Annotated in this window: 109 protein-coding genes (2 of these 109 running past the window's edge); 60 read left to right on the top strand and 49 right to left on the bottom strand. The window is 64.9% G+C overall.

The annotated features are described in order from the left end of the window. Positions 1 to 610 carry the 5' portion of an ABC transporter ATP-binding protein gene (locus tag ACOOFO_RS14515; RefSeq protein WP_420427463.1) on the bottom strand. It extends 341 nt beyond the left edge of the window, so the window shows 610 of its 951 coding nt (coding positions 1–610); its start codon is at positions 608 to 610; the stop codon falls past the left edge of the window. Positions 611 to 773: 163 nt separating this feature from the next. Between ACOOFO_RS14515 and ACOOFO_RS14510 the strand changes: the two genes are divergently transcribed. The 3 genes from ACOOFO_RS14510 (at position 774) to ACOOFO_RS14500 (ending at position 2,920) form a co-directional block, all read left to right on the top strand. Then, on the top strand, positions 774 to 1,145 hold the full coding sequence (locus ACOOFO_RS14510; RefSeq protein ID WP_420427462.1) for a SnoaL-like domain-containing protein: 372 nt from the start codon (positions 774 to 776) through the stop codon (positions 1,143 to 1,145). Between the two features lie 101 nt (positions 1,146 to 1,246). Next, positions 1,247 to 1,816, top strand: a complete 570-nt coding sequence (locus ACOOFO_RS14505) for a YbhB/YbcL family Raf kinase inhibitor-like protein (protein WP_420427461.1) — start codon at positions 1,247 to 1,249, stop codon at positions 1,814 to 1,816. Between the two features lie 84 nt (positions 1,817 to 1,900). After that, complete coding sequence (locus ACOOFO_RS14500) at positions 1,901 to 2,920, top strand: DUF5995 family protein (protein ID WP_420427460.1); 1,020 nt, start codon at positions 1,901 to 1,903, stop codon at positions 2,918 to 2,920. Here the strand turns inward: ACOOFO_RS14500 and ACOOFO_RS14495 are convergent. Continuing rightward, the gene (locus ACOOFO_RS14495; protein WP_420427459.1) at positions 2,917 to 3,495 is read right to left on the bottom strand and encodes a DUF2946 family protein; all 579 of its coding nucleotides are present in this window, start codon (positions 3,493 to 3,495) and stop codon (positions 2,917 to 2,919) included. The two genes, ACOOFO_RS14500 and ACOOFO_RS14495, sit on opposite strands and share 4 nt — an antisense overlap. A 114-nt stretch (positions 3,496 to 3,609) precedes the next feature. On the opposite strand from ACOOFO_RS14495, the gene ACOOFO_RS14490 reads away from it, so the two are divergent. Further along, on the top strand, positions 3,610 to 4,539 hold the full coding sequence (locus tag ACOOFO_RS14490) for a DMT family transporter (protein ID WP_420427458.1): 930 nt from the start codon (positions 3,610 to 3,612) through the stop codon (positions 4,537 to 4,539). Between the two features lie 10 nt (positions 4,540 to 4,549). Here ACOOFO_RS14490 and ACOOFO_RS14485 read toward each other — a convergent pair whose 3' ends face one another. Next, complete coding sequence (locus tag ACOOFO_RS14485) at positions 4,550 to 5,599, bottom strand: DUF5924 family protein (protein WP_420427457.1); 1,050 nt, start codon at positions 5,597 to 5,599, stop codon at positions 4,550 to 4,552. Positions 5,600 to 5,642: 43 nt separating this feature from the next. Beyond that, complete coding sequence (locus ACOOFO_RS14480) at positions 5,643 to 7,022, bottom strand: cytochrome P450 (protein WP_420427456.1); 1,380 nt, start codon at positions 7,020 to 7,022, stop codon at positions 5,643 to 5,645. 262 nt (positions 7,023 to 7,284) lie between these two features. Here ACOOFO_RS14480 and ACOOFO_RS14475 point away from each other — a divergent pair, with 262 nt between their 5' ends. Continuing rightward, a complete protein-coding gene (locus tag ACOOFO_RS14475) occupies positions 7,285 to 8,553 on the top strand; it encodes a DUF2157 domain-containing protein (protein ID WP_420427455.1) in 1,269 nt (422 codons plus the stop codon). Continuing rightward, positions 8,550 to 9,137: a GDYXXLXY domain-containing protein gene (locus tag ACOOFO_RS14470; RefSeq protein ID WP_420427454.1), complete on the top strand. Its 588-nt coding sequence runs from the start codon at positions 8,550 to 8,552 to the stop codon at positions 9,135 to 9,137. The genes ACOOFO_RS14475 and ACOOFO_RS14470 overlap by 4 nt, the downstream gene beginning before the upstream one ends. Here ACOOFO_RS14470 and chrA read toward each other — a convergent pair. Both chrA and ACOOFO_RS14460 read right to left on the bottom strand, forming a co-directional pair. Further along, positions 9,126 to 10,298 (bottom strand): chromate efflux transporter, encoded by a 1,173-nt coding sequence (gene chrA / locus ACOOFO_RS14465; protein ID WP_420427453.1) that lies wholly within the window; start codon positions 10,296 to 10,298, stop codon positions 9,126 to 9,128. The two genes, ACOOFO_RS14470 and chrA, sit on opposite strands and share 12 nt — an antisense overlap. Positions 10,299 to 10,561: 263 nt before the next feature. Further along, positions 10,562 to 10,981: a secondary thiamine-phosphate synthase enzyme YjbQ gene (locus ACOOFO_RS14460; protein ID WP_420427452.1), complete on the bottom strand. Its 420-nt coding sequence runs from the start codon at positions 10,979 to 10,981 to the stop codon at positions 10,562 to 10,564. A 109-nt stretch (positions 10,982 to 11,090) separates the two neighbouring features. Here ACOOFO_RS14460 and proV point away from each other — a divergent pair, with 109 nt between their 5' ends. From proV to ACOOFO_RS14445, 3 genes are all read left to right on the top strand, one after another. Beyond that, the gene (proV, locus tag ACOOFO_RS14455) at positions 11,091 to 12,326 is read left to right on the top strand and encodes a glycine betaine/L-proline ABC transporter ATP-binding protein ProV (protein WP_420427451.1); all 1,236 of its coding nucleotides are present in this window, start codon (positions 11,091 to 11,093) and stop codon (positions 12,324 to 12,326) included. Beyond that, positions 12,316 to 13,209, top strand: coding sequence for an ABC transporter permease (locus ACOOFO_RS14450; RefSeq protein WP_420427450.1), 894 nt, complete (start codon positions 12,316 to 12,318; stop codon positions 13,207 to 13,209). The genes proV and ACOOFO_RS14450 overlap by 11 nt, the downstream gene beginning before the upstream one ends. A gap of 95 nt (positions 13,210 to 13,304) precedes the next feature. Further along, on the top strand, positions 13,305 to 14,180 hold the full coding sequence (locus tag ACOOFO_RS14445; protein ID WP_420429796.1) for a glycine betaine ABC transporter substrate-binding protein: 876 nt from the start codon (positions 13,305 to 13,307) through the stop codon (positions 14,178 to 14,180). 138 nt (positions 14,181 to 14,318) lie between these two features. Here the strand turns inward: ACOOFO_RS14445 and ACOOFO_RS14440 are convergent, their stop codons facing one another. The 4 genes from ACOOFO_RS14440 to ACOOFO_RS14425 form a co-directional block, all read right to left on the bottom strand. Further along, a complete protein-coding gene (locus ACOOFO_RS14440) occupies positions 14,319 to 15,008 on the bottom strand; it encodes a response regulator transcription factor (RefSeq protein ID WP_420427449.1) in 690 nt (229 codons plus the stop codon). 104 nt (positions 15,009 to 15,112) lie between these two features. Next, the gene (locus ACOOFO_RS14435; RefSeq protein ID WP_420427448.1) at positions 15,113 to 15,841 is read right to left on the bottom strand and encodes a hypothetical protein; all 729 of its coding nucleotides are present in this window, start codon (positions 15,839 to 15,841) and stop codon (positions 15,113 to 15,115) included. Positions 15,842 to 15,933: 92 nt separating this feature from the next. Next, positions 15,934 to 16,530 (bottom strand): OmpW/AlkL family protein, encoded by a 597-nt coding sequence (locus tag ACOOFO_RS14430; protein WP_420427447.1) that lies wholly within the window; start codon positions 16,528 to 16,530, stop codon positions 15,934 to 15,936. A gap of 186 nt (positions 16,531 to 16,716) precedes the next feature. After that, on the bottom strand, positions 16,717 to 17,409 hold the full coding sequence (locus ACOOFO_RS14425) for a Bax inhibitor-1/YccA family protein (protein WP_420427446.1): 693 nt from the start codon (positions 17,407 to 17,409) through the stop codon (positions 16,717 to 16,719). A gap of 230 nt (positions 17,410 to 17,639) precedes the next feature. Between ACOOFO_RS14425 and ACOOFO_RS14420 the strand changes: the two genes are divergently transcribed. Then, the gene (locus tag ACOOFO_RS14420) at positions 17,640 to 18,056 is read left to right on the top strand and encodes a hypothetical protein (RefSeq protein WP_420427445.1); all 417 of its coding nucleotides are present in this window, start codon (positions 17,640 to 17,642) and stop codon (positions 18,054 to 18,056) included. Positions 18,057 to 18,223: 167 nt separating this feature from the next. Here the strand turns inward: ACOOFO_RS14420 and ACOOFO_RS14415 are convergent, their stop codons facing one another. From ACOOFO_RS14415 to ACOOFO_RS14405, 3 genes are read right to left on the bottom strand one after another with little or no spacing between them, the layout of a single operon-like run. After that, on the bottom strand, positions 18,224 to 19,717 hold the full coding sequence (locus ACOOFO_RS14415; RefSeq protein ID WP_420427444.1) for a flavin-containing monooxygenase: 1,494 nt from the start codon (positions 19,715 to 19,717) through the stop codon (positions 18,224 to 18,226). A 10-nt stretch (positions 19,718 to 19,727) separates the two neighbouring features. Next, positions 19,728 to 20,564 (bottom strand): alpha/beta fold hydrolase, encoded by an 837-nt coding sequence (locus ACOOFO_RS14410; protein WP_420427443.1) that lies wholly within the window; start codon positions 20,562 to 20,564, stop codon positions 19,728 to 19,730. Beyond that, entirely contained in the window at positions 20,561 to 21,415 is an 855-nt protein-coding gene (locus ACOOFO_RS14405; RefSeq protein WP_420427442.1) for an SDR family NAD(P)-dependent oxidoreductase, read from the bottom strand. Before ACOOFO_RS14405 ends, ACOOFO_RS14410 begins: the two co-directional genes overlap by 4 nt. Positions 21,416 to 21,507: 92 nt before the next feature. Between ACOOFO_RS14405 and ACOOFO_RS14400 the strand changes: the two genes are divergently transcribed. Beyond that, a complete protein-coding gene (locus ACOOFO_RS14400) occupies positions 21,508 to 22,518 on the top strand; it encodes an AraC family transcriptional regulator (RefSeq protein ID WP_420427441.1) in 1,011 nt (336 codons plus the stop codon). Here ACOOFO_RS14400 and ACOOFO_RS14395 read toward each other — a convergent pair. From ACOOFO_RS14395 to ACOOFO_RS14375, 5 genes are all read right to left on the bottom strand, one after another. Further along, positions 22,515 to 23,441: a metal-dependent hydrolase gene (locus ACOOFO_RS14395; RefSeq protein ID WP_420427440.1), complete on the bottom strand. Its 927-nt coding sequence runs from the start codon at positions 23,439 to 23,441 to the stop codon at positions 22,515 to 22,517. The two genes, ACOOFO_RS14400 and ACOOFO_RS14395, sit on opposite strands and share 4 nt — an antisense overlap. A gap of 9 nt (positions 23,442 to 23,450) precedes the next feature. Further along, the gene (locus ACOOFO_RS14390; RefSeq protein ID WP_420427439.1) at positions 23,451 to 25,199 is read right to left on the bottom strand and encodes an SDR family oxidoreductase; all 1,749 of its coding nucleotides are present in this window, start codon (positions 25,197 to 25,199) and stop codon (positions 23,451 to 23,453) included. Between the two features lie 152 nt (positions 25,200 to 25,351). Beyond that, complete coding sequence (locus ACOOFO_RS14385) at positions 25,352 to 26,086, bottom strand: YceI family protein (RefSeq protein ID WP_420427438.1); 735 nt, start codon at positions 26,084 to 26,086, stop codon at positions 25,352 to 25,354. A 57-nt stretch (positions 26,087 to 26,143) separates the two neighbouring features. Further along, positions 26,144 to 26,452: a heat shock protein HspQ gene (gene hspQ, locus ACOOFO_RS14380; protein ID WP_420427437.1), complete on the bottom strand. Its 309-nt coding sequence runs from the start codon at positions 26,450 to 26,452 to the stop codon at positions 26,144 to 26,146. A 109-nt stretch (positions 26,453 to 26,561) separates the two neighbouring features. Continuing rightward, positions 26,562 to 26,714: a hypothetical protein gene (locus tag ACOOFO_RS14375; RefSeq protein ID WP_420427436.1), complete on the bottom strand. Its 153-nt coding sequence runs from the start codon at positions 26,712 to 26,714 to the stop codon at positions 26,562 to 26,564. 149 nt (positions 26,715 to 26,863) lie between these two features. Between ACOOFO_RS14375 and ACOOFO_RS14370 the strand changes: the two genes are divergently transcribed. Beyond that, positions 26,864 to 27,616, top strand: coding sequence for an SDR family NAD(P)-dependent oxidoreductase (locus tag ACOOFO_RS14370; RefSeq protein WP_420427435.1), 753 nt, complete (start codon positions 26,864 to 26,866; stop codon positions 27,614 to 27,616). Positions 27,617 to 27,728: 112 nt separating this feature from the next. After that, on the top strand, positions 27,729 to 28,649 hold the full coding sequence (locus ACOOFO_RS14365; RefSeq protein ID WP_420427434.1) for a GGDEF domain-containing protein: 921 nt from the start codon (positions 27,729 to 27,731) through the stop codon (positions 28,647 to 28,649). On the opposite strand, the gene ACOOFO_RS14360 is transcribed toward ACOOFO_RS14365, so the two are convergent. Both ACOOFO_RS14360 and ACOOFO_RS14355 read right to left on the bottom strand, forming a co-directional pair. Then, positions 28,646 to 29,326 carry a hypothetical protein gene (locus tag ACOOFO_RS14360; protein WP_420427433.1) on the bottom strand — a complete coding sequence of 227 codons (681 nt, stop codon included), beginning with the start codon at positions 29,324 to 29,326 and terminating at the stop codon, positions 28,646 to 28,648. The genes ACOOFO_RS14365 and ACOOFO_RS14360 overlap by 4 nt on opposite strands. A gap of 149 nt (positions 29,327 to 29,475) precedes the next feature. Further along, the gene (locus ACOOFO_RS14355) at positions 29,476 to 30,240 is read right to left on the bottom strand and encodes a hypothetical protein (protein WP_420427432.1); all 765 of its coding nucleotides are present in this window, start codon (positions 30,238 to 30,240) and stop codon (positions 29,476 to 29,478) included. Positions 30,241 to 30,436: 196 nt separating this feature from the next. On the opposite strand from ACOOFO_RS14355, the gene ACOOFO_RS14350 reads away from it, so the two are divergent. Next, positions 30,437 to 31,000, top strand: a complete 564-nt coding sequence (locus tag ACOOFO_RS14350) for a hypothetical protein (protein ID WP_420427431.1) — start codon at positions 30,437 to 30,439, stop codon at positions 30,998 to 31,000. Positions 31,001 to 31,010: 10 nt separating this feature from the next. On the opposite strand, the gene ACOOFO_RS14345 is transcribed toward ACOOFO_RS14350, so the two are convergent. Both ACOOFO_RS14345 and ACOOFO_RS14340 read right to left on the bottom strand, forming a co-directional pair. Then, positions 31,011 to 31,268: a hypothetical protein gene (locus tag ACOOFO_RS14345; protein ID WP_420427430.1), complete on the bottom strand. Its 258-nt coding sequence runs from the start codon at positions 31,266 to 31,268 to the stop codon at positions 31,011 to 31,013. 732 nt (positions 31,269 to 32,000) lie between these two features. After that, positions 32,001 to 32,480, bottom strand: a complete 480-nt coding sequence (locus tag ACOOFO_RS14340; RefSeq protein WP_420429794.1) for a peroxiredoxin — start codon at positions 32,478 to 32,480, stop codon at positions 32,001 to 32,003. Positions 32,481 to 32,700: 220 nt separating this feature from the next. Here ACOOFO_RS14340 and ggt point away from each other — a divergent pair, with 220 nt between their 5' ends. Next, positions 32,701 to 34,389 carry a gamma-glutamyltransferase gene (ggt, locus tag ACOOFO_RS14335; RefSeq protein ID WP_420427429.1) on the top strand — a complete coding sequence of 563 codons (1,689 nt, stop codon included), beginning with the start codon at positions 32,701 to 32,703 and terminating at the stop codon, positions 34,387 to 34,389. A 5-nt stretch (positions 34,390 to 34,394) separates the two neighbouring features. Here the strand turns inward: ggt and ACOOFO_RS14330 are convergent, their stop codons facing one another. Continuing rightward, entirely contained in the window at positions 34,395 to 35,324 is a 930-nt protein-coding gene (locus tag ACOOFO_RS14330; protein WP_420427428.1) for a LysR family transcriptional regulator, read from the bottom strand. A gap of 144 nt (positions 35,325 to 35,468) precedes the next feature. On the opposite strand from ACOOFO_RS14330, the gene ACOOFO_RS14325 reads away from it, so the two are divergent. The 3 genes from ACOOFO_RS14325 (at position 35,469) to ACOOFO_RS14315 (ending at position 38,288) form a co-directional block, all read left to right on the top strand. Further along, positions 35,469 to 35,726 (top strand): hypothetical protein, encoded by a 258-nt coding sequence (locus tag ACOOFO_RS14325; protein WP_420427427.1) that lies wholly within the window; start codon positions 35,469 to 35,471, stop codon positions 35,724 to 35,726. Between the two features lie 333 nt (positions 35,727 to 36,059). Continuing rightward, positions 36,060 to 37,307, top strand: coding sequence for an iron-containing alcohol dehydrogenase (locus ACOOFO_RS14320; protein ID WP_420427426.1), 1,248 nt, complete (start codon positions 36,060 to 36,062; stop codon positions 37,305 to 37,307). Positions 37,308 to 37,319: 12 nt separating this feature from the next. Next, positions 37,320 to 38,288: an SAM-dependent methyltransferase gene (locus ACOOFO_RS14315; RefSeq protein WP_420427425.1), complete on the top strand. Its 969-nt coding sequence runs from the start codon at positions 37,320 to 37,322 to the stop codon at positions 38,286 to 38,288. A gap of 3 nt (positions 38,289 to 38,291) precedes the next feature. Here ACOOFO_RS14315 and ACOOFO_RS14310 read toward each other — a convergent pair whose 3' ends face one another. Continuing rightward, on the bottom strand, positions 38,292 to 39,611 hold the full coding sequence (locus ACOOFO_RS14310) for a thiolase family protein (protein WP_420427424.1): 1,320 nt from the start codon (positions 39,609 to 39,611) through the stop codon (positions 38,292 to 38,294). Next, entirely contained in the window at positions 39,608 to 40,504 is an 897-nt protein-coding gene (locus ACOOFO_RS14305) for a MaoC family dehydratase (protein ID WP_420427423.1), read from the bottom strand. The genes ACOOFO_RS14310 and ACOOFO_RS14305 overlap by 4 nt, the downstream gene beginning before the upstream one ends. Before the next feature lie 242 nt (positions 40,505 to 40,746). Here ACOOFO_RS14305 and ACOOFO_RS14300 point away from each other — a divergent pair, with 242 nt between their 5' ends. After that, a complete protein-coding gene (locus ACOOFO_RS14300; protein WP_420427422.1) occupies positions 40,747 to 42,372 on the top strand; it encodes an aspartate:alanine exchanger family transporter in 1,626 nt (541 codons plus the stop codon). A gap of 9 nt (positions 42,373 to 42,381) precedes the next feature. Here ACOOFO_RS14300 and ACOOFO_RS14295 read toward each other — a convergent pair whose 3' ends face one another. Both ACOOFO_RS14295 and ACOOFO_RS14290 read right to left on the bottom strand, forming a co-directional pair. Continuing rightward, a complete protein-coding gene (locus ACOOFO_RS14295; RefSeq protein ID WP_420427421.1) occupies positions 42,382 to 42,924 on the bottom strand; it encodes a DUF427 domain-containing protein in 543 nt (180 codons plus the stop codon). Positions 42,925 to 43,024: 100 nt separating this feature from the next. Continuing rightward, positions 43,025 to 43,711 (bottom strand): transglutaminase-like domain-containing protein, encoded by a 687-nt coding sequence (locus tag ACOOFO_RS14290; protein WP_420427420.1) that lies wholly within the window; start codon positions 43,709 to 43,711, stop codon positions 43,025 to 43,027. A 146-nt stretch (positions 43,712 to 43,857) separates the two neighbouring features. Here ACOOFO_RS14290 and ACOOFO_RS14285 point away from each other — a divergent pair, with 146 nt between their 5' ends. After that, positions 43,858 to 44,289, top strand: a complete 432-nt coding sequence (locus tag ACOOFO_RS14285) for a secondary thiamine-phosphate synthase enzyme YjbQ (RefSeq protein WP_420427419.1) — start codon at positions 43,858 to 43,860, stop codon at positions 44,287 to 44,289. A gap of 26 nt (positions 44,290 to 44,315) precedes the next feature. Here the strand turns inward: ACOOFO_RS14285 and ACOOFO_RS14280 are convergent, their stop codons facing one another. Further along, positions 44,316 to 45,842, bottom strand: coding sequence for an alkaline phosphatase PhoX (locus tag ACOOFO_RS14280; RefSeq protein WP_420427418.1), 1,527 nt, complete (start codon positions 45,840 to 45,842; stop codon positions 44,316 to 44,318). Between the two features lie 314 nt (positions 45,843 to 46,156). Between ACOOFO_RS14280 and ACOOFO_RS14275 the strand changes: the two genes are divergently transcribed. Further along, on the top strand, positions 46,157 to 48,667 hold the full coding sequence (locus ACOOFO_RS14275) for a putative bifunctional diguanylate cyclase/phosphodiesterase (protein WP_420427417.1): 2,511 nt from the start codon (positions 46,157 to 46,159) through the stop codon (positions 48,665 to 48,667). A gap of 103 nt (positions 48,668 to 48,770) precedes the next feature. Continuing rightward, positions 48,771 to 49,922 carry an epoxide hydrolase family protein gene (locus ACOOFO_RS14270; RefSeq protein ID WP_420427416.1) on the top strand — a complete coding sequence of 384 codons (1,152 nt, stop codon included), beginning with the start codon at positions 48,771 to 48,773 and terminating at the stop codon, positions 49,920 to 49,922. Here ACOOFO_RS14270 and ACOOFO_RS14265 read toward each other — a convergent pair. Beyond that, positions 49,916 to 50,311: a VOC family protein gene (locus ACOOFO_RS14265; protein WP_420429792.1), complete on the bottom strand. Its 396-nt coding sequence runs from the start codon at positions 50,309 to 50,311 to the stop codon at positions 49,916 to 49,918. The genes ACOOFO_RS14270 and ACOOFO_RS14265 overlap by 7 nt on opposite strands. 68 nt (positions 50,312 to 50,379) lie before the next feature. On the opposite strand from ACOOFO_RS14265, the gene ACOOFO_RS14260 reads away from it, so the two are divergent. Continuing rightward, on the top strand, positions 50,380 to 51,396 hold the full coding sequence (locus ACOOFO_RS14260; protein WP_420427415.1) for an alcohol dehydrogenase: 1,017 nt from the start codon (positions 50,380 to 50,382) through the stop codon (positions 51,394 to 51,396). A gap of 72 nt (positions 51,397 to 51,468) precedes the next feature. On the opposite strand, the gene ACOOFO_RS14255 is transcribed toward ACOOFO_RS14260, so the two are convergent. Beyond that, the gene (locus tag ACOOFO_RS14255; RefSeq protein ID WP_420427414.1) at positions 51,469 to 51,633 is read right to left on the bottom strand and encodes a hypothetical protein; all 165 of its coding nucleotides are present in this window, start codon (positions 51,631 to 51,633) and stop codon (positions 51,469 to 51,471) included. 93 nt (positions 51,634 to 51,726) lie between these two features. After that, positions 51,727 to 53,331: a serine hydrolase domain-containing protein gene (locus ACOOFO_RS14250; RefSeq protein WP_420427413.1), complete on the bottom strand. Its 1,605-nt coding sequence runs from the start codon at positions 53,329 to 53,331 to the stop codon at positions 51,727 to 51,729. A gap of 209 nt (positions 53,332 to 53,540) precedes the next feature. Here ACOOFO_RS14250 and ACOOFO_RS14245 point away from each other — a divergent pair, with 209 nt between their 5' ends. Continuing rightward, on the top strand, positions 53,541 to 54,611 hold the full coding sequence (locus tag ACOOFO_RS14245) for a mechanosensitive ion channel family protein (protein ID WP_420427412.1): 1,071 nt from the start codon (positions 53,541 to 53,543) through the stop codon (positions 54,609 to 54,611). 1 nt (position 54,612) lies between these two features. Here ACOOFO_RS14245 and ACOOFO_RS14240 read toward each other — a convergent pair whose 3' ends face one another. From ACOOFO_RS14240 to ACOOFO_RS14230, 3 genes are read right to left on the bottom strand one after another with little or no spacing between them, the layout of a single operon-like run. After that, positions 54,613 to 55,155, bottom strand: a complete 543-nt coding sequence (locus tag ACOOFO_RS14240) for a protein disulfide oxidoreductase (RefSeq protein ID WP_420427411.1) — start codon at positions 55,153 to 55,155, stop codon at positions 54,613 to 54,615. Between the two features lie 36 nt (positions 55,156 to 55,191). Next, positions 55,192 to 55,701 carry a DedA family protein gene (locus ACOOFO_RS14235; protein WP_420427410.1) on the bottom strand — a complete coding sequence of 170 codons (510 nt, stop codon included), beginning with the start codon at positions 55,699 to 55,701 and terminating at the stop codon, positions 55,192 to 55,194. Further along, positions 55,698 to 56,573: a DUF1295 domain-containing protein gene (locus ACOOFO_RS14230; protein ID WP_420427409.1), complete on the bottom strand. Its 876-nt coding sequence runs from the start codon at positions 56,571 to 56,573 to the stop codon at positions 55,698 to 55,700. Before ACOOFO_RS14230 ends, ACOOFO_RS14235 begins: the two co-directional genes overlap by 4 nt. A 227-nt stretch (positions 56,574 to 56,800) precedes the next feature. Between ACOOFO_RS14230 and rssA the strand changes: the two genes are divergently transcribed. The 4 genes from rssA (at position 56,801) to ACOOFO_RS14210 (ending at position 60,647) form a co-directional block, all read left to right on the top strand. Then, a complete protein-coding gene (rssA, locus tag ACOOFO_RS14225) occupies positions 56,801 to 57,721 on the top strand; it encodes a patatin-like phospholipase RssA (protein ID WP_420427408.1) in 921 nt (306 codons plus the stop codon). 50 nt (positions 57,722 to 57,771) lie between these two features. Then, entirely contained in the window at positions 57,772 to 58,533 is a 762-nt protein-coding gene (locus tag ACOOFO_RS14220) for a pseudouridine synthase (RefSeq protein WP_420427407.1), read from the top strand. A gap of 78 nt (positions 58,534 to 58,611) precedes the next feature. Further along, complete coding sequence (locus tag ACOOFO_RS14215; protein ID WP_420427406.1) at positions 58,612 to 59,853, top strand: FAD-dependent oxidoreductase; 1,242 nt, start codon at positions 58,612 to 58,614, stop codon at positions 59,851 to 59,853. Then, the gene (locus ACOOFO_RS14210) at positions 59,850 to 60,647 is read left to right on the top strand and encodes an SAM-dependent methyltransferase (RefSeq protein ID WP_420427405.1); all 798 of its coding nucleotides are present in this window, start codon (positions 59,850 to 59,852) and stop codon (positions 60,645 to 60,647) included. The genes ACOOFO_RS14215 and ACOOFO_RS14210 overlap by 4 nt, the downstream gene beginning before the upstream one ends. On the opposite strand, the gene ACOOFO_RS14205 is transcribed toward ACOOFO_RS14210, so the two are convergent. Continuing rightward, positions 60,644 to 62,053 (bottom strand): alpha/beta hydrolase domain-containing protein, encoded by a 1,410-nt coding sequence (locus tag ACOOFO_RS14205; protein ID WP_420427404.1) that lies wholly within the window; start codon positions 62,051 to 62,053, stop codon positions 60,644 to 60,646. The two genes, ACOOFO_RS14210 and ACOOFO_RS14205, sit on opposite strands and share 4 nt — an antisense overlap. 309 nt (positions 62,054 to 62,362) lie before the next feature. Here ACOOFO_RS14205 and ACOOFO_RS14200 point away from each other — a divergent pair, with 309 nt between their 5' ends. Next, complete coding sequence (locus ACOOFO_RS14200; RefSeq protein WP_420427403.1) at positions 62,363 to 63,148, top strand: hypothetical protein; 786 nt, start codon at positions 62,363 to 62,365, stop codon at positions 63,146 to 63,148. A gap of 67 nt (positions 63,149 to 63,215) precedes the next feature. Here ACOOFO_RS14200 and ACOOFO_RS14195 read toward each other — a convergent pair whose 3' ends face one another. Continuing rightward, entirely contained in the window at positions 63,216 to 63,554 is a 339-nt protein-coding gene (locus ACOOFO_RS14195; RefSeq protein ID WP_420427402.1) for a DUF2834 domain-containing protein, read from the bottom strand. A 101-nt stretch (positions 63,555 to 63,655) separates the two neighbouring features. On the opposite strand from ACOOFO_RS14195, the gene ACOOFO_RS14190 reads away from it, so the two are divergent. From ACOOFO_RS14190 to ACOOFO_RS14180, 3 genes are read left to right on the top strand one after another with little or no spacing between them, the layout of a single operon-like run. Beyond that, on the top strand, positions 63,656 to 64,309 hold the full coding sequence (locus ACOOFO_RS14190) for a TetR/AcrR family transcriptional regulator (RefSeq protein WP_420427401.1): 654 nt from the start codon (positions 63,656 to 63,658) through the stop codon (positions 64,307 to 64,309). Further along, positions 64,306 to 65,652 carry a flavin monoamine oxidase family protein gene (locus tag ACOOFO_RS14185; protein WP_420427400.1) on the top strand — a complete coding sequence of 449 codons (1,347 nt, stop codon included), beginning with the start codon at positions 64,306 to 64,308 and terminating at the stop codon, positions 65,650 to 65,652. The genes ACOOFO_RS14190 and ACOOFO_RS14185 overlap by 4 nt, the downstream gene beginning before the upstream one ends. Then, complete coding sequence (locus tag ACOOFO_RS14180) at positions 65,649 to 68,213, top strand: hypothetical protein (RefSeq protein ID WP_420427399.1); 2,565 nt, start codon at positions 65,649 to 65,651, stop codon at positions 68,211 to 68,213. Before ACOOFO_RS14185 ends, ACOOFO_RS14180 begins: the two co-directional genes overlap by 4 nt. On the opposite strand, the gene ACOOFO_RS14175 is transcribed toward ACOOFO_RS14180, so the two are convergent. Continuing rightward, positions 68,143 to 69,189 carry an AraC family transcriptional regulator ligand-binding domain-containing protein gene (locus tag ACOOFO_RS14175; RefSeq protein WP_420427398.1) on the bottom strand — a complete coding sequence of 349 codons (1,047 nt, stop codon included), beginning with the start codon at positions 69,187 to 69,189 and terminating at the stop codon, positions 68,143 to 68,145. The two genes, ACOOFO_RS14180 and ACOOFO_RS14175, sit on opposite strands and share 71 nt — an antisense overlap. 170 nt (positions 69,190 to 69,359) lie before the next feature. On the opposite strand from ACOOFO_RS14175, the gene ACOOFO_RS14170 reads away from it, so the two are divergent. Together ACOOFO_RS14170 and ACOOFO_RS14165 are read left to right on the top strand one after the other, a co-directional pair. After that, positions 69,360 to 69,680 carry a 2Fe-2S iron-sulfur cluster-binding protein gene (locus tag ACOOFO_RS14170; protein ID WP_420427397.1) on the top strand — a complete coding sequence of 107 codons (321 nt, stop codon included), beginning with the start codon at positions 69,360 to 69,362 and terminating at the stop codon, positions 69,678 to 69,680. A gap of 12 nt (positions 69,681 to 69,692) precedes the next feature. Beyond that, the gene (locus ACOOFO_RS14165) at positions 69,693 to 71,075 is read left to right on the top strand and encodes a cytochrome P450 (protein ID WP_420427396.1); all 1,383 of its coding nucleotides are present in this window, start codon (positions 69,693 to 69,695) and stop codon (positions 71,073 to 71,075) included. 53 nt (positions 71,076 to 71,128) lie between these two features. Here the strand turns inward: ACOOFO_RS14165 and ACOOFO_RS14160 are convergent, their stop codons facing one another. Then, entirely contained in the window at positions 71,129 to 72,067 is a 939-nt protein-coding gene (locus ACOOFO_RS14160; RefSeq protein ID WP_420427395.1) for an enoyl-CoA hydratase/isomerase family protein, read from the bottom strand. Between the two features lie 167 nt (positions 72,068 to 72,234). Between ACOOFO_RS14160 and ACOOFO_RS14155 the strand changes: the two genes are divergently transcribed. Beyond that, complete coding sequence (locus ACOOFO_RS14155; RefSeq protein WP_420427394.1) at positions 72,235 to 73,335, top strand: esterase/lipase family protein; 1,101 nt, start codon at positions 72,235 to 72,237, stop codon at positions 73,333 to 73,335. A gap of 156 nt (positions 73,336 to 73,491) precedes the next feature. Here ACOOFO_RS14155 and ACOOFO_RS14150 read toward each other — a convergent pair whose 3' ends face one another. Continuing rightward, positions 73,492 to 74,430: an oxygenase MpaB family protein gene (locus ACOOFO_RS14150; protein ID WP_420427393.1), complete on the bottom strand. Its 939-nt coding sequence runs from the start codon at positions 74,428 to 74,430 to the stop codon at positions 73,492 to 73,494. Positions 74,431 to 74,516: 86 nt separating this feature from the next. Here ACOOFO_RS14150 and ACOOFO_RS14145 point away from each other — a divergent pair, with 86 nt between their 5' ends. From ACOOFO_RS14145 to ACOOFO_RS14095, 11 genes are all read left to right on the top strand, one after another. Then, positions 74,517 to 75,149, top strand: coding sequence for a TetR/AcrR family transcriptional regulator (locus ACOOFO_RS14145; RefSeq protein ID WP_420427392.1), 633 nt, complete (start codon positions 74,517 to 74,519; stop codon positions 75,147 to 75,149). A 125-nt stretch (positions 75,150 to 75,274) separates the two neighbouring features. Continuing rightward, positions 75,275 to 76,366 carry a DUF2855 family protein gene (locus ACOOFO_RS14140; RefSeq protein ID WP_420427391.1) on the top strand — a complete coding sequence of 364 codons (1,092 nt, stop codon included), beginning with the start codon at positions 75,275 to 75,277 and terminating at the stop codon, positions 76,364 to 76,366. Positions 76,367 to 76,573: 207 nt separating this feature from the next. Continuing rightward, positions 76,574 to 77,506: a metal-dependent hydrolase gene (locus ACOOFO_RS14135; protein ID WP_420427390.1), complete on the top strand. Its 933-nt coding sequence runs from the start codon at positions 76,574 to 76,576 to the stop codon at positions 77,504 to 77,506. A 48-nt stretch (positions 77,507 to 77,554) separates the two neighbouring features. Next, positions 77,555 to 78,394, top strand: a complete 840-nt coding sequence (locus ACOOFO_RS14130) for an SDR family NAD(P)-dependent oxidoreductase (RefSeq protein WP_420427389.1) — start codon at positions 77,555 to 77,557, stop codon at positions 78,392 to 78,394. Between the two features lie 18 nt (positions 78,395 to 78,412). Continuing rightward, positions 78,413 to 79,924, top strand: coding sequence for a flavin-containing monooxygenase (locus ACOOFO_RS14125; RefSeq protein ID WP_420427388.1), 1,512 nt, complete (start codon positions 78,413 to 78,415; stop codon positions 79,922 to 79,924). A gap of 68 nt (positions 79,925 to 79,992) precedes the next feature. Beyond that, entirely contained in the window at positions 79,993 to 80,718 is a 726-nt protein-coding gene (locus ACOOFO_RS14120; RefSeq protein ID WP_420427387.1) for a crotonase/enoyl-CoA hydratase family protein, read from the top strand. A gap of 105 nt (positions 80,719 to 80,823) precedes the next feature. Then, on the top strand, positions 80,824 to 81,285 hold the full coding sequence (locus tag ACOOFO_RS14115; protein WP_420427386.1) for a DUF3237 domain-containing protein: 462 nt from the start codon (positions 80,824 to 80,826) through the stop codon (positions 81,283 to 81,285). Positions 81,286 to 81,441: 156 nt separating this feature from the next. After that, the gene (locus tag ACOOFO_RS14110) at positions 81,442 to 82,044 is read left to right on the top strand and encodes a glutathione S-transferase family protein (protein ID WP_420427385.1); all 603 of its coding nucleotides are present in this window, start codon (positions 81,442 to 81,444) and stop codon (positions 82,042 to 82,044) included. Between the two features lie 183 nt (positions 82,045 to 82,227). Next, on the top strand, positions 82,228 to 83,406 hold the full coding sequence (locus ACOOFO_RS14105) for an esterase/lipase family protein (protein ID WP_420427384.1): 1,179 nt from the start codon (positions 82,228 to 82,230) through the stop codon (positions 83,404 to 83,406). A gap of 331 nt (positions 83,407 to 83,737) precedes the next feature. After that, positions 83,738 to 84,544 (top strand): hypothetical protein, encoded by an 807-nt coding sequence (locus ACOOFO_RS14100; RefSeq protein ID WP_420427383.1) that lies wholly within the window; start codon positions 83,738 to 83,740, stop codon positions 84,542 to 84,544. 139 nt (positions 84,545 to 84,683) lie between these two features. Continuing rightward, positions 84,684 to 85,568: a complex I NDUFA9 subunit family protein gene (locus tag ACOOFO_RS14095; protein WP_420427382.1), complete on the top strand. Its 885-nt coding sequence runs from the start codon at positions 84,684 to 84,686 to the stop codon at positions 85,566 to 85,568. Positions 85,569 to 85,931: 363 nt separating this feature from the next. On the opposite strand, the gene ACOOFO_RS14090 is transcribed toward ACOOFO_RS14095, so the two are convergent. Together ACOOFO_RS14090 and ACOOFO_RS14085 are read right to left on the bottom strand one after the other, a co-directional pair. Next, positions 85,932 to 86,423 (bottom strand): substrate binding domain-containing protein, encoded by a 492-nt coding sequence (locus ACOOFO_RS14090; protein ID WP_420429790.1) that lies wholly within the window; start codon positions 86,421 to 86,423, stop codon positions 85,932 to 85,934. 9 nt (positions 86,424 to 86,432) lie between these two features. After that, positions 86,433 to 86,867 (bottom strand): LysR family transcriptional regulator, encoded by a 435-nt coding sequence (locus ACOOFO_RS14085; RefSeq protein WP_420427381.1) that lies wholly within the window; start codon positions 86,865 to 86,867, stop codon positions 86,433 to 86,435. Between the two features lie 331 nt (positions 86,868 to 87,198). Here ACOOFO_RS14085 and ACOOFO_RS14080 point away from each other — a divergent pair, with 331 nt between their 5' ends. Continuing rightward, the gene (locus ACOOFO_RS14080) at positions 87,199 to 88,158 is read left to right on the top strand and encodes an alpha/beta fold hydrolase (RefSeq protein WP_420427380.1); all 960 of its coding nucleotides are present in this window, start codon (positions 87,199 to 87,201) and stop codon (positions 88,156 to 88,158) included. Positions 88,159 to 88,236: 78 nt separating this feature from the next. On the opposite strand, the gene ACOOFO_RS14075 is transcribed toward ACOOFO_RS14080, so the two are convergent. Next, positions 88,237 to 88,878 carry a VOC family protein gene (locus tag ACOOFO_RS14075; protein ID WP_420427379.1) on the bottom strand — a complete coding sequence of 214 codons (642 nt, stop codon included), beginning with the start codon at positions 88,876 to 88,878 and terminating at the stop codon, positions 88,237 to 88,239. Between the two features lie 53 nt (positions 88,879 to 88,931). Next, entirely contained in the window at positions 88,932 to 89,717 is a 786-nt protein-coding gene (locus tag ACOOFO_RS14070; protein WP_420427378.1) for an SDR family NAD(P)-dependent oxidoreductase, read from the bottom strand. Positions 89,718 to 90,267: 550 nt separating this feature from the next. On the opposite strand from ACOOFO_RS14070, the gene ACOOFO_RS14065 reads away from it, so the two are divergent. The 4 genes from ACOOFO_RS14065 (at position 90,268) to ACOOFO_RS14050 (ending at position 93,567) form a co-directional block, all read left to right on the top strand. Then, entirely contained in the window at positions 90,268 to 90,474 is a 207-nt protein-coding gene (locus ACOOFO_RS14065) for an AbrB/MazE/SpoVT family DNA-binding domain-containing protein (protein WP_420427377.1), read from the top strand. After that, the gene (locus ACOOFO_RS14060; protein WP_420427376.1) at positions 90,467 to 90,856 is read left to right on the top strand and encodes a type II toxin-antitoxin system VapC family toxin; all 390 of its coding nucleotides are present in this window, start codon (positions 90,467 to 90,469) and stop codon (positions 90,854 to 90,856) included. Before ACOOFO_RS14065 ends, ACOOFO_RS14060 begins: the two co-directional genes overlap by 8 nt. A 106-nt stretch (positions 90,857 to 90,962) precedes the next feature. Beyond that, on the top strand, positions 90,963 to 91,910 hold the full coding sequence (locus tag ACOOFO_RS14055) for a hypothetical protein (RefSeq protein WP_420427375.1): 948 nt from the start codon (positions 90,963 to 90,965) through the stop codon (positions 91,908 to 91,910). 121 nt (positions 91,911 to 92,031) lie between these two features. Beyond that, the gene (locus ACOOFO_RS14050; RefSeq protein ID WP_420427374.1) at positions 92,032 to 93,567 is read left to right on the top strand and encodes a cellulase family glycosylhydrolase; all 1,536 of its coding nucleotides are present in this window, start codon (positions 92,032 to 92,034) and stop codon (positions 93,565 to 93,567) included. 304 nt (positions 93,568 to 93,871) lie between these two features. Here the strand turns inward: ACOOFO_RS14050 and ACOOFO_RS14045 are convergent, their stop codons facing one another. From ACOOFO_RS14045 to ACOOFO_RS14025, 5 genes are all read right to left on the bottom strand, one after another. Then, the gene (locus ACOOFO_RS14045) at positions 93,872 to 94,288 is read right to left on the bottom strand and encodes a hypothetical protein (protein ID WP_420427373.1); all 417 of its coding nucleotides are present in this window, start codon (positions 94,286 to 94,288) and stop codon (positions 93,872 to 93,874) included. Positions 94,289 to 94,349: 61 nt separating this feature from the next. Further along, positions 94,350 to 94,712: a hypothetical protein gene (locus ACOOFO_RS14040; protein ID WP_420427372.1), complete on the bottom strand. Its 363-nt coding sequence runs from the start codon at positions 94,710 to 94,712 to the stop codon at positions 94,350 to 94,352. Further along, positions 94,703 to 95,215, bottom strand: coding sequence for a hypothetical protein (locus ACOOFO_RS14035; RefSeq protein ID WP_420427371.1), 513 nt, complete (start codon positions 95,213 to 95,215; stop codon positions 94,703 to 94,705). The genes ACOOFO_RS14040 and ACOOFO_RS14035 overlap by 10 nt, the downstream gene beginning before the upstream one ends. 414 nt (positions 95,216 to 95,629) lie before the next feature. Further along, positions 95,630 to 96,823, bottom strand: a complete 1,194-nt coding sequence (locus ACOOFO_RS14030) for a ribonucleotide-diphosphate reductase subunit beta (RefSeq protein ID WP_420427370.1) — start codon at positions 96,821 to 96,823, stop codon at positions 95,630 to 95,632. 71 nt (positions 96,824 to 96,894) lie between these two features. Beyond that, positions 96,895 to 99,849, bottom strand: coding sequence for a ribonucleoside-diphosphate reductase subunit alpha (locus tag ACOOFO_RS14025; protein WP_420427369.1), 2,955 nt, complete (start codon positions 99,847 to 99,849; stop codon positions 96,895 to 96,897). A gap of 433 nt (positions 99,850 to 100,282) precedes the next feature. Between ACOOFO_RS14025 and ACOOFO_RS14020 the strand changes: the two genes are divergently transcribed. Further along, a complete protein-coding gene (locus ACOOFO_RS14020) occupies positions 100,283 to 100,828 on the top strand; it encodes a hypothetical protein (RefSeq protein ID WP_420427368.1) in 546 nt (181 codons plus the stop codon). After that, positions 100,825 to 101,748, top strand: a complete 924-nt coding sequence (locus ACOOFO_RS14015; protein WP_420427367.1) for an alpha/beta fold hydrolase — start codon at positions 100,825 to 100,827, stop codon at positions 101,746 to 101,748. The genes ACOOFO_RS14020 and ACOOFO_RS14015 overlap by 4 nt, the downstream gene beginning before the upstream one ends. 2 nt (positions 101,749 to 101,750) lie before the next feature. On the opposite strand, the gene ACOOFO_RS14010 is transcribed toward ACOOFO_RS14015, so the two are convergent. Continuing rightward, positions 101,751 to 102,671 (bottom strand): cupin domain-containing protein, encoded by a 921-nt coding sequence (locus ACOOFO_RS14010; protein ID WP_420427366.1) that lies wholly within the window; start codon positions 102,669 to 102,671, stop codon positions 101,751 to 101,753. 166 nt (positions 102,672 to 102,837) lie between these two features. On the opposite strand from ACOOFO_RS14010, the gene ACOOFO_RS14005 reads away from it, so the two are divergent. The 7 genes from ACOOFO_RS14005 to ACOOFO_RS13975 all read left to right on the top strand — a co-directional run. Beyond that, complete coding sequence (locus ACOOFO_RS14005) at positions 102,838 to 103,449, top strand: DoxX family protein (protein WP_420427365.1); 612 nt, start codon at positions 102,838 to 102,840, stop codon at positions 103,447 to 103,449. 72 nt (positions 103,450 to 103,521) lie between these two features. Further along, positions 103,522 to 103,863, top strand: coding sequence for a hypothetical protein (locus ACOOFO_RS14000; protein ID WP_420427364.1), 342 nt, complete (start codon positions 103,522 to 103,524; stop codon positions 103,861 to 103,863). Next, a complete protein-coding gene (locus ACOOFO_RS13995; RefSeq protein ID WP_420427363.1) occupies positions 103,851 to 104,726 on the top strand; it encodes a DUF692 domain-containing protein in 876 nt (291 codons plus the stop codon). Before ACOOFO_RS14000 ends, ACOOFO_RS13995 begins: the two co-directional genes overlap by 13 nt. A 116-nt stretch (positions 104,727 to 104,842) precedes the next feature. Then, positions 104,843 to 105,691, top strand: a complete 849-nt coding sequence (locus tag ACOOFO_RS13990; RefSeq protein ID WP_350165119.1) for a metal-dependent hydrolase — start codon at positions 104,843 to 104,845, stop codon at positions 105,689 to 105,691. A 60-nt stretch (positions 105,692 to 105,751) separates the two neighbouring features. Then, complete coding sequence (locus ACOOFO_RS13985) at positions 105,752 to 107,188, top strand: patatin-like phospholipase family protein (protein ID WP_420427362.1); 1,437 nt, start codon at positions 105,752 to 105,754, stop codon at positions 107,186 to 107,188. 21 nt (positions 107,189 to 107,209) lie between these two features. Then, positions 107,210 to 108,670, top strand: coding sequence for a phospholipase D-like domain-containing protein (locus ACOOFO_RS13980; RefSeq protein WP_420427361.1), 1,461 nt, complete (start codon positions 107,210 to 107,212; stop codon positions 108,668 to 108,670). A gap of 104 nt (positions 108,671 to 108,774) precedes the next feature. Next, positions 108,775 to 109,448: the 5' portion of a DNA-binding domain-containing protein gene (locus ACOOFO_RS13975; protein WP_420427360.1), read on the top strand. The gene runs 142 nt beyond the window's last position; only the first 674 of its 816 coding nucleotides appear in the window; its start codon is at positions 108,775 to 108,777; the stop codon falls past the right edge of the window.

Genomic DNA, 109,448 nt, shown 5'->3' with positions numbered 1-109,448 from the left:
TCGACATGAGCACGGTGACGCCACCCGCCTTGAGTTCGGCGAGGTTCTCCCAGACCCGCGCCCGGCTATGCGGGTCCAGGCCCGTGCTGGGTTCATCGAGGATGATGATGCGCGGTCGCGTCATCCAGGCGCGCGCGATCGCCAGGCGGCGCTTCATGCCGCCCGAGAGCGCGTCCACCTCGTCATTCGCCCGGCCTTGCAGGCCAAAGAAGGCGAGCACCTCGTCGGCGCGCGCGGCCGAGGCCCGGCGCGACAGGCCGCACAGATAGCCGTAGACCGTCAGGTTCTCGCGCACGCTGATCTCCACATCCAGGCCATCCTGCTGCGTGACCACGCCCAGCAATCGGCGGATTTCGCGGCCCTGGGTTCTGGCGTCCAGCCCGGCAAGCTGTACCGAACCGGCATCCGCCGGCGATAGGCCGGCGAGGATGCGCATGGTGGTGGTCTTGCCGGCGCCGTTGGGGCCAAGCAGACCCAGGGTCTCCCGCGGATCGACAGAGAAACTGATCGCATCCACCGCCGTGGCGCTCCCGAATCGCTTCACCAGTGTGTCGACAATGATCTCTGAGGGCATGCGCGAGCCGCTAAGCAGGGTGTGGGTGGGCGCCATGGTAGTGCCCCCCGGCGTCCGTGGTATGGACGAAGCCGCAGCATGGTGGGCGTTGAGGCGTCTGCGGCTGCCGTGCGCAATGTCACGCCGCTGTCGTTGATTGCGGCCCGACGGCAGTCAATACTCGCTGTGGGCAGGGTGCCCGGCAATGGAGGGGCAGGCAATGACGGGACGGGAAGTCGCAGAGGCGCTGGTCGAATGCTGTCGGTCGGGTGAGACCGACAAGGGGTTGGAGACGCTCTACGCCGAGGACGCGGTGTCGGTGGAGGCGATGCAGGGCCCGGGGATGGATAGTCGCGAAACCAAGGGTCGCGCGGGCATCAAGGGCAAGCACGACTGGTGGTACAGCACCATGGAGGAGAACGACAGCACCATCGATGGCCCCTACATGCACGGGGACGATCGCTTTGCCGTGATCTTCGAGATGGACGTCACCGACAGGGCATCGGGAGAGCGCACCCAGATGAAGGAAGTGGGTGTCTACACCGTCGCCGACGGCAAGATCGTGCGCGAGGAATTTTTCTACACGATGTGAGCCGTCTTCCGGTGCGCCCGGTGTCGGTCGAAGCGCAACAGGGCTGGCACACCGGGCGGCTGCTTTGTAGGCTGAAGCGTTGGTTTACCAGGGAGCTTTTCATGCGTAGCAGTCTTTCTGCACTCACGGCGGGTGCACTACTCGCCTTCGCCGTCGCTGTACCAGCTCAGGCCCAGAAGGCCGAGCTGACCGTATCCAGCACGACGTGGTCGGCCGGTGAGTCCGTGCCGATGCGCTCGGTCTATGACGGTTTTGGCTGCACGGGCGGGAACCGCTCGCCGCAGGTGTCATGGTCCCAGTTGCCGGAGGGCACGCAGAGCCTTGCCGTAACCATCTATGACCCGGATGCGCCCACCGGCAGCGGCTGGTGGCATTGGATTGCCTACAACATTCCCGCCGACACGACGGCTCTTGAAGAAGGCGCTGGCACCGCGGACGGCGATGCCCTGCCCGAGGGCGCCTTGCAGGCGCGCAACGACTTCGGTGCGCACGCCTATGGCGGTCCATGTCCGCCTGAAGGGGACGATCCGCACCGCTATCAGGTGCGCGTCTTCGCGCTGCCCATGGAAAGCCTGCCGGTGCCGGAAGACGCCAGCGCCGCGCTGATCGGCTTCCAGCTCAACGCCAATGCCTTGGCCGTGGGCACCCTCGAGGCGACCTTCGGCCGCTAATCGGGAGGCGGTGCCAGGTGCCGCCTTTGCCGTAGCGCGTGGTCCGGCATAGCATCCTGCCGAAAAGGTGAGGAGGAGACCGCCATGCGCTATGGCATTGCTGCTCGCTTGGCCCTTGTCGCCCTGTTGGGCGTGGGCCAGGGCCACGCCCAGTCAGTGCCCTATGTGCCGCTGACGGATGTGTTGCCGCCGCTGTACCAGGACGCGCCGGCTGAAGACCGGACCGCGCGCTGCGGCGTGGACGGCTTGCATTGCGTGCGATTCGTCGAGGCGCAGCTCGCTGAGTGGGAGGCCTTCTTCGGCTGCGATCACCGCGCTGTCTTTCCCACCGTCTACCGGCTGCTGACGCGGGAAGCGCGCCTCCAGCTCGAGAAGGATCCGGGATTCTTCGACGACCCGGCCGGCTTCGGCTTCGAAGCGCTCGCCTTCTATGAACTCTACGAGCAGATGATCACGGACCATCTCGCCGGTCGACCGATCCCGCCCGCCTGGGAGACGGCGATGGCAGCCGCGCAGGAAGGCGACTGGACCGCCCTGCACGACATGCTGCTGGCCATCAACGCGCACGTGCAGCGCGACATGCCCTTCGCGCTGGCGGTAGTCGGGTTGACGTTGCCGGACGGCGCCAGCCGCAAACCGGATCACGATCGCTTCAACCAAACCTTGAATGCGGCCTACACGCCCATCGTCAACGAGATTCAGCGTCGCTACGACCCTTTTCTGCAGGACCTGATGGGTGAGGGCCTGCTGCTCGACAATCTCGCCGCCCAGCAACTGGTGGCGCTGTGGCGCGAAGGGGTCTGGCGCAACGCCGAGCGACTCGTCCGCCATGCCGATAGTGGGCTGGCGCCGCTGACCGCGGACAGCATTGAATGGCAGGCCGAGCTGACGGCCGAGGTGCTCGCCACGGGTGCGATCCCCGGGCGGCGTGCATTGCGCCGCGCGCATTGTGAACGCGTCCTCGCCGAGGATCGCGCGGCGGGCGAAGGCAGTGCAGTGTCGAATGACACCGCGACCACCGCCGGCGGCGGTGCGCCATCGCGGTGGTGGGCATTGGCTGCAGTGCTCGGGCTATGGCAGCGCCGACGCCGCGTGTGCGTTTAGGTGTCGGAGGGCTGCGGATCGGCGATGAAGCCGAGCGTGGCGGGTGCCTGCGCGGCATCGAGGCGGTTCAAGGCCAGGCTGTGCCCGTTGCCCCATGACAGCCACAACCCGGTCGGGCTGCCGCTGGGCTGGGCGAGGGCCTGCGCCAACTGCACCTCATCGACCGGGTTGTCCTCGCCGATCAGCCGGTCGAGCAGCCAATCGCCCTCGGTATCGGCGAGCAGGGCCGGGCCGTGCTCGGTGCTCAGCAGCAGGCTGCCATCCTCGTCCAGCCAGGCGGCGGAAGGTGCCTGCACCTGCGCACCGGTGTGGGTCAGCAGGGCGCCGTCGGCGCCCACCGTCAGAATCAGGGGCGCGTAGGCAAGGCGGACATAGCCGCGCTGCGGGCCGTTCTGGAAGTACCAGGCACCGTCCGCATCCGGGAGGTAGTTGGCGTTGATGGTGTCGATGATCTGCGGGCGCGTGATGCGTTCTCCGCGCACATGCCAGTTGCCGCGGCGGTCGAGAAACAACCATCCGTACAGCGCGGGGACATTGGGCCAGCGCGCCATGGCGCGCAGCATGCGGTCTTCCATGAACTCTCCATGCGGGTGTCGGCGGCCATCATGCCGCCGATGACGCGGATCGGGTCAAGCGGTCGCCGGCATTGCCTCACTGCGGTGCCACACCGCCAGCAGCGATAATGAGGCATGAGCCAGACCCCCATACGCGCGGCGTCCCCGCATGCCCGCCGGTATTACATGGGCGGACTCGCGCTGGCAGTACTGGGCGCGGTGTTCTTCTCCGCCAAGGCCATCGTGGCCAAGCTGCTCTACCGCGAGGGCATCGACGCGGTGACCCTGCTCGCATTGCGCATGCTGCTGTCGGTGCCCTTCTTCCTGCTGATTGCCGCCTGGACCTGGGCGCAGCGGCCACGGCCTTCCTGGCGCGATGCGCTGCACGTCATGGCGCTGGGTCTGCTGGGCTACTACGCCGCCAGCATTCTCGATTTTCTCGGCTTGCAGTACATCACCGCCGGCCTGGAACGTCTGATCCTCTTCCTGACACCCACCTTCGTACTGCTGCTGGGCATGCTGTTCTTCCAGCGCCAGGTGACGCGACTGCAGTGGTGTTCGATGGCCTTCGCCTATGCCGGCATCGTGCTGGTGTTCTGGCACGACCTCTCCCTTGGCGGAGACAGCGTGGTACTCGGCGCGGGGTTGGTCTTCGGTGCGGCGGTCAGCTACGCGATCTATCTGCTGCTGTCTGGCGAACTGGTGGCGCGTGTCGGCACGCTGCGTCTGGTCTCGCTCGCTCTCATCGCCTGCTGCATCGCCAGTCTGCTTCAGTACGCGCTGCTGCGGCCCTTTCCGACCTTGTTCACACAGAGCGCGGCGGTCTGGCAGTTGTCGCTGGTCAATGCGACCGTATGCACGGTCCTCCCCGTGTTCCTGACCATGTTCGCGATCGCGCGCATCGGGGCCGGGCCGGCCGCACAGGCGGGGATGATGGGGCCGGTGTCAACCCTTGGCCTGGCGTGGTGGATTCTTGATGAGCCCTTCAGCGGCGTGCAGCTGGCCGGCACGGGGCTTGTGCTGGCCGGCATCCTGCTGCTCTCGCTCTATCGCGGCGGCGACTGAGCCGACGGGGCTAGGCTGTCACCATCAGATCGGCACGCGCCACCAGCTGGCCATCGGCTGTGCGCAGTTCGACCCGCCAATGGCCGACGGCGTCGGCGGGGAAGCGTTGCTTGCGCGAATAGGTGCGAAAACCGGCCTCGCGCCCGCCTTCGATGGTGGTGGGAATCCGGTCCACCAACTGGCCGTTGCGATGCCATTCGAAGACCAGGGTCTGGCGCAGGCCAAGCGGTGCGCGCACCGATGCGAATGCATGCATGCCCGCGGCCCTGAGCTGATCCGCCGTGATGCGCTGCACCGCAGGGCCGGGCACCAGCGACGCGCTCACCGCTTCGGTCAATCGCATCTGCTGACTCTGAATGCCGACCGGAGGAATTCCGGTGCGCAGCAGCCAGCCCAGGCCGAGCAGCGCTGCCAGCACCAGGGTGGCCATCGTCCAGCGCCGCGGCGGCAGATGACGCAGGGCCTGGACCAGGGCGGGCAGCAGGCCAAGCAGCATCAGACCAGCGGCCATGCGCAGTGCTTGCTGGGTATCCCAGTGCAGCGCCAGCGGCACGACCACCAGCGCGGCGACGAAGGCGCAGAAGGCCTGGAAGGCAAGCGCCCGCCAGGGCACGGAGCAGATGCGGTCCAGGTAGATCCGGTCGATGGTGGTCGCGAGGGCAGCCAGGATCACGAGCGTCAGAAAGACCGGCTGACCACTGCTCCAGTGGGTGGCTGCCCAGACAAAGGGCAGCGCGAAGAACAGGGTTTCCTGATGCAGAGACTGCGTGACCATGCGCAGCAGCGCCGGCGAGACGCGCCCATTGCTGAAGCGGTGCAGGAGCCCGGCGAGGAAGGGTTCCGCCAGAATCCAGCACCAGCTCGCCAGCACCATGAGCGCCACACCCTGCGCCAGCGCCGCGCTGCGCTCGACCAGCAGGTAGCTGGCACAGCCAGCCAGGAAACTGGCCGTGGGCATCAGCACATGGCGCCGGCGCAGCACCCAGCGCGCAGCACGACCGAGGCCATCGCGGCGGCGCCAGGGCTTGCGTTGATGCGAGGGAATGGTGGGCGTCTTCATGCGGTGCACAGCATGCGCACACCGCCTGAGCCCTGCGTGAATGTCAGCGCGGCTGGATGCGGATGGGTAGTCCGTCGCGGGGCTTGGCGATGGGGGCGAGCTGGTAGGGCATGGTGTAGCCCTGGCTGACCGACCATTGCATCTGGCGCAGCATGACGTGCATCACGGCCTTCACCTGCATTTCGGCGAAGTGCAGGCCCAGACACATGTGCGCGCCGCCGCCGAAGGGTACCCAGGCGAAAGGGTGACGGCGATGCTCGGCGCGCTCCGTACTGAATCGCTCGGGGTCGAAGGCGTCCGGCTCAGTCCACCACTGCGGATCGCGATGGGTATACACCGGGAAGATGGCGGCCGAGGTGCCCGCCGGCAGCTCGATGCCATCAATGGAAAAGGGCCGGGTTGCCTGTCGCACCATGGTGGTCAGCGGTGGATACAGACGGAGGGCCTCGCGCAGCACCTGGTTGGTCAGTTCTGCGGCTTCCACCTGCTCGGGCGCCAGATGCGCGCCGCCGATGTGCTCGACATCGGCGCGCAATCGCTGCTGCCAGTGCGGATGCGCGGCAAGGGCGTAGACGATGGTGGTCAGTGCGCTGGTGGTGGTGTCATGCGCCGCCATCATCAGGAAGATCATGTGGTTGACCACATCTTCGTCGCTGTAATGCGCACCCTGTTCGTCACGGGCGTGGCACAGCTGGCTGAGAAGGTCATTGGCCGTGCCGCGGCGGTGCTCGGGAATGCGCGCGGCGATGAAGTCCTCGAGAAAACGGCGGCCGCGCAGGCCGCGGGCATATTTGCGTCCTGCCAGTGGGATGGGCGCGCGTACCACGGCCGTAGAGGCTTCCACCACATCGGTAAAGGCGGTATTGACGGCATCGATTTCCGATTGCAGTTCGAGACCGAGAAAGCAGTCGGCGGCAATGCCCAGCGTCAGCTTCTTCACTGCCGGATAGAAGTGGATGCGCGACTGGCCGGACCAGGTGTGGACGGCCTGCTGGATGTGCGGCTGCATGCGCCGCAGGTAACCATCGAGTGCTTCCTTGCGAAAGGCGGGCTGCATCAGCCGGCGGTGGTGCTTGTGATCGGCACCGTCGCGCAGCATCAGCCCGTGCGGAAACAGGTCGCCGAGAATCGGTGTCCAGCCGTCGTGCGCCGAGAAGATGCCCTCCCGGTCGCGCAGCAGCAGCGCATTGGCGTCCGCGCTGAGCAGGCAGGCGCGTTCGCAGAACAGGAAGTTCACCCGGGAGACACTGCCGAAGCGTCGTTGCTGGCTGCGCGTGAAGGCCAGCGGATCGCGCAGGAATTCCAATGTCTGTCCGATGACGGGCAGGCCCGACGTGCCTGGCACATGCCGCAGATCGCGCCGTGTGGCACTGGGCGGTACCTCGGCGTCGCAGTAGCGCGGGACCGCGCTGTTGTCGGGCATGGCTGTCTCCTGCTGTGTCGTTTCCCACGAGTGTGCCGGACGCTGGACGATCGTTCAATTGCGTGCCGAAGGGCTGCACCCGGAGCGTTCCGGAGCCCAAGCAGGGCCCTGCCCAGCGCGGATGGCTGCCATACCGGAGCAGCCCCCGTGAGCGGTAGGATGTCGCCAGAGGGACGACCGCGGTCGGCCGATGCGGTCAGGGGAGAAGCGTGCGGAAGGAAGGCGGACACAAGGGTGGAAAGACTGCAGGGCAGCGGGTGCGATGAAACGCGGCCCGGCATGGCTGCAGCAGGAATTGCCGCAGATGCAGGCGGAAGGCGTCATTGACGCGGAGGTCGCCGAGCGTCTGCGTGCCTACTGTGCCGCGCACAGCCCGTCGCCCCGGCGCTGGATCTGGCCTTTGCTCGGTGCCTTGGGCGCGCTGCTGGTCGGCTTTGGTGTGGTGCTGCTGCTCGCCCACAACTGGGATGGATTGTCCCGCGGCATGCGCATTCTGATCGCCTTTACCCCACTGGCGGTGGGCCAGGTGGCCTGCGTCTGGGCGCTGGTGCGCGCGCCTTTTGCCGAGCCGTGGCGAGAGGCTGCAGGCGCCTTTACCGCCTTGGCCTTTGCGGCGGCGTTGGCTCTTGTGGGGCAGATCTATCACCTGGGCGGTGAGCTGGACCGCTATCTGTTGAGCTGTGCACTGGTCGCCATTCCTCTGGCCTATGTGCTGCGTGCGTTCTCCGTCCTGTTGCTGAGCGCGGCGGCTTTGCTGGGGTGGACGGTGGCCGCGGAAGGCGTCGCCCCCCTGGCAGTGGTGGCTGCCTTCATCAGTCTGCTGCCGCTGATCGCTTTCCGCTTCCAGGCTGGCCAGCGACGGGCGGCCGCGCTGACGCTTTCGCTGTGGGTGCCAACAGCGATCGCGGCCGTGGGCATCAGCCTGGCTGGGCTCGCCGGGCGGGAGGCGGCCTTGCTATGGCTGGTATTGGGTGTCGGGATCGTCTGGTTGGCGCGTGATGCCGAGGGCCGCGCGCCGCTGGCGCCGCTGCGTAGCCTCGCGCAGGCCGGGCTCATCGTGATGGCGGCGGCCGCCACCTTCGAGGACTTCTGGCAAGGCCGCAGCGGTGGCCTGAATGCCCTTGAGTCTCCCGCTGCCACAGGGTTGTTGCTGATGGCAGCGCTGGCTTTTGGCGCGTTGCTGGTGCGCGCCGTCCGGGCGCTGCATCTTCTGTTGGCCGCAGGTGCGGTGCCCGTCATCTTTGTTGGCATGGCCTTGCTGTTGCCTGCTTCGGCTATGCCGGCGTTGGTCGCCATGTCGCTGGCCAATGCCTATGTGCTGGGCATGGGGGTGACCCTGTTGCATTTCGGCCTGCGCCTCGGGCAGCTTGGCATGGCGCATGCGGGTCTGGTCACGGTCGCGCTGCTGGTGCTGGTGCGCTTCCTGGATGCCGATCTGCCCTTCTCGTTGCGCGGGTTGGCCTTTGTCGTCACCGGTATCGGCTTCATCGGAGCCAGTCTCTGGCTGCGCCGTCGCGCGGTGCGGGCATGAAGCGCTACGCACCCCTTTTCGCCTTGCTGGCCGTGTTCGCGGTGCAGTGGGCGCTGCCAATCGGCCAGATTCAGCAGTATCAGCAGGTGGTCGATCACGGTACGGCCTATCGCTTTCGCACCGCACCCGTCGACCCGGTGGATCCCTTTCGTGGTCGCTACGTGACGCTGCAGTTCACCGCGGCAGAGATCACGGTTCCGGTCGGGGCAAGTTACCCATCCGATCAAGCGCTGTACGCGCCGATATCGGTGGAATCTGACGGCTTTGCGGTGCTGCAGCCGCCGCGTCGGCAACCACCGGCCGGGGACTATCTGCAGGTGCGTGTCGCGCACCGGGTGGACGATACCCGCCTGCGTGTGGCGCTGCCCTTTGACCGCTACTACCTCAACGAGCGACAGGCACCGGAAGCCGAGCGGCTGGCGCGTGAAGCCATGCGCGCCGATACCGCAAATACGCTGGCGCCATCCTGGGCCGTGGTGCGCGTGCTGCATGGGGAGGCGGTTCTGACCGAGCTGTTCATCGAAGGCGTACCGGTCGCTCAGCGCATTGCCGAGGCCCGGCAGCCGACCGAATCACAGCAGTAGCGCGCCGACGGTGGCACTGCCCAGGACGATGGCCCAGGCGGGTGTCCGGCCGTGCCACAGCAGGCCAAAGCCGAGCAGTGCCACGGCGCCGGTGATCGGCCCCTGAACGCCGGTCTGCAGGACCGGATTCCACCAAGCCGCCGCCAGCAGACCGACCACGCCGGCGCCGACGCCGGTCATGGCGCGGCGGGCGTGGTCACTCCGCCGCAGGCGGTGCCAAAGCGGCAAGACCCCCAACAGCAGCAAGGCCGAAGGCAAGAAGATGGCGACCAGCGCGACGAGCGCCGTAGTCAGCCCGCCGCCGTGCATGACCGCGCCCAGATAGGCAGCTACGCTGAACAAGGGGCCGGGGATGGCCTGCGCGGCGGCATAGCCGGCGAGAAAATCGCTGGCGCTCACCCAGCCCGGTTCAACAACGGCGCCGTGCAGGAGCGGCAACACCACATGCCCGCCTCCGAACACCAAGGAACCGGTGCGATAGAAGCGGTCGGCCACCGCCAGGCATTGCGCGTCCCAGAACATGGTCAGCCAGGGAAGGCCGAGGAGCAGCATCAGGAACAGGAGCAACCAGGTCAGCGGACGGGTGCTTGCCGCTTGCGGCGGCCCAAGCGCCGGCGTCTCGACCGCACCGCCGTGATCCAGCAGCGCCCAACCGGCTATCGCCGCGCCCACGATGACCGCGAGTTGCGCGATGAAGCCGCCGCTGAGCAGCATCAACAGGCAGGCGAAGGCGGCGAGCAGGGCGCAGAGCGGGGTCGGCAGCAGGGTGCGTGCCATGCCCAGCAGGGCGTGCGCTACCACCGCGACCACGGCCGCCTTGATGCCGATCAGCCAGCCGGCGGTGCCGCCTTCGGCGTAAGGCAGCGCCAGCCAGGCAAAGGCGAGCAGAGCAAGGACCGAGGGCAGGGTGAAGGCGCACCAAGCCGCGAGCATGCCGGGCGCGCCGGCACGGTGATGGCCAATGGCCATGGCAACCTGGCTGGACGCCGGTCCGGGAAGGAACTGGCATAGCGCCACCAGTTCCACGTACTGCGCTTCGCTGAGCCAGCGTCGCTGGACGACGAAGGCCTCGCGGAAATAGGCGAGATGCGCCACCGGCCCGCCAAAGGCGGTGAGACCCAGGCGCAGGAAGACGACAAAACTTTCTCGCCAGCTATGCATGACGGCATTGTGCCCGCTGGGCTGCCGGCCGAGTCGGTCGACTGGCCCGCTCCGGCAAAATGCCGATCCGGATGACGGCGTGGGAAACGGCCTGTCGCACATGCAACCATCCAGCCACCGTGTCCGGGCTTCCTCGCCAACGGGAATGGACACGATGACGGCGCGGTGGTGGGGGGCCGGGGAGACGCTGCCGACATTGATCCCTGGGCCGGCGTTCGACTGTCGGGTGATGGCGCAGCTATCGCCATCCGGTACCGATGCATTTACTCCCCGATGAGCTTCATCAGGACGCGCTTGCGGCGGCGCCCGTCGAATTCGCCGTAGAAGATCTGCTCCCAGGGGCCGATGTCGAGGTGCCCTTCGCTGATCGCGACGGTTACCTCGCGGCCGAAGATCTGCCGTTTGATATGGCTGTCGGCGTTGTCCTCGCCGGTGTCGTTGTGCCGCCAGCGATCGGTGGGGCCGTAAGGGACGAGCTGCTCCAGCCAGTGCTCGAAGTCAGCGTGCAATCCGCGCTCGTCGTCATTGATGAACACCGAAGCCGAGATGTGCATGGCATTGACCAGGCACAGGCCTTCGCGGATGCCGCTTGCAGCTACGGCCTGCTCGACCTGCGGCGTGATGTTAACGAAGGCGACCCGGCGGTCGGTGTTGAACCAGAGCTCTTCGCGGTGGTGGCGCATGTGGCCCTCCGCCTTGGGTGGCTGTGCAGCCTAACTTGGCCATGGTGGGCGTCAAAGCCGTGAATTCGGTAGGGTGTTCGTTCAGGGGTGTAGTCAAAGGGAGGCTGGCTTGGACAGCAAGCTGGCGGTACAAGGGGTCTACAAGATCTTCGGCGGCAACCCTCGGGAGGCACTCGAGCGCATCGAGCGCGGCGAAGACAAGGACACGATCTTTGCCGAAACCGGCCTGACGGTTGGCGTCGCGGATGCGACCTTCTCGGTGGAAGAGGGCGAAGTCTTCGTGGTGATGGGCCTATCGGGTTCCGGCAAGTCCACCATGGTGCGCATGCTCAACCGCCTGATCGAACCCAGCGCCGGCAGCATCACCCTCAATGGCCGCGACATCACACGCATGTCGCGCAAGGAACTGATCGCCGTGCGGCGGCATTCCATCAGCATGGTGTTTCAGGCCTTTGCGCTGATGCCGCACCAGACGGTGCTGCAGAACACTGCTTTTGGCTTGAATGTGGCGGGCATGAAGCGCGAGGAACGCGAGCGACGCGCGATGGAAGCCCTCGATGCGGTTGGCCTGAAAGCCAATGCGGAGAGCTACCCGGATGAACTCTCGGGCGGGATGAAGCAGCGCGTCGGCCTGGCCCGCGCCCTGGCCACGGACCCGGAGATCCTGCTCATGGATGAAGCCTTCTCGGCGCTGGATCCGTTGATCCGCACCGAGATGCAGGATGAATTGCTGCGCCTGCAGTCAGAGCAGGCGCGCACGGTGGTGTTCATTACGCACGACCTGGACGAAGCCATGCGGGTCGGAGATCGCATCGCGATCATGGAAGGCGGTCGTGTGGTGCAGATCGGGACGCCGGACGAGATCGTCCGCGCGCCAGCCAATGACTATGTACGTTCCTTCTTCCGTGGCGTGGATGTCAGCCGTGTCTTCACCGCCGGCGACGTCGCGCGCCGCGATCAGTTGACCGTGGTGGAGCGTGCCGGCATGCGTCTGCGCGCAGCGTTGTCGCGGCTCGACCAGTCGGGCCGCCAGGTGGCGGTGGTCAACGACCGGTCGCGGGTGTTGCAGGGCGTGGTCACGGTGGATTCCATCGCTGAACAGCTCGAATCCAGCAACGGAGGCAGGGATGGTGATATCGAGACCGCCTTCATCGACGATCCACCGATCGCGGCGAGCACGCCGCTGACGGACATCATGACCCGGGTGGCCGAGAGCCCCTGGCCCGTCCCCGTGGTCGACGAGGATGGTCGCTATGTGGGCGCGATCTCCCGCGCCACCTTGCTCCTGACCCTGGACCGGCAGGACCCCGAAGCGAGCGAAGAGGAGGCCAGCCATGGCGCGTGAACTGCCCATCGGCGAATACGTCAGCGACGGCGTCGACTTCATGCTGGACCACGCCCAAGGCTTTTTCGATGGTATCGCTGCCGGCATCGAATTCGTCTCCGGCAACATCACGGATCTGCTGCAGGCGACTCCCATCTGGGCGGTCTTTGCGGTTCTCGTGGGACTCGGGCTGTGGCGTGTGGGTTGGCGTTTCGCGCTCTTTGTCCTGGTGGCCTTGTACGTGATTCTCGGCATGGAACTTTGGGAACAGACCATGGATACGCTCGGCCTGGTTCTGGCCGCCACCCTGGTTGCACTCGGCATCGGGTTGCCTTCGGGAGTGGCGATGGCCAAGAGCGATATCGTGGCAGCGGTGGTGCGGCCGATCCTGGACTTCATGCAGACCCTGCCGGCTTTTGTCTATCTGATCCCTGCCGTGCTGTTCTTCGGTCTCGGCGAGGTACCGGGTACCATCGCGACCGTCATCTTCTCGATGCCACCCGCCGTCCGCTTGATGAATCTGGGCATTCGCCATGTGCCGGTCGAAAACGTGGAGGCGGGCCGGGCCTTCGGCTGCAATGGCGCGCAGCTGCTGTTCAAGGTGGAGCTGCCACTGGCCATGCCCTCGATCATGGCGGGCGTCAATCAGACCATCATGCTGGCGCTCTCGATGGTGGTCATCGCCTCCATGATCGGTGCCGGCGGGCTGGGCAACACCGTGCTCACCGGCATTCAGCGCCTGGACGTGGGCTTGGGCTTCGAAGGCGGGCTGGGCGTGGTCATCCTCGCCATCATTCTCGACCGGCTGACACAGAGCTTCGGCGGCCGATCAGCGGCGGGCGGGCTTCTTTCGCGTTTCAAGTCCTTGTTTTCACGTAACACCGCGGCATCCACCAAGGGCTGAAGTCTTCCGCGTGGCGGGCGGGCGGGGTGCGGCCCGAATGATTTTTTTATAGGGTGAAAGACCCTCTCAAAAGGAGAAGACGCATGCGACATCGAATCACGAAGCGCGTTGCCACATCCCTGTTTGCCGCCACACTGGCCCTCGCCGGGCTTGGCAGTGCGCAGGCGGATGATCACGGCGGCATGAAGTCTGTTGAGATCGGCTGGACGGCATGGTCGGACGCCGAATTCGTCACCAAGCTGGCGAAGAAGGTCATCGAGGCCAACTACGACTACAAGGTGGAGCTGACCCTGGCCGATATCGGCGTGCAGTACCAGGGCGTAGCGAAGGGAGATCTGGATGGCATGCTGATGGCGTGGCTGCCGGATACCCACGGCAACTACATGGAGCGTGTGGGCGATGACGTGGTCGACCTCGGCCCGCTCTATGAAGGCGCGCGTCTGGGCTGGATCGTGCCGAGCTATGTGCCGGAAGTGGCGCTCAGCAGCATCGAGGACCTCAAGAAGGAAGGCAACATCAAGAAGCTCGACGGCACGATCCAAGGCATCGACCCGGGTGCCGGCCTGATGCAGCTGTCCGAGACGACCATCGAGGAATATGGTCTTGAGGACTATCGCCTGCAGTCCGCCAGCGGCGCGGCCATGACGGCAGCGCTGAAGCGCGCGGTCGACAATGGCGAATGGATTGTTGTGACCGGTTGGACGCCGCACTGGATGTTTGGTCGCTTCGATCTCCGCTTCCTGGAAGACCCGAAGGGCACCCTCGGTGAAGCTCAGCATATTGACGCCATCGTGCGCGAAGGTTTCAAGGAGGATCACCCCGAACTCGCGGCCTTCCTAACCAATATGTACATTCCGCTGGATGAACTGCAGGCAGCCATGGCCAAGGCGCAGTCGACCAGCTACGAAGAGGCAATCGACGCCTATATCGCCGAGAATCAGGAGCGCATCCAGGGCTGGATCGACAGCTGATCCGCCCGCCAGTGACCCGTATGAGAAAGCCCGGCAAGACGCCGGGCTTTCTTGTTGCTGACCATGTTGTTGCCTCGGTCTGCGCGTCAGAGCGCCTGCACACGGGGTGAGCGTTCTTCTCCCCGGTCCGCTTCTTCGTCAGCCCTCGTCGACACTGGCAAGCCGGTAGCCGGCACCGCGCACCGTTTCGATCAGCGAGGGGGCGTCCTTGCTATCGAGCTTGCGGCGCAGACGGCCAATGTAGACATCGACAATATTGGTCATCGGATCCTCGGTCTGACCCCACACGGCATTGAGAATGCGCTCGCGCGAGTAGACCCGCTTGGGCTGGCTCATGAGCAGACGGATCAGTGCCATTTCCGTGGTGGTCAGCGACACCGGCTGACCGCGGCAGGACAACGCCAGCGCCGGAATGTCGAGCTGTAGCGGTCCATGGGTCAGTACATCGTTGTCGTCGCGGTAGTCGCCGGAGCGCCGCGCCAGCGCCTCCAATCGCGCCAGCAATTCTTCGAAGTCGAAGGGTTTGCCCAGATAGTCGTCGGCGCCGGTGCGCAGCCCCTCGACACGGTCGTCGACCTCGTCCAGGGCCGTGAGCATCAGGATGGGGGTATCGATCTGGGCCTTGCGCAGCGCCCGGCAGATGGCCACGCCATCGTGGCCGGGCAGCATGCGGTCGAGCAAGATGAGGTCGAAGGCGCCATGACGCGCCATTTCGAGGCCCCTTGTGCCATGATGCACGAGCGTGCAGGTATAGCCTTCCGCGCTCAGGCCGCGTTCCAGGAAGCGCGCGACGCGGGTGTCGTCTTCAACGATCAGCAGCTGTTTCATGGCGGTGGATGGATGAGCGCGATAGGGGCCCTTGACCGGATGCCAAGCCTACTCTCTTGGGGCTCATGGGCGTGCTGATGCATGCTCCTGCGTATGTGTCATCGCTAGAAGCCACGAGTGAGATGCAGGCGGATGTCGTGGTCATCGGCGCCACCCGACACGCCGAACAGGCCACTCAAGAGAAACTTCCAGCCTCTGCCGAAGCGGCCTTTCAGCACTGGGCCAATCTGGTGTGCCTGATCCTCGAAGCTCCCCATGTTCCGAGTATCGTTGAAGTCGTTGAAGCTCTCGATGCCCAGGCGATAATCGCCGACCGCGCGGGTGATCTGGGCGCGTGTCTCCAGGAGATAGCCCTCTCCCGATTCGGCGCCGAATTCACGGCCCGTCAGAAAATTGCCCCGAATCTGCCAGTGCGCATCAAGATCGCGCTTGGCGGTGAAGGCGACGCGCACGCGTGATGGGCGGTCGTCGTTGTCGGCGATCTGAAATTCATAGCGTACGGCGGCGTCCCAGTCGCCGACTTCGTCACTGAGGAACTGATTCTGCAGTTCGAGGCGCATGTAGCGGTACTCGAGGTCGTCGGCGCCGCTATCCGAAAACAGGCCAATGAATCGCCAGCGCCAGTCTTCGCTCCAGGCGCGCTGGTAGTGCAGGCGATGGGCGATGGCGTCGTCGCCGGACTGCGGCACGAATGACAGTCGATACTCCAAAGCCTGACTGCCGGCACGAACGTCCGGGCTGAAGACGCTGGTGGTATTGAGTGCTGGCGCGCTGGCCGACCACGCCACCAAGGGCAAGGCGGCCATGGATAGATATCGTCGCGTGCGTGTCATGCTTCATCCTCCCTGGTGGATGCGGCTTGTCCCGCAGGTGCTTCGTGACCGGGCCGGCCGCGCCCTTGCAGCCGGCCCGTTAAGTCCTTGTGCTAGAAGTGATAGCCCAGCGTGGCGGCGAAGACCCAGGGGTCGATGTCCACGCTGCCAATGTCGGTGCCGTTGACCTTGGCGTCCGTTTCGATGGCGATGTAGCGCAGGTCCGCCCCCATGGACCATTGCGGCCCCAGCGCATAGGTCATGCCAACAATGCCGGCCGGACCGATGCTGTCCTCGAGACTGAGGTTGGCACCGTCGAGCTGCTCGTCCATGAAGAAGGTGTAGTTCAGGCCACCACCCACGAAGAGGTCGAGTGCGCCCGGAATATTGAAGTGATAGAGCGCCGATACCGTGGGTGGCAGGTGCTTGGTGGAGGCCACCTCACTGCCGGCGACACGAATATCGTGCTCGAAGGGCAGCGCGCCCAGAATGTCGACGGACCACTGGGGTGCGAAGGCATAGCGCAGGTTGAGGCCAAGATTGGTGCCGTCCCCGACTTCGACGGGCCCGGCGTCGGTGTTGCTGGCGGAGTTGGTGGGCGACACGTGCGCGATGCCCGCGCGTACCGACCACTTGCTCTCTTCGGCCATTGCCTGACCGGCAACGATGGACAGCGAGAGGGCTGCTCCCAGACAAGCGAGACGGTGCATGATGATGATCTCCTTTTTTCTCGAGGGTGCGCATGCCGCGCGTTGAACGGTCCTGAATGACCGTTCGCCATCGTGCGAAAGGAGCGCTAAACGCGTACTGAGGCCGGCATGAAAAGCCGATGAACAGGCACAAAAAAGGCCGCTGCCTGCTGGCAGCGGCCTCGTGATCAGCGAATGTCCTTTGCTTCAGTCGTCGCCCATAGCGAAACCGAGCAGATGCAACAGACTGGTGAACAGGTTGTAGATGGCCACGTAGAGACCAATGGTGGCGAGGATGTAGTTGGTCTCGCCGCCGTTCACGATCTCGCCCGTCTGATACAGGATCAGACCGCACATCAGCACCGTGAAAGCTGCGGAAATGGCCAGTGCCAGCGGCTGGAAATACATGCCGAAGAGCGAGAACACCATCATGCCCATGGCTGCAATGAAGGCAATGAGGATGCCGGCAAATAGCGCCTGACGCATGAAGCTGAAGTCCTTCCGGCTCTTCAGCGCATACGCGGAAAGACCCACGAAGGTGCCTCCCGTCATGCCCAGCGCCATCATCACGATCTGCCCGCCGTTGGAAAAGCCGGCGAGATAGGCATTGATCACCGGGCCCAGGCCAAAGCCGAGCAGGCCGGTCACGGCGAAGACAGCGTAGATGCCGTTGATCGAGTGTGCGGTGCGCGGCACCACGAACCACAACAGACCCAGAGCGACCAGCGAACAGACCAGGCCGATGCCGTAGGGCGCATTGATCGCCATGGCAACACCTGCCGTCATCGCGCTGAACACCAGGGTCATGGACAGAAGGAGGTAGGTATTGCGCAATACCTTGTTGGTTGCCAGTACGGATTCTCGTTGTCCGGCAACGGAACGTACGTCGCTATGCTGCATGGTTCGGTCGACCTATGAAGGGAAACGGAAGTTCAACGATACGGCATTCCGCAAGCGCGAGTCATTATTGTTCGGGAATGCGAGCTGTTGTACTGCGGTATGGCCGTTGGGCCGATGGAAGCGGCCGCGCGTCGGCAGACCGGCTTAAGGCGTTTCGCGGTAGTAGACCATGCAGCGTGCAGGGCGCTGCTGTCGGGCGTCGTCCCGATCGAAAGAACGAGACCAACGCGATGAAGATTACCAAGAACACCCGCACGCATGCCTTCCGGCACGTGCTGTACGCCCTCCAGGTGCATATCGGTGGGCGCATCTTCATGCGCGACTTGCGCGACAGTTGGCGGCGCGACACCGGCTTACGCGACCGCGACCTGGATGCCACCCTCGATGAGCTGACGCTGGATGGCGCCATCGTGCTGCGTGAGCACACCGACGGCGTACTGATTGAACTGACCTCCAGCGGCGCTTCGATGCTCGAGGCGCCAGTGGTCTCCCTGAGCGATCTGATCGAGCGGTTCAACGCCTGGTGGGTGCTCTCCAAGACGCAGCGACGGGCGCGCCAGCAGTTGGCAGCGATCTACGACGAGTGGTCGCAGCCGACGCCCCCATCGCTGTTCTACCGGCGCGCCGAGGACATTCCCTTCAGCTAGGGCCTGTTCGCACGCAGTCGGTCGAGGAGAATCCGAAGGACGCCGCCCGTATGCGCGCACCGCCGCGTCCTTCGTCGCGCATGTCCGTCAAGTCCATCGCGCTCTTTACTCCTTGCGCTGTACGCATACGGACGCGCGCACCGCGATCGACTGCGTGTTCACAGGCCCTAGGCGGCTCGAGATTCGGCACTGATGGCACCCGGCTGTCCCGCTGCGCCAAAAGTCATCGCCGCGTCATCCAGCTTGCCGAAGCGTAGGGCGAGCAGATCCAGTACATAGTTCTGGTACAGCTTCCACGGGGCGCGGTCGCCCTGCTTCGGGAACTGGTCGATCGCGCGCAGCACGTAGCCGGCCGCCAGATCAATGATCGGGGCTTCTTCCAACTCCGGATCCGCGTTGAGCGGCAGACAGTAGTCGTAGCCGTGCTTGTCCATGTGCTTCAGCAAGCGGCAGACGTACATCGAGGTGAGGTCGGCCTTCAGTGTCCACGAGGCATTGGTATAGCCCAACGCCACCGCCATGTTCGGCACGTCGCTGATCATCATGCCCTTGTAGCTGAGGTGCTCGGGCAGGGTCACGGGGGCGCCGTCCACCGAGAAGCGGATGCCGCCCAGGGCCAGCATTTTCAATCCAGTGGCCGTGACGATGATGTCGGCCTCCACGGTGCGGCCTGACTGTAGCCGGATGCCATCGGCTGTGAAACGCTCGATGTGGTCGGTCACGATGTCAGCCTTGCCGGCGCGCAGAGCCTTGAACAGATCGCCGTTGGGCACGAAGCATAGCCGCTGGTCCCAGGGGTTGTAGCTGGGCCGGAAGTGCGTATCCACATCCAGGTGCGCCGGCAGCTGTGCCGCCACACCCTTGCGCAGCATGCGCGCGGCGCGGTCGGGAAAGCGCCGGCAGAACTGGAAGAAGGCCATCGACAACAGCACGTGCTTCCAGCGTGCGACACCGGAGGCCGCCGGTCGCGGCATGAAGCGGGCCAGCTTCTCGGCGGTATGGTCTTCGGCCGGAAGCGCCATCACGTAACTGGGCGAGCGCTGCAGCATCGTCACGCGCGCGGCCTGATCGGTCATCGAAGGCACCAGCGTGACGGCGGTGGCGCCACTGCCGATGACCACGACCTTCTTGCCAGCGTAGTCGAGATCTTCCGGCCAGAACTGCGGATGCACGATCTCGCCCTGGAAATCCTCGCGCCCCTCGAAGTGCGGTGTATAGCCCTCGTGATAGTCGTAGTAGCCGCTGCACAGATAGAGAAAGCGGCACTGCAGGCGCTGGATTTCCGGGGCATCGCCGACGCGCACGTCCACCGTCCAGCGCGCGGTCTCCGAGTCCCAGCGTGCCGCCTCGACGCGGTGATGGAAGCGAATACGCTCGCGGATGCCGTAGCGATCCGCGGTCTTGTTCACATAGGCGCGGATCGAGGCCCCGTCCGCGATCGCCTTGCCGCCTTCCCAGGGCTGAAAGGCGTAGCCCAGGGTGAACATGTCCGAATCGGAACGGATGCCCGGATAGCGGAACAGATCCCAGGTGCCACCGATGGCGTCACGCGCCTCGAGGATGGCGTAGGACTTGCCCGGGCAGCGGGTCTGCAGGTGGTAGGCAGCGCCGATGCCGGACAGGCCAGCGCCAATGATCAGTACATCCAGGCTTTCGCTCATGAAAAGACTCCTAGCGGTCGGCCGGCGCGTCGAGATGCGCGGCGAGCAGGGTGTTGAGGCGGTCAGGTTGCTCCAGTGGAATCCAGTGACCGCCACTGAGGGCTTCAAACTGCCAATCGGCATCGACGAAGGCGCGCGAGCCGCGCATCTGTGCTTCGGTGAGAAAGGTATCGCCATCCGACCAGACGCCGACCGTCGGTGCGGTCACGCGCGGCTGGCTACCGAGCAGGATGTCGCTGATATTGGCGCGATAGACCCGCAGCGCGGCGGTCAGCCTGCCCGGACGCGCCATGCGTTCGCGCACCTCTTCCGGTTGCGGATGCCCCGGCATGGCGCGCTCGAAGGCAAGACGGCTCTTCCCGAGCAGACGGCGCTCGGCGAAGCCCGCCATCAGGAAGAAGACGATGTACCAGCCGGCCAACTTCTGGCGCAGACCCGCCTTCGCGTAGGCCGTGGGGTGCCCCACGGAGATCGCCACCAGCCGCGTCACCCGCGACGGATAGTGCCCCGCAAGCAGCCAGGCGAAGACCGCTCCCCAGTCGTGTCCTACGACCTGTACCTGGTCAATGCCGAGCTGATCGAGCAGCGCGATGAAATCGGCCAGGACGCGGGTGTAGTGGTAGTCGGCGCGTTGCGGGGCGATGTCGGAGTCGCCACAGCCGCGCGTATCCGGCGCCAGCACGCGATAGCCTCGGTCATGCAGAAAGCCGATCTGGGTACCCCACATGGCGCTGGAGTCCGGGAAGCCGTGCAGCAGCAGCACAACGGGCCGCTCGCGGTCATTGGGGGCGGAATCGCGATAGGCGAGCTGCAGGCCGTCGTGCGAGAAATGCGCCATGGCCGTCATGCGGTTGCGCGCTTCTTGCTGCCGCGTCCCATCAGCATCGGCGTAATACGCTGATAGAGCGTGGGCATGAGCCGCTGCATCGTATCGAGCAGCACGGCATCCGGGCCCACCAGAACCCGGCGGCGGTTGTGGCGCACCGCTTTCAGGATGATGCGTGCCGCCTTGTCCGGTGTGGTGATGAAGTGCTTCTCGAAGTCGCTGCTGGCGCTCGACTCGTCTATGCCGAGTGCGCGGATGCTGGCGTCCTGCCGGGCATTGCGGGCAATGGCCGTCTTGATGCCGCCGGGGTGGACGCAGGTGGCGGATACCGCGCCGCCGAGCATGTCCAGTTCCTGGCGCAGCGATTCGGTGAAGCCGCGCACTGCGAACTTGGCCGCGTTGTAGGCCGACTGGGTGGGCACGGCCAGCAGCCCGAAAAGGCTCGAGATATTCACCACGTGGCCTTCGCCCGCCGCCTTCAGGTGGGGCAGGAAGGCCTGGGTGCCGTGGACGACCCCCCAGAAATTGATGTTCATCAGCCACTCGCAGTCCTCGACGGACATGCCGTCCACCGTGGCGCCGAGGGCTACGCCGGCGTTGTTGAAGATCACATGGACCTGACCGTGATCCGCCACCACGGAGTCGGCCCAGGCAAAGACGGCCGCTCGGTCGGCTACGTCCAGCCGCTGCGAGGTGACGCGCAGTTGCGGATTTTGTGCCCGCGCCTGGGCGACGGTATCGGCCAGTCCGGTCTCGTTGACATCACTGAGGGCCAGATGACAGCCCTCGGAGGCGAGCTGCAGGGCCAGGGCTCGGCCGATGCCGGAGCCGGCACCGGTGATGGCCGCCACGCGGCCGCGGAATTGCTTCATGCCGTCAATCTCGGGTCTTTGGAAGACGTAGCTTGGCACCCGCTTTGCCCCCAAACTTGACGCAGCGGGCCAAGCATTTGACGCTATGGGCCATGGACGCAATGATCCGATCCGGTGGCCTGCGCAATTACCGCCACCTTGTGCGCGAGCTGGGTGGTGACCCGGAGCCGCTGCTGCACCGCTTCGGCGTGGCGCCGACGACTTTGGAGAACGAGGACGCGCTGATTTCCCTGCACGCCTCCGGCCAACTGCTGGAAGCCGCGGCCCAGGCGTTGCAATGCCCGGATTTCGGTCTTCGCCTGGCGGGGACACAGGACATCAGCATTCTCGGGCCGCTTGCGGTGGCCATGCAGCATTCGGCCACCGTCGCCGACGCATTGCAGTGCGCGCGTCGCTACCTCTTCGTACATAGTCCGGCGATTGCGCTGGAGCCGCTGCTCGACAGTCCGCGAGAGCCCGGCCTGGCGGAAATCCGTGTCGCCTACACCATCGAAGGCCTGCCCACCGCGCGTCAGGGCATGGACCTCACGCTCGGTGTGCTACATCGCATCCTGCAGTTTCTCGGACGCCAGCACTATCGCCTGCACGCGGTGGCGCTGCCGCATGAGCCGCTGGCGCCGGTGGCGCGCTACGCGCGCTTCTTCGGGGCCGAAGTGCGGCCGGCAGAACCGATTGCGGCCCTGTTCCTGCGGCCGATCGATCTGTCGACCCCGCTGGCGGAGGTCAACGATAGGCTCCGGCAACTGGCAGCCAACCATCTGGAATTGCACTACGCCCCTCCAGGCGAGCGTCTGGCAACGCGCGTGCGGCTGGCGGTGACGCACAGCCTCGGCACCGGGCCGGCGGATCGGGAGCACATCGCAGACATGCTCGCCATGCACCCGCGCACGCTGCGTCGCCGGCTGGCGGCTGAGTCGACCAGTTTCGAAGCCATTCGCGATAGCGTGGCGCGCGAGGCGGCGCTGCGCTATCTCACCACCACCGCCATGCCGCTATCGCAGGTGGCGGGGCTGGTCGGACTGTCGGAGCAGTCGGCGCTGACCCGCGCCTGTCGGCGCTGGTTCGGACAAACGCCGACCGCGATTCGGCAGGGCGGGCCTTAGGCCGCGGCGCGCGCCGCGGCCGGTGAGGCCTCGAGGTAGGCCAGGGCCGCCTCGGTGGAGGCCTCATACTGCGGATCGTAATCCGGACGGAAGAAGGAGAGCTGCTGGCGCATCAGCCAGAACAGGGACGGCAGCCGGCCGCGACGCGCCTGTCGCTCCCACTCGCGCCAGATCCAGGGCCGGAAGGCGCTCGGCTTGTAGCGCTTGAAGCGCGCGTCCTGGCGCATGATGTGCGCCGCACCGTGCGCCCACAGCCCGAAGATCACGGGCATGGCAATACTGGCGAGGTAGTAGCGCGATAGATAGCCACCGCCAAGATGGCAGTAGAGGTCAAAGGCGACGCTGCGGTGCTCGATTTCTTCCGCGCCGTGCCAGCGCAGCAGATCGAGCAGGGTGGTATCGGCGCCGGCTTCGTCCCAGACGCGATTCTCCAGCGCGTATTTGCCGAGTACACAGGTCATGTGCTCGATGGCTGCAACCAGGCCCAGACGGAAGACGAGCCAGCGATACTGCAGGGACCGCGGCAGTCGACGGCCGAAAGGACGGTCGGCCAGCAGGGTTTCGAAAATCCAATCTTCCTGGCGGGTATTGGTTCTGGTCTCGATGCCGTGGGCGTTCAGATACTCAGCCACGGCACCGCCGTGCGCGCGCGCATGCATGGCCTCCTGACGGATGAAGTTCTCCACATCCTCCCTGAGCTTGTCGTCCTGCACGTGGGGCAGGGCCTGGTTGTACAGACGACAGAACCAGAATTCGCCTGCCGGAAGCAGGAGATTGATTTCGTTGATGAAATGACTGACGAACGGCTGACCGGGAATCCATTCCAGGGGCGTATTCGACCAATCGAAAGCGACCTTGCGCGGCTGCAGTGCGCCCTGTGTCCTGCTGGCGGTTCGCCGATTGCGCTTCAGCGTGATGGGCATAGCGACCTCCTATCCGATATCCAGACGTGCGAGGCGTCGGGTGATGCCTGGGGCTAGGCGCGACAGCCAGCGGATACCGTGCACTTCGACGCCGACCATGGCCTCGGGTCGGCGGTGCACGATGGCATCGACGATGGCATGGGCGACGGCCTCCGGCTTGAGATTGCGCCTTTCGTACTGCTTCTGGATGCGGCTGCGCGATGCCGCTTCGCGTTCCGCATCCTGACCGGCGAAGCGGGTGCGTGTGACGATGCCGGTATTCACCACACCGGGATAGATGGCGGCCACATGGATCCCGCGTGCGTCGAGCTCGGCGCGCAGGCAGTCGCTGAGCATGTGCACGGCCGCCTTGGTGGTGGCATAGGCCGGCGTCTGCCGCGACGGAAAGAAGGCGAGACCGGACGACACATTGACGATGTGCCCGGCTTTGCCATGGGCCACCATCTGCTTGGCGAACAACCGCGCGCCGTGGATGACGCCGCCCAGATTGATGCGAAGGATGCGCTCCCACTCATCCGCACTGGTGTCCAGCACACCACCGGCCATGCCGATGCCGGCGTTGTTGACCACGATATCGGGGGCCTCGAAGTGCGCGCCGACCCAATCGGCCAGTGCTTCCATGGCATCAACGTCGCCCACGTCCACCGTCCGCGACCAGGCCTCGACCTCGAGCATGCGGCAGAGCTCGGCGGTGCGCTCGGCGCCGTCGGTATCGATATCCACCGCGATGATGTCCACGCCGCGCTGCGCCAGCGCCAGGGCGGTCTGCCGTCCGATGCCGGAGCCGGCGCCCGTGACCAGTGCCAGCCGCCCGGTGAGCGGATCCCCCTGCCGCACGGGATGACGCTGCGCGCGCGTCAGTGCCGGCGACGCCGGCGCACCTTCGATGTGGCGCACAAAGGCGGCAATGCGGTGGGCAAGCAGGGAAGGGTGCGATAGCGGAAGCCAGTGTCCGGCGTCCACGTCGAAACGCCACAGCTGCTCGGTCCACTGCGGAAGGTCGTCCCAGATCTCCGGCACCATGAAGTGATCGCGGGTGGGGCAGACCAGCTGGACCGGGATCGCCGTCGTGCGTTCGCGCGGTCGCCCCAGGCGGTCGCGCACATTGGCCCGATAGAGCTTGACGCCATAGGCGCCGTCGGCGGCCTGGGTAGGGTTGGGCGAAGCTTCGCGGATGCCCTCGATGCGCGCCAGCACACTCGGCCAGACGCGCTCGCCGGAGCTTTTCCAGAAGCCGGGGGCAAGACCGGGCAGATGGAACAGCCCGATGTACCAGGAATGCGCCAATTGGCGTGCCACCGCGGACAAGCTGTCGGGCGTCGCGGCGCGCAGGCGGCGCTGTACCCAATGTCCGGCGTGATCCAGGCTCGGCCCGGAGATGGAGGTGAAGGAAGCGATACGCTGCGCAAGAGGTTCGCTGGTCACCGCTTCCCAGGACTGGATCGAACCCCAGTCGTGCCCGACCAGGTGGATGGCACGCTGCGGACTGACGGCATCGATCACGGCCGTCAGATCCGCGACGAGATGCGCAAGGGCGTAGGCCGCTGTGGCCTCCGGCCGGGTCGACTGGCCTGCGCCGCGCACGTCATAGGCAACAACGTGAAAGTCACTTGCCAGTGCCTCGGCGGTGGCTTGCCAGATGCTGGCGGCATCCGGATAGCCGTGCACCAGCACGATGGTCGGTCGGTCGTCCGGCGCGCCCCATTCATAGAGCGCGAGCTGCACATCGTCTGCCTCAATCCAGCGGGATGCTTCCATGCTCAAGCGGTCTCCTTGTCGACGCCACGCTGCCGCCCCCTGGCGTTGCCTGTCCGATGGATGCGGCCGATAGCAGCTTGGGCCGTCACGGTGGCAGTGTGCATGCGGCTGCAGCGGTAAGCGTTACTGTGCCATTGATCAATGGCACGATTCTATTCCGCTGTAATCGCCTTTGTCACGATGCGATACTCGATGCCGATGGCATCCTGGATGCCAAGCAACCCACCGAGCACGGTCATCGGCTCGATGCCGAAGTCGGTCTGCCGAATCACCAGACTTCCTGTGGCCTGTAGGCGGCCTGTCCCGCGCTCCACCTGCATCAGGCTGTCATAGATGTGACTGCGCCCGTGCAGCTGGACTTCCACCCGCGCAACCAGCACCGGCCAGTCGCCGGATATCTCCACGGCGCGCAGCACGAGCTCGGGGTATTGCTCGGCATCGAGCACGCTCGGGCCGAGCATGTTCTCGCGGGTGCCCTCGATCTGTTCCTCGGTCAGCGGCTTGGCAAAGCTGCCACCGGTTTGCGCGCGCAGCGCGGGCGGGTCGAGCGCAAGGCGGTCGAGATGCAGGCCCAGGGCGAAGTGTGCATCGGTGGGCAGCTCCGAATGCAGGGCGACAAAGCCTTGCAGGCCAGGGGCGGTGATGACGTGATTCTTGCCCATGGTGGGCGCGCGCCCGCCGCGGAAGACATAGATGCGAAGATCCGAGGCCGCTGCGTCGACGCGGTAGATGTCGCCTCCCTTCTCCAATTCGCTTTGCAGCGCATTCTGCACGGCCGCAATGGGCGGAGCGCTGGTGTCCTGCGCGTCGGTAGCGGGCGCGGCGGGGCGGAACAAGCTGCAGGCCGAAAGCAGCAGCGGAAGCATCAGAAGGGTTATGCGCAACATGGTGGGGCTCCGTGGCGGCGAAACTGCAGCCTAGCGCGACCCTGCCGCCCGCGCGGCTCAGTTCATGCGGCGTCGGTGGTAGCGTCCCTCGCTGAAGCGGTCGAAGAACTGACCCAGCGCAGGATGCTCGATCTGCTGGCTGCCGTCTCCAGGCTCAAGATGGCGTTCAGCGACATAGGTGCTGTGCATCGCCCCGTCCACCAGAACGTGGTACCAAGGCGCATCCTTGGGTGGGCGGCTGCGCGCCACCTGCTCGTACCACGCTTCCGAGCCGCTGTATTGGGCGTCGACATCCACGATGACGCCTCGGTAGTCGAACTTGCGGTGGTGCACGATCTCTCCGATCGCGAAGCGTGGCTGCGCCATGACGGGTTCGGCTGCGAATCGAACCGAAAGGCTGGCCTAGCCGTGCGCTGGCGTCAATCCGGCCGTGGAGAGGGTGCGCTTCAGGTCCCCGGTGGATCGAGGGGAGACCTCATTCCGTGCCGCTGGTGTTGCTGCCTTCGGCGTCTGTCGCGTCATCCTTGGCGCTTTGCCGGTCTGCCTTCTTCTGGCGCTTTTCTTCCTGTTTCTGTGCCTTCTTGCGCTCGCGTTGTCGCTTCTCGAAGTTGTAGTTCGGCTTGGCCATGCGGTCTCCGTTGAACAGCCTCCAGTGTAGAGGCATTCCCCCTGTGGCGTGATTCAGGGGTAGAAGCCGTGGCGCTGGGCGCTCTTGGTGCCAACGGGATAGGCTCTGTGTACTTCAGCAGGGGTTCACCCATTCTTGAGGAGGCAGTCATGAAGCAGAAGCCGGCATGTGCGGTGGTCGTCGGTGTGGGGGCCGCACGAGGCATCGGTGCCGCCTGCTGCCGCCGCTTTGCGGCGGAGGGCATGGCCGTGGTCGTGGTCGGCCGCAGCCCGAACAAGATCGATGCCGTGGCCGCGGACTTGCGCGCCGGTGGCGCGACGGCCATGGCGGTGGCCTGCGATGTGACCCGGCCGGGCGACGTGGAGCGGCTGTTCGTGGCGATCGACGACGCCGGGTGGCGTCCATCGTTGCTGGTCTATAACGTTGGCAACAATGTCATCAAGCCCTTCCTCAAGTTGACGCCGGAGGAGATCGAGACCACCTGGCGTCAATGCGCCCTGGGCGGCTTCATGGTGGCGCAGGCCGCCATCCCGCGCATGCTGGAATCGGATGCGTCATCCACCATCGTCTTTACCGGCGCTACGGCTTCGCTGCGCGCCCGTCCGCCATTCACCGCCTTCGCCGCCGCCAAGGCCGCCGAGCGGGCCCTGGCGCAGTCGCTTGCTCGCGAGTACGGACCCGAAGGCATCCATGTGGCACACGTAATCATCGATGGCATCGTGGATGGCGAGCAGGTGGACAAGGCACTCAAGGGCGCCGGGCGGGCGTTGCGTCTGTCCAAGGGCAAGGACGGTACGCTGCAGCCCGACAGCGTTGCCGCCACTTACTGGCAACTACACCAGCAACCCCGGGATGCATGGGTCCATGAACTGGACCTGCGTCCCGCAGCGGAATCCTTCTAGAGGGCGTCCGTACCGCGCGTCGGCTGAAGGCAACCGGGCATGACGAGGAAGGCGCACGGCGGCGGCGAGAAGCGTTCTGATAGCGCCACAAACCGAAATGAGCGCACGCCGCATGGAAGCTCTGCACGCCACCCCTTCCCCGTCGCTACACCCGAGTGGCGCTTCTCTGCTCGATTGTGCCGTGGCCCTGACCCGGGACACCGAGCGCGCGGCGTTGCACGCCGGTCTGTTGCGGACCCTCGGGGAGATGCTGCCGCTACGCGAGGTCCGTCTGGCACCAAATGGTGAGCTGGTCAGCGGTACGGCTGCCGTCGACGGCGGCAGCTGGCACGTGTTGCCACTGCGTGGCATCGATGCACCGCGCGGCAAGGAGGTCGCAGTCCATCTCGGCAGCGACGACCCCGATGATGCCTCGGTGCTCGATGGCTTCCTGCGCCTGTACAACAATTTCTTGGCGGTGATCGAGGAATCCGAACGCGATCGGTTGACTCAACTGCGCAACCGTCGCGCCTTTGACCTGCGGCTCGATTGCCTCAGCGCGCAATTCATTCGCTCACGTCGGCATGCCGCTGCTGAGGAGGCCTATTGGCTTGCCCTCATCGACATTGACCACTTCAAGGCGATCAATGACACCTACGGGCACCTCTATGGCGACGAAGTATTGGTTGTCATGGCGCAGTTGCTGCGACGGTACTTCGGGGCACAGCAGGACGTCTACCGCTATGGCGGCGAGGAGTTTGCCGCCATTCTGTGTGCCGCATCGCGCGACGAGGTGCGCGCCACGCTGGAAGCCTTCCGTGCCGCGGTGGAAGCCACCGATTTCCCGGGCGTGAAGCGCGTGACCGTGAGTATTGGCTTTGCCCAAGTGGAACCCGGCAAGGCCCCGCCTGTGATCATCGAGCGCGCCGATTGCGCCCTGTATGAGGCCAAGGGCCAGGGGCGCAATTGCGTGGTGGACAGCGTGCGTGTGCTGGGTGCCGACGGCGAGACAGGGCATCACCCCGTCAAATGGGGCGATATCGAGTTCTTCTAGACGTCTGCCACATCCTGCCGCGCCATTGCGCTTCCTTCGGGCTCCGCGTCGAGGGCGTGGCGCGTCTCTTCGGTGACGTGTGTTTCGATGGCCTGTCGCTCCGGCGCGGGCAGGCGGTGTCCGACGGCCGCGGTTAGGTCGAGATAGCCTTGACGCACCATCTCGTCGAGGATCTCCGCTGCGAGCGCCGGTGTGTAGGCGGTCAACACCTCAGTGGCCTTGTCTACGTTGAGGTGGCCCGTGATATGCGCCACGCCGGTCGTGTCGTGGAGCTGCACCACCACCTCGCGCAGCGTGAGGCGCGGAAGCAGCGCGGCGAAGGCCGCAGTGGCGGCGAAGGCGTGCAAGGCGATCAGTTCGCGCGCGCTGGCCACGAGAGCGTCAATCGGAAGTTTGTCGGCAATCCACTCGCGTCGTGGGGCATCCAGTGCCAATGCCACCCGCGCCACGAAATACGCAGGCAGGGCCAGGGACAGCCGCTCGATCGTCGCCGTGGGCAGATAGGTCAGCATGCCGGCCACGCCTCGCACGCCAAGGACCCAACGCGCGACCGGAACGGCGACCACGGTAGGTGTGAACTCGGTAATGCGCGCCAGCAGCCGGAAGAACCAGATGTGGCGCGGATCGCTCGGTGGCGCGCTGCTGCAGTCGGCCACGCGCGCAGATGGTAGGTGCATGGGAGGCCCTCCTCTTCCCGATGCCTGTGCGATGAGATACGCAAGCGTAGCAAGCGTCGGGAGCTCGCGCAGCAACGGCAAGAGGGGCATACAAAAAGGGCCCCGCGCCGCCCGGCGCGAGGCCCTCGATACTGTCGTGCAGTCTGGGATCAGCCGCCGAACAGATTGCTGAAGAAGCCGCCCTTGGCCTCGGCCTTGGCGGCGACCTTGAACTCGGCACCCGTCAGCAGACCGTCGTTGTTCTCGTCCGCAGCGTCGAAGTTGGCTGCGATATCCGCATTGCCTTCGGCTTCCGCTTCGCTGATCAGGCCGTCGCGATTGGCGTCAAGCGCCTTGAACTGACCGGCGAGCTCATTGCTGAGGTTGGCCGTTGCCTTGGCGGTGGCGTCAGCTCCGGCCTTGACTCCCGCCATCGTCTTGTCGGCGGCAGAGGCGGCAGCATTCGCACTCGCGTCGGCGCCTGCCTTGGCCTTGGCGGCGGCGTTCTGTGCGGCTTCGCTGCTCGCTTCGGCGCCGGCCGTCATGCCCGCCTGCGCCTTGGCGGCGGCGCTGCCCGCCATGTCCTTGCCACTTTCCATAGTGGAACGCATCTTGTCGCCCGCGCTCTGCTTGGCCGCATCGGCACGCGCCTTGAGGCCGGAGCTGAACTCACCCTGGGTCAGGTCGCCACTGTTATCGTCATCCATGGCGTTGAAGTCGGAGGCGAGTTCCGCGCTCGCTTCGGCTTCGGACTTGGTGATGACACCATCGCCGTCCTTGTCGAGCATCTTGAACTGCTTGCCCAGGGAGGCGTCGGCGTTGACACCGATCTTGAGGTCGGCGCCGCCGGAGATGCCAAGCAGGCCATCGGCCATGGCCGGGCCGGCAGCCAGGGCGAGTGCGACGGCAGAGGCGGTGGAAAGCTGTTTGATCATGTGTATCCCCGTATGGTTGTGGGTCGCGCGCATCAGTGGGCGCTGTGAAGAGTACGGCGTGCCTGTGGGCTACCGCGACGTCATTAGAAGCTGTCGTGCTTGAATTCCCCCTGAATGGATGCCATTGATGACTGTCATCTTCGATTCAGCCAGGTCCGGGCCCGACCATGACTGTATCGACGCCAAAGAGAGCCTCATGGATATCCTGCCCAGCGTGATCCTTCTCGCCCTTGCGGCCTTCAGCTGGCTGCTGATGGCGGGTGAGCGCGCCAGCGACCGCTATCGCCCCGGCCACCGGCGGGGACAGCGGGTGCTCCGCTTTACGCATGCGCCGGCGCGCGCGCTGTCGCCAAGCTTGACGGCGGCTGCCTGCGGCTTTGCCAGCATCGCATCCATTCGAAGTCACGGTCTCTCCACCTGGCCTCTGCTTCTGCTCGGTGCGCTGCTCACGCTGGCCTTTGCGCTGATGGCACTGCGCAGCTACAAGGCGTGGGTGGACTACCATCCCGGTCGCGGGCTGCGGATCGCCAGCTGGCGAGGCTATGAGCAGATCGCCTTCGACGACGTGGCGAGCATGACCCACGATCGCGCCACCACCTGGGTGCCAGGCGCGGAGCTTGCCTGCCTGGTGATCCACATGCGCGACGGGCGGCGCGTCACCATCAACGAACGGCTGCGCGGCTTCGAGGAACTGGTTGCGCGAATTGCGCAGGACTGCCCGGAGGGCATGGTGGAAACCAACACGGGTTCCACCCCCTGACGTGCTCGAACTAGCCCTGCTGTTGCGTATCTTCGGGCGGTGGCACCGGCTTCAGCAACGAACGGTGCACATAGCCCGTACGGTCATAGTGGCGAAGCCGAATCCATTCCCCCGAGGCAGGTTCCACCGCCGGCAGCACGCGATCGCTATCGAGGATGGTGATCGACCGAAACCGTTGCCCCGCGCCTTCGCGCATATGCGCGCGATCAGTTGTGGCGTAGAAGCGCGAGGCTTGCTCGTTGTCGGGGAGCGTGGTCTTCGGTGCCACTTCTCTGGTCGCAAGGGGCGGGTCTTCGCTCGTCCCCTTTGCAGTGGTCGCGAGACGCCCTTCCTGCCCCATCTGCCTGGCAGATTGCACGTCGGAGGACGACGCTGATGACGGGAGGTCTGCAGGTGCAGACGCTGATACTGCGGGGCTGACGGCATCCGCTGGCGCTGCGAGGGGCGTGTTGGGCCGTAGTTGCAGCGACACGCTGCCTACGAGCAGCGCAAGCCCGCACCAGAAGGCGGCAAAACCAAGGTATGCCGTGGGCTGGTGACGCCATTGGATGAGGCCCCACAGATAGGTGTCACAGGTCTGGCATCGGTAGGGGCGGATCGGAACGAGGTACCCGAGCACTTTGTCGGGGCGGCGCCGCTTGACGCGCACGACACTTCGGGAATGACATTCCGGGCACTTCACGGTGCCGGCCTCGCCACCCTGTCTGCCGCGCCGGCAGGCTGGTGCCGCCGTCGCGCTGCCATACCGTTTCGCGGCATGAAGGCGTGCGGGTTGATGGAAAGAAGGAAAGCGGTCCTGGGCTGCTGGCGTGTGGCCACCAAGAAACCGCGGTCATGTCGGTGTGGATCTCGGGGCATGGTCTGCGATCATTGTTCTTGTGCCCCTAGAGTACGCCTGCCACGGCAGGGTGCAATAGCGTTCTGGTTGCGCTGCACCAATGCGCGAGCCGCCCTGCAGTGGCGGCTCGCTTTCCCTTGGAAACCGAAGGAACCTGTCGCCCTACAGCTGCTCCAGGATCGATTCCGCCGAGCTGACGGTGACGGCTCCCTTGGGCTCGATGGCGAGATGGCGCACCACGCCGTCCTTGACGATCATCGCAAAGCGCTGGCAGCGCACACCGAGACCGGCCTTGGTGGCGTCCATTTCGAGGCCGAGGGCCTTGGTGAATTCGGCGTTGCCGTCGGACAGCATCAGCAGTGCTTCCGCGTTCTGTGCCTTGCCCCACGCGTCCATCACGAAGGCATCGTTGACGGCCATGCACGCGATGGTATCGACGCCTTTGGCCTTGATCGCATCGGCCTGCACCACGTAGCCGGGCAGGTGTGCCTGAGAGCAGCCCGGTGTGAAGGCGCCCGGAACTCCAAAAAGTACAACCGTCTTGCCGTCAAAGAGTGTGCTTGTGTCGACCGCCTCCGGACCTTCGGCACCCATCTTGAACAGGGTCGCCTTGGGTAGGTTTTGTCCTTCTTCAATCGCCATTGTCTTTCCCTCCAGTTGAGTGACTGCCGTCTCACTATGCCAGTGCATCCGCCCTGTGTGCGCGCTGTATATGCGGTGGTGGCAGACGGCAGAGGGGTTACGGTCGGGACGCGGGCTCGCGCAGTCCATCGGGCCGAAAGGCGCGTGTGTCGGGAATTCGACGCGCCAGGACAATGCCGCGCGCAGGCTGAGCCAACGCCCTCTCGCCGAGCGCCCCGTCATGATCAAGCACGCATTCCTGATGACCGCCGCACTGGCCGTCTCCGCTCTCCCGCTGGCTGCCACCCAGGCTGCCGGCAAGCCGCCGTCGGCTGCTGTGGCAACCGCCCACCCGCTGGCCACCGAGGTGGCGATCCAGGTTCTCGCCGACGGCGGCAATGCCTTTGATGCGGCCGTTGCCGCTGCCGCCGCGCTCGCTGTGGTGGAGCCCCACGAGTCCGGCTTGGGAGGCGGAGGCTTCTTCCTGGTGCATCGTGCCGCGGACGGTGCCGAGTTCGTCATCGATGCGCGCGAGACCGCACCGGGTGCTGCCACGGGTGACATGTACCTCGATGCACGCGGTGCGCCGGTCGCGCATTTTTCACAGAAGGGGCCGCTGTCGTCAGCCATTCCGGGCGTGCCAGCAGCGTTGGACCATCTGAATCGTCAGTTCGGTACGCGTGCGCTGCGCGACAATCTCGCCCCCGCCATTCGCCTGGCTGCCAAGGGATTCCCGGTCAGTCCCGCTCTGTCGGCGCATATTCGCGAAGATGCCCGGCGTCTGTCGCCCGCCGCGCGCACGGTGTACCTGCCTGCTGGCCGCGTACCGGCCCCCGGTGAGCGGCTGGTGCAAGCGGATCTGGCGCGTACCCTGCAGGCCATCGCGGCACGGGGCCGCGATGGCTTTTATCAAGGTCCCGTGGCACAGCAGTTGCGCGCCGGCGTCTTCCGGGACGGCGGCATCTGGACGCTGGATGATCTGCGTGGCTACCGCCTCGAACAGCGTGCGGCCGCGCATATTCACTACCAGGGGCACCGCATCACGACCGCACCGCTGCCAGCGGCGGGCGGTATCACCATGGCGCAGATTCTGACCATGCTCGAGGCCAGCCAGTGGCCGCCGCGCGACGAGACCGCGGCACGCCACATGCTGATCGAAGCGATGCGGCTGTCGTATCGCGATCTCGCCTCGCACCTGGCCGACCCTGCCTTCGTGGACGTACCCGCCGCGCGTCTGACCGCGCGCAGCTACTTGGTGGAACAGGCCAACAGCATCGGACCTCGGGCACGCGACAGCGCCAGTCTGGATGTTGCCGCTGCCACGCAGGCCGTCGAGCGTGGCCCCAACACCACGCACTTCTCCATCATCGATGCTGATGGCAATCGGGTCGCGGCGACGCTATCGCTCAACCGCGCGTTTGGCTCCGGCTATATGCCGCCCGGCACCGGGGTACTGCTCAACAACCAGATGGCCGACTTCGAGGATGCGCCACTGATGCGCACTGCCACTGGTTCCCTGCAGACCAAGGCCAACCATATCCAGCCGCACAAGCGCCCGCTGTCGACCATGTCCCCCACCTTCGTGACCGGGCCGAGCGGCGTATTGATCACGGGTACGCCTGGCGGCAGCCGCGCCATCACGATGAATGTGCTGGCCGTGCTGCTGCACATCAATGGACTCGATGTGCAGGACGTTGTGGGCGCTCCGCGCTTCCACCACCAGTATCTGCCCGACGAGGTGCAATTCGAAAAGGAAGCCCTGACGCAGGTGCAGCTGCAGGAACTGCGTCGACGCGGGCACAGTGTGCGCCGCATCAGTGAGGGCTTCGGCGACATGCAGGCCATCCACTGGGATACGCGTCGGGGTGTGGTCGAGGCGGCCTCGGATCCGCGCGGCGATGGCGTCGCCAAGGTGCTGCGCGCGCACTGACGCGCCTAGCGGCCCGCTTGCAGGTCGGCGAAGGCGCCTTCAATGGCGTCGGCGAAGGCCTGCGTGACCGGGCCCAGAGCGGATTTGCGCACCAGCGCGACGTGGTAGCGGTCCAGTTCGGGCAAACCGGTCTCCGGTCCGAGTGCATGCAGCGGCGCGCTCACGCTGCTCACGGGAAGCGGTGCGACGGCCAGGTCGGCGCTGGCGGCTGCCTGCTGACCTGCGGTGTTCTCACTGGTATACGCCACCCGGTAGCGCACTCCGCTGCGATGCAGCGCGGATAGGGCGGTGGCGCGCCAAGGACAGCCCGGATTGGCAAGCGCAATGGGCACTGGACGGCGCTCGGCGGCGATACCGCCTTCGCAACCCACCCACACCAGCGCCTCGGTATAGACGATGTCTACCCGCATGTCTGGGCGCTCGCGCTCGGCTTCGTCGGCGGCAAGGGTGACGAGGGCCAGGTCGAGATCTCCGCGATCGATGCGAAAGCGCATATCCGCGCTGCGTCCACCGATCACATCGACCTGCACTCTGGGATGCATGCGTGCGAACTGACTGAGCAGCGTCGGCAGCATGCGCGTGCCGACGTCGTCGGGCGTGCCGAGACGCACGCGACCTTCGAGCTTGGGTGCCAGAAACTGAGTCACTGCTTCCTCGTTGAGCAGTAGCAGGCGCCGACCGTAGCCGAGCAGTACCTCGCCTTCCGGGGTCAATCGCACCTGACGCGCTTCGCGCACGAAGAGCGGGCGTTCGAGCGTCTCCTCAAGGCGCTTGATCTGCATGCTGAGTGCGGCGGGGGTGCGGAACAGCAGTCGCGCCGCGCGGCTGAAGCTGCCTGTCTCGGCGATGGTGACGAAGCTGCGCAACACGGCACTGTCGAGCAGGGGCAGGGTGCTCGATGGGCTGGTTGTCGGATGCTCTGTATCGGAGGTCATCGTTAAGAATTTCTTAAAGTTACCTGCAAAATAATTCGCTAGACCTGAACGATGCGGCGCCGCATGCTGCGCGTCAAGTCGCCCATCGCGTCACGGAAGAGGGGCGTGAGGCTCATCCACTTACCTGCCGGCGAGGAGGTCATCGTGTCGCATCCCCCTACCACAGCGCGCCGGAGCGCCAAGCCCGTCAAGCCTGTCAACGTCGCCATGCCGGAGTTCCTCGCACCGGCCATGCCGCCCATGGAACTGTTCGCCTGGCTCGGGCGCACCGCACGCGCCTACTGGCGTCGCCATCGCACCGAACGCCTGCTGCGCGCGCAGCCGCAGTTGCGTGACGACATCGCCGGCAGCAATGCCATGCCGAAAAGGGTCGACGAAGCGCAGGCGCCGCCGCGTCCTTGATCCACAGTGATCGATCGCGTCCATCTGCGCGGGTGCGACGACTGCCACCCTGGAGTGGGTTGAGCGGGGCCGGCGCGCTTCAAGGTCGGGAGCGCGCACCGGGGCGTTGCCGCGCTTGTTGGGTCATTGGCACCCCTGCGTTCTTGCAGTCGTCAGCGCCACCATCTCCAGGCACCATTGGCGCCTGTCATGTCGTCACGGCTGACTGGTGCATGCGCTGACGGCACGTCGTCGGCCCCACCTGCGCTATTGTTGTGCAAGGAGCAGTGACACGGCGCGAGATGGCGAGGGCGCGCGGCACTGTTCGCTCCATGCATTCCAGATGAGGCCGTCGTGCTCTTTCAGATTCAGACGCTGTTCTTCATGTGCCTGCAGTTCCTGCTCAAGCTGGGCACCTTGATCATCCCCATCCGCGTACCCGAAACCTTCCGCGGCGCCGGTGCAGCCATGGAGCTCTGCCAGGCGATTGCCGATACCGGTGCCAAGCGGGTGTTGCTGGTGACCGATCGCGTGCTGGTCGATCTCGGCCTGGTACAGCCGGTGCAGGACAAGCTGCAGGCGCTCGGGGTGACAGTGGAAACCTATGATGGCGTGCAGCCGGACCCGACCATCGCGCAGATCGAAACCGGCGTGACGCGCTACAAGGACAGCGGCTGCGAAGCGGTACTGGCCATGGGCGGCGGCTCCTCCATCGACGCCGCCAAGGTCATCGCCGCCCGCGTGCGCAATCCGCACGGCGTGCGTTGGATGGCGGGGCTGTTCCGGCTGCTGCGCAGTCCGGCGCCGCTGTACGCGATTCCGACCACGGCCGGTACCGGCTCCGAGGTCACGGTGGCGGCAGTGGTCTCCGATCCCGGGGCGGTGCGCAAGTTCGCCATCATGGATTTCCGGCTGGTGCCGCAGATGGCGGCCCTCGACGGCAGCGTCATGACCGGGGTGCCGCCGGCCATCACCGCCGCCACCGGCATGGATGCGCTCACGCATGCCGTGGAGGCCTACATCTCGCGCAACCACACCAAGGAAACCGACGCGGCGGCGCTGGATGCGGTGTCGCGCATCATGACGCACCTTCCGCGCGTGATGGCGGATGGCAGCAATCTCGAATCGCGCTCGGAAATGGCCATCGCCTCGTATCAGGCGGGGCTGGCCTTCACCAAGGCGGGGGTCGGCTATGTCCACGCCTTCGCGCACAACCTCGGCGCCCGCTATCACGTGCCGCACGGCAAGGCCAACGCCATGCTGCTGCCCTACGTGCTGACGTACTCGAAGCCCAGAGCCTTTGCGCGCCTCGCGCGACTGGCCGAGGTGGCCGGCCTGAAGCAGGGCGGCGAGACCGAGATGGAGCTGGCCGACAAGTTCATTGCCCACATTCGTGCAATGAATGCGGAATTCGGCATTCCGGACAAGGTCGAGCCGCTCAAGCCCGAGGACATCCCGGTCATTGCGGCCAACGCCCGCTCCGAGGCGAACTGGTACTACGCGGTGCCGCGCTACATGGATCGATCCACCAGCGAGCAATTCCTGATGCAATTGCTGCCGAGCGGAAGCAACAGCGGAGCCGGCCAGCAGCAGGCAGCCTGAGCGGCCTCTACCATGGCCGACGCGCTGCCGGTCATCGGCACGCCGCCGGACGCGGTCTATGTGGCAGCGCCCGGCTATGCGGAGGATCTCGAGGCCGAGATCGTGGCGCGCGGCCAGCGCCTGCTCGCACGCCATGCCGATCTGTTCTTCGTACAGGGGGCGTCGGGTCCCGCGGCGTGGGCGCAGAACACCTGGCTGCGGCCCGAAACGGTGCCCGTGGCCTCCATCGGAGAAGCGGCCCGCGCCTTGCGCGCACGCCAGCGCAACTGGCATCTGCACGCCCTGGTGCAGCACCGCCGGGCGCAGCTGGTGGTGGACAAGCTGCCGCCGATCCGCTTTCGGCCGCTGTCCTTTCCGGCGGACGCACCCAGCGCGCCATTGGGCGCCTGGACGCTGCTCGACCGCGAGCATCTGCTGCTGTCCGCGGAGTGCAGCAGCCCCTTCCCGGATGGACAGGTGCCCTTTGTCGAGGACCGGGTCCAGCCCCCCAATCGTGCCTATCTGAAGTTATGGGAGGCCTTGACGCTGGCGCGCAGCCGGCCGGAGCCGGGCACGCGTTGCCTGGACCTGGGGGCGGCCCCCGGCGGCTGGAGCTGGGTCTGCGCCTGTTTGGGCGCGGAGGTGGTGTCCATCGATCGCGCCGCACTCGCGCCGCAGGTGCTCGCCACGGGGCGGGTCGCGCATCAGTGTGGTGACGCCTTCCGGCTGCGTGCCGAGCAGGTCGGTGAGGTGCAGTGGATTCTCTCGGATCTTGCGGCCTATCCGGAGCGCCTCTTGGAGCTGGCGCGCTATTGGGCCGAGGCACTGCCCGCGGCCAACATGATCTTCACCATCAAACTGCAGGGGCCGCCGGACCCTGCGGCCTATCGCGCCTTTCTGGACATTCCCGGTTCGCGCGTCATGCACCTCTCGCACAACAAGCACGAACTCACCTGGTTCCGCCTCATGGACGGCGGACCCATTGAGGCCGCCCGCCGCTGAGCCTCAGGCCGCGCCTGGCCGCTCCAGCAGAATGGCCGCGCCCAGGCCGCCGCCGGCGCAGGTCGAGACCACGGCAAAGCGCGCCTGCTCCTGCTGCAGGCGTTGCGCCGCGGTCAGCAGCAGGCGGCAGCCGGTGGCGGCGAAGGGGTTGCCCAGCGACAGTGAGCCGCCCCAGGTATTGAGCCGCTCCAGCGGGATGCGGCCGTGGGGCGTATCGGCGCCATGCCGCTCTGCGATGAAGCCGGGATCCTCCATGCGATCGATATTGATGAGAATCTGTGCGGCGAAGGCTTCGTGCAGCTCCCAAACGCCGATGTCCTCAAAGCGCAGCCCGTTCTGCGCCAGCAGGCGCGGAATGGTCATGGCCGGGCCGAACAGCATTTCGTCCTGCAGGCTGTCGACGCCGCCGAGCAGGTGGTCGCGTACCAGAGCCATGGGGCGGAGCTGCCGGCGTGCCGCCTCTTCCTGGCTGGCCAGCAACAGCGCACCGGCCCCATCGGTAAAGCGCGACGCATTGCCCGCGGTGATGATGCCGTGCGCTGGGTCGAAGACGGGCTTCAGACCCGCCAGGCGCTCCACGCTGGCATCCGCGCGCGGGCTGTTGTCTTGTTCGGCGCAGGCGCCTGCCTTGTTGCGCACCGGCGCGATCTGGCTGGCGTGGCGGCCATCGCCTTGTGCAGCGATGGCGCGCGCGTGCGCTTGGGCGGCATAGCGGTCGGAGGCTTCGCGCGTCGCGCCATAGCCCTTCACCATGCGCTCGCAGGCCGCGCCCATGGTCAGGCCGGTGGTGTAGTCGCTGCTCTGGGGCACCTCCAGTGTGAAGTCCCCCGGCCGCAGCGAAGCCAGCACCTTGAGGCGTTCACCGAACTGCTTGCGCTGGCGCAGCTTCATCAGGCTGCGGCGGATGTTCTGCGACAGGCGGATCGGAATATCCGAGAAGTTCTCGGTGCCGGCGGCAATCCCCAGCTTGAGACGACCAAGGGCGATCTGGTCGGCGATGTTGACGAAGCCGACGTTGGGTGAAATGCCGGCCATGGCCACCGTGTAGGCCGGCGTGCGACTGTGCATGCCGGCGGCCAGCATGGCCTCGCGCGCCACATTGGTGGTCTCCACCTCATGCAGCACGGTGCCCATGGTGACCAGTTCGATGGCATCGGCGGGGACGCCGCTGCGGTCGAGCAGGGCGGCCAGCGAAAAGCTGCCCAGTTCATAACTCATCAGCTCCGCATACAGACCGGCACTTTCCAGAAAGGGGGTGCGCGTTCCAGCGATGAGCACCGGCTGATGCTCCGGCGGAATCGGCGTGCGCTTCTGCTTGTTCATGCCGTCTCCGCGGTGGGCAGGAAGCTGCCCGCCTGGTAGATGTTCGATTCGGCATCCACCATCCGTACCAGCCGGCGTCCTTGCGCATCGGCCGTGTCAGCAACCTGGATCAGCAGTTCCGGGCTGGGTAGCGGCACAGCGCGCACGAAACGCGTATCGATCTCGGCAATATCCCAGCCCGCGCGGCGAATCGCCTCGAAGAGCTGGGCGAAGGAACCGTAGCCATGCATGATGCAGCCGCCGTAGCGGGTGCGCCGCGCCAGCAGCGGCAGCGTGTGCAGCGGATTGAAGTCACCGGTGAGCTTGAAAAAGCGCACGCCTTCGTTGGCAGCGGCCTGCCAGTGGCCCACCGTCGTGAACGGCACCGGCCGTTCCTTCTTGGCCTTGCGGTTGGTGCGGGCGCGCAGCATCACCGCCGCGTAGGCGTCAATGATGACGGCATCCTCCACGCTCTCACTGCTGATGCGCACCTGGCTGTGAATGCGGGCGCGGTAGCTGTCATCGCTGGCATCCATCAGCCGTCCGGCGAGCCTGAAGCTTCCGTCACGCGGCAGGGCCTCGTTCACCACGATGTGGACGCCCTGATTGACCACGCTGAGCAGCGGATAGGGCGACTGCGCAGTCAGCTGGGAGATCATGCGCAGTCCCATCTGGCCGGCGGCGAAATGCGGTGCGATGCATCCGCCGTAGCGGGCCACGTCCATGCCGGACCAGCGATGGTAGGCATCGAGCAGGTGCGGCGGTGGCGCCTTCATGCGCTGCTGCAGCGGCTTGGCGGCCGCACCCTTGCCAGTGGGAAGCACAGAGCGCAGTCCGCCACCTGCCATGGCGAGCATATTGGGCAGTTGGTGGCGGAGATGGCGGTAGGAAACCGGGGGTGCCGTAGGTGTCATGCGTGCGTGTCAATGGATGGCCCAGGGGTGCGGTGTGTTGCATCGCAGTGCCAGCTTGCCACGACAGGTGGCGGTAATGGGGCTTTCCGTAATGGCCCAATTCGCGAGCCTGCTGTCTATTGGAATCATTGCAAAAGGGGTTTCCATGGAAGGGACGCTTACCGCTGGTCGTGTACGCACGGTTGTCGATACGGCCTGCTAGGCTCACGGTCTGCGTCGACCGCACCGTCGCTAGGGAAGGCATGAACGAAGCCGAAGCACTCATTCCGATCGAAATCTACTACCGGCATTCCGAGCTGGTCATCACCTTCCTCATCGCACTGTTGGGGATCGCCTTCGGCAATCTGACCGTGAAGGGCATCGGCTTCGGATCCAGCGGGGTGCTGATCGTGGCCATGGCCGCAGGCTATCTGTATCAATTCGAGCCGGTCACCATCCTGCAGGACCTCGGCATCGTCCTGTTTCTGTTGTGCGTGGGGCTGGAGGCGGGGCCGAGCTTCTTCCGCGCCTTCAAGCAATACGGCAAGCGCTTCATCGGCAATGTGCTCATCCTGCTGGGCATCTCGGGCGTCAACACGGTCGTGATCATTGCCCTTTCGGGGATCCCGGTCGGCCTGGGCTTGGGGCTCTTCGCCGGCGCCTTCACCTCCAGCCCGGCGCTGATCAGTGCCCTGCAGTTCAGCCCGGAAGAAGAGGTCATCTTCGGTTACGGCGTAGGCTACCCCTTTGGCCTGATCGGGGTGATTCTTTTCATCTCGATTGCCGTGCGCGTGCTGAAGGGGCGCATGGAAGCCGAGCAGCGGCAGCGCAGCCGGCTGCACGCGGCGGTCTTCAAGCTGACCAATGCCTCGCTCGAGGGGCAGCTGATCCGCAATATCGGCATCTTCCAGGAACACGACGTGGTGGTGTCGGGCATTTTGCGCGACCTTTCGGTGATCCCTGCCAGCGGCAACACGGCGCTGCTCGAGGGTGACATCCTGCGTCTGGAAGGGCTACCGGAGGATGTGGCAGCCGCCGGCGCCCTGCTCGGCGAGGAGGTGCAGGAAGCCTTCGATGCCCATGCCGAGCTCGATACCCGTTCCATCGTGGTCGAGAACACCTCAGTCGTGAATCGCTCGCTGCGCGATCTGGGTCTGCGCCTGCGCTTCAATGCCTCGTTGACGCGCATCGTGCGTTCCGGGGTGGAGTTCGTGCCGACCGAAGACCTGACCCTGGCCTATGGCGATGTGGCTGTAGCAGTGGGCTCGCCCTACCAGCTGGATCAGGTGGAGCAGTTCCTGGGCCACGAGCATCACACCGTGCAGCGTCGCGTCGATATCGGTTCGTTGGCGGCGGTGCTGTTTCTGGCCTTCTTCATCGGGGGGATCGTCGTGCCCATCCCGGCACTGGGGCCCTTCTCGCTGGGCATTGCCGGCGGAGCGCTGATCGCCGGTCTGCTCTTCGGCCATATGGGCCGCATCGGCAATCTGATCGGGCGCTTCCCGCGCAATGCAACGCTGGTGCTCAAGGAGCTGGGTCTGGCTCTGTTCTTCGTCCAGGTCGGGCTGGATACCGGCCAGAGTTTCGTCGAGTCGCTGGACGCCCAGGCGCTCTACTACGCGGTGTACGCCCTGCTGTTCGCGGTGGTGCCCATGGCGGGCAGCTTCCTGGTCGGCCACTATCTGCTGCGCATCCCGGTCAGCGAATGCTTTGGCGTGATCTGCGGCGGCATGACCTTCACGCCCGGGCTCGACATCATCCGCAGCGTGGATGCCTCGGACCGGCCGGTGGTGGCCTATTCGTCGGTGTATCCGGTGGCCTTGATTCTGGTCATCGCGCTGGTCCAGGGCATGCACCTGGCCCTGGCAACCCTGGGCGCGGGTACCTAGGGCGGCGGCTCACCAGCCCTGTGTGCCGGCCTCGCCCTTGAAGGGACCGACCACATCGCGCGTCACCCAGCCGCCGTAGAAGCCGCCCGGCTGCGGACGGGCCTGCTCGTCGTCGACGTAGCCGAGCAGGTCTCCGAGGTAGAAAGCGATATAGCCGGCGATGGCGGCGTAGCGGGCGTGGGGCTTGGGATAGGCCCAGGCAGCATGGTCGGCCTGCTGCGACCCGCTGCGTACATCCCAGTACTGGGCCTGACCCTTCCATTCGCAATGACTGCGCGCGGGCGCTGGGTGCAGCAGGCTTAGGTCCACCGCCTCCGGCGGAAGGTAGAAGGTCGGCGCGCCAGCGGTTTCCAGCAGGCGGTAGGCCTGTCGCGTTTCGGCTACCAGCTGCTCGCCAAGAAAGACCCGTACCCGGCGGCTATCCGCCACCAATGCGGGAGGGCGCGGGTAATCCCAGATCGACTCCTGGCCAGGGCCAGGTGTCTCGGCGAAAGGCGGCCTCTGACTGCCGTCGTAGACCCAGCCATAGCGGCGGGCTTCGTCATTGCTCATGGGCGAATTCCTGGCGGGGAGGCGTGCATCATGCGTCGACACAGCCCAGGCGGGGGCTTTGCCCAAGCGGCATCGCAGTTCGCCGCTGCTTGCTCAGCGCTCAGCCCTGCGCGGCGGCGACTTCGGCTGAGAAATCGCCATCCAGAGCGCTGTCACCGACGCCCATCATGCGCGGATAGGCGCGGCGATAGGCCTCCATGACCTCCTCGTAGGGCAGGTTCCAGCGCGGGCCGTGATCGGCCACGTACTCCATGTGCTGCCGCCCCTGGGTGTCCAAGGCGTGGAAGATGGAGTCACTGTGCCCATCGAAGTCCAGCGGATGCGTGCCGGCCTTTTCGCAGAGGCTGCGATTGAAGGCCGGGGTCGCCTTGATCCATCGGCCATCCAACCAGACCTCGGTGTAGCCGTGATAGCGGAAGAGATCGGTGCCCATGGCTTCGCGCAGACGAGGAGAGCTGATGTGATTGCGCACGTCGGCAAAACCGATGCGCGCGCCGATGCCTACCGCGCGCAACACGGCTGCATAGACCACAGCCTTGGTGACGCAGAAGCCGCGCCCGCTGGCCAGTACCGTGCTGGCGCGCATGGCTTCGGGAGCCAGGCGAATGCCGTAGGGGTCGTAGCGCAATCCGTCGCGCACCGCAAAGTACAGCGCCACTGCGCGCGCCCGGTCAGAGGCCTCCGTGCCTGCATGGCGCGCAGCGAAAGCCGCAACATCGGGGTGTTCCGCGTCCAGATAGTAGGTTGCACGCAGGGCTTCGGGCGGGACAGACAGGGTGGCGGACATGGCGGGAGGGTGTTGATTTCGAGGAATGCCATGCTAGCGCGCCCTGGCCGCTGCCGGCGCGCATGGGTTTCGGTGCTTGCCGTGCCTTCCCGGGCTGCACACACTGGGGGAACACCGCCGCCATCCGCTTGAGAGGCCACCGAACGATGTGGAAACAGAAGGAACTGCGGCTGCGTGCGCGCGCACGCGGCTTTCATCTGATCACTGACGAAATTCGCTCCGCGTTGTCGGAGCTGACCACGGTGGAGGTCGGGTTGCTGCACCTCTTTCTGCAGCATACCTCGGCGTCGTTGACCATCAATGAGAACGCCGACCCCACCGTGCGCGGTGATTTCGAGCGCTGGTGTCGGCAGGCGGTGCCGGAGTGCGCGCCCTATTTCCAGCACGTCGACGAAGGCAGCGAGGACATGCCCGCCCACATCAAGAGCAGCCTGTTCGGCTGTGCGCTGACGATCCCGATCCGCAGCGGTGCCCTGGCCCTGGGCACCTGGCAGGGCATCTATCTGGGCGAGCACCGCAATCACGGCGGTGAGCGACGGCTGATCGCCACCCTGTGGGGTGAGGAGGCCGGCGCCTGAGGCGCCGACCCCTGGTTCTGCAGGGCTCAGGCGTCGGCGGGCAGGGGCTGCGCCAATGGCGGATCGACCCGTACTGAGAAGGGCATCGTGATCTCGTAGACCACACCGCCCAGACCGAAGGGCGTGGGCGTGCCGTCGGGAAGCGCGCGCTGGCTGCAGACGTAGAGGCGGCGCCCGTCGGGTGAGAAGGCGGGGCCGGTGACCTCCGAAGGCGAGGGCGCATCCGGGTCGCCGGGCAGGCGCAGCAGCGGGATGGTGCGTCCATCCGGCAGCAGCACCATGGCGCGCAGATCGCCGCCGTCCTCGACGACGATCATTTCGCCGTCCAGCGTCATCGCCAGATTATCGACGCCGGCCATCGGCGGCTCGTCGGGATCTTCGAAGGAGCCGACCGGGCCATCATCGGGGTTGTAGATGCTCTCGATCGTGCCGCCGATGGTGTCGATGGCCCAGATGTTGTCGTCGCTCTTGGTGGAGAAGAACACAAAACCCTTCAGGAACCAGACACCCTCGTTGCCCGCGAAGACGGTGGTTTCTTCCTGATAGACGCGGTGCTGCGGGGTGCCGTCGTCAATCGCATCCACCCAGCGAATCGGCACTGGCCCCTGGCGCGCGGCATCGATGCCGGCGTCCACGGCGAGCACCTGCAGCTTGCCCTTGCTGAAGTCCGGGCGCTTCCCCGCGGGCCAGTCCGCAGCGGAGAAGACCGTACGATAGAAGCGATCCTCGCCGGTGATGTCTTCGGTGTGGTAGATCGCCCTCGCATCGGCGTCGACCGCAGCCATTTCGTGCGCCTTGCGGCCGAAGCGCTCCAGACGGCGTGGCGTTCCGCCGTCGCGCAGCGGGCTGCACTCGAACATGAAGCCGTCGAGAATCTCTTCGCCGTTGATCCAGGTGCCCCAGGGTGTCGCGCCACCAGAGCAGTTGGTGGTGGTGTTGCGCTGTACCGGATAGGCGTCGACCAGATTGCCATCCTTGTCGAAGCGCAGCGCACTGACACCGCCGGAGAAGGGCAGTACCAGGGGCACGGCGTCGAGGGGAAGCAGACCCGTGATGGCGCCAAGACCGGTGGTGACGGCCTCCAGCGCATCGCGCGAGGTCAGTTCGGACAGCAGCGGGGCGTCGGGCGTGGCCGCAAACAGCGTGGTTGCGTCGCGTGCCTCGGAATTCGAGCAGTAGATCCAGCCGCCATCCTCGGTGCGGAACATGCCCGCGCCGTCAGGATCCGAGTGCCAGAGAAAGTCAGGCTGCGAGGGAATCGGCGGTTGATTGACCACGGCGATGACGCGCGAACTGAAGCCTTCTGGGAGCTGGACGCCATTGGCATCCGGAGCCTGCAGCGGCCCCATGGTGGCAAAGCGGCTGTTGAAGCGGGGATCGCGCGGTGAGCCGGCACCGGCGCCAGGTGTCGAGGAACCCGAACCGCAGGCAGCCAACCAGCTGGCCGTCGGGACGCTGCCGGCTGCAAACAGCAGGTGGCGGAGGAATCGGCGGCGCGGAAGACCGCGCTGCTCGATGGTGTTCAGAAGAGGGTGCTGATGTGGGGTCTTCATGCGTCGACTATCCACTCTGGGCGTGGTGTGGGCAAGGGCGAAAGTATAGGAATCGATGCGTCGACACACGATGACCGTTCCGTGACGTCGCGTTGCTGTCCAGTCCTCCTCAGGGCATCTGCATCGGCCACTGCCGCGCTTGCGCTGTCCCCTCCGAGAGGTCAGCAGCACCATCCGGCGGCTGTCCAGGGGCGCTGGTCGGCCAGAGGCCGTGCAGCGGTCGACATCGCTTCGATTGCCGTCAAGAATGACGAGACACCGCGCGTGCGCGCGTCCATCCTCCCACTATGAGCCCGCGTCGTCGCCTTCAAGCTATGGCCGCACCCAGCAGTGCAGATCACCCAAATCTTGGCGGCGCGTGGACCTCCACCGGCAGTTTTCGCAGTCGCGCGCGCGGGGCACTTTCGCCCAGCCGGCCGCTGAATGCCTTCATTGCGCAGCTCCTCATCGTCTTTGCACTGTTGGCACTGATGTACGCCGCGCTCGCCATGAGTCAGGGTATTCGTGGCTACTCCGCAGCCGAGAGCGAATGGTCGAAGGGGCGCAAGGAGGCCGTGCATCAGCTTGAACGCTATCTGCGCACCGGCAGTGACGAGGCGTGGGCGCGCTACACCCAGGGACTGACCGTTCCATTGGCGCTGCGCAAGGCGCGCCTGGAAATGGAAAGCGCGGACTATCAGCCACAGGCCGCGGTCAACTACATGGTCAGTGCCGGCTCCCATCCCGACGATGCGGCGCTGATGGCGATGCTCTTTCGCTGGTTCGGTTGGCAATACCACGTTGCCGACGCCATTCGCATCTGGCATGAGGCGGACGAGCATATCGTCGCTCTCGAGCGGCTTGGGCGCGCGGTGCGCAGCGCGCGCCTCGATGGGCCCGTGGCTTCCGCTGCCTTTGACCGGATGCTGGCTGAGCTGGATCGGATCGATCTGGCGGTGCTTCCGCTGGAGGTGGCCTTTTCCGCGCGTCTCGGTGAGGCCGCGCGGCTGACCAAGCTGGTGCTGGCCATCATTCTGCTGGTGTCGTCGGTGCTGCTACTCGCGCTAGGAGCCTACATCGTGCGTCGTGTCACGGCCCGCATTTTCATGGCGCGCACTTTCGAAGCCGAAGAGCGCTTTCGCAAGACCTTCGAAGTGGCACCGGTGGGCATTGTCCATATCGGGCTCGACGGTCGATGGACCGACGTCAACGACAGCCTGTGTCGCATGCTGGGCTACAGCCGTGACGAGCTGGTCGGCTGTCATGAGGCGGATCTGCTCGCGCATGGCTTCCATGCCGCTTCGGACAGGCCTGCGCCCCCGGAGTGGTCCGACGGTTCCGACACGATGCACGGCGAGCGTAGCTACCGGCGCTCCGATGGGCACACGGTCATCCTGCAGCTGCACGTCACCGCGGTGCGCAACTTCAGCGGTGACATTCTCAATTACGTGGCCATTGCGCATGACGTCACCGAGTCACGGCGCATGGCACGCGAGCTCTCCTTCCGTGCACGCCACGACCTGCTTACCGGGCTGCTGAACCGCTACGAATTCGAGCGTATCGTCAAGGATCTGGCCGAAGACCCCGAAGCCGAGCGCGTGCCGGCCATGCTGCTTTATCTGGATCTCGACCAGTTCAAGGTGGTCAACGACAGCTGCGGCCATATGGCGGGAGACGCCATGCTGACCGAGCTGGCGGCGCTGATCCGCGGCTGCCTGCGCAGTGGCGATACGCTGGCCCGCCTCGGCGGAGACGAATTTGGCGTGCTGCTGCAGCACTGCCCGCCGACCAAGGCGGAGGCCATCGCCGAAAAGATCCGCAGCGAAATCGCCGCCTTCCGTTTCCACTGGGGCGAACGCAGTTTCAATCTGAGCATCAGTATCGGCATTGTCCCCTTCATGCCCGGAGAGTACGAGGGCGCTCGCCTGCTCAGTGTGGCTGACTATGCCTGCTATGCCGCCAAGGAAGCCGGGCGCAACCAGCTGCATCTGGCACGGCCGGAAGACGCGGGCACAGTCCGTCATCACGAGGAGATGAACTGGCTTAGCCGGCTGCAGGATGCGCATGACGAGAATCGCTTCTTCCTCGTCTGGCAGCCCATCGTGCCGGTGCACCACGCATCCGGAACGCCACCGCGTCATTTCGAAGTCCTGCTGCGGCTGCGCGAGCGCGACGGCAGTGTGGCCATGCCGGGCACCTTCCTGTCCGCAGCGGAGCGCTATGGCAAGGTCATCGAGCTCGATACCTGGGTGGTCACCACCCTGATGCAATGGCTCAACGACAACGTCGATTCCGCCGATCGCATCGATCAGCTCAACGTCAACGTCAGCGGTGCGGCCGTCAGTGATCCACGCTATATCGAGTGCGTGACGGCCTTGATCCGTCGTTCGCGCTTCCCTGCGGACCGCTTGTGCTTCGAGATCACCGAAACCATGGCCATCTCGAACATCAACGCCGCCACCGCCTTCATGAAGACACTGAGCGAATTCGGCTGCCGCTTCGCGCTCGACGATTTCGGCATCGGCAGTTCGTCCTTCGCCTATCTCAACGCGCTGCCGGTGGACTTCGTCAAGATCGACGGCGCCTTCGTGCACGACCTCGACCGCGACTCGGTGCACGAATCCATCACGCGCTGCATCATCGAAGTCGCTCATTCCATGGGCAAGGGTACGGTGGCCGAATTCGTCGAGACCGACGCGGTGCGCCGGCGTCTACAGATGCTGGGCTGCGGATATGCCCAGGGCTTCGGTATCGGCGCCGCCACCGCGCTGGGCGACTTCAGCCTGCGGCCGGTACGTCCAACGCGACCGGTGCTGGTGGATACGGCGCAGAAGCTCGCGGTCTAGAGGCCCTCATGCGCACCGCGCCGCTTGCGTGGGCGCGTCGGATCAATGCTGGCAGACTGCGCAAGCCCCGGGGTGGGGCCTGTCCTCATCACTGGAGTCGGCGATGTCTTCCGCAATCGAATCTTTCTCCATTCACGCCAGCGACGCTGCGCTGGCGGATCTCAGCGAGCGCCTGCACCGTACCCGCTGGCCCGACGCCGAGCTGGTGGCAGATGGCGCCCAGGGTGTGCAACAGGTCTGGATGCGCGCGATCTGCGACTACTGGCGCAACGGCTACGACTGGCGTGCGCGCGAAGCACGGCTCAACAAGTGGCCGCAGTACCGCACCGAGGTGGATGGCCTGCGCATCCACTTCCTGCATGTGCGGTCGCCCGAGGCCAAGGCCACCCCGTTGCTGATGACCCACGGCTGGCCAGGATCGATCGTGGAGTTCCACAAGGTATTGGGCCCGTTGACCGACCCTCGCGCACATGGCGGTGATCCGGATGATGCCTTCGAGGTCATCTGCCCGAGCCTGCCCGGTTACGGCTTCAGCGACAAGCCGCGCGAGACCGGCTGGGGCGTAGAGCGCATCGCCCGCGCCTGGGGCGCCTTGATGGCGCGTCTTGGCCACCGTCGGTACCTTGCCCAGGGCGGTGACTGGGGCTCGATGGTGACCACGGCCCTGTCCAAGCTGGACACCGAGCACTGCGCGGGCATCCACCTGAACATGGCCATCGCACCCCCCGGCAAAGAGGACCTGACCGAGCTCACCGCCGGCGAGCAAGCGGCGCTCGCCACCATGGATCACTACCGCAAATACGAATCCGCCTACGGCAAGCAGCAGGCCACCCGGCCGCAGACGCTGGCCTATGGATTGACCGACTCACCGGTGGGGCAGGCGGCCTGGATCCTGGAAAAGTTCTGGACCTGGGTCGACCACGGCGGACGCGGTCCGGAGGCGGTGCTGAGTCGCGACGAGCTGCTCGACAACGTCATGCTCTATTGGTTGCCCGCCGCGGCGGCCTCGTCGGCGCGGCTGTATTGGGAGAGCTTCATGGCCTTTGATCGCGACGCTGTGACGGCGCCCACCGCGCTCTCCATCTTTCCCGGTGAGCTGTTCCGGCCATCGCGGCGCTGGGCGCAGCGGCGCTACCAGGATCTGCGCTATTTCAACGAAACCGAGCGCGGCGGCCATTTCGCTGCCTTCGAACAGCCCGAGATCTTCGTGCGCGAGGTCCGCGAAGGTCTGCGCGGCATGCGCCGCGCTCAGTAGGGCCCGCCTGGGAGCGGCGTGGCAAAGGACAGTGCGTGTCCGTCCGGGTCCTTGATATGGAAATACCGCTCCCCCCAGGGCGCATCGCTGGGGGCGAAGTCCGGCTTCAGCCCGCGCTCGAGGCTGAGCGCGTAGAGGGCATCGACGTCCTCGACATGAAAGATGGCGCGGCCCCAGCCGGTGGTGTGCGACTTGGTCTTGGCCAGATTCAGAAAGCCTTCTCCCGCGTGAAAACTGGTGAAGATGGCGTCCCGTCCGCCGAATTTCAGCGCAAAGCCCAGGGCCTGATAGAAGGCGCAGGAGCGGCGCATGTCACTGACGAACAGCGTGACAGCACTTACCCGTTCGATGCGCATCCCCACTCCGCTGCGTGACAATGCGCGCAGCATATCCGAACGCGGCCCTCGCCCCAGCGGGGTACGGGCCGTGACCAGCAAGCGCCAAAAAGGAGCCATTCATGGCAACCATGCGAGCGATGCAGGTCCCTGAAGCCGGGGGCGATTTTGAACTGGTGGAACGCGAGATTCCCGAGCCGGGACGCGGCGAGGTTCGCGTGCGGGTCGAGGCCTGCGGCATCTGCCACTCCGACATGTTCACCAAGGAAGGCGCCTTTCCGGGCATCCAGTACCCGCGCGTGCCGGGGCATGAGGTCGCCGGCACCATCGACGCCGTCGGTGACGGGGTGGAGCGCTGGGAGATCGGCCGCCGCGTGGGCGTGGGCTGGCACGGCTGGCATTGCGGCAGCTGCGCATCGTGCAAGCAGGGGGACTACGTCACCTGCGCCTACCAGCGCGTCTCAGGCATCGCCTTCGACGGCGGCTACGCCGACTACATGATCGCCCCGGTGGAAGCACTGGCGGCCATTCCGGATGCCCTGTCCGCGGTTGAAGCCGCGCCATTGCTCTGCGCCGGCGTGACCACCTTCAACGCGCTGCGCAACAGCGGTGCCCGCGCCGGTGACGTGGTCGCCATCCAGGGCGTCGGCGGTCTCGGCCATCTGGCCATCCAGTACGCCGCGCGCATGGGCTTTCACACGGTCGCGCTGTCACGGGGATCAGACAAGAAGGCACTGGCGCTGGAGCTGGGCGCAGCCACCTATATCGACACCGAGGCCCAGGATCCCTGCGCCGCGCTGCAGGCCATAGGCGGAGCGCGCGTGATTCTGGCGACGGCTCCCAGCGCCAAGCTGATGAGCGCCATCGTCGAGGGGCTTGGCGTCAACGGCAAGCTGATCGTGGTGGGTGCTGACCCCAAGCCCATTGAGGTTTCCCCGTTACAGCTGCTTCCGGGTCGGCGCAGTATTTCGGGCCACCCCAGCGGTGCGCCGGTCGATTCCGAGGACACCATGCGCTTTTCGGGCCTGAAGGCCATTCGCGCCCAGGTTGAGACTTATCCGCTGGAAGAGGCGGCGCAGGCCTATGCCCGCATGATGGCCAACGAGGCGCGCTTTCGCGTCGTGCTCACCATGACCTGAGCGCCGATCAGGCCTTTGATCAAAAAAGGGGCGCCGCAACCATGCGGCGCCCCTTTTGGATCGAGGAAGTGGTTATTTCTTGCGCTTTTCCTTTTCCCGATCCAGATCTTCGGTGGTGGTCGTCGTCGCAGGGGGATCACTGGCGGGGAAGGTTTCATCCAACGCTTCGTCGATGATCTCCTGCTCGTGCGCAGGATCCTGCGTCTTGTCGTCCTTGTGCGGGTCCTTCTTGCTCATCCGGACCTCCGTGCAATGGATGAACCCCTACCATGCGGGTAAATGCCTGCCAGGACAACCGGGCGCGGTGTCATCCGCACCCGGAGCCCATCGCTACCGCCGCAGGCGGAAGGTGCGCAGTGCAAGCCCGAAGAGGGCGAGCAGCAACCATGCCAGCGGCGCGAAAGCCCCCGATCCGGACGAAATGCCGCCGGCGGCCACCGCCGAGCCGCTGCCGCCACCGGACTCCAGCGTGGTGGCCGAGCGGGACGGAGATGTGCCGTCACAGCCGCCCAGCGTGTCCGCCACGGCCTTGACCATGGCCACCCACTCATCGGCGCTGAAATTGGTGCCGAAACCATAGGCGTCGGGGTCGCTGATCTCGCCGTCGCGATACTGCAGGCCGAAGGAGTGCGACAGCCGCACCGCGGTCAGGCAGTGTTCGGGCACCACGGTGATCTTCTGGCCCTGGAAACCGCTTGCCTTGTAGGCGCCTGGAGAGACATCGCTGTTCCAGGTCTGGTAGCCGTAGCGGCCTTCCGAGACCTTGGTCATGCGCGTCATGCGATCAATCCACGCCGCCGGCACGACTTGCTCGCCGCGGGCATTGACGCCGCCGCGGCGCATCAGTTCGCCGAAGCGGGCGAAGTCATGGGCGCGTGCATACAACCCCTGCGAGGCGATGGTGGCGCCTTCGCGGTCGGCGATCATGCGTGCGTCGCCGTAGGCGCCCATCGGAATCCAGAGCTTCTCCGAAATGATCTCGTTGAAGGGCTTCTCGTAGATCTTGCTCAGCATCCAGGCCAACACCTGGGTGTTGCCGCTGTTGTAGCGGAATTCGGTACCGGCTTCATAGGCGGCCGGCAGCGCCTTGATGAACTCGTTGCGGGTCTGCCCGGCTGCGCCATAGGTGTAGTAGTCGAGCAGGACCTGCACCCACTGCTGTACCTGCGTATTCATCGCCAGGACGGGCGTGTCCTCGTCCCAGTGCACGCCCGACTCCATCTGCAGGATGTCCTCGATGGAAACCCCTTCCCACGGGGTACCGGCCAGTTCGGGGATGTAGTCTTCAATCGGGTCCTGCAGCGAGCCGATGCGTCCTTCGCCGTCGGCAATGCCGACCACGGCGGCGATGAAGGTCTTGGTGACCGACCACGGCTGCTGGCGCGTGTATTCCTGATAGCCGTTGTTGTAGATCTCGTCGACCAGCGCGCCGTTGTGCACGAAGACCACCGTGTCGGTTTCGGTGGTGGCCACAAAGTCGGCCACGGTCTTGGTCTGATCGCGCCACTGGTAGGTGATGCCGGCGGTGTCCTGCAATGCGAAACGCATCGGGGTCACCGTGGCGGCGTCATTGGCGACATCGACATTCGCGGTCCAGATCTCGGGACGTACCGCGTCCGTGGGGGAGGGGATCTGGACGTTGCCGTGCAGCAGGGACTCCTGTACCCAGGTGGACCAGTACAGCGGGTTGAGCCAGACATCCATACGTCCGGCAAGCAGATCCTGCACCGGTGGCAGAGCGGTGATGGGGCCATCGGCTTCGGGGGCGGTGCCATCGTCGCTTTCCACCGCACCGCGGGTCAGGCTCTCGACGGCAGCCTCTATGATACCCAGCACGTGCTCCGGCGGTGCATCGACTTCGGCGGCACCGGCCGACGATGGCCAGAAAGCGAATACGGCGCAGGCAAGCGCCAGGGGTCTGCGAATCCCTTGCATGGAAACTCCTCCAATGTGGCGGGCTTGGATGCCCTGCTCTGATTGCAGCGGGATTCTGGCGCTCCGCCGCCCCCTTCGGAAGTCGTAAAAATGCAGGATATGGGTGGCAGACAGGCACGCGCTGACCGACTTTGTGCGAGCCTGCGCGTGACATTCGGCACCACATGGCACTGCCAAGGCTCGGGCGAGGCAGGTGCATAGGAGAGGGCATGGAGCACGCATTGACCGAGACCTTGTCGGTCTGGATGTGGCCGGGGATGCTGGCGCTGAGCGCCGTGGTGGTGGCGCATGTGGTCTATCGCATCGGGCTTGCCATCGCGCGTCGACTGACCCAGCCAGAGGCGCCCACCCGCATCTTTCTGGATGCCGCCGCGCGCGCCCTCGGCGTCGCCCTCGCGCTGCTGGTGCTGCATATCGGCCTGGCAACGGCCCCAGAGGAGCTGCCGGGGTTGGGCTTCCTGCGGCGACTGACGCTGCTGCTGCTCATCCTGTCGATCACCTGGGCCGCGGTGCGCTGCTCCTCCGCCATCGGCGAGGTCATCGTGGTCTCGAATCCGGTCATGCGACGCGATTGGCGCTATGCACGCAAGGTGGAAACGCAGACGCGGGTGCTGGTGCGCGGGCTGAACATTCTCCTCATCATCATCGGGGTGGGCGCGGCGCTGATGACAATTCGCCCGGTGCAGCAGATCGGCGCCAGCCTGCTCGCCTCGGCCGGTGTCGGCGGCATCATCCTTGGCTTTGCGGCGCGGCCGGTGCTGAGCAATCTGCTGGCGGGCATGCAGATCGCACTCACCCAGCCTTTCCGCATTGGCGACGTGCTGCGCGTGCAGGATGAATGGTGCTGGGTGGAAGAGGTCACCGTGACCTATGTGGTGCTGCGTGTCTGGGATCTGCGCCGACTGGTGGTGCCGCTGCAATGGTTCATCGACAACCCTTTCCAGAACTGGTCGCGCCACTCCACTGAACTGATCGGAGCGGTCGCCCTGTGGGTCGATTACAAGACGCCGATGCAGCCCCTGCGCGATGAATTTGCGCGCCTGCTCCGCGCGTCCAGTCGCTGGGACCAGGTCACCGAAAGCGTGCAGGCCGTGGACGCGGGCGAATGGGGCCAGCAGGTGCGCTTCCTGATGAGTGCCAGTGACTCCACCACCCTCTGGGACTTGCGCTGCGAAATCCGCGAGGGGCTCATCGCCTTCCTGCAGCAGCACTATCCCGAGCACCTGCCTCGGATGCGCGGCGAGCTGGTTGCAGGCACCTCGGCGTCGGAGAAACCCTGAGCTAGCTGCGCCAGTCGATCCAGGCCATGCGCAGACGCAGCTCCCAGGCCGGCGTCAGCCCGGTATTGCGGAAACGGATGCGCCCCTGGGTATCGACGATGAAGGAGGCCGGCACGCCCTGCACCCCGAAGCGTGCAGCAATAGCGCCATCAGGGTCGAGCAGGACCGGGTGGCGCAGCCCCTCGCGTTGCAGGTGGCGCTCGACTTCCTCGACCGTGCCGGAGCGTAGCGCGACCGTCAGCACTGGCCGGTCTTCAGCCAGACGGTCCACCCCGGCCTGAGTCAGGCCACACACAGCGCACCAGGTCGCCCAGAAATGCACCAGCACCGGCTCGTCCGCGTACTGTGACAGCAGCACCGGCGTGCCATCGAGCGTGCTGGCCGCGATCTCGGGGGCTTCGCCATCCGCCATGCCGCGCTGCATCCACAGCCGGACCCCTGCAACGATCATCACGATGATCAGCGCATCCACCAGCCAGCGGCGCCAGCGCGGTCCTCGTCCGAGGCGAGGATTCGTGGGCGTGGTACGAGGGGCGGCTGACATGCCGTGTGTCTGCCTGGAATCCGCGCGGCTGTCGGCCTAGGACGGGAGGAACAGCGTGTGCGCGCCCTTGACGATGGCCACGAGGCCTAGCGCCCACAGGCTACAGGCGGCGACATCGAACAGGGTGTAGCGCGCGCGCTCGAATTCCGTCACCCCCATCATGGCCGGGACCAGGCTGCGGATGGCGGGAATGAAGCGCCCGATGAAAATGGCCCACACGCCGTAGCGTCGGACCATGGTCTCGGTGCGTTCCCACCGTTCGGCATTGCGCTGGATGACGCGCCAATGGTGCACGCGGTGCCCGATGGCGCGGCCGGCGTAGTAGCCGACGTGGTCGCCCAGTGATGAGCCGATCATGGCCATGGTGGCCATCACCCACAGATTCGCCCAGTCGTTGGCATAGAACACCGAGGTCACGATGACCAGCATCAGGCTGGGCACAAAGAGCCCGATGCCGACGCAGGTTTCCATGAAGGCCAGCAGCGGAACCAGCCAGACCGCCTGCTCGCGATGCTCGCCCGCCCAGACAAGGATGGATTCGATCATTGCGTGCCCTGCCGGGGCGGCCACGGAATCAGCACCGGGGTCGCAGCCTTGTACGCTTCATAGTCGGCCTGTCCACCCCATTTTTCATCGGCGCGCTTTTCCAGCATCGGGATGCCGCTGACCTGGGTCAGCAGCCAGCACACGAAGACCGGCGATGCCCAGCCCAGCCACTGCCAGCCCTGCATCAGCGGTGTGGCCATCACTGCGATGCCCGTCCACAGCACGATCTCGCCGAAGTAGTTCGGGTGGCGCGACCACGCCCACAGCCCATGACGGATGAAGCGACCATCGTTGCCGGGGTCGGCCTTGAAGCGGCTCTTCTGACGGTCCGCAGTGGCCTCGATGGCGAAACCGGCCAACCAGATGAGCAATCCGATACTCGCCCAGACGTCCCAGGCTTTGGTGACGGTGCTGGTGATTGCAACCAGGGCCGCGAGCAGTGTCATGAAGACCCACAGCCCCTGGAAGGTCCAGGCCATGAAGAAGCGTCCCCAGTGCGGCTTGATGTCGTCAAAGCGGCCATCCTTGCCGCTGCGCTTCACGCGCATGAACAGGAAGCTGCCGAGGCGTCCGCACCAGAGCAGCACCAGCGCCGTGATGACCGCGCCGCGGGCATCCGGCGTGCTCAACAGTGCAGCGAGCATGATCACGCTGGCGTAGGTGAGCGCGCCGGCAAGGTCGTAGTAGTGCTCGGTCTGTCCGATAAAGGACGGCACGAATACCGCCCACTGCACGACGAAACCGAACAGGGCGAGAGTCACCAGCAGCGGTAAGCCCAGTACGGTCTGGGCGCCGTCATCCAGCAACAGGGCGAGACCAAGCGCAAGGCCGGTGACAAGCACACTGACGAGAAAAGCCACGCTGTTCTTCACAACACGCTCCCTGAATGATGGGCACCGGCCTTGGTGCGACCGGCGGAGCTGGCATTGTGAACCAAGGATGAGGCACGACGAAGTCCGTCGCAGGCGACGCCAAGGCAGAGATACAGCGGATGGGGCGTTCGCGCACCTGCTTCGCGTGATCGTGTGAGGTGCGCAGCTTCTCTACCATGCACGGCGGCAGCACGGCCTCAGGCAGCAACCAACAGGGAAGGCGGCATATGGCGGACACAAGCGCACCAGTCATCGGTCTGGCACTGGGCAGCGGCTCGGCGCGCGGCTGGGCCCATATCGGCATCATCCAGGCGCTCGAGGAAATGGGGATTCGACCGCAGGTCATCGCGGGCACCTCCATCGGCGCACTGGTGGGTGCGGTCTACGTCTCCGGTCAGCTCGATGAATTCGCCGACTGGGTCAGCAAGCTCACGCCGCGGGATGTGTTCAACCTCATGGACATCAAGTTTGCCGGGGGCGTGGTCAAGGGCGAAAAGCTGTTCGGATTCTTCCAGGAGGGCTATCGCAACCCGAACATCGAGGACCTCGAACAGCGCTATGCCAGTGTGGCCACCGAGATGAAGACCGGGCGCGAACGCTGGTTCACCAGTGGACCGATCCTTCCCGCGGCGCGGGCTTCCTGCGCCATCCCAGGTGTGTTCTCGCCGGTGCGCATCGACAACCGCTGGATGCTCGACGGCGGCCTCGTCAACCCGGTCCCGGTGTCCACCGCGCGGGCGCTGGGTGCGGACATCGTCATTGCGGTCAATCTCAATACCCAGCTCATCAGCTCTCATCTGTCCAAGGCCAGCCGCGAACAGGCGCGCAAGCAGGCAGAGGAGAACAAGGGCGAAGCCGGCTTCTGGGAACGCGTACTGACCTCCTTCTCCAAGAGCGATAGCGACAACGAGGACGAGGATCCTGGCCTCTTCGACGTCATCGCCAACAGCGTCAACATCATGCAGGACCGCGTCACGCGCAGCCGCATGGCGGGTGACCCACCGGAAATCACGCTGAATCCCTTGCTTCCGGACTTTGCCTTCATGGACTTCCACCGTGCCGAAGAGGCCATCGCCGAAGGTCGCCGCCTCATCGCGCAGCATGAGGAAGTCATTCGCGGCTGGGTCGGCATGGAGGATGGCCAGTAGGTCAAGGCATTGCCGGCCGTCCACGAAGGGGAAGCGCCTACAGTCCCGCCATGCAAAGCCAGTGCGACCTGAACGCCTTTAGCGTCATCCACCGAGACAATGCGCTGCTTGCGGTTCACAAGCCGGCGGCCCTGCTGGTGCATCGCTCGCCTATCGACCGGTACGAGACGCGCTTTGCACTGCAGATGGCACGCGACTGCGTCGGGCAGCGCGTACACGCGGTGCATCGACTGGACAAGGCGACTTCCGGGCTTCTGCTGTTCGCGCTTGATGGCGACAGCGCCCGTCACCTCTCCCGTCAATTCGAGCAGCGAGAGGTAGAAAAGCACTATCTGGCACTGGTGCGCGGTTGGCCGCCCGTGCAGGGCTGTATCGACAAGCCGCTGCGCTACAAGGCCGATGCCTTGGCGGACGGGCCGGCCTTGCGCGACGCCGCACCGCAACCCGCGCGTACCCTTTTCCGGCGTCTTGCCACCGCCACCCTGGACCAGCCGCTCGGCCGCTTTCCGCAGCAACGCTATGCCCTGCTGGCGCTGCAACCGGAAACGGGACGCAAGCATCAGATCCGTCGCCATCTCAATCACATCGGCCATCCCATCATCGGCGACGTCAACCATGGCGATCGCCACCACAATCATCTCTTCCATGCGTGGCGCGGCTATCACCGGCTGTATCTGGCCGCGGTCGGCTTGCGCATCACCCACCCGCAGAGCAACCAAGCCCTCGAGCTGCGCGCACCATTGCAGGCGGATTTTCAATCCACCTTGGCGGCACTGGGCCTGTCCGTCCCTGTGGATGCGGTATCCGCTTGAGGTCTGCTACTGCCGCGTACGGTGGTCGCCATGCACGGCGCTCGGCTATGGTCGCCGCAGACAGATGGGGATGAGGCGATGAAGATTGCGGTAGTCGGTTCCGGCATTGCGGGTCTTGCCGCCAGTTGGTTTCTGGGTGCACGGCACGAGGTGCATCTCTTTGAAAAGCAGCCCGAACTGGGCATGGCGGCGCGCGGGCTGGAATGGGGCGGGGCGCGCGTGGACATGCCACTGCGCGTGCTCTACCGCGGCTACTACCCGACGCTGACCGCGCTCTATGCCGAGGCCGGCATCGCCATTACCGCATCGGATTACTCGGCGTCCTTCAGCGATCTGGAGGGGCGCTGCTATTTCCGCTATCGCAACTGGCGACCCTGGCAGCGCGTATCCGTGCCTTTTCTGGGGGGAGGGCAGCCGCTGGGGCGCCGCACGCGCCACATCGTCACCGATCTCGCGCGCCTGTACGCGCGCGCCCGGCGTGATCGCGCCCGCCTCGCCGGGGGCCACGTCAGCCTGCAGCAGTATCTCGATGACGGAGGTCTCTCCGAAGCCTTCATCGAGGATTTCCTGCTGCCCACCTTCGCCGCCATCGGTACCTGCGATGTCGATAGTGTGCGCCGCTACCCCGCGTCCGTGGTGCTGGACTACCTCAGCCGCGGCGTGCTGCTCGAAGGCGTGAGCCGCACGGTGCAGGGCGCCGATCACGTTGTGCACCGGCTGTCACAGCGTTGCGCTGCGCTGCACCTGGGGGCTGGCGTGCAGCGCATCGAACGCCAGCGTGAGGGGGTCCAGGTCGAAGATGGCCACGGCCAGCGTCACGATTTCGATCACCTGGTCCTGGCCACGCAGGGCAATCAGGCGCTGCGTCTGCTGGGCGATGCCGCGCAGGGCGCGGAAGCCGACGCCTTGGCCCGTTTCCGTTACGAGACCAGTGAAGTGATCGTGCATACCGATCCGCGCCTGATGCCGGCGCGGCGGCGCGACTGGTCGCCGGTGAATTTCTTCCGGGAACGCGGCGCAGCGCGGCCAATGGCCAGCATCTGGCTGAATCGCGTGCTGCCTATCGCCGCCGAGGCGCCGGACGCTTTCCAGACCTGGAACCCGCTGCGCGCCCCCGATGCGGCGCAGGTCCATGCTCAGGCACAGTTCGAGCGCCCGGTGGTGGATGCCGCCAGCGAGCAGGGCCTGGCCCAAATACGGGATATGCATGCCGAGCGCGACCGCCGCGTCTGGTTCTGCGGCTCCTATGCGGAAAGCGGCGTGCCTTTGCTGGAGAGCGCCGCGCGATCCGCGCGACAGGTGGCCGAGCGCATCGGGTGAGCCGCGAGCGCTTTGATACCGCCGAGAAGGCGCTCAACGCGGTGTCGGGGCACGACACGGTCTGGTCGAATTTCGGGTACTGGCCTCATGCGCGTCATTACCCCGAGGCCGCCGAGGCGCTTGCGCGGCAGCTTGCCGATGCGGCCGGGCTGCAGGCGGCCGACCGCGTACTCGACCTCGGCTGTGGCATGGGCGAGCAGTTGCGGCTCTGGCATCGTGCCTATGGCGTGCGTCAGCTCACCGGGGTCAATCCATCCGCCAGCCAGAACGCGGTGGCGCGTGCGCATCCCGAGGCCGAGGCGTACACGGTGTTGGATGCCCGCGCTGAAGACGCCCTGCCGCTGCCCGCGCCAGCTGTCTTCGACAAGGTCATCGCCCTGGATTGCGCCTATCACTTCGCGTCGCGCGCGGAGGTGTTGCGCAAGGTGGCCAAGCAACTGGCCCCCGGAGGTCGGTTCGCGCTGACCGACCTCTATCTGCCGCGGCCGCCCGGCTTGGCGGAGCGTGTGGCGCTGCGCGGCCTATGCAGGCTGAGCCATATTCCCTACGCCAACCTGCATCAGCGCGACGCCTACCGCGCGGAACTGGAGGTGGAAGGTCTGGTGCTCGAGCGCTTCGATGACATCACCGACGCCGTCCTTGCCGGTTTCGCGCGCTGGTGGCGCGCAACGGGGCGGCACCAGCGCATGCCCGCGCGCGACCGCAGGAAGTTCGCCACCACGGCCGCCGTCATCGCACGGACGGCGGCGCGTCATTGCCTGGGCTATGCGCTCATCGTCGCGGCGCGGCCCTAGTTGCCCGTGAGCGCATCCAGTGGCCAGCGATTGCGCGCTGCCGCGGCGCGTTCCATCAGCTCGGCGGCGTCTTCCGGCAGCAGATAGCCGGCCGTGACGCTGGCTTCTGTGGCGGTCTGCATCTGTGCAAGATAGTCGCCGTGGCTGGGGTAGCGCTGCAGCAGTTCCAGTTCGGTCAGCGGGATGGTGATGCCGCCGAGTTCGCAGGTGGTGGATTGATAACGCGCCACCGGCACGTCGATGGGCGGGTAACGCAGGCCACCGAGGGTGTTGCCGAGATCGTCGACGGCCCGATTGCCGTCCTCGTCGAACTGGTAGCGGGGCGGCTGCGGCGGCAGTACGCCATCCCGAACCCAGCGGTCCAGATGATCAATGGCGCTGGCCACGGCATAGCGCATCGGAAAGGCTGCGCCCGCGACCACGCAGAGCCCGAGGGCCGGGTCGGGCTGCTCACCATAGTTGCCGGCGATGGCATGCAGGCGGTCGTCCTCTGCCATGGGCTGCTTGGGCAGATGCGCGACCACGCGCCGCGACTGGCCAAGGACCTGGTGCTCCCCGACCCAGAGATCCTGATGGGCTGCGCCGGCGACCTCCCAGAGCACATAGTTGGAGGTGGCGGTCGGTGCCTCCGGTTCGGCTTCCAGGTCGCTCAGCAGATGCAGCACCGGAGCGGGCGGGGCGGTGCCGAAATCCTTGCCGGCGCCGACGTCGGCATGAATCAGGAAGCCATCGATGGCCCGTGCGCGCGCCTGTACCTCGTTCACATACTGGTGCAGGCGGATGGCGGACTGTGACTGGCCCATGATCAGAATGACCTCGGGTCGAAGGCCACCCATGGGGTCCGTACCCACCGGTGCACGGAAACCGCGCGCGATCTGGCTGACCATGTCGAAGGCATAGGTGTCACCGGGGTGGTTTAGCGCGGCGTAGCGCACGGGATCCCAGACCGTCGGCGTCAGCGGAGAACAGCACAGGCCGGCGGCCTGCGCGCTGAGATGCACATAGGCATAGCCTTCGCGCAGGAAGAAGCGGTGGGCCGCCAGGGTATCGACCGCATTCTCGAATTGGGCAGTGACATTCACCCAGTCCAGCAGCAAGGTGCCGTTGAAATCGGCCGCCTGCCTCGGCCGGCGCACGATGACGCGGGTGACGTAGTCCGCCTCGCCGTCACCGGCGTGCTCGCGGGCGCGGCCCGCTACAAAGAACTCCTCTTCGACGTAGCCCACCTCGCCGATGTCGAACCAGTGGTCCCACATCGGGTGGCCATACAGGCCTGCAGCGCCTACCGGCCCATCGAAGCGCGCAGAGGCAGGTGTCGGCCTCCCTTCCGTGTCCTGCCCGCCCTGACATCCGCTCAAGCCAAGCAGCAACACCACTGCGGCCCACGTCTTTTTCTTTGTATTCATCGCGTCTCTCCTCGCCTGGGAGTCAGTATCCGGACCCGGGCTGCGATGACATGATCCGAATGAGGCAACTGCCAAGGACGGGCCTTCGCTGTCGTCGGCGTTGGCCTGCGGATAAGGCGCGCGACATCGCGCGTTCTTCATCCCCTCGACGAGGGATAGACCGTCGGCCGCACCACATCTGTCAGCGCCTATTCTCTACGCGACAGTACAGCGCGACCCTCAGACGCTGAGCCTGGGATGGCGAAAGGTGATGCACAGGGTGTCGCAGTCGACAGAGGTCTCCCTCCATCAATGGATCAGCATCCCTCCATGACAGCGGACACGCCTTCACTGGCGCCTCCAGCCTCTGGGTTGGCCTGGCGTGAAGCTCGCGCGCTGGCCGACATCACGACACTGCCCTTCAGGCTGGCTGGCACGGCGCTGCGCCGCCCACAGGCAGTGGGCAACGGGCGACGCGTCATGGTGCTCCCCGGTTTCGGCGGGGGAGACCACGCCATGGCGCCCATGCGAACCTACCTTCGGTTGCACGGTTTCCTACCAGAGGGGTGGGGGCTCGGCTGGAATCTCGCCGGCCTGGATCGGCCGCATGATCCGGCGGATATCAGCTGGGGGCTTGATCTGAATCGTCCGTATCGCGGTGAAGGCGGAGTCCCGCACTTGTGCGATCTGATGGTGGCGCGTGTTCGCGAACGTGCGGAGGCCTACGGCGCCCCCATTGCATTGGTGGGCTGGAGCTTGGGCGGCACCATCGCAAGAGAGGTCGCGCGCGACTTGCCCGGTAAGGTCGATCAGGTCGTCACGCTTGGCTCCCCCGTGATTGGCGGGCCGAAGTACACCCGTGCCGCCAAGGTATTCCGGCGGCGTGGCATGGACCTCGACTGGATCGAAGCTGAAGTGGCACGTCGCAATGCAAGGCCGATCCGCTGCCCGGTGACGGCCATCGTGAGCCCGACCGACGGGATCGTGGGTTCCTACTCCACACGGGATCCGCAACATGCGGATGCACGATATATCGAGGCCGACGTATCCCACACCGGCATGGGTATCAATGGCCGCACGCTTCGGTTGGTGGTTGAAGCATTGACGGAGCAGTGAACCGCTGGTCGGCGACCTATCGTGCGCACGCGGTTGTTGCTAGGCCATTGCGTCCGCCAGGAGCGCGTCAGCCCATCGCGCTCGCTTCCCGCACGTACCTGCGTCGCAACAGCAGGTAGAGCGCAAAGCCCACCGCCACCCCCGGCACGATGCCGAGCAGCAGGCAGACCCAGCCGTAGCGCACGCCGTAGCGTCGCGCCTCGAACAGCACCCAGGCCGCCAGAATCAGCCAGCAGACGATGACGTCGGTGGAGTAGCCGCTGGCATAGGGATTCACGAAGCCAGCGGCGAATGCGCCGATGATGTCGGGCTGTGCCATCAGTGGCGGCACCACCACCACAGCGAAGACGGCCGTGAACAGCGCGGCGGCAGCCACCATGGCGGCGGTAAAGGTGTTCTCGGACATCGTGCATCCCCCTCATGTGTGTGCGGGCGAGTATGCCGCGCCGGCGCCTTGGGCTTCCGCGCCGCTTGCGCGTCAAGCCGTCATCGGTAAAAATTAATCGTATGACTAATTCAATGGCCGGCACGCCGGCAGCACCGGTGCGTCGCCGAGGGAGACCGCCCGGAAAGCGCGATGGTGAGGCACGGCGAGAGCGCCTTCTGGAAGCGGCCATCCGCTTGATCGGCGAGCGTGGCCTGGCGGCGGCCACCACGCGCGCCATCGCCGAAGCGGCGGGTATGACGCAGGCGATGGTGCATTACAGCTTTCCCGGCAAGCAGGCCTTGCTCGATGCCGTACTCGAGCGCGTGCACGCCGCCACGCGACAGGCCTTGCAGGAAGCAACCCGTGAGGCACCCGACCTGGATGCTGCGCTGGCGGCCCTGGCCGAGGCCTACTGGCGCCACGTACGCGCGGACCGCGCACTGCAGAAGGTGCAGTACGAGCTGACGCTGGCGGCGCTGCACCCTAACGGCGATGCCGCGCTCGCGCGTCGGCAGTACCAGGGCTATGTCGCCATGCTGGGCGAGGTGCTGGCCGAGGCCGCCGGTACGTCGCGGGACGACGCCGATCTGCAATGTCTGGCCGGTACCGCAGTGGCCTTGATGGATGGATTGATCCTGCAGTTGCTGGCAGGCGAGGACGAGGACGCCGTCAAGGCGCGACTGGATACCGGGCTCGCGCTCCTGCGCGGCACGCTGGTGGAGACGAAGGGATGAAGGAAAGTGCGTTGGACGCGGTCGTGGTGGGTGCCGGCTTTGCCGGTCTGGCGGCGGCACGCCGCTTGCGCGAGGCAGGCAAGCGCGTGCAGGTGGTGGACGCGCGCGAGCGGGTCGGCGGACGGGTCATGCGGGGCAGTCTGGCGGGACAGACCATCGATCTGGGCGGCCAATGGGTCGGCGTCGGGCATGATCGTCTGACCGCGCTTGCCAAGGAGGCCGGCCGCGCGCTGAAGCCGCAGTATGTCGAGGGCGACAAGCTGCTTGCCATCGGTGGGCGCCAGAAGCGCTATCGCGGCCTGATTCCGCCGGTCTCCCCCGGTGCCATCGCCGGCATGGGCTGGGTGCTTTGGCGACTGCGCCGCTTGCAGCAGCGCGTGCCGGGCGACGCGCCCTGGCAGGCCGCGCAGGCCGAGGCCCTGGATGCCTGCACGCTGGCGCAATGGCGCGACCGCAATCTGCCCACCGCGGACGGCCGGGCGCTGTTCGACATCGCCACGCGCGCGGTGCTCTGCGTCGAGGCGGATCAAATCTCCATGCTGGCCTTCCTGCACTACCTTGCCGCCAACGGCGACTTCGAAACCCTCACCAGTACCGTGCAGGGCGCGCAGGCCGCTACCGTGGAAGGCGGCATGCATGCCCTGGCCAGCCATCTGGCGGAACCCCTGGGCGCGGACCTGCGACTGAACGCACCGGTCACGGCCATCGCCCAGGACAGTGATGGCGTGGCGGTGCACAGCACGGACGGCACGCTGCGCGCGCGGCGCGCCATCGTGGCCATGGCGCCTGCGCTGGCCGGGCGCATCGCCATGGCGCCTGTCTCCGCAGCGCGCGAGCAGCTCGCGCAACGCATGCCAATGGGTTCGGTCATCAAATGCCAGGTCGCTTACGCGCAGCCCTTCTGGCGCGCGCAAGGCCTGTCCGGAGAACTGGTCTCCCAGTCGGCCGTATTCAGCCCGGTATTCGACAACTCCCCGGCCGATGGCAGTGTTGGCCTGCTCGTGGGCTTTATCGACGGCGCCGAGGCCGTGCAGTGGAGCGGGCGGCCGGAGGCGCGCAAGCGCGCCGTTATCGACAGTCTGGTCGCGCATTTTGGCGCACAGGCGGCGCAGCCGATCGACTATGTGGATCAGGACTGGATCGCCGACCCCTGGAGCCGCGGCTGTTATACCGGCGTGCCCACACCGGGCACGCTGAGTCGGCTTGGCCCTGCCTTGCGGGAACCCTGCGACGCGATCCATTGGGCGGGCACCGAAACCGCCGAAGCCTGGTGCGGGTATATCGAAGGCGCCTTGTTGTCAGGGGAGCGCGCGGCCGGCGAGGTGCTGGAGGCGCTGGCATGAACCGCTGGAAGTCCGTTCTTGCGGGGCTGCTTCTGCTCGCAAGCCCCGGACTCTGGGCGCAAGGCGCCGCAGAGCCACGCGACATGCGGCTGTTTTCGGTGGCGCACATGCATCGCCTCGACGATGTCACCAGCATTGCCAGTTTTCGCGCCGCCATCCGCGAGCAGTTCGAAGCCGAGATCGCGCCGCATCTGCGCGCCGATGTTCCCAATCTGGTGGCCTATCCCGAAAACCAGACGCTGATGGCCTATCTGGTGGGATTGCGCGGTGCGCCGGGTCGCGCCGTGCTGGACAGCGCGGGCGCCATTGCTGCCCTGATCAGCCTGGCGCCGGGTTACGCACCGCAGGAGACGCTGGCGTTGGCACGCTTCCCATCCGCCGCGCAGTCGCCCGGCCAGCTGCTGCAACTGGCCGTGACCGACACGCTGGCGCGCCTCGCGGTGGATACCTTCTCTGCGCTGGCTGCCGAGTATGACGTCTACATCACCATCAGCAGCAACCTTGCGCCCTTCGAGCGCGTGGACGCCGCCACCGCGGTGCTGTGGGGCGCAGCGCCGGATGCCAGTGACGGCTTCCGCCCAGCCGATGCGGATATCCGCAATCGGAACTATTTCTTCGGACCCGACGGCAGCCTGCTGGGCGTGCAGGACAAGGCCTACCTGGTGCCGATCGAGCGCGAGCGGACCTTGGGGCTCGGCCTGCTCGGCATCGAGACGGTGGATCTGCCCGTGCTCGACCTGCCCTTCGCCCGCGTGGGCACGGTGATCAGCAAGGACGCCTGGATGATCGACGTCAACGAGCGGCTGGAGCAGATCAACGCCGAGTTGCTGATTCAGCCCGAAGCCTTCGGCAGCTGGGGCGCGCCGCGCGGTGATCTGTGGCCGCCGGACAAGTTCCAGCGGGGTGGCTGGTGGATGCTGCAGAAGCACCCCGGCCTCAAGATCAATGTCACCCCGATGCTGACCGGCAACTTTGGCGATCTCGATTTCGACGGCCAGCCCTTCATCGCGGTGGAGGCCCCCGGCGGTGATCCGGATCTGTGTCTGATGGGACAGCGGCCGGAGTACGGCTGGGCCGCGGTCGGCGATTGGAGCACCTTGGAGCAATCGCCAAAGAGCCTGTGCGACGAAGGCCTGCGACCGATGCTGGCCGAGCGTGCGCGCGCCATGCTCCCCGGTTCGGGGGATGCCCTGGAGAACGCCTACGCCAGCGATGTCGTCTTCGCCGATCTCCGACTGCCACCGCGTCCCAAGCTACAGGCACGTCCGGCGCCTGCAACGCAGGCTGCCGAGCGCATCGAGCGGCCGGGTGATCAGCTCCTGCCGCGCCTGGGCGGGGAGGGCGAAGCCCTGCGCCTGGCCTTCGTGGATACGGCGGGCGAAGCACGACAGAACGTGGCGGTAGCGGCCTTCGACGGTGCGCGTTTCTCCAGTGCGGCGTGGGTGGCCCCGCGCGCGGCCACTGCCTACGATCATTTCGACAACCAGTGGAGTGGTGCCGCCATCGGTGCAGGGGAAGGCAGTCTGGTGGGTTGGCTGGATTTCGCCACCGAGAACTGGGATGTACAGTCCGCCACGCTGACAGGCGATGGCCAAGGCAGCGCCCCTGAACGCGTGGATGACGCCGAGCGCGAGGCGGGCACCTTGCGGGAGCGAGGGCACGCGGATCTGCGTCTGCTGCGCCTGAAGGACGGCAGCGCCCTCGCCATCTGGAGCGATCTGCGCTGGCCCTGGGTCAAGCCACAGATTCGGCTGGCGCGCAGCGAGGATGCGTCCCGTTGGTCGCCCAGTGTGCGCGTCGACGGCGGTCCGCTGCAGGCTTCCGACAACGTTCTGGCCGGGCGCAGTGCCGGCGAAACGCGCGGGCAGGCCCATGCGGATGTGGTGCAGATGGACAACGGCCGTCTCTACGCCGTCTGGCAGGAGCAGGACGCCCAGGGCATCGCCACCATCTGGGGCGCAAGCGGAGACGCGAGCAGCCTGCGCTTCGGGCCGCGCGAGCGTTTGTCTGCCAGTGCCGCGGCCTATCGTCCGCGGCTCGATGCATCCTCCGGGGTTCTGCTGGTGGCGTGGGAAGCCGACGACGGGGCCGGCGGGCGCAGGATCATGCTGCGTCGTCACGAGGCGGGTCGCTGGGGACCCAGTATCCTGGTCGATCCCAGTGCCGTGGCCGGTGCGGTACAGCGCTATCCGCGCCCGCTCTGGATCGCAGGGCAATGGGCCGTGGTCTTCGAGGATCAGCGCAGCGGCTTCAGCGATGTGCTGCTTGCACGCCAAGGCCGTGCACTCCAGCGCATCGACGACGCCGCCGACACGGCCCATGCGCGTGCGCCGGATGCCAGCCGACTGGCCGGGTCGCGCATCCTGGTGGCGTGGCAGCACGAGGATGAGGCGGGCATCGGCCTGCGCTATCGCAGCCTCAGCCTGGCATCCAGCGACGGCAGCGGCAGTGCCGGCGGGCTGCTCTGGTTGGCCTTTTTCGCGGCCCTGCTCATGCTGCGTCGTGGGCTTGTCGCGCCTCGAGACGATAGCGGTCCGGTGAGACGCCATACCAGCGCTTGAAGGCGCGCCGGAAGTTGGCGCTGTCGTGGTAGTTGAGCAAGGCGGCCACCGCATCCACCGAGAGCCGGTTGTCGAGCAGGTGGTCGCGCGCCAGGCAGGCGAGGACATCGTCCCGAATCTGCCGGAAGCCGGTGCCTTCGGCTTTCAGGCGTCGCGCCAGGGTGCGCTTGCTGATGAACAGGGCCTCGGCCGCGGCCGTCTCGCTGAGGGCACTGCCGGGGTGCGACAGCATCATGGTTTCGATCTGTCGGCGCAGGCTGTCGGGACGCTGACGCAGTTCGGCAAGCAGGGCCTCGCACTGCTGCTGCGCCAGGGCATAGCTCTCGCGGCTGGCCGAGGCGTTCGGGATTTCGCAGACCGCCAGCGGAATGCGCAGCTGCATCTGTTCGCTGGAGAAGACCACCCGCCCCGGCAGCATCTCGCGGTAGCGGCCTTCTGCACCCGGATCGGGATGGGCGAAGTGGGTTTCGGCTTCATGCACCGGCCGTCCGATGATGAAGGCAGCGCAGGCGAAGAAGGCGGTGGCGCAGGTTTCCGCCACGCAGCGTCGGACCTCTGGGCGCATCTCCATATCGAAGTAGGCATGCAGGCGGACTTCGCGCTCGCTTTGGTGCAGCACGAGACGCGCAAAGCTGACGCGCGTGGGCAGGAAGCTTTGGAAGGCGTAGAGCGCTGCCAACAGATTGGAGCTGCTGCTGGCAAGAAAGCCCATGGCTCCGTGCGCCGCCGGGGTCAGCCGTGCCCCAACCCGAAGGCCCAGGTTCGGGTCACCGGACAGCGCCAGAGCATTCTCAAGGATGCGGATCTGCTCTTCACCGCTCAGCCGCGTGCGGTCATCCAGCAGCCGGTCGGCGGTCAGTGAGGTGCCCGCCAGCAGGCTGGGCAGCTCGCGTGCGTTCATGCCCAGCTCCTGCGCAATCACACGGGTGTAATTCGTCGGGATGCTGGCATGGGCGTGGTCGGCGCCGGGGGGCATGGAAGCGTGCAGCGGCAGGTCTCGCCGGCGGGTGTGATTGCAGTGTCTTGAAATGACTCCCTCCTGTCAATTTTCGACCTGTTGGCCCGCCCGTGTCGGGCGCAGTCTTTCAACCTCGACAGGAGCCTGCGCAGGGTGCGCCAGGCCAACGACAAGAAGAGGAGCATTGCGTGGCCACACTGACCTTCATTGAACACGACGGTACTGCCCACGAAGTGGATATCGAGGTGGGGAAATCCTTGATGCAGCACGCCGCCGATCATCTCGTCCCCGGCATCGATGCGGACTGCGGGGGCGAGTGCGCCTGCGGCACCTGCCACGTCATCGTGGACCCGGCATGGTTCGACAGGACCGGCACCATGCACGAGGCTGAGCAGCAGATGCTGGAGATCACGCCGGAGAAGGCGGAGACCTCGCGTCTGGCTTGCCAGATCAAGGTCACCGAGGCCCTCGATGGTCTCGTGCTCCGACTCCCCGAATTCCAGATGTAAGGAGACAGGGTCATGCGTATTGCCACCACTGCAATGAATCTGAGCGCGTCGCTGGTGCCCATGCACTGGCAGATTCGGGCCGCCCAACTGGGTCAGCAGATCCTGGAACGGGCCGGGCTGGTGCCCTCGGCGCCGCGCTTCGTGGAAGCGCCGCTGCCCGATGTCTCCACGCTGAAGATCGAGGACATTGATCTCAGCAACCCCTTCCTCTGGCGGCAAGGGCAGTGGCGTGCCTACTACCAGCGCCTGCGCGACGAGCGGCCGGTGCACTATCAGAAGCGCAGTGCCTTCGGGCCCTTCTGGTCGATCACGCGCTACGAGGACATTCTCTTCGTCGACAAGAGTCACGAACTCTTCTCTGCCGAGCCCATCATCACGCTGGGCGATCGCCCGCCCGGTCTGGCGGTAGAGACCTTCATCGCCATGGACCCGCCGCGCCACACCAAGCAGCGCGCCGCAGTCCAGGGCGTGGTGGCGCCGCAGAATCTCAAGGAGATGGAGGACCTGATCCGCAGCCGCACGCGGGAAGTGCTCGACGGGCTGCCGCTGGATCGTCCCTTCGACTGGGTGCGCACGGTGTCCATCGAACTCACAGCGCGCATGCTCGCCACCCTGCTCGACTTCCCCTACGAGCAGCGGCACAAGCTGGTGGAGTGGTCGGACATTGCCGCCGCCAGCCCGGAAACCACCGGCGGCCTCGCGGACCGCGACCGACTCTTTCCGGCAGTGGCCGAAGTCGCCAAGGCCTTTTCCGGCCTGTGGCACGAGAAGCAGGCACGGCAGCAGGCCGGCGAGGCGCCCGGTTTCGATGTCATCAGCTTGATGCTCAACAACGAGGACACCAAGGATCTGATCCATCGCCCCATGGAGTTTCTGGGCAATCTGGCCCTGCTCATCGTCGGCGGCAACGACACCACGCGCAATTCCATGACCGGCGGCGTGCTGGCCATGAACCGCTTCCCGGACGAATTCGAAAAGCTCAAGGCCAATCCCAAGCTGATCCCGAACATGGTCTCCGAGATCATCCGCTGGCAGACGCCGCTGGCCTATATGCGCCGCGTTGCCAAGCAGGATGTGGAGCTGCGCGATCAGACCATCCGCAAGGGCGACAAGGTGGTCATGTGGTACGCCTCCGGCAACCGCGACGAGCGCGCCATCGACAACCCCGACGCCTTCATCATCGACCGCAAGGGCGCGCGCAACCACCTCTCCTTCGGCTTCGGCATCCACCGCTGCATGGGCAATCGGCTGGCCGAAATGCAGCTGCGCATTCTCTGGGAGGAACTGCTGCCGCGCTTCGAACGTATCGAGGTGCAGGGCGAGCCGGAGTACGTGCAGTCCAACTTCGTGCGCGGCTACTCCCGCATGATGGTCAAGCTCAACGCCGAGGCCTGAGGCGCCCGGACGGCGAGCGCGACCGCCACGGCAGTGGGTGTCGGCTGGTCCGCCTAGCAGGCGTCGGGGAAGCGGCCCGCCTTGGCAAAGTGGCGCAGGCGTTCGGTGTGGTAGGCCGGCACATCGTCCAGCCGGTCCAGCTCCTCGACATAGCGTTGCATCAGCGCCTTGCTTTCCCTGGTGCCGGCGGTGGCCAGGAACTCGGCGGCTTCGGTGATCAGGCCTTCAGCCAGCGGTAGGGAGCCGCCCTCGTAGACGGCGCGCTTGATGCCCGCGATGGCCGCAGCGGGCCGGCTCGCCAGGCGCTCGGCGTGCGCGACGGCGGTCGCCAGCACCTCGGCCGGATCGGCGAGGGCGTCGACGAGGCCGATGTCGTGCGCTTCCTGCGCGCTCAGCGGCATGCCATCAAGGGCAATGCGCAGCGCTTTTCCAGTGCCCAGCAGGCGCGCCAGGCGCTGTGTGCCGCCCGCACCCGGCGGAAAGCCGAGCAGGACCTCGGGCTGGCCGATGACGAAATCGCCCGTGGCCATGATGCGACGGTCGCAGGCCAGCGCCAGCTCGCAGCCTCCACCCATGGTCGAACCGTTGATGGCGGCGACATAGACGACATTGCTGCGGTTCATGCGCAGAAAGAGATCGTGCAGGTGCAGGATCTTGGTCAGGCCGACCAGCGGCGTACCCTGCAGGGCGCGGGTCACGCCGGGCAGGCTCGTGGCGCTGCGCACCGCATGCAGCAGGGCAGCGGCGGTATTGCGACTTACCGAGGGCGCGGCATTGACGGCCTCGAGAATCTCGCGCACATCGTAGTGCGCGGCAAAACGGGTTGGATGGGCGCCGGTGAGGATGACGGCGCGAATCTCAGCGTCGGCATCGGCACGCTTCACCAGCGCGTCCAGGTCATCCACCGAGCCCTGATCCATCAATCCGTGCGGCGGATTATCCAGTGTCGCGATCAACAAACGGCCGCGCTGCTCCAGCGTGATATGACCCATGCCGGTGTCTCCTGTGTGTGTCGTTGTTGTGGTCTGTCTGGATCATCGCAAAACAAGCGGGGCGATGACAGCCCGTCGCAGTGCCGCACGGGGGCGTTATCGATCGCGCGAGCGCGGTTACTGATCCATCGGTTGCAATGCCCATTCCAAGACGCGATGCTTTCGCCATGGAGACAACAACGATCACAAAGAACACACCCCGACTTTTTCCCTTTCTGCTTGCCGCCGGTCTGCTTGCCGGCTGCGGCGGAGGCAGCGATGGCGGCACCGCCATGGTGTCCGCCGAGCCCGAGTTGGAGACCAGCGTCGAAGCCCGCGATGCGGCGCTCAACTGTACGCCGTTCGAGAACCCGGACAAGCCGCCGGTTCTGCTTGTGCACGGCACAACCACCACCGGTACGGAACAGTTCACGGTGTTCTATACCCCGCAAATGGTCGAACGCGGCTTCGACGTCTGCATCGTGACCTATCCGGATCGCGGACTGATCGATCAGCAGATTTCGGCCGAGTACATCGTGCACGCGCTGCGCGCCATCTTTGCCGAGACCGGCCGCAAGGTGGCGATGATCGGCCACAGCCAAGGCGCCACCATGCCGCGCTGGGCGCTCAAGCACTGGGCATCAGCACGCGAGGCCGTAGCCGATTTCGTGCTGATTGCCGGACCGAACCACGGCACCAGCGTCGCCATTCCCGCCGCTGTTGGCGAGACCCTCCTCGAATTGCTGGGCCTGAATGGCTTGCCCATCGGCACGGCGCCAGAGGCCTTCTATCAGTTCGCTCCGGACTCCAATTTCGTCGCGGTGCTCAACGCTGACGATGAAACACCAGGGGACGTGGACTACACCAATCTCTACACCCTTTTTGACGAGCTGGTGCAACCCGCGGCACCGGTGCCGACGGCGGCGCTGGATTTCGGTAAGGACAATCCCAAGGTGGCTAACATCCTGCTGCAGGATGTCTGTCCCGGTCATCTGGCGGAGCATTTCAGCATCGGCACCACGGATACGCTCGCCTTTGCCCTTGCGCTGGACGCTATCAGCAAGCCGGGCCCGGCCGATCCCGAGCGCGCAGGGGGCGCGGCGGAACTCTGCGGGCTGGTGCCCATTGATCTGCAGACGCTGGTGATGCCGCAGCGCGCACAGGATCTGCTCACCATCGTGGCAACGACGCTGCAGGGTGGTCCGCCGGACCCACACCTCGCCACCGGCGAGCCGCCACTCAAGCCCTACGCGCAGGACGATCTTCCCGCGGCTTCGGACGGCGAATAAGGAAAAAGGCCGGATGCCTTTCGGGACATCCGGCCTTGGCCTTTGTCCTGCTGCGTCTGCAGGACTTTGCTGACGGGCGGCTTCAGGACCAGTGTGCGGGCACGGTCGTGGGCACCGAGCCTACGCGCCGGCCGAAGCAAGGCCGCATGGTGATGGCTAACCCGCGCTTGCGGTTACGGGTTCCAAATGCTCGCGCTGCTCGCGGACATTGACCGGGGGTACCGTGTGGGTGTTGCGCGGCTGGTCGCCGCGGTGGTGTTCACCCATGATCCGCGCGGTGCGTGGAGCGCTCAAGCGCAAGGCCGCTACCTTGAGCACGGGCCACTGGCCGAAGGTGGTGACCACGCGGATGAGAGGTGGGGCGATGCCGTCGATCAGCGCCGTCTGATCGAAGCCGCCGAGCACGCGCATCCATTTCGGCAGCGTGGCGATGGTCGCGGGCGCGAGCATCCGGCTGATCGCCCAGAAGGCGATGCCGGCGTTCGCGGCAGGGGTGCGAAGCAAGTAATGCATGCCCTCGTGGGCCCGTTCCGAGGTACACAGACGCGGCCGCACCGCTTCGAAATAGTCGCGAACACCCTGGCGCGAACGCGGTACATCAGCCGGGTTGCAGGTCTGCAGATTGGCGGCAATCGCGCATTCTTCCCAGTAGCGCCGTTCCTCATCGGCAGGCAGCGGACCCGGGCCATACATCTCGTAGGCCTTGAGCACCGAATGCCAGCCGGTGATGTGAATCCACAACTGCGAATCCGGGTTGTTGGCGCTGTAGCGCTTCCCGCTGATGGGCTCTACGCCGGTCACTTGGGAATGCACCCGCATCAACAGGCGGGATGCCTCCGTTGCGGTGCGGCTGTCGGCCACGGCGATGGTCAGAAAGTAGGCCAGCGTGCGATCCAGCCGCCGCGCGGGGTTGCTGTAGATGCCCCGCATGTCGGCGACTGCGGCAGCCAGGAAGGGGTCGAAATGCTCGAGTACCACGGCGCGCTGAAAGCCGATCAAGGAGGTCGGAGCGGTCCAGATCTTCCAACTCGGCGAGCCGGGTCCAAAGAAACCGTAGTCCTGAGTGCGCATGGGCTCGTGGGTATTGGCGGTCATGGCGGTGCTACCTGCTGATGTCGTGAGGATGCCAACTTTATACACGAGTGTAGGAAAAAGCTACAAGCATGTAGTAAATTGCTGGCATGACCACGACCGCTCGAGAAAAGCTACGCAGCAGAGCCGCCCATCTGGGGCCAGAGCGCCGCCGGCCACAACTCCTGGATGCTGCCCTCGAGATTGCGGTGGCACGCGGCATCGCCGCCGTCACCTCGAGCGCCGTCGCGGAGCACCTCGGAGTCAGTCGTCCGGTGGTCTATTCCTGCTTCGCGGATCGCGTCGAACTGCTGGAAGCGCTGCTGGCGCGGGAAAGTGAACACATGCTCACCGCCACCCTGGATGCGCTGCGTCGCGCACGGGGAGACGACCCCGAGGCCGCTTTCGTTGCGGGCTATCAGGCACTGCTTCGCGTGGTGGCCGATCGGCCGCAATCCTGGCGTCTGGTCTTTGTCGCGCACCCGGACCCCGCGGTGGCCGGTCGTTTCCAGCAGGCGCGCGCCATCGTGAGTCGCAGTGCCTCGCAATGGCTCGGCCCGGCGCTGAAGCGCTGGTGGCAGGTGGACGATCTCGATCGCAAGCTCCCGGTCATCACCGAGTTGTTCATCTCGTCCTGTGAAGCGGCCGTACGCCTGTTCCTCGATGCGGAGAATGACTGGACGATCGAAGCGCTGGGTGATTTCTTCGGCAGGAGCATGCACCGCGCTTTCAGCGGCGTCTGACGCGCGGGCAAAAGCGATTCAATTGCGCGGGCACGTTGTCCTGGGCGGACGTATCAGGCATGGCCCTACCGCGCTACTGTGTGCCAAGCGTTGCCACGGTGCCACAACAACGAGAGGAGACCACCATGCCGCTGCCGAACACTTGTCGCCTGCTGACCCGCAAAACCGCGCTGGAAGACATGCGCGTGGAGGAGCAGCCCCCGCCAGCGCCACCCGCCGAGGGCGAGGCCCTGCTGGCGCCCGAATTGTTTTCGCTGACCACGAACAATGTCACCTATGCCGCTTACGGCGAGGCGATGCGATATTGGGATTTCTTTCCCAGTGGCGATGAGGATTGGGGTCTGGTCCCGGTCTGGGGCTTCGCGACGGTCATCGGCTCCCGGGTCGAAGGGGTCGAGGTGGGCGAGCGCTTCTACGGCTATTGGCCACCCGCCACGGTATTGCGCGTGCAGCCCGACAAGATCGGCGCCCATGGTTTTCGCGATGCCACGGCCCATCGCCAGGCCCTGCCGGCCGTCTACAACCAGTACTTCCGCTGTACGCAGGATCCGCTCTATACGCCCGAGACCGAGGCCTTCCAGGCACTGTACCGACCGCTGTACATGACCGCCTTCACGCTGGCGGACTTCATCGCCGATCACGAGGGCTTCGGCGCGCAGCGCGTCGTGCTGTCCAGCGCCTCCAGCAAGACGGCCTACGGCACGGCCTTCTGCATTGGTAATGCCTTCGAGACCGTTGGCCTGACGTCACAGCGGAACGCGGAGTTCGTGGCAGGCTCGGGCTGCTACCACCGCACCGTGACCTACGACGCGCTTCGGGATCTGGCCCCGGATACCCCCACGCTCTATGTGGATCTATCGGGCAACCGCGATCTACGCGCCGAGGTGCACGGCCACTTCCAGGCGCTGCGCTACAGCTGCGTGGTGGGCTCGGCACAAACCACCGAGTTGCCCGGCCAGCAGGATCTGCCCGGGCCGCCACCCACCTTTTTCTTCGCACCGGACCAGATCGCCAAGCGCATGGCGGAATGGGGCGCTGAAGCATTCGGCCAGCGTCTGGGCTCCGCATGGGCACGCTTTCACGCGCACGTCAGCGATCCGCAGCACGACCTGCTGCAGGTGAAGACGGGCGAAGGCCTGGAGGCCGCGCGCGCCATCTTTGCGCAGCTTCTTGCAGGTGAGGTCGCGCCGCGCGAAGGGCATGTGATCCAGCTGTAGCCAACGCACCGGGCAGCACGGAACCGCAGTGGCGGGCCAGGCTGGCGCCGGGCGCGCACGCGTCTTGCTACGCGCATCCACCCATCGTGGAAATGCCACCCCTCGGCGCTGGACCTTGGGCTGAAAACGTGACATTGTTTAATGTCACAGTGCAGCGAGAAAGCTGCCATTGATTCAGCCCTCAACATTCTCCAGCGAAGGCGCAACATGGCTTCTGCAACCGTACTCTCTTATCCGGCGCCCGATGCGGCGGTCCGGCCGTCGGTGCCGGTCCGGCATATGGATTTCCAGTTTGATCCGCATTCGGTCGACACCCGCTTCTATCAGGGCGCGGAACTGGCTTCGGCCATTTTCGAGTCGCTCTCCATCTTCCTGACCTTCGGCGAAGACCTGGTCATCGATACGGCGCGGCATCACCGCCAGTTTGTAAAGGACCCCGAGCTGAAGCAGCGCGTGACCGCACTCATCGGCCAGGAGGCGATTCACTCCAAGATGCACAACGCCTTCAACGATGTGCTCGCCCAAAATCGCTATCCGGTGCCGCTGTATCGCTATCTGGCGGACAAGGTTTTCGATTACGGCTTCAAGCGGCTACCGCACCGTCTGCAGTTGTCGCTGATGGCGGGCATCGAGCATTTCACTGCGGTGCTGGCCGAATACATGATGGAACACGAATCCATCTTCTATGACACCCAGGACGAGAAGCAGCGCGCCCTGTGGATGTGGCACATGCTGGAAGAGTCCGAGCACAAGGACATTGCCTACGACGTCTATCAGGAACTGTCCGGCAACTATCCGCTGCGCATGGCCGGCTTCGCGCTGGCGGCCTTCACGATCATGGTGCTGGTGCCGCTGGCTGGCAGTCTGATTCCGATCTGGCGCAAGCCATCGAATCTGTTCAGCCTGCGCTACTGGAAGGACGCGCGACACAGTCTCACCCTGCTGGCTGGCCGCGAAGACGGTGTCTTCGGCAGCTCGATGAAGCATCTGCTGGCCTATTTGCGCCGTGACTTTCACCCCAACGACTTCGACAACGCGGCGCAACTCACCTATTTCAAGGAAAAGCTGCTGCACCCGAAGACCGGGCTTCTGACGCCGTACCTGACGCGCGAATTCGTGCCGGCGCTACGCGCCTCCTGACCCGCGCGCTGACAGCCCATTCCCATTGCTACGCAGGAGACCTCGTCCTTGAAGAACCCGTTCAATTTCCGCGCCAGGAAACCCAGCTATGACGGTTATGCCGTCGTCACCGGCGCGGGTAGTGGCATCGGCCGCAGCATTGCACTGGAACTCGCCCGGCGCGGTAGCGCCGTGGTCTGTGCCGACCTCAAGCTGGAAAGCGCCAAGGAGACTGTTGCGCTGATCCACGAGGCGGGCGGAACGGCCCATGCCGTGAAATGCGATGTCGGCAAGGCGAGCCAGGTCGAGAAGCTGGCAGCACAGTCCGAAGACCTGCTCGGGCACCCGGTCACGCTGGTCATCAACAACGCCGGCGTGGGCATGGGCGGAAAGTTCGATGAACTGAGTCTGGAAGACTGGAAGTGGTGCATGGACGTCAACCTGTGGGGCGTCATCCACGGCTGCCACTACTTCGTGCCCGGCTTCAAGAAGCAGGGCGGCGGCGCCATCATCAATGTGGCCTCGGCAGCGTCCTATACGGCTGCGCCGGAAATGAGTGCCTACAACGTCACCAAGGCCGGCGTACGCGCGCTGTCCGAGACGCTGTATTCCGAACTCAAACGCGACAACATCCGCGTCAATGTGCTGTGCCCGACGCTGGTGCCGACCAACATCATCAAGGACGGCCGCATCCCGGCGCGTTATTCCAAGCTGGCCGATCACGCGCTGATGCACTACGCGATGACCACCAGCGATGACGTCGCCAAGCTCACCCTCAACCGGCTGGACCGCGGTGAGCTCTACACCACGCCGCAGGTGGACGCCAAGCTGTTCTGGATGCTCAAGCGCGCCACCCCGAATCTGTACGCGAACCTGCTGGGTTTCTCGTACCGCTTCGTCAAGCAATAAAACCAGAGAGACAAATCCATGGCAGTAGCAGCCAAGCGCGCGGCGTCCAGCGCGAAAATCTTTGACAGCTTCATCGTCGGCGCCGGCATCTCCGGAATCGCCGCCGCCATCAAGCTGCGCGAGCAGGGCCTGGATGACTTCATGATCATCGAAAAGGCCGATCGCGTCGGCGGTACCTGGCGCGAGAACACCTATCCCGGCTGCGGCTGCGATGTGCCGTCGTCGCTGTATTCCTACTCCTTTGCGCTCAGCAGCCAATGGAGTCATCTCTTTGCCAAGCAGCCGGAAATCCTCACCTACCTGGAAACGGTGGCCGATGATTTCGGCATCACGCCGCTGATCGCTTTCAACACCGCCTTGGAAAACGCCGAGTGGGACGAGGCGCGGCATCTCTGGGTGCTGGACACCAACCAGGGGCAGTATCTGGCGCGGGCGGTGATCTTCGCCACCGGCCCGATCACTGAGCCGCAGACGCCGGCCATTCCCGGCCTCGACGGCTTCACCGGCAAGACCTTCCACTCCGCTAAGTGGGATCACGACTATGATCTGACGGGCAAGCGCGTGGCGGTCATCGGTACAGGGGCGTCGGCCATTCAGTTCGTGCCGCAGATCCAACCGCAGGTCGACAAGCTCGTCGTCTTCCAGCGCACCGCGCCATGGGTACTGCCTAAGCCGGACATGCCGCTGGGTGAGGCCACCAAGCAGGTGGTCGACAAGCTGCCCGTCATTCAGCATGCCTGGAGGCGGGCGGTGGCGACTTCGCTCAATGTCATCAACTTCGGCCTGCGCAATCCCAAGGCGCTGGCGCCGGTCAGTCGCGCGGCGAAGCTGCTGCTTAGGCTGCAGGTGGAGGACCCGGCGCTGCGCAAGGTCGTCACCCCCAATTTCACGCTGGGCTGCAAGCGCATCCTCTTCGCCAACAACTACTACCCGGCGCTGCAGGCGGGCAACACCACGCTGGTGCCGCACGGCCTGGTCGCGGTCGAAGGCAATGAAGTCATTGCCGCCAACGGTGAGCGCCATGAAGTGGACGTCATTATCTGGGGTACCGGCTTCGATGTCTCGCATCCGCCCATCGGCCAGAAGGTGCTGAATGCGCGCGGCCAGCGCTTCTCCGATCTATGGAAGGACAGCTCTCCAGAGGCCTACCTCGGCACCGCGCTGGAAGATGCCCCGAATGCCTTCCTGGTGCTGGGGCCGAATGTATTGGTGTATGACTCCTTCATCTGCCTGGCCGAAACCCAGCTCGGCTACATCGTTGACGGCCTCAAGAAGATGAAGCAGCAAGGCATCAGCAAGATCAGCATCCGGCCGCAGGTGCTGCGCGCGCACAACGCCAAGGTGCAAAAGCACCTGCAGACCACCGTCTTCAACAGTGGCGGTTGTGCCAGCTACTACCTGGACCAGAACGGCAAGAATTTCGCTGCCTGGCCCTGGTCTCTGGCCGTGCTGAAGAAGCGCCTGCGTGCTTTCAATCTGAAGGACTACGACGTGGTCTACGAGCGCGCGGCGCAGCAGAAGGCGGCCTAGGCGGGAGCGTGTCCGCTGTGCCATCGCTGCAGGTAGGATGAGGGCTTCCTCAGCGGAGATGGCGCAGCATGAGTGACGAACGGGTGCAGTACGCGTGCGACAACGGCGTCGCGTTGATCCGCATCGACGACGGCAAGCGTAATGCGCTGTCGCCCGCGGTATTTCGGCAGCTGTACGCGGCCTTGGACCGCGCCGAGGCGGATAAGGCCATCGTGATTCTGACGGGCCGCGAGGATGTGTTCTCCGCCGGCTATGATCTCAAGATTCTGCGCTCCGGCAAGCCGGCGGCCCTGGACATGCTCCGCCTCGGCTATTCACTGACCGCGCGCGTGATGAGCTATCCGTATCCGGTCATCGTGGCCTGCAATGGCCACTCGTTGGCGATGGGCGTCTTCTTGATGCTGTCGGCCGACTACATCATCGGCACGCGTGGGGATTACAAGGTCGCCGCCAACGAAGTCGCGCTCGGCCTTCCGATGCCGCGTACCGCCGCATTGATGCTTCGCCACCGCCTCACCCCGGCCGCATTCGAGCGGGTGGTCAATCTGTCGGAATACTTTCCCGTGGAGGCGGCCAAGGAAGCCGGCTTTTTCGACGAGCTCGTCGATGCCGATCAGTTGTTGCCGCGGGCGCGCGAACAGGCCGCGGCCTACGCCGAGCTCGACATGGGCGCCCACAAGCTGACCAAACGCCGCATTCGCGGGAAGCTGATCCGCCAGGTCCGCCGCGCGGTCTGGTTCGATGTCGCCGAGGCTGCCTGGCTGGGTCTGCAGGCGGCGCGCAAAAAGCGCTGATCGGCAGTCATTACGCGATGCCGTCCTACCCGTACGGGCGGGGCGCCGGCGGCGGCCTTGTGCGCATAGTCCTCCCTACAACAACAAGTGATGGAGGAGACTGCGATGAAGCTCGAGAAACTGATGACTTACCACGCCGACCTCAAGGCCCCGCAACCGGTGGGCGAGGGGCCCTTCGGCAACCGCATGATCGTGGAAGTGACCGGCGGGTGGTTTGAAGGCCCCAAACTCAAGGGCACCTTCCTGACCTGCGGTGGTGACTGGCTGCTGGCCCATCCCGATGGATACGGCCGGCTGGATGTACGCGGCACGCTGCAGACCGAGGACGGCGCGCACATCTACATGCAGTACAACGGCGTGCTGCAGCTCACCGACGGCGTCATGGCGGTGCTGGGCGGCGGTGATACGCCCACCCAGTATGGCGACCAGAATTTCTTCACCACGCCGCGCTTTGAGACCGGCGACGCGCGCTATCAGTGGATCAACCAGATTCAGTGCGTCAGCGAAGGCCGCGTTGTGCCCGGACCCGGTGTCGAGTACCACGTGTACCAGTGTGTCAATGACTGACGCGGCGCGACCTGACGCAATGCGCCCGCTGAAGAGGTCGACAGCGCACATCTAGCACGGAATGGCCTGTAGAACCGAAGCGCGGCGGTGAGGTGTCGGGGTGCATGACTTTGCGGTTTAATGCGCGGCGGATCCCGTCGCCGTTATTCCCGCCCCATGTATCGACTCTACGAATTCGCATCGTCTGGAAATTGCTACAAGCTGCGGCTTGCGATGTCGCTGCTAGGACTTTCGTGCGAGCGGATCGAGATCGATATCCTTCGCGGCGCGTCGCGCACCGAATCGTTTTTGCGGATCAACCCGAATGGGCGCATCCCGGTGCTGGAACTGGGCGATGGTCGGCGTCTGCCTGAATCGAACGCCGCGCTCTGGTACCTCGCGCGCGGATCGTACCTGGAGCCCAGCGACCCCTTCGAACAGGCGCAGGTGCTGCAATGGATGTTCTTTGAGCAATACAGCCATGAGCCATTCATCGCGACCTCCCGCTATTGGATTGCCATCCTTGGCGCAGAGGAGACGTATCGCGCGCAGCTTGAAGAGAAGCGACCCAAGGGCTATGCGGCGCTGGACGTCATGGAGCAACACCTGGCGCAGCGCGACTTTTTCGTCGGCAACCGGGTCAGCGCGGCCGACATCGCGCTGTACGCGTATACGCATGTTGCCCACGAAGGCGGATTCGACCTCGGCCCTTATGCAGGCATTCAATCGTGGTTTCGGCGCATTGAATCCCTGAATGGCTACATCGCGATCACCGACTGAACACAAGCGTTCCGGCCTCGAGGCGGCAGGGATTCCCCGTTCTCACCGGGGGCTGCGCGCTGACCCGGCAACGGGTCGCTGAAGATCGCGCGAGCGGTACCGCGCAACTGAGTAGCACGGCCCTTCGTGCAAATTGGTGCATAGTTGTACACATTGTGGCTTTGCACGTTTGCGGGAGTGGCCATGCGCATTGCACAGAGCGTTCAGGGTGCGGCCCGTCTTGGTTTCGATGCGGTTGACGGCATCACCAACATTGCCGAGGGGATGTACCGCAACATCTCGGCCTTCCCTTTGCCCTTCGGTCGCGCCCCGGAAGGCCGCGCCGGTGGCATCGCGGGCTTCGTGCACGAGGCCGTGCGGCAGGTCAACGGCGCGGTGCGTGTCAGTGTGGATTCCGTGTTGTCGCTGGTCACCAAGCACCTGGAGGTGGAGGCACCGGATTCGATGGCCTCGCTTGCCCTGGTCTCCGCCCTCAATGGGCTGATCGGCGATCACCTGGAAGCCACCGGCAACCCGCTCGCCATCAACATGGAGCTGGTGCACGACCCGGACGATGTCAGCCCGGATCTGCTGGTGATGGTGCACGGCCTGGCCATGCACTACTCCTTTTTCGGCTGGAGCGGCCACAACCATGGCGAGGCCGTCGCCAAAGCCCATGGCTACAGCCTGGTGTGGGCGCACTACAACACCGGTCGCCATATTCCGCTCAACGGGCGTGACCTGGCCAACAAGCTGGAGCAGCTCGTGGAGGAGTGGCCTGTGCCGGTGCGTTCCATCCGCTTCATCGGCTACAGCATGGGCGGGCTCATCACGCGCAGCGCCCTGCATGCCGCTGGCAAGCGCGGCTACCGTTGGCGCAAGCTGACCAAGCAGGCGGTGTACCTGGCCTCGCCGCACCACGGCTCGGCAGTGGAGCGCGGCGGCAACTGGTTTCAGGCCGCTTTCCAGATCAGCCCCTATTCCGCGCCGCTGGCCGCCCTCGTGATGGTGCGCAGCGCGGGCATCACCGACCTGCGCCACGGCAATGTGGTGGATGAGGACTGCTACGCAGACCGCTTTTCCTACCACGACGACCGGCGACAGATCACCCGGCTTCCGCCAGACATCGAGCATTTCGTCGTCGCCGCCTCCATGGCCTCCAGCCGCAACGACCGCTTCCGCCGCCCGCTGGGCGATGGCCTGGTCGCGCCGCGCAGCGCATTGGGTGACCACCTCGACCCCACGCGCGGCCTCGGCGTTCCCGAGTCCAACCGACTGCTGCTCAGTCGCACCGGGCACCTGGAGTTGCTCGGTCATCCCTCAGTAGCGGTGTGCCTGAAGCGGTGGCTGGCGCCGGACCGCGGGCAAGCAGCGACTGAGTAGACAAGCCACTGCGAAGGCCTTCGACGGAGAGGGCGTCAACGTGCAAGGCCGCTCATCCCAGTGCCGCTCGCGCGGTGGCCACAGGACTTCGGCCTGATGGATTCGTCCAACTGGGCGTGCGAAGTGCCTCGTCATCTTTCGCACGGGACGTAAGCCAGTTGCAAGCCGCGGCGGCTGGCAAGTACGAGGCAATACGCCACAAAAAGAAATTGCAACCTCCATTGCTGTGCATAGCCTTTGTTACCGGCAAGTTGACCACGCGATCGCGTTGGATGAGACTGCCGTCCGGGGCTGAGAGTGGGTGTGCAGGTATCCACGGGAGAGGGGGAAAATGCATAACCATCGAACAAAGCGCTTCAATCCGGGCATTGTTTTTTTTGCGCTGCTTGCGTTGTGTGTCGTCATGCCGGGACGGGCCGAGACCACCGCAGAAGAGGCGCTTCGCAATTACCTCTTCGGCACTTGGGTTCTCACTGCCCAAGGACGGTCAGTGACCTATCGGTTCACCGACGAAGTGGTGGGGCCATCGCCGTCGGGGGGAGATGCGTACAAGCTGGTCATGAATCCGCAGGACCCGTCCCGGCAGACTGAGGGCATGTGGGGCATTGCGGGAGCCTCGCAGTTCTATGTGCGCTTTGGGCGAGCGAGTCCGCGCCGTGCCGGTCCGATGGAAATCATTGATGACGATACGTTTTCGATCCGCGGGCAGCAATGGCGCCGCGCGGCGTCAGCAGCCTCCGCCGGGCAGATGGAACAAGACTTTGAGCAGCAGGCCATCGATGATTTATCGGATTACCTGGTCGGGCAATGGGATCTATTCCAATACGACGAGCTGATGGAACATTGGGATTTTTCATCACAGGAAACGGACAAAGCCGGTCGTTACCGCTTGACGGTGACGAAGAAGCGCCCGGGTGATGATGACGTCGGCAGACGCTTTCCCGGTAGCTGGCATGTACGGGTCGCGGCCACGGGTCCGAAGGTGATCTGGAGGGTCAGGCATCCGACGCGGATCAACAGCTCGCGGAGTGGTTCCTTCACGATTGCCCCCAAGAAGAAGCATGCCGCTACCTTCGAAACTTTTCTGCATGGCAGCTTGACCGGAACGGGCCCACGAATCTTCAGAAGGCAGAACTAAGCACATTCGCGGGTAAGGACGGCGGCACGCGCCACTGCTGGAGCCCGCCCGCATGGACTGGGCCGAGCAGCAAGCCGTAGCGTGTTGCGCCGGTCAGAAAGCACAGTGAGGGTTGCTTTCGCCTTGCTACGCTCCTGGTATGGCGAAAGAACGCGTCACCGTCTTCGGAGGCACCGGCTTTCTTGGCCGCCGCATCGTTGCCGCGCTGGTGGCGGCCGGCCGTGATGTGCGCGTGGCCACCCGTCATCCGGAGCAGGAGGAAGCGGCGCGGGATGACCGCGTCGAATCCATTGCCGCCGATGTGCGCAACCCCGAGGCCGTCGCCCGTGCCGTGCAAGGCGCCGATGCCGTGGTCAACGCCGTCGCCCTCTATGTGGAAGCCCAGGGCCTGGATTTCGAGAGCGTGCATGTGCGCGGCGCCCGCAATGTGGCCCACGGGGCCGAAGGGCGGTCGCTTGTGCATATCTCGGGCATCGGCGCCAGCGAAACCTCGCTTTCCGCCTATGTCCAGGCCCGCGCCAGGGGAGAAGGCGCGGTGCGCGAGGCCTGCAACAACGCGACAATCCTGCGGCCCAGCGTGCTCTTCGGGCCCAACGATTCCTTTCTCAGCACCCTGGACGCGGTCACCCGCCTGCCACTGGTGCCGCTGTTCGGGCGCGGCGACACCCGGCTGCAGCCGGTACATGTGGATGATCTGGCCAAGGCGGTAGTGCACGCCATGGATGATCCAGCAGCCACCGGCCGCATCTTCGAACTCGGTGGTGCCGGCACCTATGGCTATCGCGAGATCCTGGCGTTGGTGATGGCCGCGCGTGGACGCAGGCGATGGCTGGTGCCGGTGCCTTTCGCCGTCTGGCATCTGCTGGCGGTCATCGCTGCCGTGTTGCCCAATCCGCCGCTGACCCGTGATCAGGTCTTGCTCATGTGCGAGGACAGCGTAGCCAGTCCGGATGCCCCAGGTTTTGCCGAGCTGGGTATCGCGCCGAGGGATTTTGCCGACGCCCTGTCCGAGTGCCTGCGCTAAGACGCAGCGGTAGCCGTTACCGGGTGGGGTGCATGCACGTAGCGCGTGCTCGATTCGCACGAGCGTGCTTTGACGATGTCGCTAAGGATCCTTCGGGCAGGACACATTTCAAGGCGTCTGCCTCCCGACATCCAACGGATTGTGCGAAGTGTTCCTGGTGCCTATGGGCATAAGCCAGTACGGGCTGGCCCGGGCCATCAACCTGCCGCCTCGCCGAATCAATGAAATCGCCCTCGACCTCCCACTACAAGGTCATGCCGCGCAGGATGGGCCACGGCCCCACGCCCACCTCGGGTGTCAGAGTGCGGCGGTGGAGCCGTCAGATCACATCCTTGATGCGCAACGGCGAGCCAGCCGTTGCGGTCATGGCGGCGTCGGGCCCGCCGCCGACAAACCTAGCGTGTCGATCATTGCTTCCACGTGCCGCAGGAATGCCGAGAGCTTTGGCGATCCGTAGCGGTTGGGTGGATAGATGGCGTAGAGCGATGTTGCACCGGACGCGGTGTAGTCGCTCAGCAATTCCTGCATGCGCCCGGCCTGGAGGTCGGCTGCCACGCTGTAGTTCGGTAACAGGGCGATGCCTGCGCCCGCCAGCGTCACTTCGCGCAGTGCGTCGACGCTGTTGACCTGTAGAACCGGATCCACGGGAGCAACCAGTATTTCGTCGCCCTGTCGGAATCGCCACTGTCGTGATGGCGCGCCCGAGTAACTCAGGCAGCGATGTTCGGCGAGATCTTGAAGCGTCTGAGGCACCCCGCCCGCGTCGAGATAATCCGGTGATGCACACAGCAAGAACCGGACCCGGGCGAGGTGCCGCGCCACCAGTGCCTCGGGAGGGCGTTTGGTGACACGCAGCGCAAGGTCCTATTCGCTGCCGATCAAATCCGTCATTGCCTCGCTGGAATCGATGCTGAGCTGCACTTCCGGGTAGGTGCGCAAGAAGGTCGCGATGATCGGTTTGAGCAACAAATCCGTGACGGACAGGATGGTTGTCACACGCAGCCGACCGCGCGGCTTCTTGTGCAGGCGCTGAACCGCCTGCTCGGATGATTCCATTTCGGCCAGGATGCGGGCGCAGTGCTCTGCCAGCCGCTCGCCGGCTTCCGTCAGCGACAGCCGTCGAGTGGTGCGTTGCAGCAACTGCGCATCGAGCTGCTGCTCCAGCTTGGCCACGCGCTTGCTCACCACCGACGCCGTGACCTCCATGGCGCGAGCGGCCCCGACGAAGCTTCCTGCTCGCACAACCTCGTAAAAGCTGTGCATCAGCAACCAGCGCTGCGCGTCCATATTCGTGCTCAAGTGGAAATAATCTTTTTCATTAAACCTGATTTTTGGGTGAATCGATGCGCGCTACCTTGATGCCACGCTCCACCGGAGATCCTCATGTTCACATCAATCTGGCGCCGCACATCCGCTTCGCCCCGTCGCATGGGCAACGCATCATCGCTTCCCCCTCGCGGCTTGCTGCTCCCACGCATCACGGCGAACGAGATTGAAGCCGACCTGTTTTACGGGCGCGACGACACGGTCCATCCGGGCGGGACGCGCCCCGCAAGCTCGACCGCGTCGCCGCGTTGATGCCGGCTCTCTGCGTGATTCCCGCGCCCCGAAGCCTTCACCGAGATCACTGATGACCAACATCCAGCAAGTCCGTATCGACATTCCCGCGCGTGACGGCGAGCTACTGACCGGCACGCACTACGTGCCCGCATCGCCCTCCGGGACCTGGCTCATCCTCAGCTGCGCCATGGCCGTGCCCCAGCGTTTTTATCGGCACTTTGCCGCGCACCTTGCTGGGCGAGGCCATAACGTCGTGACGTACGACTACCGCGGCATTGGGGCCTCTCGCCGTGGCCCCGTCCGGGGGATGGCAACTACCACCAGCGACTGGGCACTGCTCGACATGGCCGGCGTGGTCGACTGGGTCCACCGGGCGCAGCGTGCGTCACGCATCCTGCTGATCGGGCACAGCCTGGGCGGGCAGATGGCCGGGCTTCTCGACAATGCGCATCACGTCGACGGTATGGTCACGTTCTCATCGCAGAGCGGCCATTGGCGCCTGCAAGGCAAAGGGCAAAAGCTCGCGGTATTGGGGCATTCGTATCTGACCTTGCCGCTGCTCGCGCATGCTTTCGGCTATATGCCGTGGAGCAAGCTCGGAAGCACGGAGGACATTCCCAAAGGGGCTGCCCTTCAGTGGGCGCGGTGGTGTCGCCACCCGGATTACCTGTTGGGTGATACCACGCTGCCCCTGGAGCGCTACCGCGAATTCCGCGCGCCTGTGCTCGCCTACAGTTTCGACGACGACGCCTGGGGAACCGCGCGATCCGTCGACGCGATGATGCGCGCCTACCCCAGCCTTGAGCGTCGCCACGTTGTGCCGCAGAAGGTGGGGCTCGACCGCATTGGCCACTTTGGGTTTTTCCGCCCCGAGGCCGCCCGTATCTGGGACGAGGTTGCAAGCTGGTGCGATGCACGGGCTGCCGAGCCGCGTCCTGCGGCCGGGCGGTCTCAATCAATGGAATACGCGCATGGCGCGGCCATCAGCCCGGGGCAGCATGCAGTCACTGATTTGACCGCCAGCGCCTAGGCGCTTACCGGCATCGCGACCGTTGATGGGTCTTGTCGAGCGCTTCAGCGCGGATGGGTGTCGGCGGCACAGTGGCGCTCAGGACACCTTGCGCCCACGCAGACGCGCCCAGAAACGTGAGAAGCTCGCCGCGGTTTTCAGCGGCCATGCGAGATGGATGTCCAGGGGGCGGGCGTCCCCCTGCCAGTTCTGCGCGGCCTGCATCCCGGTGGCGAAGAGCTGCTTCATCATGCCGGTGGCTTCCAGCAATTCGATGTAGCTGTGCTCGCTTTCAATGGGCGAGCATAGATAGACATAGCGCCCGCCCATGGGCATGCGGATATCGCACTTCAGCTTGAGCCCGGCGTCCTGCAGCGCCTGGGTGTCCTCATCGATGCGCTCGGTGATAAAGGCGGTGTGATGCAGACCATACCAACCGCTCCGCACATGCTTCAGATACGGCGACGCAGCGTCATTGCGCTGCTGGATCAGCTCGATCTGCAGGTCGCCGCGATAGGCCAGCGCGATGTTGATCTGCGGTTCGCTGGCTTCGCCTTCGAATTCGCACAACAAAGTGATGCCACGCATGATGGTCCAAGGCCCGACGCCAAGCTTGTCCTGCCAGGCCTCGACAGCGGCATCCAGGTCCTCCACCACATAGCCCAACTGGCGGACCTTGCCAAGGCGCGCCAGCGCTTGCGCACTGGGCGTTGCGGGCTCTGAAGTGCTTTGCGTGTCCATGGCCACTCTTCTGGTTCGGGTGGTCGATGAGCGCTGTCGCTGCGCCATCGGCTTCAGTTCGCCTGGTTGATCAGGCGCCCCATCCAGTCCGGCGCCATGCGGTAGGCCTTGACCAGGAAGCGGTTGTAGCCCGGGAAAACGATGTAGGGCTTGTTCTTCCGAACGCCGCGCAACATGGCCTGAGCAGCTTGCTCCGGGCTGATCTTGCCAATCGGCACCTTGTCGACCGCGGCCTGGTAATCGTGACCTTTAAGGTTTGTGGCACTACCAAAAATATTGGTGTCCACCAGGCCGGGTATGGCGACGCTGACCTGCACCCCATGCGCACGCCCTTCCTCGCGCAGCGACGTCGACAGCCCGACAACGGCGTGCTTGGTGGCCGCATAGGCAGTGGACAGGGCGACGGGGGTGACCCCGGCAGTGGATGCCGTATTGACGATGTGGCCAAAACCCTGCTGCTTCATCAGGCGATAGGCCTGCTGACTGCCGTACACCACGCCCCAGAAATTGATATTCACGATCTTCTTCCAGGCCGCCTCATCCATGTTCTCGAAAGCGCCACCCACCACGATTCCGGCATTATTGAACACGTAGTCCAAGCGTTCATGCGTGGCCATGGCCTCTGCAAGCGTCGCTTCCACGGCAGCCTGATCCGTGACATCCAGTCGAGCCGGAATCAGCCTGTCGCGGCTGGTTTCGGCCATCTCCTGCAAGGCGGGCTCGTTGAGATCACAGGCATACACCACGGCGCCGGCGTCGAGCAGTTGCAGCGATAAAGCGCGGCCTATGCCGGAGGCTGCCCCGGTGATTACGGCAACGCGGTCCTGGAAGATCTTCATGGTGCAAACCGCCCGGTGATGCTCAGGGCACCCGCCGCCAGCCCTATCGGTGGCTCAGATACGCCGTCTTGGATCAGGACGTTGACCGCAGGCCCCATCAGCGCATGGCGGTAAGGCGAGTTACGGGTGCAGCGCGCTTGGAGTTTCACGACATTCCCCGTGGCTCATATCTATGGAAGAAGTTGCCGTCACGCTAGAGGTGGTGTACGCGCAAAGCATCGGCCAATCGGGGTACGTCGCACGCCGGGCGACGCAACAACCTGCTGGGGCCGCAAGATCAGTCTCCTGCCGTGGGGCCGATCTGCCGGAATACAGGCCGGCCTGATGCTCGCCCCCATCTGCCGTCGCCGTTTGAGCGGACAGCTCGGACTGGCTCCGCGGGAGCAGGGCTCATACGTGTATTGAGTGACGTGTCACCGTAATTCCCGCACCGTTGCTCCGGCCTCTCTGTCCAGAATGACGACATGGATCGACCGCAACGGGTCAACGAAATTGTATCGATCAGAAAACCGTAATACAATAGTCATATCGATAGAAACCCGGTGAGACCATGGAATCCACCACCTTGTCCTCGAAGTATCAGCTTGTGATCCCCCGGGCAATTCGTGAGCGGATGCAGTTGCGTCCGGGGCAGAAGTTTCAGGCAATCCAGATCGGTAACCGCATCGAGCTCTTGCCGGTTGAGTCGCCACAGTCGGCTCGCGGCTTCTTGAAAGGCATACAGACCGATATCCAACGTGAGAAGGATCGTGTCTGAGAAGCACGTGGTGGATTCTTCCGCGTGGCTTGAATATTTCGCGGATGGGCCGAATGCCGACTACTTCGCCCCGGTGATCGAGGTCGTCGATGCTCTGGTCGTACCCGTGGTGACGATCTACGAAGTCTACAAACGGGTTTTCCTGCAGCGCGATGAATCCGACGCGCTGCGGGCCGTGGCACTCATGCAGCAAGGGAGCGTGGTGCATCTCGATGAGTCGATCAGTCTTGAGGCCGCCATGCTCTCGATCACGCATCAGCTTCCCATGGCGGACAGCATGATCCTGGCCACTGCCCGACGGTACAAAGCAACGCTGTGGACGCAGGACAGCGATTTTCGGGAAATGGAAGGCGTGAACTATCAGCCGGCGCGCGATCATTGAATCCTCGCCATCGGAGCGGCAAAGGAGACACAGACACATGAACCCATCCGCGATGCGGTGCACACGAAAAACAGGCGGCCGTCCGCACCGCATTGCATGGCTGTTCATGCCACTCGTGCTACTGCTCGCCGCCTGTGGCTCGGGCAGTGGTGATGATGGCGCTCAGCCCGCGCCACCAGTCAGCGCGTTGTGTGTGAGCAACGATTGCGGCGAGGCCGTCGAATTGTTTGCGATCCCCGAGGCCGAGAACACCGCCGTCAGTCCCGATGGCCGCCTGTTCGTGGCTGCGGACAACCTCTATGAAGTGGTGGCCGGTTCGGACGGGACGCTGGAACTGGTCACGCGGGCACAGGGGCAGGGCAGCTTTTTCAACGGCATGGTGGTGGACCGCGGCGTGCTGTACGCCATTCGTGGCGATGAACTCACCGCCGCACGGCTGGATGATCCGGAGTTCGCGCTACAAGTCATTGCGCCTTTGGATGATTTCGTTATCCCCAACGGCATGACCGTCGACGCCCAGCACCGGCTCTACATCTCCGACGGCCCCGTGCCGCTCACCCCCAAGATCGAGCGCTTCACCCTGGCCGAAGGTCATCCCTTCACCGTCACGGGCCGCGAAACCTGGTTGACGGACGGCCTGCTAGCACCCAATGGCCTGGACGTGGCCGTGGTGGACGGCCGACAACTGCTCTTCTTCACGGATGACGGCACGCTCAGCGTCAATCAGGTGGAGATCCAACCGGATGGCTCGCCCGGCGAGGTACAGCAGTTACTGACCCGCGCGACCTTCTTCGATGACCTGAAGTACTTCAACGGCCACCTGCTCGTCACCGACTTCCTGCGCGGCACCGTGCTGCTGATGGACCTGGCCGGCGAGGTGCTGCAGGAGACCGCCCCGACAACCTTCCTCGGCCCGACCTCAGTACAGGTCAGTGACGGCCGTCTGCTTCCGGCCGGTGAGCTCTTCGTCACCTCACGCGGCGTGCAGTTCGAGACGCTGACGGGGCTCGGTGATGCCTTGAGCGTGTTTCGGCCAATGAATATCGCTCCTTGAATGCAATTTTCAGCATTGCGACGGCTGCTGCCGTGCGGGGTACGCGCGCACCTGCAAGATTGCCCGCCTGTACAAAAGGTGGTAGCGATCGATCCGAGGAGACGAGGAAGGTGGGGAGACGATGCGAATCTTTCAGGTTGTGGCCGTTTTGCTGGCATGCGTTGGCCTGGGCGGTTGCGACAATCAGGGAGACCTCAGGCCGCCGTTGAGTACGAATGCCGCGAAGGCAGCGGGTGCAGAAGTACCGCCGATTGTTCCCGCCGGGCGTTATTTTCGTGATGCCACCGGACGGACCGTAATCTTCCAAGGGATATTTGAGGTCAAGAAGCCCGTCAGTCCGGAGCCCGACGGTCGTGCCGTCAATGACCCGGATTATGCAGCCCGGCTTGGGCGGTTAGGGATGAACTCTGTTCGTCTGGCGTACCACTGGAGTGCGCTGGAGCCGGAGCGCGGTGACTATGACGAGGCTTACGTAGACCGCGTCCGCATCGTGGTCGACAAGCTGGCGGCCGAGGGCGTCTTCGTGATGCTGGATTCGCATCAGGACATGTACGGACCCAAGTACGGAACGCGCGCGAATGGTTTTCCAGAGTGGGCAAGTATCGACAACAGCATTCCATTGGTCGGAGATCTGGGTTTCCCAGGCAACTACTTTCAACCCGCCGTCTCCCATGCCTTCGACAATCTCTGGCTCAACACCGATGGAATCCTGGACGCTTATGTGGAGCAGCTACGCTTCTTGGCGAGCGAATTCAATACTGAACCCTTCCTCCTTGGCTTCGACTTGATGAACGAACCATGGGCAGGCACGCAATGGCCGACCTGTTTCAACCTGCCCGGCTGCCCTCAGTTCGACCTACTTTTATTGCAGCCAGCCATGGACGCTTTCGCAGCAGCCGTTCGCTCACAGGATCCCGATGCGATTGTTTTCTACGAGCCGCAGTTCACATTCAGCAGCGGTGCCAAGACGGCTCTGCGCGCCCCACTGGAGGAGGTGCGCCCAGCGGGGCTTTCGTTCCACGACTTGTGCGTGGCGCGTGCGGTGCGTCAGATCATCGACAATGAGGGATTCGGCACTTTTCTGGAGCAGGCCTGCGACCCCTTTCACACCCAGGTCTATATCAACGCCTTTGAGGCCTCCCGGCGCATGGATGTGACACCCTTCATGACCGAGGTGCTCTCGGCCAATGAGCGCGATACCGCCGGACTCGAATGCCTTCTGGAACGCGCGGAAGACAACAAGATGTCGTGGAACGTGGGGCAGTACCCCAGCGATTCCAATAACAACACCGTGGTGCTGGCCCGCACCTTCCCCCGCGCGGTAGCGGGTGAAATCGAGCGCTATCGCTTTGATCCACGAGATGCGAGCTTCGAACTTGTGTACCAGCCTGACCCCGCCATCACCGCACCTACCTTGATTGGCGTACCGGTCGAAATCCACTACCCCCAGGGTTACTCCGTGGAGGTGGAGGGCGGACGCGTGTTATCAGAAGCAAATGCCGTCAGGCTGTTGATTGAAGCGCTGCCGACTGCGGAGCGCGTACACGTCCGTCTGCAACCCACCCAGCCCGATATGGTGGAGCGCCCAGAATTTCCTGCCTGCCAAACGCCGGTAGACACCGTTCTCGATGTGTACCAAACCATCAGTGGCGGCTAGGTCTTATTGACGCAGCCCGGTCCGAAGTGCACTCGCTGAAGTCAGCCATCCCGCGCTAGTCTGCTTGGCGTCTCGGTGCACTGGTGTTGCTTGTGCTGGGGATTCAGGGCTGCGCGGCTTGGTACACGCCAGTTGCGTGCCCGCCAGCCGTGAGCGGAGTGCACATAGAAAAACTGTGGTCTGTACCCTATTATTCGCAGGGAATTTACGCCTAGATTGGCTCTTTTTCAACACATGGCGTAAACGCCTTGGGTCTGTCCCATATTGGCCGCCGCTACGAGTGAATATACTTATATAGTAATGATTACTTATATTCTTGCCATGATAAGAACTCGAGAGAGCCTCGTACTGCAGAAATCACTTCATCTTCAGTCATAGAATCCCTCTGAAAATCTCCACACTCATTCCTGATAATTTTAACGCATATATCCTCAAGAATTTCTTGTGCATCCGCGTCGTCATCCGCACATAAGGTACTTATTTCGTTGCCTGAGTAATGCATTAAAACCAAATCGCCAATATCAGCAAGTGATGCCGACCGATTTTCTCGTGCAGTTTTAACAAATGTCTCGACAACAGTTAGCACTGTCGCCTCTGGTAAACCCATTGCCTGCATTGTATTTAATTTATCTAAGGCATGCGGCGGCAAGCCAAGCCTATCTAAAAGCCTTTCCTTTGCGAGCTTCTTTACCAGCCTCGCGCGTTTCAAAACTTTAAACATAAGCACCCTCCTTAAAAATGCCGATCACAGAAAGACTATAAAATTTTCGTATTTCTGAAAATTAATAATGTTGAGCAAAAATCCAGATTATTAAGTGAACGGATCCTGCGATAACGAAGTTTTTTTTGAGCATGTACTTTGATGGAGACTGCTTTGAAGCCAGCAATCTTACCATAAGGCTGAACAAGAGCGCCACTAATATAAAACCACCAAATGCTCCAGAGCTGTAAGCTACGCGTTCATCCGCAGTTAGTCCAGTCGGGGAATAGAGAATTGGCAAAAAGAAAAAGGCCCCAACAATGGCCGCGACGAAAGCGAAGCTAACATCCCCACCGCCTCTCTTTATTGAAGGCCCCGACAGCTCCCATTCAAGCCCGGTTTCACTCTTATTGGTTGAATGTCTTGCAACTTCGTCTATGACCATATTTGCGGTGATCCTTGCTTGCGTGTTTTCCACACAGCCGCGAGATTTTCGATCAAATACGCAGCCAGTTTCATTGTTGGAGGGCTAGAATGCTCCACTTTGTAGCCAAGGATATTTAGGTATGTGTGTGCAAGTCGTACAAACAATAATTCATCAGTCGTGTCGTTATCGAATATGCAATAAGAATAAGTTTTTTCGGCCTTCCTCAAACGGCTTAGCCCGTCATTTATCGGTAATCCTCGGCTAGAGAGAAAAGCATGATCTAGATTTTTTTCATTGCCAGTCAGCCATATTGGATCAATGCTCGCTAAAGAAATATTCTTTGTTATGAAGGCAAGCAATAACGCCCAACTTTCACTGACTCTACAGTGCTCACTAAGCTCACTCATAGACGTATATCCTGGATCTCTTAGTAGCGCCTGCATTTCCTTTTCTTGGCTTATATCCATTTGACAATCAATTTCGTCCAGATACGTAGATATTAAAATTTGACTCTTCTTCATTGTGTTCTCGGATAATCAAAGGGTTTGCTTTTCTCGGTAAACGCTTGATCATTGGCGTTCACCGTATATCATTTTATTTGGCGTATTTGTCAGGTCCCCGATGATCACTTTCTTCACAAGTTGCTCCTGAGGCAAAGGGGGCGTGAGGCTCGACGGGAATTTTGGCTCGATGGGGAAGAATCCGGGGTGCTGCTGAGGCCGCACAAAAGCCCGACCACCATGCCAGCGATGCACCAAGCGACTCTGTACCCTGATGTTACCGTTGACGAGCTGGGGTGGGCTTCACTCAGTCGTGGGGTATAGGAGACGGAATGCGGTTCGCGCATGCCTAATGCTGCATTGGGGCTTCGCTAACAAAAAAGGGCTGCACTATGGCAGCCCCCTTTGGTGAGTCAAAGTGTGGGCGAGACTTTCTCAATCCCAGCTCAACGCCCCACCAGTCTGATACTCCGTCACCCGCGTCTCGAAGAAGTTCTTTTCCTTCTTGAGGTCCATGGCCTCTGACATCCACGGGAAGGGGTTGGTGGCGCCGGGGTAGAGCTGCTTGATGCCGATCTGGCTGCAGCGGCGGTTGCAGATGTACTTGAGATATTCGTTGAACTGGCTGGCGTTCAGGCCGAGTACGCCGCGCGGCATGGTGTCGTGGGCGTACTGGATTTCCAGTTCCGTTGCCTCATGCAGCATTTCCGCGATTTCTTCCTGGAACTGTTCGGTCCAGAGGTGCGGGTTTTCGTACTTGATCTGGTTGATGACGTCGATGCCGAAGTTCATGTGCATCGACTCGTCGCGCATGATGTATTGGATCTGCTCGGCGGTGCCGACCATCTTGTTGCGGCGGCCGAAGCTGAGCAGCTGCACGAAGCCAACGTAGAAGAAGATGCCTTCGAAGACGACGTAGAAGGCGATCATGTCGCGCAGGAAGCGCTGGTCGTCTTCGGGCGTGCCGGTCTTGAAGTGCGGGTCGGCCAGGGACTGGGTGTAGGGCAGGGACCAGGCGGCCTTGTCGTGGATGCTGGGCACTTCACGGTACATGTTGAAGACTTCGGCTTCGTCCAGGCCGAGGCTTTCAATGCAGTACTGATAAGCATGGGTGTGCAGTGCTTCCTCGAAGGCCTGGCGCAGTAGGTACTGGCGACACTCGGGGTTGGTCAGGTGCTTGTAGACGGCCAGCACGAGGTTGTTGGCCACCAGGCTGTCCGCCGTGGAGAAGAAGCCGAGGCTGCGCTTGATGATGGTGCGCTCGTCATCGGTGAGGCCGTTGGGGTCCGACCACAGGGCGATGTCCGCCGCCATGGAGATTTCCTGCGGCATCCAGTGGTTGTTGCAGGCGGACAGGTACTTTTCCCACGCCCAGGTGTACTTGAAGGGCACGAGCTGGTTGAGGTCGGCCTTGCAGTTGATGATCTTCTTGTCGTCGACCTGGATGCGCGAGGCGCCCATTTCCAGGTCTTCGAGGCCGGTGGCGCCGGCTTCTTCGGCGTGCGGTGCGCCCATGCCGGGGTCAACCGGCGGATGGGTGACGTTCTCCGGCTGCACGGTCTGCAGGCGGGGCTGTTGCTGAGGCTGGGCCTTGGCGGTGTTGGTTTCCGGGGTGTCCCACTCAAGCATTTGGTTCTCCTTCGGAGCGCTGATTCGGAATTGGGTGTGTCGTTCGGTCTTGTGGCGGTGACGGGCCTGCCTTATTGGCAGGCCTCGCAGTCCGGGTCGTCGATGGCGCAGGCCTTGGGGGCCTGGGGTTCATAGGCGCTGGCCGCCGGGGTGGACGGCGGACGGCTGGATTCGCCGCCGGCGCCGTTGGCACCGGTGCTGGTCACGCCGCCGCCGCTGGAGCCGGAGCCCGCCACCTTGTTGAGGCGGCCATCGCTGATGGTCGTCTTCTCGGCGTGGGTGGCGCCCATGGTGCGCAGGTAGTAGGTCGTCTTCAGGCCGGAGAGCCAGGCGTGCTTGTAGAGCTCGTCGAGTTTTCGACCATTCGGCTCGGACATGTACAGGTTCAGGCTCTGGGCCTGGTCGATCCACTTCTGGCGACGGCTGCCGGCGTCGACCAGGCGCTTCGGGTTCACTTCGAAGGCGCACTTGTAGATGGCCTTGAGTTCGTCCGGGATGCGGTCGATGGCCTGCACGGAGCCGTCGAAGTACTTGAGGTCGTGGACCATGACTTCGTCCCACAGGTCGCGCGCCTTGAGGTCGTTGACCAGGTAGTTGTTGACCACCGTGAAATCGCCCGACAGGTTCGATTTGACGAACAGGTTCTGGTAGGTGGGCTCGATGGACTGGCTGACGCCGGTGATGTTGGCGATGGTCGCGGTCGGGGCGATGGCCATGCAGTTGGAGTTGCGCATGCCGATGGTCTTCACGCGCTCGCGCAGGCTGTCCCAGTCGAAGTCGCCGGAGACGGAAGCGTCCTGCTTGAGGTATTCGCCGCGGCTTTCGGCCAGATTGCGGATGGAGTCGATGGGCAGGATGCCCTGGCTCCACAGCGAGCCGTCGAAGCTCTGATACTTGCCGCGCTCTTCAGCCAGGTCGCTGCTCGCCTTGATGGCGTAGTAGCTGATGGCCTCCATCGAGCGGTCGGCAAAGGTGACGGCCTCGTCGCTGTCGTAGGGCAGGCGCAGCTTGTAGAGGGCGTCCTGGAAACCCATCACGCCCATGCCCACGGGGCGGTGGCGCAGGTTGGAATTGCGCGCCGTCGGCACCGAGTAGTAGTTGTACTCGATGACGTTGTCGAGCATGCGCATCGCGGTGTTGATGGTCTGCTCGAGCTTGGGGCGGTCCAGCTCGCCGTTGTCGTCGATGTGCGCGGGCAGGTTGATGCTGCCCAGGTTGCACACGGCGATTTCCTGGCCGGCCTTGGTGTTGAGCGTGATCTCGGTGCACAGGTTGGAGCTGTGCACGACGCCGATGTGCTGCTGCGGGCTGCGCAGGTTGCACGGGTCCTTGAAGGTCACCCAGGGGTGGCCGGTCTCGAACAGCATGGACAGCATCTTGCGCCACAGCTGCACGGCCGGCAGGCGCTTGAAGTTGGTGATGCGGCCTTCGTCGGCTTCACGCTCGTAGATGGCGTAGCGGGCTTCGAACTCGGCGCCGGTGAGGTCGTGCAGGTCCGGCACGTCCTCGGGCGAGAACAGCGTCCACTGGCCTTCTTCCATGACGCGCTTCATGAACAAATCCGGCACCCAGTTGGCGGTGTTCATGTCGTGCGTGCGGCGGCGGTCGTCGCCGGTGTTCTTGCGCAGGTCGATGAATTCCTCGATGTCGCGGTGCCAGCTCTCCAGATAGGCGCAGACCGCGCCCTTGCGCTTGCCGCCCTGGTTCACCGCCACGGCGGTGTCGTTGGCCACCTTGAGGAAGGGCACGACGCCGTTGGAACGGCCGTTGGTGCCCTTGATGTAGGCGCCCATGCCGCGCACCGGTGTCCAGTCATTACCCAGGCCGCCGGCAAACTTGGAAAGCAGGGCGTTGTCCTTGATCGCGGCGAAGATGCCGTCCAGGTCGTCCGGGACGTTGGTCAGATAGCAGGAGGAGAGCTGCGGACGCAGCGTGCCGCTGTTGAACAGCGTCGGCGTGCTGCTCATGAAGTCGAAGGACGACAGCAGCTGGTAGAACTCGATGGCGCGGGCTTCGCGGTCGATCTCGTTCATCGCCAGGCCCATGGCCACGCGCATGAAGAAGGCCTGCGGCAGCTCGAAGCGGACCTTGTTGCTGTGGATGAAGTAGCGGTCGTACAGGGTCTGCAGGCCGAGGTAGTCGAACTTCAGGTCGCGGTCCGGCAGCAGCGCCTTGCCCAGCTGGTCGAGATCGAACAGGCACAGCTTGGGGTCGACCAGTTCCAGCTCGGCGGCGCGGTGGATGTAGTGGCGGAAGTACTCGCCGTACAGCCCGGTCATCTGCTCGTGGGTGGGGCGGCTTTCCGGCGCGTTGAGGAAGGTCAGCGCCTCGTGGCGCAGGCTGTCCATCAGCAGGCGGGCCGATACATAGCTGTAGTTCGGCTCTTCCTCGATGCGGGTGCGCGCGGCCATCACCAGGGCCTGGGCCAACTGCGACTCGGGGATCTCGTCGTAGATGTCGCGCATGGCGGCTTCCAGCACCGCCTCGGGCTTCACACCTTCCAGGCCAGTGCAGGCTTCGGTGACCAGGGTGCGCATGCGGTCGGTGTCGACCGGCACGATGGTGCCGTCGTCGCGCGTCATGCGCAGCTCGGTCTTCGGTGCCTGCGGCTGGGCGGCGGCGGCCTCAGCGCGTTCGCGGGCACGGGCTTCGCGATACAGCACGTAGGAGCGCGCCACCTTGTGCTCGCCAGCGCGCATCAGCGCCAGTTCGACCTGGTCCTGGATGTCTTCGATGTGAATGGTGCCGCCACCGTGCTGGTTGCGGGTGACTGCCGCGACCACAGAATCGGTCACGTGCGCCACGCGCTCGCGAATGCGCGAGCTGGCGGCGGCCGAGCCGCCTTCCACGGCCAGGAAGGCCTTGGTGACGGCGATGTTGATCTTCTCGGGTTCGAAACCGGTGACCTTGCCGTTGCGGCGGATGACGCGCATGCCACCGGGGGCGGTGCTCTGAAGTTCGGCGCGGCTAGGCGCCACGGCGGGTTGTTGAACGGCGGCTTCGGCCGTAGCGGTCTCGGTCTGCATATCTGGGTGCCTCCCCGGCGGTGATGATGACGACAAGCCCCCTCGCGACGGGCTTGGCAGTGAACGATGCACCAGATGTAGTGTTCTGTCGATAGCTGTATCGCAAGATGCTGTGTTCGTATCTTGGTGCACAGCCGGTGCGCAAGCTGTGGATAACGCGCCGGATCGCCCCCTGGAAAACTGTGAAATCAGGCACTTGCGCCCGCGCACTGCGGTGGTGCGCTCTTATCCACCGCGCTCGGTCCAGCAATTGACTGTCTAAGAAAATCTTTCGCAAAAACAGTTTTTTGCGGCTTACTCGCGGCCAATCGACGGAGGCTGATCAGCGCCGGGTCGCGGGGCTTTGCTGTGGCAGACTCTGGAAATGTTCACTGGGGAACGCGCGGTGCGGAATCAACGCCCTAATCAACTGATTCCCTTCCAGGGAAAACACATGCTGGTGTGGCCGGAAGATGCGGCCATCGACCTCTTCCACACCGAGCCCACCATCGGCGCCATCACCTTTTCCGATGCGGACCGCTATCTGCCGGCCCTGATCGAGGTGCTTGAGGAAGCCGCTGCGGATCGCAATCGCACCCAGCCGATCGCCGGTGGGGCCTTCGTGGTGGAGGACATCCTGCAGTGGGAGGATGACGCGCTCGATATCGCCGATGCGCGCGCCTGGAAGTTCGTGTCCTCCATGCTGGGCAAGCGCGTGCGCACCGAGCAGGCGCACGCCATCATGATTCCGCGCCAGCGCGAACTGCCGTTGCGGCCGCACGGCCTGGGCACGGCCTCGGTGGTGATGCTGGTGCAAGGCAATGGCCTTTACCTGCGCCATCACGAGCTCAACGTGGGGCCGGTGGCACCGCCGCAGCGCTTTGGCCAAGGCGGCATGCTGGCGCACCCCTCCACCATGCGGCCCTGCGTGGCCGAGAACACCAGTGATGGGCCGGTCTGGCTGCTAAGCTGGGACTACCAGCCCGTGCGCACGGCATGAACGCCCCGGCGGACAGCGCGGTGGGGTCGGTGGCGGGCTATTCCCAGCTTGAGGCCTGGCAGTGGCGCGATACGCAGCGCTATCTCACGGTGCGTGGCCGCCAGCGCGTCGCTCGCCCGGGCAGCCCCACGCTGCACTGGTTGTCCGGCAATGGCTTCTGCGGCGGGGTGTACTGGCCCATGCTGTCGCGCCTCGATGCGCGTTTCGGGCTGATCACGCACGACCTCGCCGGGCACGGGGAATCCGACCGCACGCGTGCATTCGACGGCGTGGCGCGCAACGTGCACCGCATCCGCTCGGCGCTGATGGAGCGCGCGCCCACGGCGCCGCTGGTGGCCATGGGGCACAGTTTTGGCGCGGCGCTGTCGCTGCGCATGGTGGCGCAGATGCCGGAGGCCTTTTCGGCGCTGATCCTGCTGGACCCGATCATCCTGCCGCGCCGCTACTGGCTAGGCAGCAAGTTCGCCGCCGCCCTGCGCCGCAACCCGATGGCACAGGCGGCGCGCCGCCGACGCGAGGCCTGGCCCGACGCGGCCGGCGCGCGCGATGCCCTGGAAGGCCGGGGCATCTACAAGGGGTGGACCGACGAGGCGCTGGATGCCTTCATTGGTCACGCCACCTTCGATGATGGCGACCGCCGCCGGCTGTGCTGCGACCCCGAGCTGGAAGCGCAGATCTTCGAGAACCCGCTCTATCTCTGGCGTGATATCCCGCGCCTGCAGGTGCCGACGCTGTTTCTCTACGGCGAGGCGAGCTATTTCTTCATGGCGCCTTCGGCCCGCCGCGCCAGCGGGCTGCAACCCCGTCTGCGTGCCGAAGGCTTGCCGGGTGGCCACTGTTTCATGCAGGAGGACCCGGACACCACCGCCCAACGGGTCAATGACTGGCTGAGCGAGATCGGGCTCAGCCCGGCGCGCTAGGCTCAGGCTGCGTCGCTGCGCTGGCCGCGCCGGAACATGCGCCGCAGGCGGCCCGGCCCATAGCCGTGCACGCGCTTGAAGGCTTTGCGGAAGGCGGCTTCGGTCTGGTAGCCGACTTCCTCCATGACACTGGCCACCGATGCGCGCGGGTCGCGCAGCATCCGCTCGGCTTGGACCATGCGCCAGCGTGTCAGGTAGTCGATGGGGGTGGCGCCCACGACCTCGTTGAAGCGCTGGGCGAACACGCTGCGTGACATGGCGGCTTCGCTGGCCAGGCGTTCCAGCGTCCAGTTCTCGCCGGGGCGCTGATGCATGGCATCCAATGCCTTGCGCAGGCGCGGGTCGGCGAGGGCGGCGACTAGGCCACGGTGCTCGGCATCCGAGAAGAAGATGTGGTGCCGCACCACCATGACGAAGAGCGTGTCGGCAAGGCGGTCGAGCACCGGTGCGTGGCCGGGGTCGTGCGTTTCGACCTCGATCATCATCAGATTGGCGAGGTGGCGCAGGCGGTCGCCGGCTTCCTCGGCGCGGATCAGGATGATCTCCGGCAGCGCCTCCAGCACCGGATTGTGGCGGCCGGAATCGAAATCGAAATGGCCGCACAGCATGGTCATGAAGGTGCCTGCTTCATCTTTGGGCTGACGCATGGCGCCGTCGTCGGGCGGCTGGTCATTGCTGCGCATGACGTGCCAGGCGTCCCGCGGCATGACGATGAGATCCCCGGCACGCATGTGGATGGGCGGCTGCGTGCGCGTGTGCACCCAGCATTCGCCCTCGCCCATCAGATGGAAGCTGGCGTTACCATCGCCGGCGGTGCCGAACTGGTAGTCGCCGCAGACCGCGGGGTGCCCATAGATGCCCGCGCGCAGGTTATAGGCGCGCAGCACCGTCGATAAAAGGTCCTCAACCGGCGTGTCACTCATGACGCGCACCTGGCACGGATTCGTAATGCAAAGAGCATACCCTGCTCTTCAGCGTCTGGCGCGGTCTTGCCGGTCTCAGACGCTGGAACATGGAAAGCGGTCTCTGCGTCCTGTGGCATCTGCTGAGCGGTGGCTACCGTAGGCACTCCTAGACAGGAAGGTCGTGATGCCCCTATTGATCCGTTTGCAAAACCTGCTGGATGCCACCCGTGCGGTCGACTTTCTCGCGCCGCTGGCGCTGCGCCTGTATCTCGCGCCGGTGTTCTGGATGGCGGGCACCAACAAGCTCGATGGTCTGCTGCCCTCGGCCAACACCGTCGCCTGGTTCGGCAACCCGGAATGGGGCCTGGGCCTGCCTCTGCCGTGGCTGATGGCCTTCCTCGCCGCCTATGCCGAAGCGCTGGGCGCCATTGCGCTGCTCCTCGGCCTCGCCGTGCGCTGGTTTGCGATCCCGCTGATGGCGACCATGCTGGTCGCCGCCTTTGCCGTGCACTGGAAAAACGGCTGGCAGGCCATTGCTGATCCGGTCGCGTGCCTGTTCAACTGCGAGGCTGCGGAGGAAGCGGCCCGGAGGCTGGATGTTGCGAAAAACATTCTGCAGGAGCACGGTAACTACAGCTGGCTCACGGAACAGGGCGGTTTTGTCATCAGCAATAACGGGATCGAATTCGCCGCGACCTACTTCGTCATGCTTCTGGCGCTGTTCTTCATCGGCGCCGGACGCTATCTCAGCATCGACTATTTCATCCGGCGCCGGATGATGCCGGATGCGCAGTGACATACCTCTCAGAAGCTGCCGTAGCAGACACAAGACCACGTTGTATCCACCTGAAGCAATAGGAGTTTCATCATGAGTGAAAAGACCCGCAACCGCATGAGCACCTTTGCCGCCACCGTTGGCGGTGCTGCATTCCTCGCCAGCACGGCGGCTTCCGCCGGCGCGCTGTTCCAGTCCACCGATCTCGGCAGCGGCTACCAGACCGGCAGTGCGCCGATCCACCTCGCCGAAGGCAAGTGTGGTGAAGGCAAGTGCGGCGAGTCCAAGGACGCCGAGGGCAAGTGCGGCGAAGGCAAGTGTGGCGAGTCCAAGTCCATGGACAAGGACGCCGAAGGCAAGTGTGGTGAAGGCAAGTGCGGCGGCGAATCCAAGGACGCCGAAGGCAAATGCGGTGAGGGCAAGTGCGGCAGCTAATTTCGCCCTCGCGTCATCTCGCCTCCGTGCAGGGCACGGGGGTGGGGCTGCGGCGGGCCCTGATGGGCCCGCTCGCAGACGCCGACGCCGATGCCCCTGATTTTCTGGAGGTCGCCCCCGAAAACTGGATGACCCTGGGCGGCGCACTGGGCCGGCGCTTTCGCGGCTTCACCGAGCGCTATGCCTTTGTCACCCACGGTCTGTCGCTAGACATCGGTGGCCCGCGGCCGGTCGATGCGGACCACGTGCGCGGCATCCGCCGCTTTCTGGATACGCACGGCATCGCCGACTACAGCGAGCATCTGTCCTATACCGGCGATCACGGCCACCTCTACGATCTGATGCCCATCCCCTTCACTGAAGAGGCGGTGGACTACGTGGCGGCACGTGTGCGCCAGGTACAGGATCTGCTGAACCGGCGCATCGCGCTGGAGAACGTGTCTTACTACGCCGCACCCGGTGCGCAGATGAGCGAGGCGGAGTTCATCCGCGCGGTCCTTGAGCGCGCCGACTGTGACCTGCTGCTCGACGTCAACAACGTCTTCGTCAACAGCATCAATGCCGACTACGACCCGCGCGCCTTCATTGATCAGTTGCCGCTGGAGCGCGTGCGCTATCTGCACGTGGCCGGCCACTGGACCGAGGACGACAATCTGCGCATCGACACGCACGGCGCGGATATCTGCGATGAGGTCTTCGATCTGCTGGATTACACCTACGCCCGCCTGGGCCCGGTACCCACGCTGCTGGAGCGTGATTTCAACATCCCGCCCTGGCCCGAACTGCGTGCCGAGATGGATGCGGTGGAGCGTCGCCGCAGCGCGGCGGAAGCCCGCCAGAACGGTCTCCTGACCACCGCCTAGCGCCCCGGGGCGCGCCACTACGGGCTGCGCGCGTAAGGATTGTTACGCCTCTTGCATTGTGCAGTGCAGCATCCTAGGATGCCACCAGTCAATGTAATGGTTACACGGAGTTCTCTATGTCCAGCCATGTCATGCCAGAGCGTCGCGATCTGCAGTTCACGTTGCCCACCGAGCGCATCTCGGACTGGAACAACGGCAATGTGCAGCTCTCGCAGTTCATGAACACCCTGTCGCTGTTCTTCCCGGAAGGCGAGCGCATGTTTATCGACGCCGTACGCAACTGCCGGGACCAGGTCAGCGATCCCGAGTTGAAGAAGGCGATGACCGCCTTCATCGGCCAGGAAGCCATGCACGGCCGTGAGCACGAGGAATACAACGAAGCCTTGTTCAATGCCGTGCCTTCGACGCGCGCCATGGAGCGGGGCGTGGGCAAGCTGCTGGGCGTGATCAAGAAGCGCGCCCCGGTGCCGCTCCGCCTGTCGGCCACCATCGCCCTGGAACACTTCACCGCGATCATGGCCGACGGCCTGCTCAAGGAGCAGCGTCTGCTGGAAGGCGCCGACCCCAACTTCGCCGCGATCTGGAATTGGCACGCCCTCGAAGAAACCGAACACAAGGCGGTGGCCTTTGATGTCTGGGATCAGGTCATGGGCCGCGGGCCTGCGGCCTACGCACTGCGCGCCGGCGGCATGATCTTCGCCACGGTCGTGTTCTGGTCGCTGGTTTTCCCCTTCTTCCTGAAGGTGCTTTACGACGAAGGCAAGCTGCTGGACAAGGGCTGGGGCTACTTCTTCCGCTGCACGCTGGGGGAGTACGGCTATCTGCGCAAGCTGGTCCTGCCCTGGGCCGAGTACTTCCGCCCGAATTTCCATCCCTGGGATCAGGACAACAGCGCCTATCTTGCGCAGATTCCGGAACTGGCCGCGCGCTATACGGCCCCGGCGGCTCAGAAGGCCGCCGCCTGATCGGAGGTTGTGGGGTGCATCGCGCGAAGCGGTGCGCCCCGGCCGCAGGCGAAGGCACCCATGGACGCTAGCCTGCGCCGCGCGCTGCTGAAGCTGCAGCACCTGGAGATGACCCTGCTGCGCGCTCACCTGGCGCAGCCAGGCTATCTCATGGACAGCGAATTGCAGCGGCTGCGCTACCTGATCGGATTCGCGCGGCTCTACCGCTTTGAGCCGGGTGCGGCGCAGGGCGCCCCCAGCGGCCGCGAGATCGAGGTGCACCAGCCACTGGTGGAATCCGTGCGCAGCCAGGTTCTGCATCAGCTCGGGCCGCTGCTGCGCGGCAAGCGCAGTCACAAGGATGTGCTCACCGCCAGCGTCAAGGCCTGTCGTCGCATGCGGCCGGTACTGGTCAATGCCCGCCGCGAGGTGCTGGCCTATCACGCCGCGGAATTCGACGCGGTGGCGCTGGATGTCGAGGTCGGCCGCAAGTCGTTGGTCATCAGCGCCGGTGGCGGCGGTGGCGCGGGCTATGTCTACATCGGCGCCATGGCGCGGCTGCGTGCGCTGGGCCTGTGGCCGGATTATCTGGTGGGTGCTTCCATCGGATCCCTTATCGGCGCTTTCCTGGCGCGCGAGCGCTTCGCCGATCTGGACGCCATTCTCGACTGGGCCAAGGCGCTGCGCGCTGCGGACATGTTCTCGCTGCCTTCGCTGGGGCCGACGAACACGCTGCCCGGCCTGACGCGCCTCCATCTGCGCGACATGCACCGCATGATGACCCACGCCGACGGCGCGCCTCTGCGCCTGGGCGATCTCGCTGTGCCCTATGACGCCGTCATTGCCGGTGTCCACCAGCGGGCCTATCGTCACCTGCCGCGCGCTCTGCGCCAGTTCGTCAGCACGCGTGGCACGGGCGATGGCCGGCGCCTGGGACGACGCATGCTGATGGCGCTGGCCTTCCTCAATCCGCAGGTGACGCATCCCATCGTGCTGGGCCGCGATGCGCAGACGCGCTGGATGCGCGTGACCGACGCCGTGGGCCTGTCAGCCGCCATTCCGGGCGTGCTGCAGTACGAGCCGCCGCGTCGTGACCCCGACACCACCGACATTCTCGAAAGCCTACGTTCCGAGCACCGCGTCGCACTCTTTGCCGACGGCGGGGTCACCGCCAACGTGCCGGCGCGCATCGCCTGGGAGGGCGTGCAGGAAGGCCGCATCGGCACGCGCAATGTCTTCCATTTGGCGCTGGACTGCTTCCGGCCGCAGTACGACCCGCGCCATCTGTGGCTGTGGCCGGTGACCCAGGCCATTGCGCTGCAATTGCCGCGTCAGCGCAAGTACTACGACGCCCTGGTGCGTTTCCGGCCGACGCTGTCGCCCATCAATCTGCTGCCCTCGGCGCGCGACTTCGACCGCGCCTGCCGCTGGGGCGAGCGGCAGATCGAGCCCATCGTGCCGCTGCTGCAATTGGCCTTGACGCCGGTGGAATGGCCGGATCAGTGGGATACTCGCTAGCGCGTCCTCACCGAACAGGCCATGGCCCGCCCGTCGACATCGAAACGCCCCCTGCGGTTCTGGCTGCTGCGCGGCGGCCTCGCACTGGCGTTGCTCTATCTCGCGACCTTCGTCTGGCATCAATGGAAGCCGCTGCCGGAGGGGGTGAATGTCACCGGGCCCTGGCGCTCGGCAAGTGTGGTGCGCTTTCACGCGGATTCCACCTGGCTGGACGCCGAGGGCACGGCGCACAGCGAGCAGGCGATCTTTTCCACCGCCTTCGCCATGATCGAGGCCGCCGATCGGCTTGCGGTCGCGGATTTCTTTCTGGTCAACCGCTTTGCCGGGCAGGCCAGCGCCGGGCATCGCCCGTTGTCGGGGCAGCTCGTCGAGGCCTTCGTGACCGGCAATGCGGCCGGCGATGATCGGGCGGCGGCGCTCGTGACCGATCCCTTCAACACGCTCTATGGCGGCGTCGAACAGCCCTTGTTCACGCGCTTGCGGCAGTCCGATGTGGCGGTGATCGAAACCGACTTGACCCGGTTGCGCGATCCGAATCCGCTGTGGTCGGCGGCGTGGCGCATCTGCTGCCAGTGGTGGGGCAATACGCCGCACGGCGGCTGGCTGCCGAATCTGGTGGGCGAGGGGCGGGTGAGCCTGCGCACCTACCTGACCATGCTCAACTTCAAGGCCAACCATCGCAAGACCGTGACGGTGGTGGGTGCCGATGGCGCCAAGGGCCTGGTGACCTCGGCCAATCCGCACGATGCCAGTAGCCGGCACGACAACGTCGCCTTTTCCTTCAACGGTGCGGCGGTGGGCGACCTGCTGGAGACCGAGCGCAGCGTGGCCACCTTTTCCGGCGCTGAGGCACCCGACTGGCCGCGCATCGAGGAAGCCATCGACGCCCCCACCGCGCTGCAGGTGCGCATCCTGACCGAGGCGGCCATCCGGGACGCAGCGCTTGCGATGATTGCCGAAGCCGGCGAGGGCGATGCGCTGGATTTGCTGATGTTCTATCTCGCGCATCGCGACATCGTTCGCGCATTAATCGATGCGCACGCACGCGGCGCCAGCGTGCGCGTGCTGCTCGATCCCAACGAGGATGCGTTCGGCCGCACGAAGAACGGCATCCCCAACCGCCAGGTTGCCTGGGAGCTGCATGCGGCGGGCGTGCCGGTGCGGTGGTGCAATACCAGCGGCGAGCAGTGCCACAGCAAGATGCTGGTGCTGCGTCCCGCCAACGGGCCGATGCAGGTGCTGGCCGGTTCGGCCAACTTCACCCGCCGCAATCTGGACAACTACAACCTGGAAACCAATGTGCAGCTTCGTGGTCCGCGCGACGAGGCTGTCATGCAGGCGGTAAGCGCCTTCTTCGCGACCCGCTGGGCCAACCGGCCCGACCAGCTGCACAGCCTCGCCTATGATCGCCACGCCGACCATTCCCGTTGGCGCTACTGGCAATACCGGCTGATGGAGGCGACCGGGCTGTCGACCTTCTGAGCCGCCGGCGCGGGCTTAAACGCGATGGGGGTCCCGGCTGTTACGACAGGATTGGCGGACGATGGAGGGCGGACAATGCCAGGCAGTGCGCGTAGGCTTGGCCTATGGCACAGGAACCCGCTTTTCAGCAGTTGCAGCGCGCCTTCGCCGCGCACATCCGCAATCCGGAGCAGGCACCGCGACCGGCCGAGGTGCCGGAGCGGCGCATGCGCGTCTATCGCGAGCTGATCTTCCGCACCATCGATGGCCTCGTGGCCAACGCCTTTCCTGTGCTGCGCCGGATTCTGGGGGCGGATCGCTGGGAGGCCCTGATGCGCGCCTTCGTGGCCGAACACGCCTGCGAGACCCCGCTGTTCAACGAGATTGCGGGCGAGTTCGTGGAGTGGCTGTCCGAGCATCCCGATGCGGTGGAGGATCTGCCGGCCTTTGCCCCCGAACTGGCGCACTACGAATGGGTGGAACTGGCATTGATGGTGGATGCGACCGAGCCCGATCCCCGCCACGCCGACCCCAATGGCGACCTGCTGACCGGGGTGCCGGTGCTCTCGCCCCTGGCATGGCCGCTGGCCTACCAGTATCCGGTGCATCAACTGTCGCCGGACTACACCCCTGATACGCCGCCGACGCAACCGACCTGGCTGCTGGCACACCGCACGCGTCAGGACGAGGTGCGCTTCACGGGGCTGAACGCGATTTCCGCGCGCCTGCTCGGACTGATCGCCGCCGAGCCGGATACCGGGCAGGCCCTGCTGGATCGCATTGCCGTTGAGGCCGGCTT

Source organism: Algiphilus sp. (assembly GCF_965216485.1).
In the GTDB taxonomy this organism is placed as follows: domain Bacteria; phylum Pseudomonadota; class Gammaproteobacteria; order Nevskiales; family Nevskiaceae; genus Algiphilus.
This window is presented reverse-complemented; position numbering and strand designations above follow the sequence as displayed.

What these genes read in the sequence shown, in the direction of transcription:
- ACOOFO_RS14195 (WP_420427402.1), bottom strand. Translation starts at nt 63,554, where the DNA reads ATGTCCGAGAACACCTTTACCGCCGCCATGGTGGCTGCCGCCGCGCTG.
- ACOOFO_RS14500 (WP_420427460.1), top strand. Translation starts at nt 1,901, where the DNA reads ATGCGCTATGGCATTGCTGCTCGCTTGGCCCTTGTCGCCCTGTTGGGC.
- ACOOFO_RS14480 (WP_420427456.1), bottom strand. Translation starts at nt 7,022, where the DNA reads ATGCCCGACAACAGCGCGGTCCCGCGCTACTGCGACGCCGAGGTACCG.
- ACOOFO_RS14155 (WP_420427394.1), top strand. Translation starts at nt 72,235, where the DNA reads ATGGAGACAACAACGATCACAAAGAACACACCCCGACTTTTTCCCTTT.
- rssA (WP_420427408.1), top strand. Translation starts at nt 56,801, where the DNA reads ATGGCGGACACAAGCGCACCAGTCATCGGTCTGGCACTGGGCAGCGGC.
- ACOOFO_RS14025 (WP_420427369.1), bottom strand. Translation starts at nt 99,849, where the DNA reads ATGCAGACCGAGACCGCTACGGCCGAAGCCGCCGTTCAACAACCCGCC.
- ACOOFO_RS14000 (WP_420427364.1), top strand. Translation starts at nt 103,522, where the DNA reads ATGAGTGAAAAGACCCGCAACCGCATGAGCACCTTTGCCGCCACCGTT.
- ACOOFO_RS14365 (WP_420427434.1), top strand. Translation starts at nt 27,729, where the DNA reads ATGGAAGCTCTGCACGCCACCCCTTCCCCGTCGCTACACCCGAGTGGC.
- ACOOFO_RS14145 (WP_420427392.1), top strand. Translation starts at nt 74,517, where the DNA reads ATGACCACGACCGCTCGAGAAAAGCTACGCAGCAGAGCCGCCCATCTG.
- ACOOFO_RS14100 (WP_420427383.1), top strand. Translation starts at nt 83,738, where the DNA reads ATGCATAACCATCGAACAAAGCGCTTCAATCCGGGCATTGTTTTTTTT.
- ACOOFO_RS13980 (WP_420427361.1), top strand. Translation starts at nt 107,210, where the DNA reads ATGGCCCGCCCGTCGACATCGAAACGCCCCCTGCGGTTCTGGCTGCTG.
- ACOOFO_RS14035 (WP_420427371.1), bottom strand. Translation starts at nt 95,215, where the DNA reads ATGAAGAAGAGTCAAATTTTAATATCTACGTATCTGGACGAAATTGAT.
- ACOOFO_RS14015 (WP_420427367.1), top strand. Translation starts at nt 100,825, where the DNA reads ATGAACGCCCCGGCGGACAGCGCGGTGGGGTCGGTGGCGGGCTATTCC.
- ACOOFO_RS14200 (WP_420427403.1), top strand. Translation starts at nt 62,363, where the DNA reads ATGACAGCGGACACGCCTTCACTGGCGCCTCCAGCCTCTGGGTTGGCC.
- ACOOFO_RS14115 (WP_420427386.1), top strand. Translation starts at nt 80,824, where the DNA reads ATGAAGCTCGAGAAACTGATGACTTACCACGCCGACCTCAAGGCCCCG.
- ACOOFO_RS14405 (WP_420427442.1), bottom strand. Translation starts at nt 21,415, where the DNA reads ATGAAGCAATTCCGCGGCCGCGTGGCGGCCATCACCGGTGCCGGCTCC.
- ACOOFO_RS14285 (WP_420427419.1), top strand. Translation starts at nt 43,858, where the DNA reads ATGTGGAAACAGAAGGAACTGCGGCTGCGTGCGCGCGCACGCGGCTTT.
- ACOOFO_RS14180 (WP_420427399.1), top strand. Translation starts at nt 65,649, where the DNA reads ATGAACCGCTGGAAGTCCGTTCTTGCGGGGCTGCTTCTGCTCGCAAGC.
- ACOOFO_RS14190 (WP_420427401.1), top strand. Translation starts at nt 63,656, where the DNA reads ATGACTAATTCAATGGCCGGCACGCCGGCAGCACCGGTGCGTCGCCGA.
- ACOOFO_RS14510 (WP_420427462.1), top strand. Translation starts at nt 774, where the DNA reads ATGACGGGACGGGAAGTCGCAGAGGCGCTGGTCGAATGCTGTCGGTCG.
- ACOOFO_RS14270 (WP_420427416.1), top strand. Translation starts at nt 48,771, where the DNA reads ATGTCTTCCGCAATCGAATCTTTCTCCATTCACGCCAGCGACGCTGCG.
- ACOOFO_RS14010 (WP_420427366.1), bottom strand. Translation starts at nt 102,671, where the DNA reads ATGAGTGACACGCCGGTTGAGGACCTTTTATCGACGGTGCTGCGCGCC.
- ACOOFO_RS14045 (WP_420427373.1), bottom strand. Translation starts at nt 94,288, where the DNA reads ATGTTTAAAGTTTTGAAACGCGCGAGGCTGGTAAAGAAGCTCGCAAAG.
- ACOOFO_RS14355 (WP_420427432.1), bottom strand. Translation starts at nt 30,240, where the DNA reads ATGATCAAACAGCTTTCCACCGCCTCTGCCGTCGCACTCGCCCTGGCT.
- ACOOFO_RS14075 (WP_420427379.1), bottom strand. Translation starts at nt 88,878, where the DNA reads ATGGACACGCAAAGCACTTCAGAGCCCGCAACGCCCAGTGCGCAAGCG.
- ACOOFO_RS14485 (WP_420427457.1), bottom strand. Translation starts at nt 5,599, where the DNA reads ATGAAGACGCCCACCATTCCCTCGCATCAACGCAAGCCCTGGCGCCGC.
- ACOOFO_RS14350 (WP_420427431.1), top strand. Translation starts at nt 30,437, where the DNA reads ATGGATATCCTGCCCAGCGTGATCCTTCTCGCCCTTGCGGCCTTCAGC.
- ACOOFO_RS14360 (WP_420427433.1), bottom strand. Translation starts at nt 29,326, where the DNA reads ATGCACCTACCATCTGCGCGCGTGGCCGACTGCAGCAGCGCGCCACCG.
- ACOOFO_RS14140 (WP_420427391.1), top strand. Translation starts at nt 75,275, where the DNA reads ATGCCGCTGCCGAACACTTGTCGCCTGCTGACCCGCAAAACCGCGCTG.
- ACOOFO_RS14310 (WP_420427424.1), bottom strand. Translation starts at nt 39,611, where the DNA reads ATGAACAAGCAGAAGCGCACGCCGATTCCGCCGGAGCATCAGCCGGTG.
- ACOOFO_RS14300 (WP_420427422.1), top strand. Translation starts at nt 40,747, where the DNA reads ATGAACGAAGCCGAAGCACTCATTCCGATCGAAATCTACTACCGGCAT.
- ACOOFO_RS14020 (WP_420427368.1), top strand. Translation starts at nt 100,283, where the DNA reads ATGCTGGTGTGGCCGGAAGATGCGGCCATCGACCTCTTCCACACCGAG.
- hspQ (WP_420427437.1), bottom strand. Translation starts at nt 26,452, where the DNA reads ATGGCGCAGCCACGCTTCGCGATCGGAGAGATCGTGCACCACCGCAAG.
- ACOOFO_RS14450 (WP_420427450.1), top strand. Translation starts at nt 12,316, where the DNA reads ATGGCGCGTGAACTGCCCATCGGCGAATACGTCAGCGACGGCGTCGAC.
- ACOOFO_RS14470 (WP_420427454.1), top strand. Translation starts at nt 8,550, where the DNA reads ATGAAGCGCTACGCACCCCTTTTCGCCTTGCTGGCCGTGTTCGCGGTG.
- ACOOFO_RS14400 (WP_420427441.1), top strand. Translation starts at nt 21,508, where the DNA reads ATGGACGCAATGATCCGATCCGGTGGCCTGCGCAATTACCGCCACCTT.
- ACOOFO_RS14220 (WP_420427407.1), top strand. Translation starts at nt 57,772, where the DNA reads ATGCAAAGCCAGTGCGACCTGAACGCCTTTAGCGTCATCCACCGAGAC.
- ACOOFO_RS14440 (WP_420427449.1), bottom strand. Translation starts at nt 15,008, where the DNA reads ATGAAACAGCTGCTGATCGTTGAAGACGACACCCGCGTCGCGCGCTTC.
- ACOOFO_RS14050 (WP_420427374.1), top strand. Translation starts at nt 92,032, where the DNA reads ATGCGAATCTTTCAGGTTGTGGCCGTTTTGCTGGCATGCGTTGGCCTG.
- ACOOFO_RS14065 (WP_420427377.1), top strand. Translation starts at nt 90,268, where the DNA reads ATGGAATCCACCACCTTGTCCTCGAAGTATCAGCTTGTGATCCCCCGG.
- ACOOFO_RS14255 (WP_420427414.1), bottom strand. Translation starts at nt 51,633, where the DNA reads ATGAGCAAGAAGGACCCGCACAAGGACGACAAGACGCAGGATCCTGCG.
- ACOOFO_RS14330 (WP_420427428.1), bottom strand. Translation starts at nt 35,324, where the DNA reads ATGACCTCCGATACAGAGCATCCGACAACCAGCCCATCGAGCACCCTG.
- ACOOFO_RS13985 (WP_420427362.1), top strand. Translation starts at nt 105,752, where the DNA reads ATGGACGCTAGCCTGCGCCGCGCGCTGCTGAAGCTGCAGCACCTGGAG.
- ACOOFO_RS14205 (WP_420427404.1), bottom strand. Translation starts at nt 62,053, where the DNA reads ATGAATACAAAGAAAAAGACGTGGGCCGCAGTGGTGTTGCTGCTTGGC.
- ACOOFO_RS14370 (WP_420427435.1), top strand. Translation starts at nt 26,864, where the DNA reads ATGAAGCAGAAGCCGGCATGTGCGGTGGTCGTCGGTGTGGGGGCCGCA.
- ACOOFO_RS14150 (WP_420427393.1), bottom strand. Translation starts at nt 74,430, where the DNA reads ATGACCGCCAATACCCACGAGCCCATGCGCACTCAGGACTACGGTTTC.
- ACOOFO_RS14175 (WP_420427398.1), bottom strand. Translation starts at nt 69,189, where the DNA reads ATGCCCCCCGGCGCCGACCACGCCCATGCCAGCATCCCGACGAATTAC.
- ACOOFO_RS14315 (WP_420427425.1), top strand. Translation starts at nt 37,320, where the DNA reads ATGGCCGACGCGCTGCCGGTCATCGGCACGCCGCCGGACGCGGTCTAT.
- ACOOFO_RS14040 (WP_420427372.1), bottom strand. Translation starts at nt 94,712, where the DNA reads ATGGTCATAGACGAAGTTGCAAGACATTCAACCAATAAGAGTGAAACC.
- ACOOFO_RS14505 (WP_420427461.1), top strand. Translation starts at nt 1,247, where the DNA reads ATGCGTAGCAGTCTTTCTGCACTCACGGCGGGTGCACTACTCGCCTTC.
- ACOOFO_RS14435 (WP_420427448.1), bottom strand. Translation starts at nt 15,841, where the DNA reads ATGACACGCACGCGACGATATCTATCCATGGCCGCCTTGCCCTTGGTG.
- ACOOFO_RS14425 (WP_420427446.1), bottom strand. Translation starts at nt 17,409, where the DNA reads ATGCAGCATAGCGACGTACGTTCCGTTGCCGGACAACGAGAATCCGTA.
- ACOOFO_RS13990 (WP_350165119.1), top strand. Translation starts at nt 104,843, where the DNA reads ATGTCCAGCCATGTCATGCCAGAGCGTCGCGATCTGCAGTTCACGTTG.
- ACOOFO_RS14385 (WP_420427438.1), bottom strand. Translation starts at nt 26,086, where the DNA reads ATGTTGCGCATAACCCTTCTGATGCTTCCGCTGCTGCTTTCGGCCTGC.
- ACOOFO_RS14245 (WP_420427412.1), top strand. Translation starts at nt 53,541, where the DNA reads ATGGAGCACGCATTGACCGAGACCTTGTCGGTCTGGATGTGGCCGGGG.
- ACOOFO_RS14240 (WP_420427411.1), bottom strand. Translation starts at nt 55,155, where the DNA reads ATGTCAGCCGCCCCTCGTACCACGCCCACGAATCCTCGCCTCGGACGA.
- ACOOFO_RS14280 (WP_420427418.1), bottom strand. Translation starts at nt 45,842, where the DNA reads ATGAAGACCCCACATCAGCACCCTCTTCTGAACACCATCGAGCAGCGC.
- ACOOFO_RS14305 (WP_420427423.1), bottom strand. Translation starts at nt 40,504, where the DNA reads ATGACACCTACGGCACCCCCGGTTTCCTACCGCCATCTCCGCCACCAA.
- ACOOFO_RS14215 (WP_420427406.1), top strand. Translation starts at nt 58,612, where the DNA reads ATGAAGATTGCGGTAGTCGGTTCCGGCATTGCGGGTCTTGCCGCCAGT.
- ACOOFO_RS14415 (WP_420427444.1), bottom strand. Translation starts at nt 19,717, where the DNA reads ATGAGCGAAAGCCTGGATGTACTGATCATTGGCGCTGGCCTGTCCGGC.
- ACOOFO_RS14460 (WP_420427452.1), bottom strand. Translation starts at nt 10,981, where the DNA reads ATGCGCCACCACCGCGAAGAGCTCTGGTTCAACACCGACCGCCGGGTC.
- ACOOFO_RS14135 (WP_420427390.1), top strand. Translation starts at nt 76,574, where the DNA reads ATGGCTTCTGCAACCGTACTCTCTTATCCGGCGCCCGATGCGGCGGTC.
- ACOOFO_RS14105 (WP_420427384.1), top strand. Translation starts at nt 82,228, where the DNA reads ATGCGCATTGCACAGAGCGTTCAGGGTGCGGCCCGTCTTGGTTTCGAT.
- ggt (WP_420427429.1), top strand. Translation starts at nt 32,701, where the DNA reads ATGATCAAGCACGCATTCCTGATGACCGCCGCACTGGCCGTCTCCGCT.
- ACOOFO_RS14430 (WP_420427447.1), bottom strand. Translation starts at nt 16,530, where the DNA reads ATGCACCGTCTCGCTTGTCTGGGAGCAGCCCTCTCGCTGTCCATCGTT.
- ACOOFO_RS14160 (WP_420427395.1), bottom strand. Translation starts at nt 72,067, where the DNA reads ATGGGTCATATCACGCTGGAGCAGCGCGGCCGTTTGTTGATCGCGACA.
- ACOOFO_RS14235 (WP_420427410.1), bottom strand. Translation starts at nt 55,701, where the DNA reads ATGATCGAATCCATCCTTGTCTGGGCGGGCGAGCATCGCGAGCAGGCG.
- ACOOFO_RS14290 (WP_420427420.1), bottom strand. Translation starts at nt 43,711, where the DNA reads ATGTCCGCCACCCTGTCTGTCCCGCCCGAAGCCCTGCGTGCAACCTAC.
- ACOOFO_RS14340 (WP_420429794.1), bottom strand. Translation starts at nt 32,480, where the DNA reads ATGGCGATTGAAGAAGGACAAAACCTACCCAAGGCGACCCTGTTCAAG.
- ACOOFO_RS14390 (WP_420427439.1), bottom strand. Translation starts at nt 25,199, where the DNA reads ATGGAAGCATCCCGCTGGATTGAGGCAGACGATGTGCAGCTCGCGCTC.
- ACOOFO_RS14250 (WP_420427413.1), bottom strand. Translation starts at nt 53,331, where the DNA reads ATGCAAGGGATTCGCAGACCCCTGGCGCTTGCCTGCGCCGTATTCGCT.
- ACOOFO_RS14005 (WP_420427365.1), top strand. Translation starts at nt 102,838, where the DNA reads ATGCCCCTATTGATCCGTTTGCAAAACCTGCTGGATGCCACCCGTGCG.
- ACOOFO_RS14030 (WP_420427370.1), bottom strand. Translation starts at nt 96,823, where the DNA reads ATGCTTGAGTGGGACACCCCGGAAACCAACACCGCCAAGGCCCAGCCT.
- ACOOFO_RS14295 (WP_420427421.1), bottom strand. Translation starts at nt 42,924, where the DNA reads ATGAGCAATGACGAAGCCCGCCGCTATGGCTGGGTCTACGACGGCAGT.
- ACOOFO_RS14420 (WP_420427445.1), top strand. Translation starts at nt 17,640, where the DNA reads ATGAAGATTACCAAGAACACCCGCACGCATGCCTTCCGGCACGTGCTG.
- ACOOFO_RS14185 (WP_420427400.1), top strand. Translation starts at nt 64,306, where the DNA reads ATGAAGGAAAGTGCGTTGGACGCGGTCGTGGTGGGTGCCGGCTTTGCC.
- ACOOFO_RS14125 (WP_420427388.1), top strand. Translation starts at nt 78,413, where the DNA reads ATGGCAGTAGCAGCCAAGCGCGCGGCGTCCAGCGCGAAAATCTTTGAC.
- ACOOFO_RS14375 (WP_420427436.1), bottom strand. Translation starts at nt 26,714, where the DNA reads ATGGCCAAGCCGAACTACAACTTCGAGAAGCGACAACGCGAGCGCAAG.
- ACOOFO_RS14395 (WP_420427440.1), bottom strand. Translation starts at nt 23,441, where the DNA reads ATGCCCATCACGCTGAAGCGCAATCGGCGAACCGCCAGCAGGACACAG.
- ACOOFO_RS14095 (WP_420427382.1), top strand. Translation starts at nt 84,684, where the DNA reads ATGGCGAAAGAACGCGTCACCGTCTTCGGAGGCACCGGCTTTCTTGGC.
- ACOOFO_RS14080 (WP_420427380.1), top strand. Translation starts at nt 87,199, where the DNA reads ATGACCAACATCCAGCAAGTCCGTATCGACATTCCCGCGCGTGACGGC.
- chrA (WP_420427453.1), bottom strand. Translation starts at nt 10,298, where the DNA reads ATGCATAGCTGGCGAGAAAGTTTTGTCGTCTTCCTGCGCCTGGGTCTC.
- ACOOFO_RS14120 (WP_420427387.1), top strand. Translation starts at nt 79,993, where the DNA reads ATGAGTGACGAACGGGTGCAGTACGCGTGCGACAACGGCGTCGCGTTG.
- ACOOFO_RS14055 (WP_420427375.1), top strand. Translation starts at nt 90,963, where the DNA reads ATGCCACTCGTGCTACTGCTCGCCGCCTGTGGCTCGGGCAGTGGTGAT.
- ACOOFO_RS14260 (WP_420427415.1), top strand. Translation starts at nt 50,380, where the DNA reads ATGGCAACCATGCGAGCGATGCAGGTCCCTGAAGCCGGGGGCGATTTT.
- ACOOFO_RS14475 (WP_420427455.1), top strand. Translation starts at nt 7,285, where the DNA reads ATGAAACGCGGCCCGGCATGGCTGCAGCAGGAATTGCCGCAGATGCAG.
- ACOOFO_RS14070 (WP_420427378.1), bottom strand. Translation starts at nt 89,717, where the DNA reads ATGAAGATCTTCCAGGACCGCGTTGCCGTAATCACCGGGGCAGCCTCC.
- ACOOFO_RS14265 (WP_420429792.1), bottom strand. Translation starts at nt 50,311, where the DNA reads ATGCTGCGCGCATTGTCACGCAGCGGAGTGGGGATGCGCATCGAACGG.
- ACOOFO_RS14495 (WP_420427459.1), bottom strand. Translation starts at nt 3,495, where the DNA reads ATGGAAGACCGCATGCTGCGCGCCATGGCGCGCTGGCCCAATGTCCCC.
- ACOOFO_RS14410 (WP_420427443.1), bottom strand. Translation starts at nt 20,564, where the DNA reads ATGACGGCCATGGCGCATTTCTCGCACGACGGCCTGCAGCTCGCCTAT.
- ACOOFO_RS14165 (WP_420427396.1), top strand. Translation starts at nt 69,693, where the DNA reads ATGCGTATTGCCACCACTGCAATGAATCTGAGCGCGTCGCTGGTGCCC.
- ACOOFO_RS14110 (WP_420427385.1), top strand. Translation starts at nt 81,442, where the DNA reads ATGTATCGACTCTACGAATTCGCATCGTCTGGAAATTGCTACAAGCTG.
- ACOOFO_RS14275 (WP_420427417.1), top strand. Translation starts at nt 46,157, where the DNA reads ATGGCCGCACCCAGCAGTGCAGATCACCCAAATCTTGGCGGCGCGTGG.
- ACOOFO_RS14490 (WP_420427458.1), top strand. Translation starts at nt 3,610, where the DNA reads ATGAGCCAGACCCCCATACGCGCGGCGTCCCCGCATGCCCGCCGGTAT.